This is a genomic window from Arthrobacter oryzae, assembly GCF_030812315.1.
Taxonomy (GTDB): Bacteria; Actinomycetota; Actinomycetes; order Actinomycetales; family Micrococcaceae; genus Arthrobacter; species Arthrobacter oryzae_B.
Genome location: NZ_JAUSSM010000010.1, coordinates 115,344 through 205,046 on the forward strand (window position 1 = coordinate 115,344; position 89,703 = coordinate 205,046).

Annotated in this window: 89 protein-coding genes and 7 pseudogenes (1 of these 96 cut by a window edge); 50 read left to right on the forward strand and 46 right to left on the reverse strand. The window is 62.7% G+C overall.

Going from position 1 to position 89,703, the window contains the following annotated elements:
* The 6 genes from J2S97_RS18790 to J2S97_RS18815 form a co-directional block, all read left to right on the forward strand.
* Nucleotides 1-548, forward strand: the 3' portion of a protein-coding gene (locus tag J2S97_RS18790; protein WP_307051461.1) for a sugar phosphate isomerase/epimerase family protein. 352 nt of this gene lie to the left of the window's left edge; the window shows 548 of its 900 coding nt (coding positions 353-900); the start codon falls outside the window, past its left edge; the stop codon is at nt 546-548.
* Nucleotides 548-1,540, forward strand: a complete 993-nt coding sequence (locus J2S97_RS18795) for a Gfo/Idh/MocA family protein (protein WP_307051462.1) — start codon at nt 548-550, stop codon at nt 1,538-1,540. The genes J2S97_RS18790 and J2S97_RS18795 overlap by 1 nt, the downstream gene beginning before the upstream one ends.
* 231 nt (nt 1,541-1,771) lie before the next feature.
* Complete coding sequence (locus J2S97_RS18800; RefSeq protein WP_307051463.1) at nt 1,772-3,016, forward strand: MFS transporter; 1,245 nt, start codon at nt 1,772-1,774, stop codon at nt 3,014-3,016.
* A gap of 98 nt (nt 3,017-3,114) precedes the next feature.
* The gene (locus J2S97_RS18805; RefSeq protein ID WP_307051464.1) at nt 3,115-4,101 is read left to right on the forward strand and encodes a Gfo/Idh/MocA family protein; all 987 of its coding nucleotides are present in this window, start codon (nt 3,115-3,117) and stop codon (nt 4,099-4,101) included.
* A gap of 34 nt (nt 4,102-4,135) precedes the next feature.
* Nucleotides 4,136-4,978, forward strand: a complete 843-nt coding sequence (locus J2S97_RS18810; protein WP_307051465.1) for an SDR family NAD(P)-dependent oxidoreductase — start codon at nt 4,136-4,138, stop codon at nt 4,976-4,978.
* A 216-nt stretch (nt 4,979-5,194) separates the two neighbouring features.
* The gene (locus J2S97_RS18815) at nt 5,195-5,659 is read left to right on the forward strand and encodes a VOC family protein (protein ID WP_307051466.1); all 465 of its coding nucleotides are present in this window, start codon (nt 5,195-5,197) and stop codon (nt 5,657-5,659) included.
* Between the two features lie 168 nt (nt 5,660-5,827).
* Here J2S97_RS18815 and J2S97_RS18820 read toward each other — a convergent pair whose 3' ends face one another.
* Genes J2S97_RS18820 through J2S97_RS18830 form a run of 3 tightly spaced genes read right to left on the reverse strand, consistent with a single transcriptional unit; the run spans nt 5,828 to nt 8,829 of the window.
* Nucleotides 5,828-6,688, reverse strand: a complete 861-nt coding sequence (locus J2S97_RS18820; protein WP_307051467.1) for a carbohydrate ABC transporter permease — start codon at nt 6,686-6,688, stop codon at nt 5,828-5,830.
* A complete protein-coding gene (locus tag J2S97_RS18825; RefSeq protein ID WP_307051468.1) occupies nt 6,685-7,617 on the reverse strand; it encodes a carbohydrate ABC transporter permease in 933 nt (310 codons plus the stop codon). The genes J2S97_RS18820 and J2S97_RS18825 overlap by 4 nt, the downstream gene beginning before the upstream one ends.
* Nucleotides 7,618-7,671: 54 nt before the next feature.
* On the reverse strand, nt 7,672-8,829 hold the full coding sequence (locus J2S97_RS18830) for an ABC transporter substrate-binding protein (protein ID WP_307051469.1): 1,158 nt from the start codon (nt 8,827-8,829) through the stop codon (nt 7,672-7,674).
* 444 nt (nt 8,830-9,273) lie between these two features.
* Between J2S97_RS18830 and J2S97_RS18835 the strand changes: the two genes are divergently transcribed.
* The 3 genes from J2S97_RS18835 to J2S97_RS18845 all read left to right on the forward strand — a co-directional run bounded on the left by J2S97_RS18835 (nt 9,274) and on the right by J2S97_RS18845 (nt 10,438).
* Entirely contained in the window at nt 9,274-9,519 is a 246-nt protein-coding gene (locus J2S97_RS18835) for an IS1096 element passenger TnpR family protein (RefSeq protein WP_307051470.1), read from the forward strand.
* A 347-nt stretch (nt 9,520-9,866) separates the two neighbouring features.
* Nucleotides 9,867-10,073 (forward strand): ribbon-helix-helix protein, CopG family, encoded by a 207-nt coding sequence (locus tag J2S97_RS18840; RefSeq protein ID WP_307051471.1) that lies wholly within the window; start codon nt 9,867-9,869, stop codon nt 10,071-10,073.
* A complete protein-coding gene (locus J2S97_RS18845; RefSeq protein WP_307051472.1) occupies nt 10,070-10,438 on the forward strand; it encodes a type II toxin-antitoxin system death-on-curing family toxin in 369 nt (122 codons plus the stop codon). The genes J2S97_RS18840 and J2S97_RS18845 overlap by 4 nt, the downstream gene beginning before the upstream one ends.
* 717 nt (nt 10,439-11,155) lie before the next feature.
* On the opposite strand, the pseudogene J2S97_RS18850 reads toward J2S97_RS18845, so the two are convergent.
* The 4 genes and pseudogenes from J2S97_RS18850 to J2S97_RS18865 form a co-directional block, all read right to left on the reverse strand.
* Nucleotides 11,156-11,331 (reverse strand): annotated as a pseudogene (locus J2S97_RS18850) (recombinase family protein); the annotation flags it as partial.
* Between the two features lie 500 nt (nt 11,332-11,831).
* A complete protein-coding gene (locus tag J2S97_RS18855) occupies nt 11,832-12,857 on the reverse strand; it encodes an aldo/keto reductase (protein WP_307051473.1) in 1,026 nt (341 codons plus the stop codon).
* A 180-nt stretch (nt 12,858-13,037) separates the two neighbouring features.
* Nucleotides 13,038-13,799 carry an SDR family NAD(P)-dependent oxidoreductase gene (locus J2S97_RS18860; RefSeq protein ID WP_307051474.1) on the reverse strand — a complete coding sequence of 254 codons (762 nt, stop codon included), beginning with the start codon at nt 13,797-13,799 and terminating at the stop codon, nt 13,038-13,040.
* Nucleotides 13,800-14,051: 252 nt separating this feature from the next.
* Nucleotides 14,052-14,897: an SDR family oxidoreductase gene (locus tag J2S97_RS18865; RefSeq protein WP_307051475.1), complete on the reverse strand. Its 846-nt coding sequence runs from the start codon at nt 14,895-14,897 to the stop codon at nt 14,052-14,054.
* A 126-nt stretch (nt 14,898-15,023) separates the two neighbouring features.
* Between J2S97_RS18865 and J2S97_RS18870 the strand changes: the two genes are divergently transcribed.
* The 4 genes and pseudogenes from J2S97_RS18870 (at nt 15,024) to J2S97_RS18885 (ending at nt 17,815) form a co-directional block, all read left to right on the forward strand.
* Nucleotides 15,024-15,953, forward strand: a complete 930-nt coding sequence (locus J2S97_RS18870; RefSeq protein WP_307051476.1) for a helix-turn-helix transcriptional regulator — start codon at nt 15,024-15,026, stop codon at nt 15,951-15,953.
* A 272-nt stretch (nt 15,954-16,225) separates the two neighbouring features.
* A pseudogene (locus tag J2S97_RS18875) lies at nt 16,226-16,648 on the forward strand (recombinase family protein); the annotation flags it as partial.
* 133 nt (nt 16,649-16,781) lie between these two features.
* On the forward strand, nt 16,782-17,249 hold the full coding sequence (locus J2S97_RS18880; RefSeq protein WP_307051477.1) for a nuclear transport factor 2 family protein: 468 nt from the start codon (nt 16,782-16,784) through the stop codon (nt 17,247-17,249).
* Nucleotides 17,249-17,815 (forward strand): TetR/AcrR family transcriptional regulator, encoded by a 567-nt coding sequence (locus tag J2S97_RS18885; RefSeq protein ID WP_307051478.1) that lies wholly within the window; start codon nt 17,249-17,251, stop codon nt 17,813-17,815. Before J2S97_RS18880 ends, J2S97_RS18885 begins: the two co-directional genes overlap by 1 nt.
* Nucleotides 17,816-18,144: 329 nt before the next feature.
* Here the strand turns inward: J2S97_RS18885 and J2S97_RS18890 are convergent, their stop codons facing one another.
* The 7 genes from J2S97_RS18890 to J2S97_RS18920 form a co-directional block, all read right to left on the reverse strand.
* Nucleotides 18,145-19,341, reverse strand: coding sequence for an MFS transporter (locus J2S97_RS18890; protein WP_307051479.1), 1,197 nt, complete (start codon nt 19,339-19,341; stop codon nt 18,145-18,147).
* A gap of 206 nt (nt 19,342-19,547) precedes the next feature.
* Nucleotides 19,548-20,960 carry an MBL fold metallo-hydrolase gene (locus J2S97_RS18895; RefSeq protein ID WP_307051480.1) on the reverse strand — a complete coding sequence of 471 codons (1,413 nt, stop codon included), beginning with the start codon at nt 20,958-20,960 and terminating at the stop codon, nt 19,548-19,550.
* A gap of 121 nt (nt 20,961-21,081) precedes the next feature.
* Nucleotides 21,082-21,444 (reverse strand): thioredoxin, encoded by a 363-nt coding sequence (gene trxA, locus J2S97_RS18900; RefSeq protein WP_307051481.1) that lies wholly within the window; start codon nt 21,442-21,444, stop codon nt 21,082-21,084.
* A gap of 55 nt (nt 21,445-21,499) precedes the next feature.
* Nucleotides 21,500-21,796 carry a rhodanese-like domain-containing protein gene (locus J2S97_RS18905; RefSeq protein WP_307051482.1) on the reverse strand — a complete coding sequence of 99 codons (297 nt, stop codon included), beginning with the start codon at nt 21,794-21,796 and terminating at the stop codon, nt 21,500-21,502.
* A 32-nt stretch (nt 21,797-21,828) separates the two neighbouring features.
* Nucleotides 21,829-22,170 carry a rhodanese-like domain-containing protein gene (locus J2S97_RS18910; RefSeq protein WP_307051483.1) on the reverse strand — a complete coding sequence of 114 codons (342 nt, stop codon included), beginning with the start codon at nt 22,168-22,170 and terminating at the stop codon, nt 21,829-21,831.
* Nucleotides 22,171-22,196: 26 nt separating this feature from the next.
* Nucleotides 22,197-23,096 carry a sulfite exporter TauE/SafE family protein gene (locus J2S97_RS18915; protein WP_307051484.1) on the reverse strand — a complete coding sequence of 300 codons (900 nt, stop codon included), beginning with the start codon at nt 23,094-23,096 and terminating at the stop codon, nt 22,197-22,199.
* Nucleotides 23,093-23,713 carry a rhodanese-like domain-containing protein gene (locus tag J2S97_RS18920; RefSeq protein WP_307051485.1) on the reverse strand — a complete coding sequence of 207 codons (621 nt, stop codon included), beginning with the start codon at nt 23,711-23,713 and terminating at the stop codon, nt 23,093-23,095. The genes J2S97_RS18915 and J2S97_RS18920 overlap by 4 nt, the downstream gene beginning before the upstream one ends.
* Before the next feature lie 124 nt (nt 23,714-23,837).
* Here J2S97_RS18920 and J2S97_RS18925 point away from each other — a divergent pair, with 124 nt between their 5' ends.
* Genes J2S97_RS18925 through J2S97_RS18935 form a run of 3 tightly spaced genes read left to right on the forward strand, consistent with a single transcriptional unit; the run spans nt 23,838 to nt 24,934 of the window.
* Nucleotides 23,838-24,095: a metal-sensitive transcriptional regulator gene (locus J2S97_RS18925; protein WP_017200146.1), complete on the forward strand. Its 258-nt coding sequence runs from the start codon at nt 23,838-23,840 to the stop codon at nt 24,093-24,095.
* Between the two features lie 33 nt (nt 24,096-24,128).
* A complete protein-coding gene (locus tag J2S97_RS18930; RefSeq protein WP_307051486.1) occupies nt 24,129-24,536 on the forward strand; it encodes a DUF302 domain-containing protein in 408 nt (135 codons plus the stop codon).
* Between the two features lie 38 nt (nt 24,537-24,574).
* Nucleotides 24,575-24,934: a DsrE family protein gene (locus tag J2S97_RS18935; RefSeq protein WP_307051487.1), complete on the forward strand. Its 360-nt coding sequence runs from the start codon at nt 24,575-24,577 to the stop codon at nt 24,932-24,934.
* Between the two features lie 110 nt (nt 24,935-25,044).
* On the opposite strand, the gene J2S97_RS18940 is transcribed toward J2S97_RS18935, so the two are convergent.
* Entirely contained in the window at nt 25,045-26,295 is a 1,251-nt protein-coding gene (locus tag J2S97_RS18940) for an IS256 family transposase (protein WP_307051546.1), read from the reverse strand.
* Between the two features lie 249 nt (nt 26,296-26,544).
* Here J2S97_RS18940 and J2S97_RS18945 point away from each other — a divergent pair.
* From J2S97_RS18945 to J2S97_RS18975, 8 genes and pseudogenes are all read left to right on the forward strand, one after another.
* Nucleotides 26,545-27,141: pseudogene (locus J2S97_RS18945) on the forward strand (recombinase family protein).
* A complete protein-coding gene (locus J2S97_RS18950; protein WP_307051488.1) occupies nt 27,142-27,270 on the forward strand; it encodes a helix-turn-helix domain-containing protein in 129 nt (42 codons plus the stop codon).
* A gap of 120 nt (nt 27,271-27,390) precedes the next feature.
* Nucleotides 27,391-28,632, forward strand: a complete 1,242-nt coding sequence (locus J2S97_RS18955) for a DDE-type integrase/transposase/recombinase (protein WP_307051489.1) — start codon at nt 27,391-27,393, stop codon at nt 28,630-28,632.
* Nucleotides 28,633-29,044: 412 nt separating this feature from the next.
* Nucleotides 29,045-29,701 (forward strand): hypothetical protein, encoded by a 657-nt coding sequence (locus J2S97_RS18960; RefSeq protein WP_307051490.1) that lies wholly within the window; start codon nt 29,045-29,047, stop codon nt 29,699-29,701.
* A gap of 767 nt (nt 29,702-30,468) precedes the next feature.
* The gene (locus tag J2S97_RS18965; RefSeq protein ID WP_307051491.1) at nt 30,469-30,852 is read left to right on the forward strand and encodes a DUF7793 family protein; all 384 of its coding nucleotides are present in this window, start codon (nt 30,469-30,471) and stop codon (nt 30,850-30,852) included.
* A 2,043-nt stretch (nt 30,853-32,895) separates the two neighbouring features.
* A complete protein-coding gene (locus J2S97_RS18970) occupies nt 32,896-33,462 on the forward strand; it encodes a hypothetical protein (RefSeq protein ID WP_307051492.1) in 567 nt (188 codons plus the stop codon).
* 320 nt (nt 33,463-33,782) lie between these two features.
* The gene (locus J2S97_RS24060) at nt 33,783-34,106 is read left to right on the forward strand and encodes a DUF4265 domain-containing protein (RefSeq protein WP_373460591.1); all 324 of its coding nucleotides are present in this window, start codon (nt 33,783-33,785) and stop codon (nt 34,104-34,106) included.
* Nucleotides 34,107-34,247: 141 nt separating this feature from the next.
* Nucleotides 34,248-34,415, forward strand: a pseudogene (locus J2S97_RS18975) (IS3 family transposase); the annotation flags it as partial.
* A 112-nt stretch (nt 34,416-34,527) separates the two neighbouring features.
* Here the strand turns inward: J2S97_RS18975 and J2S97_RS18980 are convergent.
* Nucleotides 34,528-35,058, reverse strand: coding sequence for a hypothetical protein (locus tag J2S97_RS18980; RefSeq protein ID WP_307051493.1), 531 nt, complete (start codon nt 35,056-35,058; stop codon nt 34,528-34,530).
* Nucleotides 35,059-35,498: 440 nt separating this feature from the next.
* Here J2S97_RS18980 and J2S97_RS18985 point away from each other — a divergent pair, with 440 nt between their 5' ends.
* The gene (locus J2S97_RS18985) at nt 35,499-35,729 is read left to right on the forward strand and encodes an integrase core domain-containing protein (protein ID WP_373460596.1); all 231 of its coding nucleotides are present in this window, start codon (nt 35,499-35,501) and stop codon (nt 35,727-35,729) included.
* A 1,014-nt stretch (nt 35,730-36,743) separates the two neighbouring features.
* Here J2S97_RS18985 and J2S97_RS18990 read toward each other — a convergent pair.
* The 10 genes from J2S97_RS18990 to J2S97_RS19035 form a co-directional block, all read right to left on the reverse strand.
* Nucleotides 36,744-37,298 carry a heme-degrading domain-containing protein gene (locus tag J2S97_RS18990; protein ID WP_307051494.1) on the reverse strand — a complete coding sequence of 185 codons (555 nt, stop codon included), beginning with the start codon at nt 37,296-37,298 and terminating at the stop codon, nt 36,744-36,746.
* Nucleotides 37,299-37,362: 64 nt separating this feature from the next.
* Complete coding sequence (locus tag J2S97_RS18995) at nt 37,363-38,385, reverse strand: LacI family DNA-binding transcriptional regulator (RefSeq protein WP_307051495.1); 1,023 nt, start codon at nt 38,383-38,385, stop codon at nt 37,363-37,365.
* Between the two features lie 58 nt (nt 38,386-38,443).
* Complete coding sequence (locus J2S97_RS19000; RefSeq protein ID WP_307051496.1) at nt 38,444-40,057, reverse strand: GMC oxidoreductase; 1,614 nt, start codon at nt 40,055-40,057, stop codon at nt 38,444-38,446.
* Nucleotides 40,054-41,271 carry a glycoside hydrolase family 88 protein gene (locus J2S97_RS19005; RefSeq protein WP_307051497.1) on the reverse strand — a complete coding sequence of 406 codons (1,218 nt, stop codon included), beginning with the start codon at nt 41,269-41,271 and terminating at the stop codon, nt 40,054-40,056. Before J2S97_RS19005 ends, J2S97_RS19000 begins: the two co-directional genes overlap by 4 nt.
* 28 nt (nt 41,272-41,299) lie before the next feature.
* Nucleotides 41,300-42,817 carry an aldehyde dehydrogenase family protein gene (locus J2S97_RS19010; protein WP_307051498.1) on the reverse strand — a complete coding sequence of 506 codons (1,518 nt, stop codon included), beginning with the start codon at nt 42,815-42,817 and terminating at the stop codon, nt 41,300-41,302.
* 40 nt (nt 42,818-42,857) lie between these two features.
* Nucleotides 42,858-43,682 carry an enoyl-CoA hydratase/isomerase family protein gene (locus J2S97_RS19015; protein WP_307051499.1) on the reverse strand — a complete coding sequence of 275 codons (825 nt, stop codon included), beginning with the start codon at nt 43,680-43,682 and terminating at the stop codon, nt 42,858-42,860.
* Nucleotides 43,679-45,946, reverse strand: a complete 2,268-nt coding sequence (locus J2S97_RS19020) for a GMC family oxidoreductase (protein WP_307051500.1) — start codon at nt 45,944-45,946, stop codon at nt 43,679-43,681. The genes J2S97_RS19015 and J2S97_RS19020 overlap by 4 nt, the downstream gene beginning before the upstream one ends.
* A gap of 32 nt (nt 45,947-45,978) precedes the next feature.
* Nucleotides 45,979-47,613 carry an acyl CoA:acetate/3-ketoacid CoA transferase gene (locus tag J2S97_RS19025; RefSeq protein WP_307051501.1) on the reverse strand — a complete coding sequence of 545 codons (1,635 nt, stop codon included), beginning with the start codon at nt 47,611-47,613 and terminating at the stop codon, nt 45,979-45,981.
* 17 nt (nt 47,614-47,630) lie between these two features.
* Entirely contained in the window at nt 47,631-48,641 is a 1,011-nt protein-coding gene (locus J2S97_RS19030) for a Gfo/Idh/MocA family protein (RefSeq protein ID WP_307051502.1), read from the reverse strand.
* Between the two features lie 9 nt (nt 48,642-48,650).
* The gene (locus tag J2S97_RS19035; RefSeq protein ID WP_307051503.1) at nt 48,651-49,670 is read right to left on the reverse strand and encodes a LacI family DNA-binding transcriptional regulator; all 1,020 of its coding nucleotides are present in this window, start codon (nt 49,668-49,670) and stop codon (nt 48,651-48,653) included.
* A 270-nt stretch (nt 49,671-49,940) separates the two neighbouring features.
* Here J2S97_RS19035 and J2S97_RS19040 point away from each other — a divergent pair, with 270 nt between their 5' ends.
* From J2S97_RS19040 to J2S97_RS19060, 5 genes are all read left to right on the forward strand, one after another.
* The gene (locus J2S97_RS19040) at nt 49,941-51,233 is read left to right on the forward strand and encodes an ABC transporter substrate-binding protein (RefSeq protein WP_307051504.1); all 1,293 of its coding nucleotides are present in this window, start codon (nt 49,941-49,943) and stop codon (nt 51,231-51,233) included.
* Nucleotides 51,234-51,313: 80 nt separating this feature from the next.
* The gene (locus J2S97_RS19045) at nt 51,314-52,315 is read left to right on the forward strand and encodes a carbohydrate ABC transporter permease (protein WP_307051505.1); all 1,002 of its coding nucleotides are present in this window, start codon (nt 51,314-51,316) and stop codon (nt 52,313-52,315) included.
* A gap of 2 nt (nt 52,316-52,317) precedes the next feature.
* Entirely contained in the window at nt 52,318-53,226 is a 909-nt protein-coding gene (locus J2S97_RS19050; RefSeq protein ID WP_307051506.1) for a carbohydrate ABC transporter permease, read from the forward strand.
* A complete protein-coding gene (locus J2S97_RS19055) occupies nt 53,223-54,269 on the forward strand; it encodes a sugar kinase (protein ID WP_307051507.1) in 1,047 nt (348 codons plus the stop codon). Before J2S97_RS19050 ends, J2S97_RS19055 begins: the two co-directional genes overlap by 4 nt.
* Nucleotides 54,238-54,876, forward strand: coding sequence for a bifunctional 4-hydroxy-2-oxoglutarate aldolase/2-dehydro-3-deoxy-phosphogluconate aldolase (locus tag J2S97_RS19060; protein WP_307051508.1), 639 nt, complete (start codon nt 54,238-54,240; stop codon nt 54,874-54,876). Before J2S97_RS19055 ends, J2S97_RS19060 begins: the two co-directional genes overlap by 32 nt.
* Before the next feature lie 2,119 nt (nt 54,877-56,995).
* On the opposite strand, the pseudogene J2S97_RS19065 reads toward J2S97_RS19060, so the two are convergent.
* From J2S97_RS19065 to J2S97_RS19095, 7 genes and pseudogenes are all read right to left on the reverse strand, one after another.
* Nucleotides 56,996-57,380: pseudogene (locus J2S97_RS19065) on the reverse strand (fructose-bisphosphatase class II); the annotation flags it as partial.
* Between the two features lie 77 nt (nt 57,381-57,457).
* Nucleotides 57,458-58,123, reverse strand: a complete 666-nt coding sequence (dhaL, locus tag J2S97_RS19070) for a dihydroxyacetone kinase subunit DhaL (RefSeq protein ID WP_307051509.1) — start codon at nt 58,121-58,123, stop codon at nt 57,458-57,460.
* Between the two features lie 26 nt (nt 58,124-58,149).
* Nucleotides 58,150-59,157, reverse strand: a complete 1,008-nt coding sequence (locus J2S97_RS19075; RefSeq protein ID WP_307051510.1) for a dihydroxyacetone kinase subunit DhaK — start codon at nt 59,155-59,157, stop codon at nt 58,150-58,152.
* A gap of 69 nt (nt 59,158-59,226) precedes the next feature.
* Nucleotides 59,227-59,946, reverse strand: a complete 720-nt coding sequence (locus J2S97_RS19080; protein ID WP_307051511.1) for an HPr family phosphocarrier protein — start codon at nt 59,944-59,946, stop codon at nt 59,227-59,229.
* Nucleotides 59,943-60,593: a dihydroxyacetone kinase subunit DhaL gene (dhaL, locus tag J2S97_RS19085; RefSeq protein ID WP_307051512.1), complete on the reverse strand. Its 651-nt coding sequence runs from the start codon at nt 60,591-60,593 to the stop codon at nt 59,943-59,945. The genes J2S97_RS19080 and dhaL (J2S97_RS19085) overlap by 4 nt, the downstream gene beginning before the upstream one ends.
* Before the next feature lies 1 nt (nt 60,594).
* The gene (gene dhaK / locus J2S97_RS19090; protein WP_307051513.1) at nt 60,595-61,587 is read right to left on the reverse strand and encodes a dihydroxyacetone kinase subunit DhaK; all 993 of its coding nucleotides are present in this window, start codon (nt 61,585-61,587) and stop codon (nt 60,595-60,597) included.
* Nucleotides 61,584-62,338 (reverse strand): annotated as a pseudogene (locus tag J2S97_RS19095) (MIP/aquaporin family protein). The gene dhaK and the pseudogene J2S97_RS19095 overlap by 4 nt, the downstream one beginning before the upstream one ends.
* Before the next feature lie 168 nt (nt 62,339-62,506).
* Between J2S97_RS19095 and J2S97_RS19100 the strand changes: the two are divergent.
* The 10 genes from J2S97_RS19100 (at nt 62,507) to J2S97_RS19145 (ending at nt 72,229) form a co-directional block, all read left to right on the forward strand.
* Entirely contained in the window at nt 62,507-63,265 is a 759-nt protein-coding gene (locus J2S97_RS19100; protein ID WP_307051515.1) for an IclR family transcriptional regulator, read from the forward strand.
* Between the two features lie 315 nt (nt 63,266-63,580).
* A complete protein-coding gene (locus J2S97_RS19105; protein WP_307051516.1) occupies nt 63,581-63,955 on the forward strand; it encodes a thiolase family protein in 375 nt (124 codons plus the stop codon).
* 35 nt (nt 63,956-63,990) lie between these two features.
* Entirely contained in the window at nt 63,991-64,737 is a 747-nt protein-coding gene (locus J2S97_RS19110; protein WP_307051517.1) for a thiolase family protein, read from the forward strand.
* Nucleotides 64,738-64,754: 17 nt separating this feature from the next.
* Complete coding sequence (locus tag J2S97_RS19115) at nt 64,755-65,417, forward strand: SDR family oxidoreductase (RefSeq protein ID WP_307051518.1); 663 nt, start codon at nt 64,755-64,757, stop codon at nt 65,415-65,417.
* Nucleotides 65,418-65,464: 47 nt separating this feature from the next.
* Entirely contained in the window at nt 65,465-66,223 is a 759-nt protein-coding gene (locus tag J2S97_RS19120; protein WP_307051519.1) for an SDR family NAD(P)-dependent oxidoreductase, read from the forward strand.
* Between the two features lie 19 nt (nt 66,224-66,242).
* Nucleotides 66,243-67,535, forward strand: coding sequence for a low temperature requirement protein A (locus tag J2S97_RS19125; protein WP_307051520.1), 1,293 nt, complete (start codon nt 66,243-66,245; stop codon nt 67,533-67,535).
* 251 nt (nt 67,536-67,786) lie between these two features.
* Entirely contained in the window at nt 67,787-67,999 is a 213-nt protein-coding gene (locus tag J2S97_RS19130) for a hypothetical protein (protein WP_307051521.1), read from the forward strand.
* Between the two features lie 33 nt (nt 68,000-68,032).
* The gene (locus J2S97_RS19135; RefSeq protein ID WP_307051522.1) at nt 68,033-69,169 is read left to right on the forward strand and encodes a LacI family DNA-binding transcriptional regulator; all 1,137 of its coding nucleotides are present in this window, start codon (nt 68,033-68,035) and stop codon (nt 69,167-69,169) included.
* Nucleotides 69,170-69,530: 361 nt separating this feature from the next.
* Nucleotides 69,531-70,880, forward strand: a complete 1,350-nt coding sequence (locus J2S97_RS19140; protein ID WP_307051523.1) for an MFS transporter — start codon at nt 69,531-69,533, stop codon at nt 70,878-70,880.
* On the forward strand, nt 70,880-72,229 hold the full coding sequence (locus J2S97_RS19145; protein ID WP_307051547.1) for an amidase: 1,350 nt from the start codon (nt 70,880-70,882) through the stop codon (nt 72,227-72,229). Before J2S97_RS19140 ends, J2S97_RS19145 begins: the two co-directional genes overlap by 1 nt.
* Nucleotides 72,230-72,827: 598 nt before the next feature.
* Here the strand turns inward: J2S97_RS19145 and J2S97_RS19150 are convergent.
* From J2S97_RS19150 to J2S97_RS19165, 4 genes and pseudogenes are all read right to left on the reverse strand, one after another.
* Nucleotides 72,828-73,992 (reverse strand): annotated as a pseudogene (locus J2S97_RS19150) (IS30 family transposase).
* A 50-nt stretch (nt 73,993-74,042) separates the two neighbouring features.
* Nucleotides 74,043-74,240, reverse strand: coding sequence for a GNAT family N-acetyltransferase (locus J2S97_RS19155; RefSeq protein WP_307051524.1), 198 nt, complete (start codon nt 74,238-74,240; stop codon nt 74,043-74,045).
* Entirely contained in the window at nt 74,186-74,443 is a 258-nt protein-coding gene (locus J2S97_RS19160; RefSeq protein ID WP_307051549.1) for a hypothetical protein, read from the reverse strand. The genes J2S97_RS19155 and J2S97_RS19160 overlap by 55 nt, the downstream gene beginning before the upstream one ends.
* A gap of 300 nt (nt 74,444-74,743) precedes the next feature.
* Complete coding sequence (locus J2S97_RS19165; protein ID WP_307051525.1) at nt 74,744-74,980, reverse strand: hypothetical protein; 237 nt, start codon at nt 74,978-74,980, stop codon at nt 74,744-74,746.
* A 465-nt stretch (nt 74,981-75,445) separates the two neighbouring features.
* Between J2S97_RS19165 and J2S97_RS19170 the strand changes: the two genes are divergently transcribed.
* Entirely contained in the window at nt 75,446-76,552 is a 1,107-nt protein-coding gene (locus J2S97_RS19170) for a sensor domain-containing phosphodiesterase (protein ID WP_307051526.1), read from the forward strand.
* A gap of 623 nt (nt 76,553-77,175) precedes the next feature.
* On the opposite strand, the gene J2S97_RS19175 is transcribed toward J2S97_RS19170, so the two are convergent.
* Nucleotides 77,176-77,448, reverse strand: a complete 273-nt coding sequence (locus J2S97_RS19175; RefSeq protein ID WP_307051527.1) for a DNA gyrase subunit A — start codon at nt 77,446-77,448, stop codon at nt 77,176-77,178.
* Between the two features lie 268 nt (nt 77,449-77,716).
* On the opposite strand from J2S97_RS19175, the gene J2S97_RS19180 reads away from it, so the two are divergent.
* Nucleotides 77,717-78,097 (forward strand): DUF7793 family protein, encoded by a 381-nt coding sequence (locus J2S97_RS19180; RefSeq protein ID WP_307051528.1) that lies wholly within the window; start codon nt 77,717-77,719, stop codon nt 78,095-78,097.
* A 245-nt stretch (nt 78,098-78,342) separates the two neighbouring features.
* Here J2S97_RS19180 and J2S97_RS19185 read toward each other — a convergent pair whose 3' ends face one another.
* From J2S97_RS19185 to J2S97_RS19200, 4 genes are all read right to left on the reverse strand, one after another.
* Nucleotides 78,343-78,561, reverse strand: coding sequence for a hypothetical protein (locus J2S97_RS19185; RefSeq protein ID WP_307051529.1), 219 nt, complete (start codon nt 78,559-78,561; stop codon nt 78,343-78,345).
* 27 nt (nt 78,562-78,588) lie between these two features.
* The gene (locus tag J2S97_RS19190) at nt 78,589-78,717 is read right to left on the reverse strand and encodes a hypothetical protein (protein WP_307051530.1); all 129 of its coding nucleotides are present in this window, start codon (nt 78,715-78,717) and stop codon (nt 78,589-78,591) included.
* Between the two features lie 171 nt (nt 78,718-78,888).
* Nucleotides 78,889-79,092: a cold-shock protein gene (locus tag J2S97_RS19195; protein WP_307051531.1), complete on the reverse strand. Its 204-nt coding sequence runs from the start codon at nt 79,090-79,092 to the stop codon at nt 78,889-78,891.
* Between the two features lie 641 nt (nt 79,093-79,733).
* Nucleotides 79,734-80,051, reverse strand: a complete 318-nt coding sequence (locus J2S97_RS19200; protein ID WP_307051532.1) for a MerR family transcriptional regulator — start codon at nt 80,049-80,051, stop codon at nt 79,734-79,736.
* Between the two features lie 163 nt (nt 80,052-80,214).
* On the opposite strand from J2S97_RS19200, the gene J2S97_RS19205 reads away from it, so the two are divergent.
* The 3 genes from J2S97_RS19205 to J2S97_RS19215 all read left to right on the forward strand — a co-directional run bounded on the left by J2S97_RS19205 (nt 80,215) and on the right by J2S97_RS19215 (nt 81,529).
* Complete coding sequence (locus J2S97_RS19205; protein ID WP_307051548.1) at nt 80,215-80,640, forward strand: Hsp20/alpha crystallin family protein; 426 nt, start codon at nt 80,215-80,217, stop codon at nt 80,638-80,640.
* A 92-nt stretch (nt 80,641-80,732) separates the two neighbouring features.
* Complete coding sequence (locus tag J2S97_RS19210; RefSeq protein WP_307051533.1) at nt 80,733-81,143, forward strand: J domain-containing protein; 411 nt, start codon at nt 80,733-80,735, stop codon at nt 81,141-81,143.
* Nucleotides 81,140-81,529, forward strand: a complete 390-nt coding sequence (locus J2S97_RS19215) for a hypothetical protein (protein ID WP_307051534.1) — start codon at nt 81,140-81,142, stop codon at nt 81,527-81,529. The genes J2S97_RS19210 and J2S97_RS19215 overlap by 4 nt, the downstream gene beginning before the upstream one ends.
* Before the next feature lie 313 nt (nt 81,530-81,842).
* On the opposite strand, the gene J2S97_RS19220 is transcribed toward J2S97_RS19215, so the two are convergent.
* Entirely contained in the window at nt 81,843-82,262 is a 420-nt protein-coding gene (locus J2S97_RS19220) for an Hsp20/alpha crystallin family protein (protein ID WP_307051535.1), read from the reverse strand.
* Between the two features lie 383 nt (nt 82,263-82,645).
* Between J2S97_RS19220 and J2S97_RS19225 the strand changes: the two genes are divergently transcribed.
* The 3 genes from J2S97_RS19225 to J2S97_RS24070 all read left to right on the forward strand — a co-directional run bounded on the left by J2S97_RS19225 (nt 82,646) and on the right by J2S97_RS24070 (nt 85,230).
* Nucleotides 82,646-83,689, forward strand: a complete 1,044-nt coding sequence (locus J2S97_RS19225; RefSeq protein ID WP_307051536.1) for a serine hydrolase domain-containing protein — start codon at nt 82,646-82,648, stop codon at nt 83,687-83,689.
* Between the two features lie 632 nt (nt 83,690-84,321).
* Nucleotides 84,322-84,759 carry a hypothetical protein gene (locus J2S97_RS19230; protein WP_307051537.1) on the forward strand — a complete coding sequence of 146 codons (438 nt, stop codon included), beginning with the start codon at nt 84,322-84,324 and terminating at the stop codon, nt 84,757-84,759.
* Between the two features lie 81 nt (nt 84,760-84,840).
* Nucleotides 84,841-85,230: a hypothetical protein gene (locus J2S97_RS24070; RefSeq protein WP_373460597.1), complete on the forward strand. Its 390-nt coding sequence runs from the start codon at nt 84,841-84,843 to the stop codon at nt 85,228-85,230.
* Between the two features lie 328 nt (nt 85,231-85,558).
* Here J2S97_RS24070 and J2S97_RS19240 read toward each other — a convergent pair whose 3' ends face one another.
* Complete coding sequence (locus J2S97_RS19240) at nt 85,559-87,328, reverse strand: BTAD domain-containing putative transcriptional regulator (protein WP_307051539.1); 1,770 nt, start codon at nt 87,326-87,328, stop codon at nt 85,559-85,561.
* A 61-nt stretch (nt 87,329-87,389) separates the two neighbouring features.
* Here J2S97_RS19240 and J2S97_RS19245 point away from each other — a divergent pair, with 61 nt between their 5' ends.
* Both J2S97_RS19245 and J2S97_RS19250 read left to right on the forward strand, forming a co-directional pair.
* On the forward strand, nt 87,390-88,049 hold the full coding sequence (locus tag J2S97_RS19245) for a peroxiredoxin (RefSeq protein ID WP_307051540.1): 660 nt from the start codon (nt 87,390-87,392) through the stop codon (nt 88,047-88,049).
* Between the two features lie 251 nt (nt 88,050-88,300).
* Nucleotides 88,301-88,603: a hypothetical protein gene (locus tag J2S97_RS19250; protein ID WP_307051541.1), complete on the forward strand. Its 303-nt coding sequence runs from the start codon at nt 88,301-88,303 to the stop codon at nt 88,601-88,603.
* 45 nt (nt 88,604-88,648) lie between these two features.
* Here J2S97_RS19250 and J2S97_RS19255 read toward each other — a convergent pair whose 3' ends face one another.
* Nucleotides 88,649-88,948, reverse strand: a complete 300-nt coding sequence (locus tag J2S97_RS19255) for an antibiotic biosynthesis monooxygenase family protein (RefSeq protein WP_307051542.1) — start codon at nt 88,946-88,948, stop codon at nt 88,649-88,651.
* A 356-nt stretch (nt 88,949-89,304) separates the two neighbouring features.
* A partial coding sequence (locus tag J2S97_RS19260; RefSeq protein ID WP_444875938.1) for an AMP-binding enzyme occupies nt 89,305-89,703 on the reverse strand: 399 nt, incomplete at its 5' end.

Sequence of the window (89,703 nt, forward strand, 5' to 3'; positions counted from 1 at the left end):
ATGCGGCGCATTGGGCAAAACTGCGTGAAGCATTGGAGGCCCTCGCGCCCGAAGCAGACCAGGCCGGGGTTCGCCTTTGCGTGGAAAACCACTTCGGCACGATGACCCAGACCGCGGCGGACACCGCTGCCCTGGTCCGGGAAATTGCCCATCCGGCCGTCCGCGTTCTTTACGACCAGGCGAACCTGACATTCACACACGATGAAAAGTACGAACAGGCCCTTGCTGTTCAAGGTGACCTGATCGGTCACGTCCACGTGAAGGACCTCGTCTTCACGGATCCCAACGCGGCCTTCCGCGCCACGGAAACGGCCCGGGTCAATGCTTCCGAGCGGGCGGTCCGGTCCCGCGTCGTCGGAGGCGGCGTCGTTCCATGGCCTCAAATCCTCGCCGGGTTGCTGAAGCACGGCTACGACGATGTGCTCAGCATCGAGCTTGAGTACCGTTGGCACCCGCAAGACCTGCCTGCGCCCGAGGACGGATTCCGGGAATCCGCCGCCGTCCTGCGCTCAATGCTCTCTGACCTGGCTGAAGTGAGGAACGCCTAATGAACACCACCCGTCTCCGCGTCGGAGTTGTCGGCGCAGGCAACATCGCCACCATCGCCCAATTGCCCACCCTCGTCCAACGCGATGACGTTGAGCTGGCAGCCTTGGTGTCCCGGCGTGAGGATCCAAGCAGCCTGGTCCGGCGCTGGGGGTTCAACGCCGCCTACAAAACGGTGGAGGACATGCTGGATTCGCAGGAACTGGATGCAGTCTTCGTGCTCACGCCACGATCGGAGCACGCCCACGCCGTTCAACTGTGCTTGAGCCGTGATGTTGACGTGTTCTGTGAGAAGCCGTTGGCTCCGGCAAGTGATGAAGCAGAACGTCTGGCAGATCTCGCCGACGAGCGGGGCCGGATCCTGATGGTGGACTTCAACCGCCGCTATGCACCCGTCTATACGGCCGGCCGGGAAGTCTTTGGCGACAAAGGCGCCACTTTCTGCGTCGCCCAGAAAAACCGCCCTGGATCGGAATACCGTGCGACATTCGAGAACGCCATTCACATGGTCGATCTCCTCCGCTGGTACTGCGGTGGCGAACCGGTGGACGTCGCCGCCCACGCCGCCGGTGACGACCCTTGGGAAGAAGACGGTGTTGCAGCAACCATCCGCTTTAGTACCGGGAACACGGGCGTGCTCATGGCAGCCCGCACGGCAGGTGCATGGAACGAAAAACTGGACGCCTATGGCGACGGCAAGACCGTCGAAGTCAGGGCACCGGAGACAGTTTCGACCACGGTCAAGGGTGTCACCACATCGCGGGAACTTAGCGCCGAGGCCTATGGCTGGGCTACTGCGACAGAAACTCTGGGCTTTGCGGCCGCCGTTCATCATTTCCTGGACCGGGTTGCCGACAGGGCGCAGCCACTGACTTCAGGCCGGGAAGCTGTCCACACCCAACGCTTGCTCGACCGGATTCTCGCTGCCTCCGGTTTGCCCACAGAAGAGCAAGCCGGCCGGGAATGGGCCAGCCACGCAGTAAACGGAAGCTAACAACCACCCCGGGCCCGCCCTTCTCCACGGCACTCGCAGCCCTTGAGCACTGTGGAACCGTGGCACGAACAAACCTGCTGAAAATAGGGAGGTGCAGACATAGCTCTACTTCGCCTCCGTCAGGGCAGACCACAAACCGGGGGAGCGGGGAGACAACCATTACGCGGCCGGCTCACCGCGCTTGCCGGCATCCTGCTGGTCGCGTTCAGCGCCAGAGAAGCGGTTTCGGCGGTGTCCCCACTCCTTGGTCCGATCAGCGGGGATCTTCCCCTCGACGCGGTGACGACAGGGATCCTTGGGATGCTTCCGACCGCGGGCTTCGCAGTGATGGGCTTTCTGGCTCTGCCGCTCCTCCGGCGAATCCGACTGGAACACCTGCTACTGGTTTCGATCCTGCTGACAACACTTGGTCAGGTCGGCCGCGCACTGGGATGGAACATCCCGGCGTTTTTGGTGTTCACCTGGGTCGCCATGCTCGGGATCGGGCTGGTCAATGTCGTGATTCCGCCGTTGCTGGTGAAGTACTTTCCCGACAAAATCGGGATGCTCGCAGCGCTCCACGTAACTCTCCTGGGCGTCAGCACGGCTGTGGCCGCCCAAGCTGCCATACCCCTGGCACATCTCTATGGCTGGCGGTTCTCCATCGGCATCTGGGCGGCCTTCAGCGCGGTCGCTGCGATACCGTGGCTGATTGTTCTCACGGGCAAGCGGGCTGTGACTCGATCCAGGACATCACCAGCCAGCGATGGGCCGTCTGCCCCTACGAGTGCGATCAAACCCTGGAGATCATCGATTGGCTGGGGTGTAGCACTGGTCTTCGCAGGGTGCTCAAGCAATACTTTCGCTGCGCTCACTTGGCTTCCCGCTGTTCTTATCGACAGAGGAATGAGTCAGGAAACCGCTGGATCCATGCTGGCGCTCTATTCAATCCTCGCCCTGCCAGTCGCCTTGGTTGTGCCTCTGGTAGTGGTCAGAACGCCTCGTCCGCTACCCGTCGCAATCGTCTTTGTCGTCGCCTTCGCCATCGGCTACGGGGGCATAATCTTTGCTCCACCAGCCTCTGCAGTGGTTTGGGTCGCCATTGCCGGACTTGGCCAGGGCGTGTACTCCTTCGCGTTCACGTTGATCAATAAGCGAACACGAACGCAATCCGGCTCAGGGATCCTCTCCGGGTTCGCCCAAGGAGTCGGCTACGCCCTGGCAAGCGTTGGCCCGTTCCTTTTTGGTCTGTTGCATCATCCGGGGGACGGCTGGCTGCCCTCGTTCGGCATGCTCGGAGCCTGGCTCCTGGTGCTGTGGGCAGGAGCCATGATGGTCAACAAGCCACGCTTTCTCGAGGATGCCTTCCACGTGGTACGGCCAGGCACTGAAGAAACTGCTGCAGAGCCCGACTGCAGCAGATCACAAGGCCGAAATATTTTTCGCCGAAAGCGGAGAACGCCGGGCCCCGAATACACGAACCGAATAGACCCCTGACAGACCCTTCCTGCAACCGACCTTTATTGCAACCGATCTCGAAGGAGAGATGTGATGATCAGCTGGTTCCTTCCTTGCCGGACCTTTGGCGGCGCTACATGATGACCGCGGCGGGACATGCTCGCGTCGCTGTCGTAGGAGCGGGCGGCTGGGCCGGATCAAGGCACGCACGGGCATTTGCCGCGGCAGGTGCCAAGGTCACCGTCCTTGTGGAGAAGGACGGGCGTGGGGTCGCCCTCGCGCAGGAGCTCGGGGCACAGTTGATGCCCACTACGGCGGAACTCCACCCCGAACATTTGGACCTTGTGGTCGTAGCATTACCCACCACGGTGCAACCGGTCATATGCGCAGATCTGCTGAACCGGGGATTCCGGCTGCTGACTGAAAAGCCGGTGGCCGCAGATGCCGAAGGTGCTGCCGTCCTGGCTGCCGCTTCCGGGGTGAACGAGAGACTCATGGTCGGGTATACGCTCCACCAGCATCCCGCCGCCGCACAGGTCACTCAATGGATCAGGGACAAGAACGTGATCGCCGTTTCTGTCCGTTCGGTCGCCCATAAACAGAACGTCAATTCATGGCGCGCTGATCCCAAGGAGGGCGGCGTCGCTGTCGTGAATGGCATTCACGCCATCGAATTAGTCTCATCATGGTTTGAAGGCGACCCGAAAGTACTTGCCACCGGCGCCAGCAGCAGCCTGTATGGGTCGCCGGTACCGGAGCACGTCGTGTCCACCCTCGAGTTTCCTGAGGGCGTCGTATTCACCTTGCAGAGCTACTGGTCTCCCTGGCCGGAACCTCAAGGTCTCAATCAGGGCGACTGGAGCCTCACCATCGATGTCCTGGCCAGTGAAGGCCGGATGCTCTGGACCAACGACTCCCTTCACGTGTGGGAGCGGCACGGCGGCCATTACGAAAAGACCTTCGAGCCCTCCGACCTCTTCCTGCGGCAAGCAGACACGGCGCTGAAGTTCTGCGCCGGTGAAACCCCTCCAGTCACGTTCGCCCAGGCACTCCGCGCCACGCAAATCGCCGATGCAGTCCTGGCAGCGGCAACATCCAGCGCTGAAACCACGGTCGCCCCGTAGCATCACCAAAACCTGAACAACAGTCCACCGTCCATTGAACAACCTTAACGAAGGAATTAAACATGAAACCCGCAACCCACGTTTCGACCGCAGGAGAACCGCACGGCGGCCAGAGCGGAGAGAACCGATGAGCCTCAAAGACCAGGTGGTTCTGGTAACCGGATCAAGCGGAGGAATAGGCGATGCTGCCGTCAGCGCATTCACAGCTGCCGGCGCCACCGTCATCGGCGCTGATCGTTCCGCTAAAGCCGACCAAACCTTGGACGCGTTCTACCCCCTGGACATCACCTCGGAACAACAGTGCGCAACGACTGTGCAGGACATCGCGGCCCGGTATGGCCGCATCGATGTCCTCGTCCATGCAGCAGGAGTGCTCGGTACAACCCCCGACATCATGGAGACAACCACAGAAGAATTCGATTCCATTCTGAGGATCAATGCCTCTGCAACGTTCTCGATGGTACGAGAGACTGCAAAATCAATGCTCGGGTCCGGCACGGCCGGCTCAATCGTGGTCTTATCCTCCGTTGCGGCCAAGGAAGCACGCCTCAACTACCTGCCCTACAACGCGAGCAAACTCGCAGTCCTACACATCATGTGGTCATTCGCAGAATTGCTTGGACCTCAAGGCATCTCCGTCAATGCCATCGCCCCGGGTCCAGTGAACACACCTATGTGGGCACAGTTTGCCAAAGATTCAGGCCCGGATGCGGTTGCCAACCGCGCGAAGAGGGCAGCGCAACTCCCGATGCGCCGGTTTGCCGAACCCGACGAAGTCGCCCGCGCCATCCTTTTCCTGACAGATCCCGACAACCGCTACATCACCGGAGTGTCTCTGGATGTGGCCGGCGGAGCACACCTGGGAATAGGAACGTGAACCCCCTGTGCCGTGCCTCGCAATCGTAGAGGCCCCGTGCCACACCTTTTTGGAGAGTGGGACCACGCATGCCCATATGCCAGACAAACCAGTACGGACCCCTCAAGGCTGTGTCTGAGCAACCCCGGCGGAGTTAGGTCCAAAACTACGAGGAGAAGACCTTATGTCCGTTCTTTTGGTCCAGTTCAAGCCTTCGGGAATGTTTAGGCGGGAGAAATGAAAACTGCAATTCGACATCATCACACTGCCCTGCACGTTACGGACATGGAGCGCAGCGCGCGGTTCTACGTGGAAGGGCTTGGCCTTACCCGCGTACAAGCGTGGACGTCGGGCCCCTACGTCGGCGAACTTTACGGCCGTCCCAACGTCAAGGTTAAAGCCCTAATGCTCTCAACGGGTGACGGGACCTTCAACCTGGAGCTGGTCCAGGTTGAGGATCCGCCACCGGCCGTAAATCCATCAGAGGCGCAGCCGGGGACTGCACATCTTGCCTTCACCAATATTGACCTGCGCAAGGTTTACGCCAGAATGACAGCGCTCGGCTACAGGGCTTTGTCCGAACCGGTCGCACCCACGTCGGGCCCGGTTTCAGGAGGCCTGCTGATCTACCTGCTCGATCCAGACGGAAACCGTGTGGAGCTAATTCAGCCACCCGGCTGGCAGCCAGGCGACCGCTCTTGAGCTTTCCGCGTCCGGAAGAGATGACAAGTGACGCGGGCTGAGTGGCCTGTCAGGGTTTAGAGATTGCAGATGCGGTGAGCTGGTCTAAACAGGCACGCCACATGACCGCTTGGAAGCGGTCATGTGGCGTGCTTTCTAGTTGGGCTCGGGGTAGAACTCTTGCTTCGGTTATCCCTTGACACCGCCGGACGTCATCCCGGCAACAAACCAGCGCTGGAACGCCAGGAAGATTGAGAGAACGGGGATGAAGGCAACGACGATGAATGCAGCGAAGAGTCCCCAGAAGCTACCGAAGCCAGTGGTTATATAACGCACGATGCCGTTCTGGACGGTCTTCATATCTTCCGTGGTGGCCAGTACGGTTCCTACAAGGAAGTCGTTCCAAACGAATACGAAGATGAAAATTGCTACAGCAGCGATACCGGGGCGGATGAGCGGCAGAATGATGCGCCACAGGATCTGCACCCGCGAGCAGCCATCGATGGCGGCCGCTTCCTCAATCTCAACAGGAATGTTCTCGATGAAGTTGCGCAGAAACAGGATGGTCTGTCCACAAATAATGGCCGTGTAGACAACAATCAGCAGCGGGTAGGTGTTGATCAAGGCCGTTCTGACGAACATGGAGTACAGGGCGATGAAGACCACGATCGCGGGAACCATCGAAAGCACCAGGATCCCTGTCATCAGAGTTTCCATGCGCCGGCTTCGGTACCTGGTGGCAACATATGCCGCAGGAATGGAAATCGACAACGCGAGGACGATAGAGCCCACAGCGTAAATCAGGGAGTTTATGAAGAACCGGCTGTTCGTTGAGGTCAGCAGGCCAAGATAGCCCTCGAATGAAAGCGGGTCCGGGATCCACCGTGGCGGGAACTCAAGGGTATCCGAGGCGGTTTTCAGCGAGGTGGAGAAGATCCATGCGACAGGCGGTAGAACGACTGCGGCTGAGAGGATGACGTATGCCCAGGCCGGAACCGCCCGAAGGACTGAGCCGAGCCGGCCTTGGCGACGCGAGGTGGTGGTGCTCACAGGCTTTCCTTCCGTCGGAAGCGAATCGCGACAAGGGTGAGGACAATGTTTACGGCAAAAAGGAGGATGGCCGTCGCTGATGCCCCGGAAAGATCGAACTTGTCGAACATCTGGTTGTATACCCGCATTGACAGCGTCTCGGTCGATCCGATGGGACCGCCTCGTGTGGTCACCAGGATGATGGTGACCATCTGTACATAGAGCATGAGTAGAACGATCACCACGGAGACGATCGTGTTGCGCAGGTGAGGCAATGTGACATTGAGAAATGCGTGCCGAATGCCACCGCCGTCCACTTTGAGGCTTTCATACAATTCCACTGGAATGGTCTGAAGGGCGCCGAGAAAGAGAAGCATGGCCTGCGGGTAGGACCACCACGCCGTCATCAGAGTCACGGCAACGAGCGCACTGTTTGGAGACGAGAAGACATCAGTAGGCCCGAACCCAAGGGCCTGGGTGATAGCTGAGGCCGGCCCGTAATTGGGGTTGAGAAACCAAAGCCAGATTGTTCCTGCTGTGGCCTGGGACAAAAGCCACGGCAACAAAAAGAGGCTCCGGATGGAGCGCTTGAACCGATGCAGGTTGTTCAGCACAATCGCAGACAAGAGTCCCGCGGGCAAGGCGATGACCAGCGCCCCGATCGAAAATACAAGCGTTGTCCAGATGCGGGCGGGCAGCTCCGAGTCCGCGAACAGCTCCGCAAAAGAGTTCAGACCAGAAAATTTGCCAATCTGGTAATACGAAGTCTCGTGGAGCGCTGTCCAGGCCGTGTAGATGAGCGGTCCAACGAAGACAAAGAGAAACACGGCAGTGACGGGGACGACGTACAACCAGACCATGCGGTCTTTACGAGCCCGGCGGAAAGCCTGGACTCCTGTCGGCGGAGTCGCCGTCTGAGATGAAGTGCGGGTGCGACTGTTTGTTGACATTATCTCTCCCTTCCGAAGGGAACCTGATGTTCAGGCTCCCCCGGACGTTGGGGACTATTTCTTGTTGGCCGCATCCTGGGCGGAACGGATAAATTCGCTGCCCGACAGATTGTTGAGGGTTAGTCGCTGCCCGGCCTGGGAGAGCCCGGTGGCCAGCGAGGTCCAGTTATCGGCGTATGTGCGGGGTTCGCTGTTGCTCTTGACGTAGGCGGCGATGTCGTTCACCGTCTTCGCTTCGGGCGTGGAGAAGAATGGCTGCTCATACGTGGCCGCACGCGTGGGCACCTCACCGCCGGTGGCCATCTTCGCGCCGGCTTCGGGACCGGTCATGTACTCGATGAACTTCCAGGCCGCCTCTGTATTCTTGCTTCCTGAGCCTATTCCCAGAGTCCACCCAATGGTGGTGCCGGTGGTGTCCCCAGTAGATGCCTTTGGCAAGGAGGTCCACTTGACGTCCGGATTCTGCGAGGCGAACGAGACGATTCGTTCGGTGCCCAAGACCGACATTGCGACAGTGCCGCTGGCCATGCCGTCCGCTACGGTGCCGTACGTGTCGGAAACGACATTGCTACCCAGTGCCTTCGCATCCCGGAGCTCGGCGAGGAAGTTGCCAAACTCCTCGGCCTTTTCGGTGGCGAAATCCGCCTGTCCGTCCTCAGTCCATATGTCCTGATCAACTTGCGACATGAAGCAATTGAAGAAAGTGCTGATGATGGCTGAGTTGTCAGTGTCCGAGAACCCGGTTCCGAACCCGGTGAATCCAGCTGCCGCAGCTTTCTGCGCAACGTCAACGACTTCCTCGTAAGTAGTTGGAGCGGTCGCACCGATTTGAGACAGAATTTTTTCGTTGTAGTACAGCGCACAGGTGCGGTATTCATAGGGCACCGCGACCTGCTTGCCGTCAGGACCCGCAAAAGTGTCGGTAGGACGGAGCCAGTCGGTGACCCCTGACGCAGCATCAGGCAACGGCGAGTAAACGCCGGCAGAGGCCATCTGGGGGACGAGAGGGGTGAACATCTTAAACACATCCGGCGCCTGCCCGGCCGCTGCTGACTGCGGCAGCCTATTCAACATGTCGCCCAGCGAAACCACCGAGAGGTTGATCTTGATGTCAGGGTTTGCCGCCTCGAAGTTGGCGATGTTTTCCTTCAACGCCTTTGATCGCGGATTGTCCTGGCTGGGATCAAGGAAGTCCCAATAACTGAGCGTCACCGGCCCCTCGGGGTCCGATGTTGAGGGGGAGCAGCCACTGAGGGCAAGGCTGGCTACGACGGCTGAGACGAGTGCCAGGCCCCATCGCTTTTTGATCATGAGTTTCTCCTGTGGACTGGATTGCTAATGCGGGAGCATGCCGTATTCAAAACGACGCCTGCTGAACGCGGGGCTACCGAAAGTCCAGAAGTGAGCGACTTGATCATCGAGTCTCTCCTTTGAGATCGGTTGCATTCGCTAGAGCAGTGAGATCGGTTGCTGAGATCGGTTGCAATAAACATAGGGCTACACAAAGGGTCTGTCAAGGATTCCTTTTGCTCGAATCTTGCAGGTCCCGATGTGTGCTCCGATGCGGTCGGGCTCTGCATCGGTTTCTTGATTCGTTAGCGCATTGGCTGCGGCACCTTCCCTGAAATTTGGCGCGGGCTCGAGGTGCGAAACACCATGACTTTGAATCAGTTTCGGCAGGTCCTGCAGGTAGTTTGTGGCTGCGAGGACATACACCTGCACAGGTTTGCCTTGGAGGATCCCTTCGCGCCCCTGAGGCCGGTCGACGGCGAACTTCCGGAAGTCGTGCAAGTGGATTTCCCGGCAGGAGTGAAGAACGGCGGACAAGCCCGGGAACTGGATCATCTGCTCACGCTTGGTATAGGCAAGGCGCTTTATGAATACGACTTCAACGACAGCTGACTTCACCGGCTGGAGCTGGTTTCCAACCGGCCCGCTGACGGAGACAGCCCGCCGCCCAGTTGATTGACGGCGCCAGGCGGGCCCGCTGGAAAACTCCGGAGGATTGCCCGGATACGAGGAGTTCCTGGACGTCGCCGCCGTGAACCGGTCCTGGCGGAACGGTCCTGACTTATGGAATCGGGGAGGAAACGCCACGGGGCGATGGATCAGCCCCTTTTGAGGCCGCTCCCCGACCATTTTGAAACGCCGATAATGGACCTTTCGTCCTCTCCGTCAACCAGGGCAACCCATTGGCTCCTCCGCCGGGCCGTATGGATGCCTGGTACTGGTTTGGTACCATGTGTTTCATGGCTATGAATTTGCGTGTCCCCGAGGATTTGGATCGTCGTTTGGACCAGCTCGCGGCCGAGGAACACACTTCGAAGTCGGCGTTGCTGCTCCAGGGCGCGGAGCTGGTGTTGCAGCGACACCGGCGAAGTCGCGAGATCGGCGAGGGTCTGGATTTCGTGATGAGCCATGATGCTGAGCTTTTGACGCGCCTTGAGGATGCGTGACCGCGTACCTTGAGATTGAAGACGCGTTGCAGGTCGTTGACCGGTACGGGTTCCATATTCGCGATATCGGCCTCCTGGCCTCGGCCTTGGCCCGTCCGGCAACGACAGTCATGGGTGTGGAAGCCTATCCGCAGTTAGCTACGAAGGCTGCGGCTCTGATGGAGTCGGTGGCGCGGTTCCATCCGCTGATCGACGGGAACAAGCGGACTGCATGGACGCTGATGGTGTTGATGCTCTGGATCAACGGCTGCAGGCATGACTTCAGCACCGACGGGGCGTTCGATCTCGTCGTGGGAGTGGCCGCCGGCGACATCTCGTTGGAGGACAGCGCAGCGATGATTGCCTCGCACCTCGTGAAGCGATAACCATAGGAATCCTGTCGGCAGGTGCTTGGTGATCCTGGGATCACGTACCGGCATTCCGCGCCCCGCCGCTACAGCCGACACCGGTCCTGGTGCGAAGCAGGATGCCCGCATAGCCGTTCTTGCCTAGTCATGTGATTGTCTGCTGAAGAGCAGCGGGAGGCGTCAGTCAAACCAGGGGCCGGGCCTACCCACGCGGAGTTCCGGCACACAGAAGAACCGCGTTCCTCAGCGGGGGGCGGCTGGCGTTTGGAGTGCTCGGACGGGCGAATTTGGGGTGTGGACAATGTCCACACTTTTGCCGTCGGACTGGGCCGTACATCGGTCGGATCGGGCCGCATTCCGCACGTTTGCGCGGGATTTCCCAGTGTTCCCAAGGCCGGGAATGCGGTTCGAGTCCCACCTCGGGCACAGTGTTTTCGCAGGTCAATGCCTTTTTCTCTTTTTGGTGTTGACAAAGCTTGACTTTTCGGAATGCTGCATGTTGCAGCAGGTATCATGTCTCTGCCAACGGGCACTAGGCTCGCGGGGTGACCCCTGAATATCGCAGCTTAGACGTTCCTCGAGGACTCAACCCGAATCCCTTGCCGCGTGAGCGCCGAAATTGCGGACTACGACAACACCACAGCAAGCACGCGGCGCGCACCTGGGAGTGTTTTCTGGGACGAGGCGTCAGATTTAGGGCACACAACACGTTCGTGCAAGCCCCCGTCACCCACTGTCGCTGAGCGCATCGAGTGCTCGATCGAACTGGGTTCGCGACGCGCGTGCTCCGGGACACCCTGGTCAACGTTGAGGTCATCGCGTCGAACGCAGGCGGCCAGTAGATCCGCCCGCTGCCGGTCCGTGGACTGCTGCCGCGTCGAAACCCGGGCATAGCCAATAAGCTTCGACAAGCCTTCCTCCAATGTGTCTCATAACTAATGATCAGTACGTCGATTCAAGCAGAAGGTTTCGAGACATAGTTATGGGAATCGCCGGACGCGGAGGACGTCGCGAGATTTCACAGAAACCAGGACACTACCGGACCGAGCCAGTGAGACGTCTCGTATCCCAAGGGTTGTGAGACGGTCGTAGTGCTCCAGTTGGGGGGACCTTCACAGGTCGCGAAATCGGGCAGGCGATTACTCCCGGTATCAGCCTTCACTCGGGCCAGAATATCGAGGAGAGCGCGCCCTTTCATCGCCGGCTTACGAGAGTGCTGTACGGGTTCAAGCTTGGGGAGGGTCTGAACCGGATTAGTTGGAGCTACCCGCTGACTTGCAGGTAGCTCCAACGTCAATCTGGAAGCCAGACCGCGATAAGGGCTAATGGGGACTGGCTCAGAGTTTGGGCTTTACCCAGCCCCTACTGAAGCTTCAATCACCCTTGGGCTTTCACGGCTCGCCCTCGGATGTCACGGCAGGGGTGAGTTGCCGTGCCCGCCGATTGAGCTCGTCCCCAGCTTTGCTCCGGTGTCGATGATTGCCAGCATTGGCTCGCTCAGTCGCGCGCCCTGCACTTGGATTTGAGCGAAACTGTTTTCAATTTCTTGGATGTCGGCAGCGGTCAGCTGGACTTGAAGCGCGTCCATGTTCTGCTCCATGTGGTCCTGGGTGGTCGGCCCTGGGATGGGCACGATCCACGGCTTGCGGGCGAGCAGCCAGGCAAGCGCGATTTGGCCAGGAGCTGCTTGATGGCGGGCGCCGACCTGTTGCAGCAGTTCGACGACGGGCCAGTTTGCCCGGCGGGCCTCGGGGGTGAAGCGGGGCAGGCCAGCCCTGAGGTCTGCGGTGCCATGGACCATCATCGGGGTGACGGTGCCGGTCAGGTAACCCATCCCGAGTGGGCTCCAGGGTACGAAACCGATGCCCAGTTCTTCGCAGGCCGGGAGAGCTTCGAGTTCCGGGTCGCGTGTCCAGACGGAGTATTCGTTCTGCACTGCGGTGACCGGCTGTACTTTATGGGCACGGCGGATTGTCGCGCCGCCCGCGGCGGACAGGCCGAAGTGGCGGATTTTGCCCTCGCGGATTAGATCCTGCACCGCTCGGGCGACGTCTTCGATGGGTACCGTGGGATCGACCCGGTGCTGGTACTGAAGATCGATGTAGTCGGTTTTCAGTCGGCGGAGCTGTTCTTCGGTGACCCGCTTGATGTTCTCCGGGCGGCTGTTGAGTCCCTGGACTTCGCCCTTCTTCGTGATGTCGAAGCCGAACTTGGTGGCGATGACTACCTCATTGCGCACCGGTTTCAGGGCCTTGCCGACGATTTCCTCGCCCAGGAACGGCCCGTAGACTTCGGCGACATCGAAGAACGTGACGCCCCGGTCATAGGCGGCACGGATGATCCGGATTGCCTCCTCAAAGTCCGTCGGTGGGCCATACATTCCGGCGAAGTTCTGGCAGCCCATTCCCAGGGCGGAGACTTCCAGTGAGCCGAGCATGCGGCGATCCGTGCGCAACGGCAGGGTGCCCGTTCCGGAACTTCTTGTGCCCGTCTGTGCGTGGGCGGGAAGGGGCAGCAAGGATGCTGCGGCTATTCCAAGGCCTGCGCCCAGTAGGCTACGGCGATTGATTGTCATTGTTGATGTTTCCTTTCGGCGGAGCGTTGATGTGGTTTCGGTTCAGCCTTGTTCGGTGGGCATGATCCAGAGCTCGCTGATGGCGGTGTGCCAGGGGCGGGTGACCATGTAGGCGACGCCGTCGGCGATGTCCTGTGGCTCCAGGACCTGGAATCCGCCGAAGTTGGCCTCGATGTCGGCGCGTACTTGGTCGGTGTTGTGGGAGTCGAGCTCGGTGGCGACCTTGCCGGGTTCGAGGACACCGACGCGGACGTGGGACTGGGCCAGTTCCTGGCGGAGGGCTTCGCTGAACCCGTTGACCCCGAATTTGGTCATGTTGTAGACGCCCATGATGGGGTAGGCGGTGCGCCCTGCGATGGAGGAGATGTTGACGATGTCGGCCACCTGGCGGGGGTCCTCGCCGGCTGCTTTCTGCAGGTAGGGCAGGGCCGCCTTCGTTATATAGAGCAGCCCTTGCTGGTTGATGGCGATCATTCGTTCGAGGTCATCGATGCCGGCTTCGGCGAAAGGCCCGAGGATCATCAGCCCGGCGTTGTTGACCAGGATGTCCAGCCGGCCGAATGCCTCGATGGTTTTGGTGACGGCGGCTTCTGCCTGGGCGCGGTCGGAGATGTCGGCTGGTACGGCCAGCGCTGTTCCGCCTGCTTTCTCTATCTCGGCGACGAGCTTATCGAGGCGGTCCTGGCGGCGGGCGACAAGAGCGACAGAAGCGCCCTGGCCGGAGAGCTCAAGGGCAGTGGCGTGGCCGATGCCGCTGCTGGCACCGGTAATGATCGCGACGGTTCCGGTGAGTCTGGAAGTCATGGCAAATGTCCTTTTCGTTGGGAGGCCAATTGGGCCCGGAGCTGGTTCACACGGAAGTTTGCTCTGAGGAGGCGCGCGTGTTCGGTCGCGAGTTGTCCTCGCCGCCCGGGCATGGTGCCAGACCAGTTCGGTCCTGGAAGCATGCGCCAGGGTCAGCTGTTGTGGGGTCCAGCGCGTGGGCCTTCGGTTCTAAGCGACGTTCCGGTGACCCTGTTGCAGCGCGGGCGCAGTTGTCACCGGAACGGACGTCGCTTATTGGTCGTCGTGGGCGAGGGATGAGGACAGTTCGCGGTAAGCGTTGGCCTGCTCGAGGAGCAGGTGTGCTTTGTCCTCTGCAGTTTGGACGGCGTCGGCCCCGGCGAGGAAGCGCAGCGGCGGCTGGTCCTGGGCGGTGATGGTGATGAGGGCGGCGGCGAGTTTGGCCGGGTCGCCGCCTTGCTTGCCGTTCATGCCCTTCCAGGCCTCGATGGTGCCTTGGGTGCGCTGGTCGTAGTCATCAAACGAAAGCTCGGGCCACATTGTCGAGGCACCTTCGACGAGCAGTTCGGTGCGGAAGAAACCGGGGTTCACGATGGTGGTGTTGATGCCGTAAGGCTCCAGGTCGTACCGGAGGGATTCCATCCAGCCCTCGGTTGCGAACTTTGAAGCGCAGTAGGCGGCGACGAATTCCTGGCCTGTGAGCCCTGCTGTGGAGCTGAAGGTGATGACGTGGCCGCTGCGCTGGGCGCGCATGACCGGCAGTACGGCCCGGGTGACGTTCACGGGTCCGAAGAAGTTTGTTTGCATCTGCTGGCGGAACTGGGCCGGGCTGATGACTTCGAAGAAACCGGCGTAGAAGTTCCCGGCGTTGTTGACGAGCCTGTCGATTCGGCCGAAGCGTTCCAGGGCCGCTTCGACGGCAGTCCTGGCAGCGGTTTCGTCAGTGATGTCCAGGGACACGGCGAGCAGGTTCTCGTGCTCGCCGAGAGCCTCGGTGACGCGGCCTGCGTCGCGGGCGGTGCCGACCACAGCATGGCCGGCGTTGAGGGCGGCACGGGCGATGTCGATGCCCATTCCGCGGGCGGCGCCGGTGATGAACCAAACTTCCTGAGCAGTCATGGTGGTTCCTTTTCGTGTAGGTGACTGTCTTCAGTCAATCCCGCTGGAAACAGGCAAGGGAGTCCCCGCTGATCGGGTTAATGCCAGTGACCCCCTAACACCGGTTTTTGGGCGTAGCGTCAAAGGATGGACAGCGCCAACGAGATCCGTGAATTCCTGATGACCCGGCGGGCCAGGATCACGCCCGAACAAGCTGGCCTGCCCGTCTTCGGGTACCGTCAACGCCGTGTCGATGGCCTGCGACGTGAAGAGGTTGCCCTGCTGGCGGGGATGAGCACCGAGTACTACATCCGGCTTGAGCGGGGTAACGCCAAGGGCGTCTCGGAATCGGTTTTGGAAGGAATTAGCCAGGCGTTGAAGCTTGATGATGCCGAGCGGGCCCACCTCTACGACTTGGTGCGCGCCGCCAACGAGGGCGCGAAGCCGCAGCGTCGTCGCAGTGCTCCCCGGGCACAGCACGTACGCCCGGGCGTGCAAAGGATGATCGACGCGATGACCGCTCTGCCCACCATCGTGCAAAACGAACGGCTGGACCTCGTCGCCTCGAACCAGCTCGGGCGGGCGTTCTACTCGGAGATGTACATCCAACCCCAGAGACCGGCGAACTTCGGGCGGTTCATCTTCCTCGACCCCTGCTCCAGGGATTTCTATCGGACCTGGGATGACACGGCCCGGCAGACGGTAGCACTCCTACGCAGTGCAGCCGGGCGGGCACCTTACGACCGGGACCTCAGCGACCTCATCGGAGAACTCGCCACCCGCAGCGACGACTTCCGCACGCTCTGGGCCGCCCACGACGTACGGCTTCACCATTCCGCATCAAAACAAGTGCACCACCCCGTCGTCGGAGACCTGGACCTGACCTTCGAAAGACTTGACATTGCCACCGACAAAGGCCTCTCCGTCATCGCCTACACCGCCGAACCGGGCTCCACCTCCCACGACAGCCTCCAACTCCTCGCCCACTGGGCCGCAACTCACAACCAAGCAACCCAGAACCAAACACCCGAGCCGCGCCCAACAACTTCAGTCATCGAAAGCACCGAACGAAGCTGACCAACGTTCTAACTCGGTGTCTAAAAACCTCTCCGCCTCGAAACCCTTGGCGGCCTCGCACTGATCAGCTCGGGCCGACACCCGCTCACCTGTCTACGAGAATCGCCCCCGCCACGTCTTGATAAACAACACTTTTTGAGACACCGCTCCTGAGCCCGGGGGAGCCGGTCCACTATGCGGGAGAGCAGGGCTCCCTGCGTCTCGAAAATGCGACTCACCACAAACCGTCTCGACGGAGGCACTTCGAGGACATTTCGAGTCAAAATGGCATGGTGAGGCAACTGGGTTACACGCGCGTCAGCACTTCCAGCCAGGACGCCCAGCTGCAGCTGGACGCGCTGATCGCCGCCGGGGTGCAGAAACGCGACGTCTTTGCCGATGTGACATCGGGAAGCAAGACGGCGATCGAACGGCCCGGAATGAAAAGGCTTCTCGAGTACGCCATGGAGGGCGACACTGTCGTTGTGTGGCGGGTTGATAGGTTGGGCCGGTCACTGATTGACGTGCTGAACACCGTGACCATGCTGCGCGACCGCGGCATCCACATCCGATCGATTTCTGACGGCATCGACCCTGCGACCTCGACGGGCCGGCTGATGCTGAACATGCTCGCCACCCTCGCCGAGGATGAGCGCGAGCTGATCGTCGAGAGAGTCAACGCCGGCATCGCCGCCGCCAGGCAAAACGGAACACGCTTGGCGCCGTAGAGACTAGGCGCCTTACCTACGACCAACGTTTTCTACGGGTTGACGTCGACTGCTCAGGAGTTGTACTGTTTAGTACAGCTTGTACCGAATGGTACAACTGCATATCTCGAAGGAGCCCATCATGTCTCGTCCCCCCCTCCCTCCGTACACCGAAGAAACCGCCATCGAGAAGGTCCGTGCAGCCGAGGATGGCTGGAACACTCGTGATCCCGAGCGCATTTCCCTCGCCTACAGCGAGAACAGTTGGTGGCGCAATCGCTCGACGTTTGTGCAGGGTCGCGCCGCCATCGTCGAGTTCCTCGCCGACAAGTGGGAGCGCGAGCTCGACTACCGGCTCATCAAGGAATTGTGGGCCTACACCGACGACGTCATTGCCGTCCGCTTCGCGTACGAGTATCATGACGCCGCGGGCCAGTGGTTCCGCGCCTACGGCAACGAGAACTGGCACTTCGACAAGGATGGACTCATGACACATCGCCACGCGAGCATCAACGACCTCGCCATCAACGAGTCCGACCGCAAGTTCTTCTGGGACACCTCCGGGCCCCGCCCCGCGGATCACCCCGGTCTGAGCGAACTCGGACTGTAATGCCACGCACCCTCCTCGAACGCTCGGACGCCGTTCGCGCCCTCGCCGGTGTCTTCCGCCGGCGAGGGTTTGAGAGCAGCTCCCTGTCCGTCATCCAGCAGGAGGCTGGCATCGGTCGCGGCAGCTTGTACCACTTCTTCCCGGACGGGAAGACAGACATGGCCAGGGCTGTGCTGGATCAGGTGAGCGACTGGTTCGAGGATGCGGTTTTCGCACCGCTTCGTTCCGCAACTGACGCCGCTGAGGCGGTCTCGGCTATGACGAGGGCGGTCGCGGACTATTTCGTCTCCCGCGAGAATGTCTGCCTATTCGCCGCAATGACACTCGGGGAGGAGAAGGAGACGTTCGCCGGTGAGGTCAAGGCCTACTTCGTGGACTGGGTCGACGCGTTGGCCGCGCTGCTGCAGCGCGGCGGGCTAACTCCCGGGGATGCTCACGAGAACGCATTGGACGCCGTTGCCATGATCCAGGGTGGACTCATCATTACCCGCGCCTACGGCGACGAGTCTACCTTCCTGGGGGTCATGGAACGTGTCGAGCGTCGTCTGCTCGCGCAGCTCTGCTGACGCCTGGACCGCCAGCCCGCTGGTCACCCACGGCGCCGGGCGCGCGTGGCCTGGATACGATCGTTTACCCCGCACGATGAAATGCACGGTGAAGGTGCCATAGGCGCACAGTCCTGATCGTCTCGTAACTCTTGAGATACGAGACGTCTCACGCCTCTACCCTGACGAACCCGGACTCCCGCGAGAGGTGTCGTTTTCAGAAGTCGTCTGCACTCGCTCCTGTGGGTTTTGACGGTACTTGGCGGCGTTTTGTTGTCGATATGTGTCGCTGATAGGAGTCCGTTTTGTGCGGAATCGTTCGGGCCGTGGGTCAGGCTGAGCGATAGTTTCTACCCCGTTATGTGGTCGTTGCCGCGCATTCGGACGGCAACCACTAAGCCAGAGGCGGCGGTGAGTGCCGCGACAGTGGCGATGGCAGCGGGAATCCCATGCATGTCTGCGAGAAGGCCCGACAGGAGCGCGCCTACGGCGAATCCGCCGTCGCGCCACAGGCGGTAGATGCCGACGGAGCGGGCCCGCCAGGTGGGGTGTGCGACGTCTCCGATTGCGGCTAGGAGGGCGGGGTAGACCATGGCTGTTCCAAGTCCCAGGAGAACTGCGGCGATGAGCCAGGGCCCGAAGCTGTGGGATGCGGCGACTAACGCGAGTCCCGCGGCTTGGACGATCATGCCGGCCACGATGAGCCATTTGCGGCCCCACCGGTCTGAGGCGGCTCCGGTGAAGAGTTGCCCGGCGCCCCAGACCGCGGGGTAGACGGCGGCCAGGATTCCCACTTGGTTCAGGTTGAGCCCGGAACTGACGAACAGGACCGGGAAGAGGCCCCAGGCGAGGCCGTCGTTAAGGTTGTTAACCAGGCCGGCTTGGCTGGCTGCGGAGAGGGAACGGTCTTTGAAGCTGGTGAGGGTGAAGATCTGGCCTGTGGTGAGTCCGGCGTGGGCGCTGCTGTGTGTACTGACGTGCTGGGAGGCCTCGCTCCTGGCATGGTGGCGGGTTTCGCGCACGGTCAGGACTGACAGGCCCAATCCTAGGGCGATGTAGGCGGCTCCGAGGAGGAAGGGGCCGGGCCGGAGCCCGTAGGTGGAGGCGATGTATCCGGTGGCCAGGGCGGTGACGGCGACGCCGAGGTAGCCTGCCGCTTCGTTCAGGCCCATGGCGAGGCCGCGCTGTTTGGGGCCGGTCAGGTCCATCTTCATGATCACCGCGGTGGACCAGGTCAGGCCTTGGCTGATACCGAGGAACACGTTCGCGGCCACGATCCATTCCCAGGACGGGCCGAGGATGAGCATGAGCGGTACGGGTATTGCGACCAGCCAGCCGGTGACGAGGACGGGTTTGCGGCCGTACCGGTCAGAGAGTGTTCCTGCAAAGTAGTTCGTCGCGGCTTTGGACAGGCCGAAGGCGAGGATGTACGTCAGCGCACTGGTGTAGAGGTCCAGGTGGAATGTCTGGGAAGCGAGGAGGGGCAGGACGGTGCGTTCCTGTCCGAGGGTCCCGCCGACGAGGGCGTTGATGGCCACCAGCAGCATGAACTGCGCCAGGTTTTGCCGAAGGCCCAGTACGGCGTCCGGTGTGATCCCGGGGTAGGGCGCGGGGGTGTGCTGCCGGGCATTCGTGGCGGTCCATTCCGTGTGCGGGTAAATGAAGGTGCCCGGGCGCGTGGGGTGCGCGCCCGGGCTGGAAGCCCGGGCAGGAGGGGGGTCCTGCCCGGGCAGCGTTGGGGTTGGTGAGGGTTCTAGGCTGATGCGTCGGCGTTGTGCCGTGTCTGCTGGAAGGCGTCCCAGGCGGCGTAGCTGCCGTCGAGTTCGACGACGTCGTACCCGGCACGGCGCAGGGCGCTGGCCGCGACGGAGTTCCGTACCCCGGACTGGCAGTAGGTGACGATGGTTCCTTCGGTGGGGAGCTTGTCCAGGTGCCACATGATCCGGCCGCCGCTGAGCTGGTAGGACCCGGGGATGTTCCCGGCGATGTGTTCGCTGCGGTTGCGAACGTCCACGACCATGGCGGCGTCAAAGTCCTGCAGCTCCTCAGGCTGGATCAGTTTCGGAGTGGACATGGGGAGTCCTTCGATGCTGGTGACGTAGCCGGCAACGTTGTCGATGCCGACCCGGACCAGGTGGTCCCACATGTCCTGTGCGGCTTCCTGGTCCGGTGCCAGCAGCACCAGCGGGTTCTTGTCCGTTTCGGGGTTCACTACCCAGGCGCCGTAGCTGGCCACTGACTTTCCGGCCGGCACGTTCAGGGAACGGGTCACGGTGCCTTCGTGGACCTCACTGTTGGAACGGGTGTCGATGAAGGTCAGAGTGTCCTCAGCCAGGCCCGCAGCAACAATGCCCGTGGCGAGCTCGGGCAATGGTGTCCGCTCACCCATGACGGCAGGTCCTTCACGGTTCTCCCGCTTCATCCGTCCGAAGTACGCGTGCGCATCGGGCTGGCCGTCGAGGAGTTCGTCAATGAAGCCCTGCTCGTCGTTCGCGGCGAGGTAGGGACCCCACCAGGAGTAGAGCCGCTCATAGCCAACCGTTGAGGACGGGATGGCCCCGAGTGCCTTTCCGCAGGCACTGCCGGCTCCGTGCGCCGGGTGGACCTGGACATAGTCCGGCAGGGTCAGGAACTTGTCCCGCAGGCTGGCGAATAGCTGCTTGGCACCTTCGAAGCGGGTGTCGACGCCGCCGGCCGCCTCGTCCAGCAGGTCCGGACGGCCCAGGTCGCCCGAGAAAACGAAGTCACCGGAAAGCAGGTAGCCGGGCTGGTCGGAAAAGGCACCGTCGGTGACCAGGAAGGACAGGTGCTCGGGGGTGTGGCCCGGAGTGTGGAGGGCCTGGATGCTGATGTTGCCGATCGTGATCTTGTCACCGTCGTAGAGGCGTTCGCCGTCGAATTCGTACTGCCAGTCCGGCCCACCCTCGCCCGAGACGTAGATCTTCGCGCCGGTGGCGGCGGCCAGTTCGCGGGTGCCGGAAAGATAATCGGCGTGAATATGGGTTTCGGTGACGGCCACGATCTTCATGCGGTTCTTCTCAGCCAGTTCCTGGTACACCGCGATGTCGCGGCGGCCGTCAACAACAACGGCCGTGCCGTTGGCCTGGCAGCCGATCAGGTAGCTGGCCTGGGCGAGGTCTTCATCGTAAATGCGCTCGATAAGCATCTTGGGTGATCTCCTTCGTAAGGGGTGGAGGGAAATTTCGTCGTTCTCTCTGATTCCAACAAGGATACCCCTGGGGGTATTCCCGAATGCTGGATTTGCCAGTGTTTTCTTGCTCCGGGTGTTAGGGCTGTTGCTGTGCGGCCTCGGTGCGGAGCTTGTCCATGTCCACGTCCTTCACGGCCTGGATGACTTCCTCGAGTCCGGTGGCGTTGAGGGCTCCGGGCTGGGAGAAGACCAGTGTCTTGTCCTTGAAGGCCATCAGGGTGGGGATGGAGGTAATGCCCGCTGCGGCGGCGAGGGCCTGTTCTGCTTCCGTGTCGACCTTGGCGAAGGTGATGTCCGGGTGCCGTTCGGCCGCGGCTCCGTAGGTAGGGGCGAACATGCGGCACGGGCCGCACCAGGCCGCCCAGAAGTCAACGAAGACGATGTCGTTGTTCTCCAGGGTCTGGGCCAAACTCTGTTCGGTGATGTCGATGGTTGCCATCGTCTTTCATGTCCTTTCAGGCATTGCCTTGGTTAGTTTCTGCGGGACTGCGGGGTCAGGTGGTGGGGAGGCCGGCGCGGGTCCAGGCGGTCATGCCGCCGGCCATTGTGTCGGCCTTATATCCCGCACCGTTGAGCGCTTCGGCCACGGCGGCACTGCGGTTGCCGCTGCGGCAGACCGCAATGACGGGCACGGCGGGGTCCAGTTCGGAAAGACGCGCCTGCAGCTGGCCCATGGGGATGTGCAGGGCGCCGGGGATCATGCCTTCGGCGACTTCGAAGTCCTCGCGGACATCGAGGATGCAGGCGGTGGAGCGCCGCTGCCCGGCTTCGGTGATGGTGATTTCAGCCATTGGGTTCTCCTTCGAAATGTTGTGGGCTGTTGTCAGCGGACGGGTTCGCCGGCCTGGCGCCAGGCGCCGATGCCGCCGCGCAGGGAGTACGCCTCGTACCCCTGGGATGCGAGGAGCCGGGCCGCTGACGCGGAGCGTACGCCGGAGGCGCACATGGCTATCACTGCCCGGTTCTTGTTGATTCCGGCGGTGCCGGCTTGCAGCCGGTCCAACGGGAGGTGTTTGGCCTGGGGCGCCCGGCCGGAGCGCCATTCCTGGACGGAGCGGACATCGATCAGTGCGGCTCCTGAGGACAGGAGGTCCTTTGCCTCAACGACTGAGACTGTCTTGTAGGGCTTGCTGAAGGCTTTCTTCAGGGAGCTGATGAGGCCCATGGTGTTCTCCTTGATGGGTGCCAGGTTCAGGCGGGTGAGGGAATGTTGCTGCGGCGGCCGCTGCGGTTGCGCAGGGGGCAGGAGCTGATGAAGAACCAGCAAATACTTGCCGTGGCGGCTGTCAACGCTGCAACGCCGGCGGTGATGAGCCACCGCAGATCGGCCGGGGCCTGCTGGATGAGGACGAAGGTTCCCATGGCCAGAACGAACCAGCCGAATGCCTTGCGCAGCGCAGCTTCCGGGATGCGGCCGGCGAGTTTGGACCCGGCGAGGGTGCCGACGATGGCGGCGGCCGTCACGCCGAGGGTGAGGCCCCAGTCGAGCTGGACGGTGGTGAGGTAACCGGCAAGTCCTGCGAAGGACTTCATGGCGATGACCACCAGGGAAGTGCCCACGGCAACGGACATCGGCAGGCCGCCCAGCAATGCCAGGGCAGGCACCACAAGGAACCCGCCGCCCGCTCCGACCAGGCCGGTAATGAGCCCGACGACGGCGCCGTCCAGCAGCACCCTGCCAAGGGGAAGTTCATGCTTGACGGGTGCGGCGCCGTCGTCGGACTTCTTCTTCCGGCCGCGGAGCATGGCCACGGAGGTGGCCACCATCATGACCGCGAAGGCGATGAGCAGGATCTGGCCCGGGATGTGCCCGCCCAGCAGGCCGCCGACGAACGCGCCGGCCATGCCGGCCGCGCCGAAGATCAGGCCCGTCCGCCACATCACCCTTCCCCCGCGGGCATGGCTGAACACGCTCACCGCCGAGGTGACGCCGACGACAAAGAGCGATGCCGCGATGGCTTCCTTGGCCTCGAAACCGGCCACGTACACCAGGATCGGGACGGTCAGGATCGATCCGCCGCCGCCCAGGACACCGAGTGAGAGTCCGATGACTACCGAGAGGGCAAGGACCAGGAGCAGGGTGATGGTCATGAGGCTTTGGCCTCCTCCCGGACACCAGCGGCGGGGAGGGTCAGGATGGCGCTTTCGCGGGTGGGTTCCTTGGCAGCCTTGTTCCACGGCATTGCCGAGATGGCCTGGCCCATGGCGCAGGTGTTGGTGGCGGCCGAGAAGGTCAGGCCGGTGCCGATGGCGCCGGCGAGCACGCGGATCTTCGGGGAGACGAACTTGCCGCCGGCCAGGCCCAGGACCACCAGGGAACCTGCGGCGAGACGGACCTGGCGCTCAAGGTCCCAGCGGTCCTTGCCCTTGACGACGTCCCCACCGGCGGCAGCGAAGCCCGGTGCCCCGCCGGTCAGGACGTAGGCGGAGTCGATGCCGGCCTTGGCAAGGCGCTGGCGGGCCTGCTCGGCGCGGGCGCCGGACTGGCAGACCAGGACCACGCGGGAACCCAGGCGGGCGGCGAGCTCCTCAGTGTGCTCGGACAGCAGCGGCAGGGGCACGTTGTAGGAACCGCGGATGTGCATGGATTCGAACTCGGCGGCGGAGCGCACATCGATCACCACGAGGTCCTCGTGCTGGTCAATCCAGGTGCACAGGGTCTCGGGAGCAAGTGCGGTGACGGCGGGAGCCGTGGAGGGGGAAGTCATTGCTGGCCTCTCGATTGGGGGAAGGGTGAATACCCCACCCAGTATTACTGATACCCCGGGGGGTAGTCAAAACACCCTAGGGGGTATAAGATTGGACAAGCCCCCCGGACATTTGGAGAAACCCTTGGAACTCAATCCCTCAGAACTCACGCCTGTGATCAACCGGCTCAAGCGCGCCCAGGGCCAGCTCGCCGCTGTCACCCGCATGCTCGAAGAAGGCCGGGACTGCAAGGACGTCGTTACCCAGCTCGCAGCCGTGTCCAAAGCGCTCGACCGGGCCGGGTTCGCCATCATTGCCACGGGCCTTGAGCAGTGCATCGTCCAGAAGGACGCAACGATGGACAAGAAAGAGCTGGAAAAGCTCTTCCTCTCCCTCGCCTGACCAGACCGACCTTCGCCCTACCCCAGGAGAACCATGACGTACACACTCAGCACGACCGTAACTCTTCCGTGGGCCGATGCAGTTGACCGCGCCCGCGACGCCCTTTCGGCCCAAGGGTTCGGAATCCTTACCGAGATCAACGTCCGGTCCACCTTCGAGGCCAAGCTTGGCGCTGAAGCCGCTGACGCCGTCGGCGACTACGTAATTCTTGGTGCCTGCAACCCGGGCCTTGCGAGCCGTGCCCTCGCTGCAGAACCCGAAATCGGTGCGCTCCTGCCCTGCAACGTCGTTGTACGTCAAGGCAAAGACGCAGGAACGACCATCATCGAGGCCATCGACCCGCAAACCATGGTCCAACTCAGCGCTTCACCGGCTGTTAAAGAGGTCGCAGACGACGCCGGCGCCCGTCTGCGCAGGGCCCTTGCCGCAGTAGGCAACTAACGGAAAAAGTAGCGCCTGAGAACGAACGCACCCCTGAAATGCCACAAGCACCAAACGGCCCCGGCTTGCTCATCCATGCAGCAGGTCCACTTGAGCCCAACACGTTGGCAGGAATCCTGCGCAACTCAGCCAACGCACGTGCCGCGGTCACGCCAGGAACAGCCATCGAAGTCGTGGTCCAAGGCCCTGGCGTACGCCTGCTCGCTGCAGACTCGCCGGTCGGCGACGCCATCACCCACAGACAGCACTTGAACGTGAAGATTCTTGCCTGTGCAAACAGCCTTCGGTCGACAGGACTGGACACAAAAGAACTTACAGCTGGCATCAACACTGTTCCAGCAGCAGTGGCGCACCTGGCGGAGCGCCAATGGCAGGGCTGGGCCTACGTCAGGCCCTGACTCCCCGGCCTGTTACTGGCCTCGCACGCTGAGGCCCACCCACATGGTGCCCCTGCGGGCGGCGTCTCGGGACTGTCCGATAAACGGTGTGTGGGTCCGGCCGGTTTTCATTAGTGAGTGGTTCTTTCGAACCGACCGGCGAAGGTAATCGCGAACGCGTTCAGCGCAGGCTTCCACCTCATCACCCAGCGTGCCCGACCGCCGCCGGTCGGATCAAGAGACCTGGTGACCAGATACAGACATTTCAGGGCGGCGGCCTCGTTCGGAAAGTGCCCGCGGGCCCTCACAGCCCTCCGGTAGCGGGCGTTGATCGACTCGATCGCGTTCGTTGTGCAGATCACCCGCCGGATCTCCACGTCGTACTCCAGGAACGGCACGAATTCCGCCCAGGAGGACTCCCAGAGCCGCACGATTGCCGGATATCGCTGACCCCATTCGGCCGTGAACTCGGCGAACCGGTCCTTCGCCGCTTGCTCGGACGGGGCCGTGTAGACCGGCTTGAGGGCCTTGACGATGCCGTCGCGGTGCTGGCGTCCGGCGTAGCGGAAGCTGTTGCGGATCAGGTGCACGATGCACTGTTGCACCACTGTTCGCTCCCACGTGGTCGTGATGGCCTCCGGCAGGCCCTTGAGCCCGTCGCAGACGGCGATCAACACGTCTTCAACGCCCCGGTTCGTCAGCTCGGAGAATACCTGCAGCCAGAACCGGGCACCCTCGCCGCCGTCGCCGGCCCAGATGCCCAGGATCTCCCGCTCACCGTTCACGGTGACGCCCATGACGACGTAGAACGGGGTGTTGCGCACCTGCCCGTCACGGACTTTGACCACGATCGCGTCAACGAAGAGCACCGGATAGATCGGGTCCAAAGGTCGGGCCGACCATTCGGCCAGTTCCCCGGCGACCTTCTCCGTGATGCGGCTGATGGTGTCTTTGGAGACCTTGGCCCCGTAGACCTCCTCGAAGTGCGCGGCGATTTCCCCGGTGGTCAGCCCCCGGGCGGACAGCGATAGGACGATCTGGTCGATCCCGTCCAGACGCCGTTTCCGTTTGGGCACGATCACCGGCTCGAACGAGCCGTCCCGATCCCGGGGCACCTCAATCTCGACCGGGCCGATCTCGGTCAGCACGGTTTTCGGCCTGGTGCCGTTGCGCATGTTCGCTGCGATCGGCGTCTGGCCGTGCTCGTGCCCGAGGTGCTCGGTCAGTTCCGCTTCAAGCGCGGTTTCCAGCACGTTCCTCGTGAGCTGGTTCAGCAGCCCGCCCGGGCCTACCAGGCTCACGCCCTGCTCCTTGGCCTGCGCGAGCAACCGCTCCGCAAGCTCCTTCTGATCGATGATCTCTCCCGTCACAGGATCGATCATCACCCCTGTCATCGCGGTCGTGGACTCTGACACGGCCGTCTCCTTTCGGATCAGGCCGGACCCCACACACCGTTATTCAGACAGTCCCGGCGTCTCGGAAAACATAAGCTTTTCAAGACAATGTTCTGGACCTGAGAGGGGTTAGCGGCCTGCTGAAAAATCCGGGCTTGCTTATGTCTCGGAAACGCGTCTCACCATGATTTGTCTCAATGAGGGCCGGTGAGGGACTTTTTGAGTCAGAATGGCCTAATGAGGCATTTGGGGTATACGCCGAGTTAGTACTTTGAGCCAGGATGCCCAGCTGCAGCTCGACGCACTGGTTTCCGCCGGCGTGCAGAAGCGGGCCGTTTTCGCCCACGTGACCTCCGGAAGTAAGACGGCGATCGAGCGACCTGGTATGAAGAGGCTCCTCGAGTACGCAGAGGAGGGCGACACTGCCGTTGTGTGGCGGGTCGATCGGCTGGGCCGGTCATGATCGATGTGCTGAACACCGTGAACCTGCTGAGAGAACGCGGCGTTCAGGTCCGATCCATCTCAGACGGCATCGACCCGGCGACTTCGACGGGTCGGCTGATGCTGAACATGCTCGCCACGTTGGCTGAGTATGAGCGCGAGTTGATTGTCGAGCGTGTGAATGCCGGCATCGCCGCTGCCAGACAGAACGGAACACGCTTTGGCCGACCGCTAACGGATCCGCTTGTCATTACGGACAAGCTAGCCATCGCGCAGGACGCCCGGGCGAAGGGACGCACAGCGGAGGACGCGGCCCGCCTCGTGGGCTGGAGCCGTGCGACTCTTTACCGCCACCAGCAAGCCCTCGCCGCGCGCGAGGGCATCGCCATGTAGGTGTTCCTGACCGGCAAAGAGCGCTGGAGCGTCCTTCGACTTCACGTCGAGGACCAGATTCCCCTTGCCGCCCTCGCCCGTGAAACGGGGATCAGCACCCGCACTCTTCAACGTTGGCTTCGGCTCTAACGGGCTGGTGGTGCGAGTGCTCTCGACCCGCATCCGCGCGCCGATGCCGGCACGCGGCGCATAGACCCAGGAATGGTTACGTTTATCGAGGGACTTGCACTGACGAAGCCCCGCCCGAGCATGGCAACACTGCACAGACTCGCCGCGGCCGAAGCGGGCAGAAGAGGCGCGTTGGCGCCGAGCTACTCCGTTGTCCGCGAGATCGTCCAGGCACTAGACCCTGCCCTGGTGACCCTGGCTCTCGAAGGTCCCGCATCCTATCGGGACCGGCATGAACTTGTCCTTCGCCGCCGCGCCGACCGGCCCAACCAGATATGGCAGGCGGACCACACCCAACTGGACATCCTCATTAGCGGCGCCACCGGGAAACCTGACCGACCATGGCTGACGACAGTGATGGACGATTACTCCCGGGCGCTCTGTGGCTACACCATCTTCACCGGCGCACCATCAGCACTGAACACAGCCCTGGCGCTCCGCCAGGCGATCTGGCGCAAGAGCGACCCCAGCTGGGCAATGTGCGGGCTGCCCGACATCCTGCACGTGGATCACGGCTCCGACTTCACCAGCCACTACCTCGAACGCACAGCCATCGAGCTGCACGTCCGCATCATCCATTCGACCATTGGCCGTCCCCAGGGCAGAGGAAAGATCGAACGGTTCTTCGGGACCATAAACACCGAAGTTCTCTCCACCCTTCCCGGACACCTTGGGCCCGGGAACAGGAAACCACGCCCGCGCTCGATCTCCCGGGACTGGATCGCGCCATCGGGAGCTTCGTCGCCGCGTACAACGACCGGCCCCACAGCGAAATTGGGGTCTCACCACGTGATGCTTGGGTCGCTGACGGTTGGCTTCCCCGGATGCCCGAGTCCCTGGAGGACCTCGACGGACTCCTCCTGTCCGGCGGCCAATGAAGTCCTGCTCGCGGACTTCCTCGTCGGCAGATGGCACTGCAAAGGTGATTCCAGCGGTGAGTGGGATAGCGACGTCCAGTTTTTCGGCGCTGATTCTAACCTGGTCAAAGCAATCAGCCCTGACGTGGAGTTCGAGTCCAGCGGCGTCATGACCTCTTACGACGGCCCCGGCAAGAAAGCGTCCGTGTCCAGGACGGACGAGTGGGAGTACAAGGACGGCGCGCTTCTCCTTGGACAGTCATATGTCAAGATGCCTGAGCGCATTCAGGTTCCAGGGACGACGGAAGCGTTCCTTGGCCTCGGCGATGATCCCGCGAAAAGCTCTGACACAGATGCCAGGACGGAACTGACGTTCGGCCCCGACAGCATGACCATGAAGGTCGCGCAATATGTTGACGGGCATAAGGCCCTCAACCAAGGACAGACAGTCACCTGCCGAAAGTAGCTCCGACTAGGGACGGGGCCCTTTCGCAACGACGCGGAAACGTGCGCTAGCATCGCCCAGTTTTCGACTGTCAACGAGGTGCCGTCGGGGGCCCACGCGGGTTCACCGGCTACTGCAGGATTGTTGATGGCTTTCTGGGACCTCGGAGTGCTCGCCGCTCACCCAAGCGCCCGCTCCATGAAAGGGCTGTCGTTTTTGCGTTCTACTTGGCCTCCCGTCGTTGGCCCAGAACACCGTGAATCACGAATGATGGATTCAAGGTCTAATGGATACCCCAACATATTCGAGGTGTTTCAGTTACGGATGCACAAAGAATGGCCTTCCTGATCGGTGCGCCATTCATCGCTTTTGCCTCGGCGTATGGTTAGCCTGACGAATACTCATGGGTCAACGCGAGGCGACTCATTAAATATTGGGGGAAATTATGGGCTGGTTCAGCTCCACAGGCGGCGAACGTGCTGCCGACACGCGCGCGCGGGAAGCGCAGCAGAACCGCGAACACCAGGCTCGTATGAGCGATGTTGAATGGAAGCGGACGCGCCTCAAGCAGTACAACGACCGCAATCAGAAGCACAAGATGGCCGCGTTCGAGATGGAAAAGCAGGAGGCCAAGCGGGAGAACCGCCCGCCCAGGCTGTGGAGCCCCGAGCAGGTCCCGGATCTTCCACTGCCACCAGAGCTTCGTCCTCCTGAGCCTAAACGCCGTGAGCCGTGGCGGTTCGAGGGATTTTCGACCAACGACCTGAAAATGTTCAAATGGCTGGGCATCATCATCCTGCTGTATGTGCCGTTCGGTGTCGCTCTGCAGATTGTGAATGGCTGGCCGGGCATCATTAGCATCCCGGTACTGGCGGTCGTCGTTCTCACCGAAGTCTGGCTGGTTATGCGATACATGGCCAAAGGAGACACTGCGAAACTGGAGAGGGCTGAGAAGCTCAACCCGATAAACGTAGCCAAAACGTCGACTGCGTGGGCCAAGCGCAGGGCGGCCGGAGGTAAGAATTCCGATGGAAGGCCGGCTACTCAATCCAGCCAGCGTCAGGATTACCAGCCGGAGCAGGACGACTAGCTAACGTTCCTCTGCCCGCGAAAGGGACTTGTCGAGGCTCCTCACTTACCTAAGCGACTGACAACTGAGGGACGTGAGCGTCCTCTCCGCGCCGCTCTACAGGCTCCGTGGGCCCAGTAGATATCCACGGTGTATTTCGTGTTAGGGAGCAGACCCTTGATCACGGTTCCTGCTGCCATGAAGTCTAAGCGATGGGAGACAGCGGGTTACAACGCCCGAGATGCTCAGCTCGTCACGTTCCGGGACCACGACGTCGGCGTAATCAGGATTCTCTGCAGCCAGCCGCGCGGCCATGTTCGTGTCATTCAGAAGCTGACTCCACTGACTATCCCGTAGTTTCGGGTGGCGCAGGCGACTTGTGAACACTGGCTGATCGGCACTCCTCTGCAGTCAGGCCGCTTCTGTTCGGTACTCCTGTTCCCAAAGGAGACCGATAAGCTTCGCATTGTTTCGCAGGGACAGCTGACGATGCCAATGCCGCATGGAAACAGGCGCGGAGCCGGGCCGCCGGTGAGGCAACAAGACCGCCGCCCAAGAACTTAGTGCGGATGACTCCTGCACAGGCGCCCGCGGAATTGCGGGGTAGTGCAGACGAGTATGGACATTGAAATGTCAGAAGTGCCCTGCACGGAAATGCATTTTGCTCGATAGTCCTCTGCACCAACAGTCATTATCTGGGATGAAGCGTCGCCTTTGACTCGTCTTTTCGCTGCGCACCTCGAAGCAGGCGGTTATTCTTAGCTACACAAGATGCTGGGGGAGCAAAAATGAAACCAATCACCGTTGATGGCGGCAAGGGCACCGTGGAACTCGATGAGGGAGTTCTCCACCTTGTGTGGAAGGCGGGGACTGTTCTGGAGGCCGCTGATGTACATGCGGCTATGGCAAAGGTCAATGAGCTTGCCGACGGTGCCGAGTACCCGATGTTGATCGACATGGCGAACACCCAAGCAGTGACCCGCCAGGCAAAGTCTGTTTTCAGCGTCAAGTGCGCCGCTTCACGAATCGCCCTGCTTGGCTCAAGCCCGGTAAGTCGTGTCATTGCGAACTTCGCTATGGCACGGCGGACACTCCCGTGTCCCACTCGGTTTTTCACCTCCCGCCATGAGGCCATGTACTGGCTTCTCCAGACGGACCATTCCACGGATTAGTCTGCCCAATTGGGCAGCGCTGACCCGAGACGAACTGCCTGTGTCCACCTGTAGGGGATTGCTACGAGCGTAAGACAGGTGCTGCCGATGCAACGCTCCTGGGTGCGCCTGAAAACGACCGTTTCGTGGATGCCGCCTCGTGGATGCGTGTTCTTCCCCGGGTCCCAGCTAATTCAGGCCCCTCGACACGGGAAGCCCGCCGATTGGGGAGCGGCGGGCTTCCTGTGCTCGATACTACGACCCTGGCCCGTTGCAGCGACTCTTGTGCAGAATATATGCCGAGAGCTAACGTGAATCCATGGCCAGCGCGCCGCGTGCCGCGATTCCCCTTGCGGCCATCTTGCTTCTGGCGGGATGCACCTCGCCCCCGCCATCCTCCGACGGATCGACATCTGCAACCTCCATCCCGGACACTACTCTTTCGTATCCGACAGGCGGACCGGAAGGGTTAGCACTCGTCACCGTGGATGCCGACAAATATGGACTCGCGCCAGTTCCACAGTCGAAAGACCCGTCGAAAGAGTCGATCGCAACCTGGGCCGAACAGTACTGCGCAAGGTCGGAACTCTCGCCGTGCACAGGAATTGAGGATCGTAGCGCGCCACTCTGCATCGAGAAATGGGACTGCCACCCAGCGCTCCTGGTGCCCTTTGAACAAGGAGTGGCAGCATTCGTGTCGGGCGGAATCTTCCAGCAACCCCAGATCTTCGCAGTCTGGCGAACCGAATCCGACCCAGAAGCCGCGAAATATGGCGGCGCCCGGAAGATTCTTGATGAGTACCTTCTCACCGTGGGGGTGTGCCCTGACAACGGGCGCGGGAATCCCCGAGGGACCACTTGTCGGTAATTCCTTCAAGGCGGCCTCGACCAAGGACAGCCACGAAAACTGGTGACACCCATCCTTCAGCCCACACCTCACCGCGGGCTGCCGGGGGACAAATAGCGTTGCGAAAACACCGCCATTTACCCCTGCGGGTCACACGTTCGAGTGCCGCACGGAGTCTCGCAAGGATGGCCTGAGGACTCGGTGCTAAACGCCCGTTCAAGGTTCCTCCATGGGTTCCGCTCACGGACACACAATCGCAGTGCAGACGACTTCTGACATTCAGTGCAGGCGACTTCTGATGTCGTTTTCAGAAGCTGGCTGCACAAGCTTCCCCTGAATTTTAGGGTTTGTGCAGAGGGCTTGTGGTCACTAGCTGGCCGGTACTCTTATGCACAGAGCTTCCGTTCGCTCGGTACTCCTATTCACAAATGCACAGGTATGTCTCGAAACCCAAGGGGTTTCGAGACAACTTACGGATCCGCTGTCACTGCCAATTTCGCCGGAGTCGGGTGAGCGAATCGCTTCTTGGGAGACCGATTACTCGGAGGGCATTCCGATTGGCGGATCCGGTGATACGGCATGGTTTGATGAAGACCGCATACTTTTGCGCCTCATCAGGGAGGCTTGCGGAATACGCATGACGTCAGAGTGACCGAACCTTGGTGGAACGCTGGTTAAGATCATTGGCACCGGTTCGGTAACCTGTCGACCAAACGACATTGCTCCCAGGGAGCTGCCAACCATGCCTAACAGCTCTGCGGGCGGTCAAACCGGCAACGCCCGTCTGTAAGCCCCGGTTGATAGGTTTGCGGAAACCATGTTGAAGGCTGTCGGTGACGGTCGAAAACTGAGCCATAGTGACGGCCCACGAAACGGCTCACTTTTCGACCGGCGCTGACAAAGGCTTTTAAGCAGGACGGAGCAAGCCTGGAATCAGACCCCAAGGACCTAATGGAGCTCCGGCGTGCGAGCGATGCCCAGCCCCCGTGGTTGCTCGACCTTGTCCAGACGGAGATCGGCGGCGGGAGGTTCGATTTCGGCCAATTCTCGAAAATCGAGGTCCGCCCTGATGCGACCGCCCTTCGTATCAGCGGGCTTGACCAGCCGGCGTTGAGCGACTGGTCTCCAGCTACGGAAGGCAGTTCACAGCGATTGAGCTCTGGAAGTGCCCCAAGCTTGAGGACCTTACACCGTTTGAGGACCTGTCAGGACTCCGGATGGTCTCGTTCTATTGGAATCAGCGGTCAACGCGATTGTGGAACCTTTCGTGTACGCCGCATCTGACTGCGTTGCGCGTGGAGGATTTCACCCGGCTCCACCGGCTGGATGACCTCTTGAGCGGGCACGCACTGAAGGAGCTCATCCTCGGTGACGCGGTTTGGAGCAAGACCACTTTCGAGACGCTGGAACCCCTGGCCTCGCTGACGGGATTGCTGAGCCTGAGCTTACTTCCCAAACGCATCGACGATGGTCGTATCCAGCCTCTTGGTCCGCTGACCAACCTTGAGAAGTTATTGATCCCATTCAACCTGTTCACGACAGAGCAGATCGCTTGGCTCCGAGCACGATTGCCTGAAACTCTGGAATCAGATGCCTTGAACGCCCTTCTTCCGCTAACGACGCCCTTCGAAGTCGACGGCAAGCTGTTAGATGTTCTCCTGGTTGGGAAGCGTAAGCCGTGGCTCAACTCCGAACTGGACGCGGCAAGAATCCAAAAGCACGTTTCCACGTTCGAAGAAATGGTCACTAGCTTTCGAAACGAACCCGACCTCGAGCCGACGTAACCAATTGAAGCGAAACCCTGCCCGTATCCAACTTCACTACGGCCGGATATCGGTTGGAATACGTCCATTCAAGGACCCCTCTAATGGGACGGTCCGGGCCACATCCACTGCTGACGGCCGTGTTGCAAGCTTTCGGCCTTTTGCCAGCCGCTAGGCTCGGCGCATGGACGAATATCGGCTCCACCCGAGCCTGGTCACTCATTGGCGGGACGGACAGCTGGAACCTTGGCCGGAAGCTGCGGCAGCGACTGAAACAGTATGGTTCGCACTGCCAGAGGAACCTGACGGTGTCAGGTACTGGGAAGGACTGAAAGGGCGGAGTGAAAAGCGATGGCACGTTTACTGTTCTCGGCGTGCCAGCCTACGTGTACGACCTTAATCTGGGTGACCGCGTCACCGTAGTCCGATCTGCAGAGGGGCCCCTTGTAGCAACAGGCATTGCCCACGATGCCGGCAACTACACCTTCAGGTATTACCTGCTCGACCCGGGCGACGTCTCGGCTTGGTATCCGCTGGCCCAAGAGTTCGCATCCCTGGGCTGTCTGATCGACGTTCTGACACCCAGTCTGACGGCGGTGTCCTGCGTTCCCGAGGCATCTCGATCTGAGCTGCTGTGGAGATCTCGGACAGTGGGCCCTCTTTAAATGAGGGTCTACCGAAAGTAGAGATCAGCATGACCGAATCACGCAGACGATTTACCTAGGAATTCAAAGACGAGCTGTGCCGCGAGGTGATCAACACGTCCAAGCCGATCAAGGACGTGGCCACCTCGTACGGTGTAGGCCGAGTCGGAGGGCACCTACGGGTACCGGCGCATTCACGCTGATCTCGCAGCGGAACAGACCGAATGCTCTCGCGAGCTGGTGCGGCAGATCATGCGCTATCAGGGCCTGGTGGCCTGTCAACCACGCCCGTTCCGCATCACCACCGAGGCTGACGCTAAGGCAGCCGCGGGACCCGGTTGTGCGTTCGACTACACCCTCAACGAGATCGCGCCGTCGACGTCAGAGAACCGGGGCCTGGCCCCGGCTCTCCGACTTGCGCGAAACTACTGGGCTGCGATGGTCATGGCCCGGTGATCGTGATGTAGTCGCCGGTGAAGCCGGCGAAGTGCAGCGTGTAGGTGAAGCTGCTGAGCGTGATGGTTCCTCCGAGCAGTTCCTTGGTCCAGTTGCCGTTGGGGCAGGTCGCTTGGGCCTCGAACTGTGCCGCCGTCGGGACGGTCGACGAGCTCAGCGCTGGGACCCTGAGCCTGCCGTTCTTGGGCGCGATGTCTCCGGTGGTCGCCTCGGCGGCCTTGACCTGAGACTTGACCTCGACGATCTGGCCACCGCGGTTGCGGCATTGGACCGTGGCCGTGTAGGTCGTGATCAAGGTTGCTGTGGCGTTGGTGTTTCCGACGCCCGCCAATTCGAACGTGGTGCAGCTGACGACCTGGGTTGCTGTGTTGACGCTACAGCCGATCGTTCCCGACTGAAGATGCGTGCCCGTCGGGGCGGCAGCGGGAGTGATGGTGGTGGCGGCCAGCGCCGATGTGGTGACGCCGAACATGAGCATCGCCAGTGCGGCGATGATTGCAAAAAATCGCTTATACATCTGTGTCTCCTGTGGCAAAAGTGGTAAGACTTGGCCTCCGCTAATCAGCGGGGAAAAGGACCCCCCAGTCAGTCCCAACAGTTGCTCGTCGGGATTTCTGCTCTCGCTATTCCCGGCCCTCCAACAAGACACCTAGCGGAACGAGACCACAAGGGTAATCAGCACTATCTTTTGATGCGAAGTCACGATTTACGGTCGCAGGAACGTGGCTACGGCGCCCGTGACAATTGACCAGGTAACAGGCAGCGCCTGAAGACGGGTGGTTCCCGGGGCAGTTGTAGTGTCGTGGCTACCCAGGGGTGGCGGGTATGGCTGTGGCTGCTGTGCCGGACGGTTTTGCCTGACGGCTTCGAAGGAATGGCCGCCCGCACCCCCGCGATGACCCGACTGCTAAATTGGGAGACGCGACATCATCGCCGCATAAGGACATGACCGCGCGGTTGGGGCGCACGGGCATGTGCTGGGACAACAGCATGGCCGAATCGTTCTTCTCAGCCCTGAAAAACGAGCGCGTTTATCGGACTGTTTACACGACTAAATCACAGGCCCGGAGCGACGTCATCCGCTACATCGAGGGGTTTTACAACAGCGGGCGCCGTCACTCCGCGCTCGGTTACCGTCGACCTAACGAAGTCCACTATGGTTATCAACAGCCAGCTCTGGCAGCGTAGAAGAATCCACTAATTCCGCTGTCCGAATTCCCCGCAGCAGCTCAGACCCCTCGTCAGAGGGTTTTTGCTTTAATGTGTGGACATTGTCCCCAGTTGGGTCCCTCTGACGCTGTCCGCGGTTTGTGCCTGGCGCCGCGGTGGCCTGTTCGGTTGTGTGGGTGGCGGGGTGAGGGTCTTGGCCGGTGGGCCTTCCGCCTGCTGATGTGCGGTCCTTCGGGTCTCCGTTCTGGCTCCTGTGCTGGCTGGTGTTGGTCCTTCACCAATTCATGGTGCCGAGTTGTGGTGACGACATGACCAAGCCAAATCTTCTTCGAGGATCTTCCGCGGATAGCTGCCTTCTACGCACCAGGCAGTGTGCGCTCATCGCGTGTTTGTCCGGCCAAAGGGGGTGTGCACATTGTGCACACTTTTGTGCACGGGCGGCTTTTGGACCTTCACTTTGGTCCCTATCCTCCTGGTTCTGCCGACACCATTTCATGCGGTTCTCTGTTGCACGCGACATGACTTTGCGGCACCAGACCGTCGGTGTCGTAGGACGTTCCGGGTGCAGCGGGAAACGTCTCCGGGGGGTCTGTGGATGGCGTCCGATCCGTCGTCAGGGTGCAGGTGTGTGGGATCTGGACTTTCTTCCGGGCTGTCCTGGCTTGGTTGATCCGTCATAAATGTTCAAACTCGGCCGCGGCCCATGTACATGCATCTCTGAGTGATCTTCAACGGCCATGAGCGGGCTGGCGTGGATGACCGGAAAGGGCCGGTGGATCAGCGGGGGATATAGGAAAACGGAGTTTGTCCCGCAAGCTGATGGTTGCGAGACACGATGGTGGCACACAAGCCGCCTTAGATGCTTCACGGCGCCGGGCGTCGCGCCACGCTGTCCCTTCGGTCCTGTCCGCGTTGATTGTCAGCGAGCATTGTTGTGAGCCAAGGACCCCCAGGGCACTCCCGCTAGGGCAGAGTTCAGAAACTGTACATGTACGGGCCGGCTCGGTCGCCCGGTCGGGCTCGGGTTCCTGCTTAGTCCTTGATGCGGTCGCGGAACGCGGTCAGTGCCTCGACGACGAAGTCGTGATCATCCTTCTGCGGCAAGCCGGACACCGTTACGGTTGCCACGTGCCCGGTGCCTTTCACATACACAGGGAATGCCCCGCCATGAGGTGCATAGCGAGTCTGGTCGAACCAGCCGTTGTCTTCAATGCTTCCTCCGCCGACGCGGCCCTTGAGACCGACCAGAAGCGACGGCTCGGCATACCGCTCCGCCGTCCTGCTCTTTTTCTCCACCCAGATTTCGTTGTCCGGTGTGGCGCCGGGCAGGGAGACGTGGAAGAAAACGTGCTCGTTCCGGCGGATGTCGATGGCGACCGGGAGCTTCCGGCCGGTGGCCATCTCCACCAGCAACAGGCCAAGGGCGAGGGCGTCGGACTGGTTGAAACTGCCCAGCTGCAAAGTGCGGACCTCGCCTTCGATGCGTTCGATCAGCCACCGTAGCGCCGATTCGGACTGCTTGTCCGGGGAGTCCGGGTCGAATTCTGCCTCTGATGCGGCCGAAGGAGCAGCGGGTTCGGGGTCCATAAAATCATTTCCTGTCTGTTGGCTGTCCCGGGCGGTTCCCAGAGGGACTTACCGCACGGTGTGGTTACGTCCGGGGCCGCCAGGTGGCCGTGGAGGACCGGATCTTGAGCTGGGGCTGAATGAGGGTCAGTTGCGTTGGCATGTCCGCGTTCCCGTCGGAGAGGCGGGTCATCAGCATCTCGGTGCCTTTTGCCCCGATCTCCTGGGGGAATCCGGCCACGGATGTCATGGGAGGAACCTGGCTTGCGGCGATGCGGGTGTCATCGAAGGATGCCACTGCGAGGTCACGGCCCGGTTCCAGTCCGCGGCGGCGCATCTCGTCGTAGACGCCCTGGGCGACGGCGTCGTTATAGGCAATGATCGCGTCGGGCAGTTTTCCCTGGTCGAAGAGCCGGCCGACAGCGGCGGCGCCGCCTTCCGGGGTTATGGGACTGCGGAACTCGTCCATGCTCCACACTTCGCAGCCATTGGGTTCAAGCGACGTCCGTAGGCCTTCCTCCCGTTCGGCCAGGGATGACGCCGCCAGGCCGCCGAGGAACGCCACGCTCCGGCAACCCAACGCCCAGAGGTGACCGCCGAGCATGGTTGCGCCCTTGACGTTCTCACTCCCAACGTAATCGAAGCCGGCGAACCGGCGTGCGAGCAGCACCACCGGGACACCGGCGGCATTGACCTGCTTCGCGAGTTTCTCGGGGTCTGTGTCCGGCGCCGGAAGCAGGAGGATCCCGTCGACCTGGCGTTCGATCATGGAGGAGATAATTTCGTGCTGGCGATCAGCATGGTCGCGGCTGTAGCCGATGAAGATGGTGTAGCCGGAGTCATGGGTGATCTCGTCGACAGCCATCGCCAGTTCGGCGAAGTAGGGGTTGATGATCTCAGTGACGATGAGCCCTATGGTCATGGACCGGCTCTGCCGCAGGTTGGCGGCCTGCCGGTTGTACACGTAGCCCAGCTCGTTCATCGCTTCGCGTACCTTCGCCGCCGTGGACTCCGGGATGCGGGAGCTGCCGCGAACGACGAGGGAAGCCGTGGAACGGGAGACGCCGGCAGCCTTGCTCACGTCTTCAAGGGTGATGCGCGGGGCCATGCTGTAATCCTGCCGGTGAGTTGATAGGCGGAGAAGCGCTCCCCGCGTCTCGACTTTATCAATCCTTTCCCGCGGAGAGCCGCTGGACGCCCGGGTCGCGGGTGGCGAGGATGGTGTCCGCGACCCGGAGGGCGTTGGCCGCGATGGTCAGGGCCGGATTGAGGGCAGCGGATGAGGGAAAGAAGGAACTGTCCACGATCCAGAGGTTGTCCAGATCATGGGTACGGCAGTCCGGCCGGAGAACGCTGATGGCGGGATCATGTCCTGCCACAGCTGTTCCGCATTGGTGGGAGTTGGTTTCGATGCCCATGCGCTCGCTGAAGATGACCGGATACCCGGCCTTCCGGACGGCCTTGCCGATCCGGCGGACCAGTTCGTTGTGGGGCTCGAGGTTGTTCGGCTCCCACCAGACGTGGATGTTTCCGTTGACCAAGCTGATGCGGTTGCTCTGTCGCGGCAGGTCCTCGGTGGTCAGGTAGATGTCGATGCTGCGGTCAGACAAGGCCTTCAGCAACCAGGTTGGCGCCCAGGGCCTGGCCATCTTGAGCATGCTGGCGCGCAGCTTTCCGAGCATCTGCAGGTTTCCCAGCGGGTATTTGTTGGTGGGTCCGGCTTCATACCAGTCGTTGAGGCCGAGCGTCTTTTGCCACAGGGTCCGGTTGACCCTGAACGGGTTGATGCCGATGAAAAAGGTGCTGTTGTGCACCATGTAGTTCCGGCCCACGAGCCCGGAGGAGTTCGCCAGGCCCCGAGGAAACTCCGGCGTGGCCGAGCCCAGCAGAAGCGCTGCCGAGTTCACGGCCCCGGCGGCGAGGATGAACTTCTCAGCTTCGATGCGGATGAGGCGGTCGTCCCGTTCAGCCAGGGCGGCGACGATGGTCCGCCCGTCCGGTCCCGCGATGAGGCGGATGACCTTGGCGCCCGTCATGAGATCCACCCCAGCCGCGAGGGCCGGGTCGATGGCGATCTTTTCGGCATCGGACTTCAGCCCGGCTTGGTTCGGGGCGCCGTCGCTGGTGGCGCAGAGGGCACGCTTCTGAGGGGTGTCGGCGTCCAGGCCGTTGGCCATCCGGAACGGGTGCAGGCCTTGCCGGCGGAAGGAGGCGGCGAGGTCCTGGATGACCGGTTCGTGGTCCAGGGCCGGGAAGGGGTAGGCCTCGGAGTGGGCGGGTTCCGTAGGGTCTTCGCCGATCTGGCCACGGACCCGGAACAGCTTCTCGGCCTTCGCGTAGTAGGGCTCGAGGTCCTCGTAGCTAAACGGCCATGCCGGGGATGTCCCGTCCTGGTGCTTCGTTTCCTTGAAGTCGCTGGCGCGGAAGCGCGGCAGGCAGGCACCGTAGACCTTGGTGCAGCCTCCCACCCAGTAGTAGACGCCGGGCTTGAAGGCTTCGCCGGTTCGGCCGTTGTACCAGGTGTCGGCATTCTTGTACCGGCCATTGAGGTACACCTCGTCGAGGTCGGAGTTCTGCGGCTCCGCAGGCAGCCGGTGGCCGCGTTCGATGATCAGGACTTCGGCGCCGGAGTCCTTGAGGGCGTACGCCATGGTGCCGCCGCCCATGCCTGATCCTATGATGGCGATGTCAGTCCGGATCACCTCGTCCGGGAGCGCCGGTTCTGCCGGCGCTTCCGGACGGGGTGCCTCGTCGATGGTTTTCCGCGACACGGTGGTCACCGGCCCCTCCGGGCGTCGTCGAACTGCTGGATCTGGTCGATGGTGTCCAGGAACCAGTAGTCGCCCCACATCATGGATTCGTCGACGCCCAGGTCCTTGCCTTCATGGTAGCTGCCGTGCTTGAGCACGCCTTCCCAGTCCTCGTCCGGGCCGGCCAGGAAGTCGTCCTCGGTGAGGCGGTGCAGGATGCTCACCGCGTAGTCGGCGTAGATTTTGGCCTTGGTGCGGTCTTGGACGAGGCCGGCGAGCTGCCAGAAGCCTCCGGCTGCGGCGGCAGCTGCGGACGTCTCGTAAGGCCGGGTGGGGTTGGGTTCGTCCCAGTCGTTGGGCGGGACGAGGCGGTCGCCGGTTTTTTCGATGTAGAAGTCGGCGGCGGCGATGGCTGTTTCGAGGAAGCGCCGTTCGCCGGTGAAGCGGTAGACGGTGCCGAAGCCGTAGAGGGCCCAGGCCTGTCCGCGGGCCCAGGATCCTTCGTCGGAGAATCCCTGCTGCGTGGTCTGCTTCAGGAAGGCGCCGGTTTCCAGGTCGAACATGCCTTCGTGGGAGGCGGAGCCGTCGCCGCGGATGAGGAACCGGCGGGTGGTCAGGCAGTGGTCCACGGCTTTGCGGGCCATGTCCTGGTCGCCGGTCTCCTGCGCGGCGTAGAGGGCCATGTGGATGTTCATCATGATGTCGATGAACAGGCTGTCGGGACGGCGGAAGCTGGGCATGTACCGGCCGGCTTCCCGGTAGCGGCTGGCCGTGGTGCGTCCGGCCTCGACGACGACGTCGCGCTTGCTGGTGTCGCCAGTTGCTTCGAACCAGCGCCGGTAGGTGGACCAGAACAGGAAGCCCAGGTCATGGACAGTGTCGTCGCTCTTCCGTTCTTCGATGAGCTCCGAGTAATGCTCGGCGGCACTGCGGAAGCGGGCGCGGTCGGCGTCGTCGGCCCGGCGGGAGAGCATCCACAGCTGGCCGCCGAGGAAGCCTTCGCACCAGTTGGTCCACGCCTCGCCGTCGACCACCCATTTGCCTTCTTCGGTGTACAGGGGGAACCGGTCCGGGTGCCTGGTGATCAGTCCGCCGAGTTTAGTTGAGGCGGTTTTCCAGGCCTTGGCGGCTGCGTCCCGGAACGCCGCCGGCACTTCATACCCGGCAGGGAGGGTGAGGGGGAGCATGGCCGGGAGCACTGCCGCGGTGGCGTTCGCGGGGGCTGCGGTGGTGGTGGTTGTCATATTCGCTTCTTTCAGGGGGTTTCGGGTTTTAGCGGCGGGGGGCGTCGGGGGCGTCGACCCAGCGGTTTTCGCGGATGCCGACCTGGAGCTGGATGGTTTTCAGTTCGCTGAACTCTGCGAGGGCCTGGCGCCCCAGTTCGCGGCCGATGCCGCTGTGGCCGTAGCCGCCGAACGGCACTTCGGGGTATCCGTCCATCCAGCGGTTGACCCAGACGGTCCCGGCGCGCAGGTCGCGGGCGGCGGTCAGGGCTTCGTTGATGTCGTTGCTCCAGATTCCCGCGGACAGGCCGAACGAGGTGGAGTTTGCGATCCCGATGGCCTCCTCCATAGTGTCGTAGGGCAGGACGGACAGGACGGGCCCGAAGATCTCTTCGGTGGCGATGGACATCCGGGCGGTCACGTCCGTGAAGACGGTGGGCTGGAAGAAGCGGCCGTTGAGTCCGGTGTCGAGGCGGTCGCCGCCGGTGAGGAGGTGGGCCCCGGCGTCGCGGCCTTCGGCCACGTAGCGTTCGACGACGGCGAGCTGGGCGTCGTTGACAAGGGAACCGACGAGGGTGTCGGACTTGAGCGGGTCGCCCACGCGCATGTGCTTGGCGCGCTCGACGACGGCGGCGGCGAATTCGTCGGCCATGGAGCGGTGCACGATGAGGCGGCTGCCGGAATTGCAGCACTGGCCGACGTTGAAGTAGCCGCCGAAGACGCCGGCGTCGACCGCGGCGGTGAAGTCAGCGTTGGGCGTGATGATCTGCGGGTTCTTCCCGCCGAGTTCGAGTTCCACCTTCTTCAGGTCCCGGCCCGCCGCGGAGGCGATGCCTTTGCCCACGCCGGTGGAGCCGGTGAAGCTGATCATGTCGATGCCGGGGTGCTCCGCGATGGCCGCGCCGACGACGCGGTCGCCGGTGACAATGTTGACGACGCCGGCCGGGAAGCCCGCTTCGCGGATGAGCTGGCCCAGCATGACGGTGGTGGCCGAGGTGCTTTCACTGGGTTTGATCACGGCAGTGTTGCCCGCGGCCAGGGCGAACGGCAGTTTCTGGCTGATGATCAGCAGCGGGAAGTTCCACGGCGTGATCATGCCGACCACGCCAATGGGTTCGTGGACCACCATGGCGAGGGTGTCCCGTCCGAGGGCGTTGTGGGCGTCGCCCTGGGTGTTGCGGGCCAGGCTGGCCGCGTATTCCCACAGCTCGGCAGTGCCGGCGACTTCATTGCGGGACTGTGTGATCGGTTTGCCGGTTTCCAGGGTTTCGGCCAGCGCCAGAGCTTCGGCGTCGCGGCGGACGAGGTCGGCGACCTTCAGGAGCAGCTTGGACCTCTCGGATCCGCTGGACTGGCGCCAGCCGCGGTCCAGGGCTGTGCGGGCGGCGGTGACCGCACGGTCAACGTCCTCCTGCCCGCCGTGCGGGAAGGAGGTGACCTCGACTTCATGGGCCGGGCTCAGCCGGGTGAAGGTCCGGCCGCTTTGTGCCTGGGCGTCTTCGCCGTCGATGATCATCGGGCGGTAGGTGGGCTCGACGTCGTCGAGCGTGTAGCTCTTGGTTTCCATGTCTGGTGTCCTTAGAAAGAGTTCTGTGTGCCGGGCTGCTTCAGTTGTCCGTGAAGTGCGCCGGGCGCTTTTCCCGGAAGGAGGCGACGCCCTCGGCAAGGTCGTCTGTGGCGGCGGCGAGGCCGCCGGCCAGGGCTTCGAGCACCCGGGACGGGGCACCGTCGGCGGCCGCGTCGATCAGTTGCTTGGCCAGCTGCACCGCCAGCGGCGCCCCCGCCAGCAGGTCGGCGCTGAGCCGCGCCACCGCGCCTTCCAGCCCGTCTTTGGGTGCGACGGCGGTGGCCAGGCCCCAGGCGAGGGCTTCCTCGCCGGAGAGCTGACGGCGGGTCAGGACGAGTTCCTTGGCCCGCGCCCTGCCGACGAGTTCAGTGGCCCGTTCGGTGCCGCCCCACCCCGGAACCGTGCCCAGGCCCGTTTCGGGCAGTGCCACCCGCGCGTCGGCGGTGATGACGCGGAAGTCGCAGGCCAGGGCAAGCTCCAGCCCGCCACCGAAGGCGAGGCCGTCGATAACGGCGATGCTGGGCTGCCGCAGTCCGGCGAGGGCATCGAAGGCGCGGTGCCCGGTGGCGATCCAGTCCCGCCACATCCCTGCCGCACCGAGGCCGGCGAAGTGGTTGATGTCCGCACCGACGCAAAAGACCTTCTCGCCCCCGGTGCGGACGACGACCAGCCGGGCCGACGATGCGGCGACCTCCCGGGCGGCAGCGGCAAGGTCGTCGAGGAGTCCAAGGGTCAGGGCGTTCAGCTTCGATGACCTGTCGATCAGGATGGTTGCCGTGTGGCCGTCAGCGGAGTAGCCGACGGTGACCTGTCCGGCGGCTGCACTGATGAGCTGTTCTGTCACGGGCGTGGTTTGGGTGCTCATGGCTGGTCCTTTCGGTGTCCGCCGAGCTCGCCGGCGAGATGTTCGGCCGCGCGCATGACGATTGCCCAGATGGTCAGGGTGGGGTTGATGCCGGGGCAGCTGGGAAAAGCGGCACCGGAGTACATGTACAGGTTGCGGGTGTCGTGAACGGCGAGGTGCTCGTCCAGCACCGTTGCCTTCGGGTTGTGGCCGAAGCGTGCGCCGCCGAGGTCGTGGCTGGAGCCGACGCCGGTGAAGTACGGGCCTTGCCAGGTCTTGGTGGCGCCCATGTCCTTCAGCAGGCCTGTTGCCTTGTCCGCCATCCAGGACGCCAGCCGCCGCTCGTTGTCGCGGAGCCGGTAGGTCACGCGGACCAGCGGCATGCCAAGCCCGGAGGAGTCGCGGTGCCTCGGGTCGATTTCCAGCCGGTGAGAGGCGTAGGGCAGTGCGTCGGGCTGGATCCGGATGACACCCTGCTGGGACCAGAGCTTCAGGTGGTCACGGTAGCCGGCACCCCAGCGGCGGACGTCCCCGGGCAGGGTTTCGCGGGCGATCTGCAGCGGCAGGGCCTGCTGTTCGGCGCCGAGGGTGGCGCCGCCGATGAAGCCGTGGTCCAGGGAGCGGAACCCGGGTGAGAGGTAGTCGTCCAGGATGACGCCCTGCGCGGCCGGGCCGGTGTGGCGGTTGAACTCAGTGCCGGGGAACAGGGCGTCTACGTGGCCGAACATCTTGGTCATGTAGTGCATGCCCAGCTGGCCGGTGTTGTTACCGAGCCCGTTTTCGTGCCGGGAGTCGGCCGAGAGGTACATCAGGCGCAGGTTCTCGTAGGTGTAGGCCGACAGGATGACGGCACGGGCGAACTGGCGGCGGACGCGGCCCAGGGGATCAACCCATTCCACGCCGCGGGCGGCACCGGAGTCATCCATGATGATCCGGGTGACGCGGGAGTGCGTGCGCAGCTCAAAGTTCCCCGTTTCGATGGCGGCCGGCACGGGTCCCAGGCCCGGGTGCCAGCGGTCTCCCCGGAAGGAGCCGAGGCCGTTGTTCCAGGCGCTGTAGCCGGTGGCGGGACGCCCGCCGTAGGATTCGGTCGTGAATCCCACGGGCACGGGGTGCGGGTGCAGTCCGGCAGCCCGCGTCGTCTCAGTGAATTTGTTGCCGAGGATGAACGGGCGGGTCGGCGGCAGCGGGAGCGGTTTGCCGCGCTTGACGAACGGGTTGGACTCGTCCCCGGCAATGCCGATCAGGTGCTCGAGCTTGGTGTAGAACGGCTCCAGTTCCTCATAGCTGACAGGCCAGTCTGCCAGGGTGCAGTCCTCGGGCAGCGAGTCCGGTCCGTACAGCCCGTCGTAGTGGCTCTTGGGGGCGAACTGCCACGGTTGGAAGCGGCGCAGCCAGGAACCGTAGTGCCCAGCGGATCCGCCGACGCCGTTGACCATGCGGCCCAGCGAGAACGTTGCCTCGCGGCTGTCCTCCTCGTCCGCGGTTTCGCGCCAGCGCGGGGTTTCTTGCTGGAATTTCGGGCCCAGCCCGCCGCGGGTGTAGTAGGCGTGCTCGAGTTCGTCGGGGAGGAACTCGTCGAGGGGGCGGAAGGGGCCCGCTTCGAGGCCGACGACGCTCAGGCCGGCCTCGGCGAAGACCTGGGCGCTGAGTCCGCCCATGGCGCCCACCCCGACGAGCAGGACGTCCACTTCATCGGTCATCTGAGGGTTGACGGCGTTTTCGTAGCCGAGCTGCTTGAGCCGGTGGCCGTCGGCGTCACGGGGGATTTCCTGCATCGCGTCGGCAAGGGTCTTGATGACCCCGCCCTTGGTCACGTGTTCGGCGCTGAGGTTTTCTTCGGCTGAGTTTTCCAGCCAGACGCCGGGGTGCTTGAGGAATTTCCAGCCGACGGCGTCCTTGTTTCCGCCGTGGGCAGGGTCCGCGAAAAGACCTTCCTGCAGGTGGGAGACAACGAGCCCGAAGAGATTCTGCTGTTCCGCCGCAGGCAGTTGTTCGGTCAGTTCCCCCTGTTCGAGCAGGACCAGCATGTCCGTGCGTTCGTCAAGGGTGAGGGCCGCGAAGTTCCTGCCGTATTTGTTGTCCGCGTAGCGGTCCAGGGCGCCGAACAGCCACTGGTAGCGGGGGAGGTCCTTGCGTCCGTAGCCCTCCAGGGTGAGGTCCAGATATTCGGTGACTCCCGCGTCGCGGACGTCCGGGCTATCACCGTCGGTGGGGAACATCGCCTCGAACAGGGCATCGGCGAGTTCGGATTCGTAGGGCGTGAGGATGCGGAGGCTGCTCATGTGAGGGTCCTTTCAGGCGTTTCGGACGCGCGTCAGTGCGCGGCCAGCGAGGCGGTGCGCTGTTCGATCCGCTCGTGCAGCGGCAGCGTCGGAAGGTGGAGGCCGACGGGGGCGTCGGCGAACAGGGCGAGGTCCATGGGGCGCAGGTCCTCCGAGACGATAAGCGGGAATTCACAGCGGTCCAGGACGTCCTTTTGCAGGTCGACGCCGGGGGCAATTTCAGTGACGACGAGGCCGGCGGCGGTCAGTTCCATCACCGCGCGTTCGGTGATGTACTTGACCTTCTGGCCGTTGGCGAGTGCTCTCGGTCCGGAGAACGTGACGGCCGAGACGTCGTTGACGAGCTTCGTGAAGGGCCCGTCGGCCCGGATGTCCAGGCCGTTCCCGTCGGCGGCGATGTCCCGGCGTCCGGCGGTGAAGGCGCCCATAAAGATGATCTCCGGGGCCGACGAGGTGATGTCGGCGAATCCGCCGACGCCTGCTGTGACGTGGCGCTTTTTGGGCAGGTGATGGACGTTGACGTTGCCGTGCCGGTCGATTTCCAGGAAGGAAAGCAGCGAACGGTGGAAGCCGCCGCCCTGTAGGAGGGTGAACTGGTCGATGCTGGGCATGATCGCGTCGGGGTTCTGGGCGCAGCCGAACGCGAAGTCCAGCAGCGGGACGCCGCCGACGGCGCCCTGTTCGATGACCCAGCTGACTTCCCGTCCCTGGTTTTCTTCGACCAGCACGTGGGGGACGAGGGCGGAGACGCCGAAGCCGAGGTTCACGATCTCGCCTGCTTTGAGCTCCTGGGCGGCGCGGCGGGCGGTGATTTTCTCCAGGGAGAAGCCGATGTGGGGGAGCGAGCTCAGCGGCCTGCGCAGCTGGCCTGAGATCGCCGGATCGTTGGGGGTCAGTGTGGTCTGGAGCTGGTCTTCGGCGATCACAATGGCGTCGACGAGGATGCCGGGAACCTTCACATGCTGCGGGTGGAGGCTGCCGGCTTCAGCCAGGCGTTTGACCTGGGCGATGACGACGCCGCCGTTGTTGTGCGCGGCGTAGGCCAGGTCCAGGGCGCCGAGCGGGGATCCTTCGTCCTCGAAGGTCAGGTTGCCGTATTCATCGGCGGTGGTGGCGCGGATGATCGCGACGTTGGGGATGACGGACGGGAAGAACAGCCATTCCTTCCCGGCCAGTGTGGCGGTCTCCACATGGCCTGCGGGTGTGCTGCCGTTCATCCGTCCGCCCTGGAGGCGCGGGTCGATAAAGGTGTCCAGGCCCACCTGGGTGAAGACGCCCGGCTGCTTCGCCGCCGCGGTGCGGTGCATCTGGTAGATGACACCTGACGGGAAGTTGTACGCCTCCACTTCGTCACGCTCGATCATCTGCCAGATCAGCGGCGGCTCCGCGCTGGAGGGCCCGGAGGGGTAGGACCCGGCGATGACCTTGCGGAGCAGCCCCGGCCGGGCGATGTGGTCGATGCCCTTGACGCCGTACATGTCGCCGGCAGCGATTGGGTGCACGGAAGTCAGGTTGACCGGGCGGGAGGTTTCCTCGAACCGCTGGCCGATTCCGGCCAGGACGCTGTCCGGGCAGCCGAGGGCGCTGGAGGAGCTGACGGTGATCACGTCGTCGTCGTTGATGAGGTCCGCTGCTTCGCGGGCGGAGAGGATCTGTACCTTCTGCATGGCGTTCTTTCTGGCTGTTAGTTGATGTGGACGGTGCGTCCGGAGTTTGCGGATTCCTGGGCGGCGAGGGCGACCTTGAGGGCCATCAGGCCGTCGCGGCCGGTCGCCGCAGGCCGGCCCGTGCCTTCCACTGCTGCGGTGAAGGAGCGCAGGCCGATGACGTACAGGTCCTCAGAACAGTCGACGTCGACCGCTTGGCTGCCTGACCCGGTGGTCAGGATGACCTGGCCCGCGGTGTCCTGCGTCATGGCGTCGGTAACCCGGATGGTGCCCTCAGTTCCGTGGACTTCAAGGGACGTCCCGGCGTATCCGACGGTGAACGAGTCATGGGTCTGGGCCAGAACCGGTGGCAGGCCGTCCCGCTCGTAGCGGATGACGGTCATGGCGGCATCTTCCTGTCCTCCGGTGTTCCAGTCGGCCTGTTGGACGGCCAGGGCGCTGACTGCCACCGGCGTACCCAGCAACGGGTTCAGCACCGAAGCGTCGTGGCAGGTGATGTCCAGGATCACTCCGCTCCCGGGGGTGCCGTGCCCGAGCCGCCAGCCGCGGAGCCGTTCCGGCAGGAGCACCGCGTGGGCGATCTTGGCCGAGAGGACTGTGCCGATGGCTCCGGCGGCGACGAGATCGCGCACTGTGGCGTGCAGGGGGCTGCCGGGAAGGTGGTGGTTGGCGGCGAGCACCAGGCCCCTCTCCTCTGCCAGTTCCACCATGGCCTCGGCCTGGCCGGCCTCAAGGGCGAGTGGCTTCTCGCACAGGACATGCTTTCCGGCGTTGAGCGCGCTGGTTGCCTGCTCGAAGTGCTTTTCGTTAGTGGAGGAGATGTAGACGGCGTCGATGTCCCAGCCCAGCAGACCGTCCAGTTCTGTGGTGAAGTTGGGCAGCCCGTGGACCGCGGCGAAGTCCCTGGCCCGGTCTGCCGACCCGCTGAAGACGCCAACGGTGTCACCGCCGCTGGCCCGGATTGCGCCGATGACCCGGGTGGCAGCGATGTCGCTGGCGCCGATCAGGCCCCATTTCAGTGCTGGCATTCTGTTCTCCTACGTTCGGGGTCGCCATTGGGCGGTGGAGGCTCTGACTTTCAGGGCCGGTTCAATGAGGGAGCGCTGTGGTTGCAGGGCCGGGTCGCGGATACGGTTCAGCAGCAGATCGGCTGCCCTGCGTCCGATCAGTTCGGGGTAGGTGGAGACCGAGGTCAGCGGCGGCAGCAGCAGTTCGGCCATGGCGATGTCGTCGAAGCTGGCCACCGAGACGTCGCGGCCCGGGTCAAGGTTTCGCCGACGCAGTTCGGCGTAGATTCCAAGGGCGACCGCGTCACTGTAGGCGACGATGCAGTCAGGCCAGATCCCCTGGTCAAGGACGCGGGCCACGCCTTCGGACCCGCCGGCAGCGTTGTTCGTTGTCGCGGCCGACAGGGAGGCATCGAACGCCACGCCGCTCCCCGTAAACCCGGTTTCCAGCCCCTTGATCCGTTCGGTACGTGCCGAAGAATGTTCCGGGCCGCCAACCAGCACCGCCGTTGACGCCCCCAGGGAGGACACGTGCTGTGCCAGTTGCTGGCCGGCAGCGACGTTGTCGGGGCCCACATAGTCCAGTTCCTCCGAGAAGTAGCGGGCCAGCTGCACAACCGGGACGGAGGACCGGTCAATGATGCCGCAGACCGGGGCCAGCTCGGACCCCGTGGCCGGAAGCAGGAAAATGCCGTCGACCTGCTGTTGGACCATGGTCTCCAGCTGCAGGTACTGCCGCTCCACATCGTCCCTGCTGTACCCGACGAAGAGGGTGTATCCGGCGTCGTGCGCGGCCTCCTCGATGGTCATGGTCAGGCCCGCAAAATAGGGGTTGCGGATGTCCGTCACGATCAGTCCCAGGGTCATGGATTCGCTTCGGCGCATGTTCGCGGCCTGCCGGTTGTAGACATAGCCGAGTTCGGCCATGGCCAGCCGCACGCGGTCTGACGTTGCCTCCGGAATCCGCGGGTTTCCCCGCAGCACCAGCGACGCAGTAGATCGCGATACTCCAGCTGCCCTACTGACGTCATTCAGAGTCACTTTTTTCATTGCTTGTCCACCTCCTTCAGGCTCGGTCTAATATTTCTACCACGTTTTGGCCGGTATTGGTAGACCGATCTAATAGAAATCCACCAGACCAGAACGCCAGCATATAGGGCCTTGTCACTTCCTGGGTTCGGATTCCAGTGAATCCGCGGGGTTCGCGTTGGTGTACTTGCGATATCTATTGCATCGATCTACTTAACTATGTAATCTGAACCACAACGCAGGCTCCAGCCGGGCCTTATCCGGCGTCTGACAACCCAAAGGAGAGTAGTCATGCGTGCACCTAACAAGCTCAGGATTTCGCTGGCCGTAACAGCAGCAGCAAGCCTCATTGCAGTAACCGGATGTTCCGCAAACGCCCCCGCCGGAAGTTCCACCGGGGGAGGCTCGGACAAACTCGAAATCACGTCCTGGTGGACCTCCGGTTCGGAGGCGGATGCGCTCAACGTGTTGATCGACGGCGTGAAGAAGTCCTCACCCGGGTTGTCCGTGGACAACGCGGCGGTCTCCGGCGGCGGCGGTGCCAACGCACGGCAGGCCTTGGCCGCAAGGCTCCAGGCCGGCAGTCCGCCGGATGCCTGGCAGGTACATCCCGCCGGGCAGCTGAAGAGCTACGTCGACGGCGGGCAGGTCGCCGATCTGACGGATTTGTGGACCGAGGGCAACTGGGCGTCCCAGATGCCCAAGGACGTGGCCGAAGCCCAGCAGGTCGACGGCAAGTACTACACCGTTCCGATCGGCGTCCACCGCGGCAACGTCTTGTGGACCAACCCGTCCGTGCTCTCCAAGGCCAACGTCAAGATCGACCCCGCTGCCGGCGTCGACGGACTGATCAGCAGCCTCAAGCAGGTCCAGGCCAGCGGAACCACGCCGGTCTGCCTCGGAGACAAGGACATCTTCGCCTCGGCCCAGCTGCTGGAGTCCCTCATCATGTCCCGGGCGGGTGCGGACAACTGGACGAAGCTGTTCACCAACGAGTATTCCTTCGACGCCCCCGAGGTGAAGCAGGCCCTGGCGGACTACAAGGCCATCCTGTCCCTTGCCAACAAGGATCACTCGGCCATCACCTGGGATGAAGCCGCCAAGAAGATGGCTGACGGCGACTGCGCCGTCAACCTTATGGGGGACTGGGCGTACGGTGAGCTGCTCAATGCCGGAAAGAAGCCCGGCCAGGACTTCGCCTGGGTGAGTTTCCCCGGCAAGGAGGACATCTTCGACTACGTCGGAGACGGCTTCTCCATCCCGGCCAACAATATTCCGCATGCCGAAGCCGCCCGGACGTGGGTGAAGACCTTGATGGACCCGAAGATCCAGACGGAATTCGCCGCCAAGAAGGGGTCAATCCCGGCGGTGACCTCAGCCGACATTTCAGGGCTGTCCGCATACCAGCAGGAAGCTGCCAAGAGCCTCGCCTCGGGGGCAGTCGTGTCCTCCCTGGCCCACGCCCAGGCAGCCGGAGCCGAATTCGCCCAGACGTACGCCGACGCAGTTTCCACCTTCAACGGCAGCAGCAACATCGATGCCTTCATCGCCAGCATGACGCAGGCCCAGAAGACCCAGCTGTAACAGCCGGTCAGCCAACCAAGTCGGAAAGGGTGTGGCTGCAGGTCACTGCAGCCGCACCCCCGGACAGGAACAGTTCACTCATGACAACCTCAACAGCTCTGCCACCGGCACCGGCCGGCCCCCGGCCGAAGAAACAAGTTCCCCACAACGTCAAGACATCCCGCCGGGCCGCCTGGATCTTCGCACCCAGCCTGCTCGTCAGCTTCCTCTTCGTCTACGTCTTCATCGGCATCACGGTCTACATCTCCCTGTCGAACTGGAAGATCGGAACCAGCCCGAACCTGGCACTGCGCCAGCCGTTCGGAGGCACCTACGCCGAAATCGTCCAGGAACAGCGGTTCCAGGCTGATATCCGCAATGTGGTGATTTTCACCATCATCTTCCTGGTCCTGGCCATCCTCGGCGGACTGATCGCCGCCTTGTTCATCCACCACGTCTCGGTCGGCAAGGGCCTGTTCCGGACAGTCTTCCTCCTGCCGTACGCGCTGTCCTTCATCGTCACCGGTGTTGCCTGGCGCTGGATCTTCGCTCCTTCCACCGGAGTCAACGAGATCCTGCGGAGCATGGGAATCGAGAATCCTCCGGGATGGACCACCGACACCACGATCCTCGGAGCCCTGAACGACCCCTCCGGAACGGACTTCCTCAAAGTCCAGTTCGGCATTCCGGTGGCGCTGCTGCCCATTATCTTCGCGGCCGCATGGCAGCTCGTCGGCTTCGCCATGGCCATGTACCTTGCCGGGCTGGCCTCCATCCCGGAAGAACACCTCGAAGCCGCCAACGTCGATGGAGCAAACGTGTGGCAGCGCCTCCGCTACATCGTGCTTCCCCAGCTGTGGCCCTCCACCATCACCTGTTTTGTACTCCTGCTCCACGTGGCCCTGAAAATCTTCGACCTCGTCGTCGCCATGTCAGGCTCCGGCCCCGGATTCGTCACCGACGTCCCCGGCATTTACATCTACAACTACCTCACCAGCCGTTACGACAAAGCCTCGGCAATGGCGATCATCCTGCTTCTGCTGACACTCGTGGTGATCGTCCCCTACCTCGTACGCGGATACCGGAAAGAGCGAAAGGCATAGAAATGGCCGTCGAAACCCTCGAACCGACACCGTCCCGAACAGCCCAGGCGCCACGCCGGCGCCCCGGCAAGCTGGCGCCCAAGCCGCGGTCCTGGAGCATCCCCAAGACCCCGGGCGGCTGGATTGTCCTGGCTGTCTGTACTCTCGCGACGCTCGGCATGCTCGTGCCGGTGTACGTCATCATCACCACGGCACTTTCAGGTAGCACCGGGGCGCCGAACTTCTTCCTCGCCTTCCCTGATGCGCCGAGCCTGGATGCCTTCAAAGGCGCCTGGACGAAGCTTCATGGATCGCTGGCGAACTCACTGCAGATCACCGTCCCTGCTGCACTGATCTCCTGCCTTCTGGGCTCGATCAACGGCTACGTCCTGTCCAAGTTCCCGTTCCGGGGATCCAACGCCCTCTTCACCGTTCTGCTCGTGGGCATGTTTATCCCATTCCAGGCCGTGATCATCCCCGTCTTCCAGTTCCTGAACATGCTGCATCTCCAAGGAAGCATCATCGGCCTGATCCTGGTCCACATCATCTACGGCATCCCGATCACCACCCTGATCTTCCGCAACTACTACGAGGGCATCCCCAGCGCCATCATCGAAGCTGCGTCCATCGACGGCGCCGGGATTTGGAAGACCTACGTCCGGGTGATGCTCCCGCTCTCCGTGCCGGGCTTCGTCGTCGCGGGAATCTTCCAGTGCACCAACATCTGGAACGACTTCCTGTTCGGCTTCATCCTGGCCTCCCCGGCAGCGTGGCCGGCCACAGTGACGCTGAACAACCTCATCGGAACCACCACCGTTGACTACTCTGAGCTGATGGCCGGCGCAGTGCTCGTCGCCGCGCCAACCGTCCTGCTCTACCTTGTCCTGGGCAGGTTCTTCGTCAGCGGCCTCACCGCAGGGGCCGTGAAGTGACCTTCCTGGACGTGCTCTGCGTCGGTGAAACCATGGCTGTTGTCACCCCCGCCAGGTCCGAGTCACTCAGCGAGGCGGATGACTGCCTGCTGGGCTTCGGGGGAGCGGAATCCAACGTCGCGGCGCATCTGGCCGAATTCGGCTACCGGACCGGCTGGGCCAGCCGCGTCGGCGAGGACCCGTTTGGCCAACGCATCCTGGGAGGTCTGGCCGCCCGCGGAGTGGACGTCAGCTTCGTCACCCGTGACGGTATATGCCCCACCGGGGTGTATTTCAAGGAGCCGGATCTGGGCCATGGCGCCAGGACGCTCTACTACCGGGCCGGGTCTGCGGCCTCCCGCATGGCGCCGGCCGATTCCGACGCGTGGCCACTCGAACAAACTGGATGGATCCACACCACCGGCATCAATGCCGCGCTCTCGGATGGCTGTTCAGCACTGACCGAGTGCCTCCTGAAAGGGGCAGGTTCGGCGGGCTACAAGGTCTCCTTCGACGTCAACTACCGTCCCGCTCTGTGGAATGTCGACGTCGCGGGCCCAAGCCTGCTTGAACTGGCCCGTCTAGCCACCGTTGTCCTTGTCGGCCTCGACGAAGCAGAAACACTATGGGGCTGCACTAGCGCAGAAGAGGTATCGGAGCTCCTACCGGGACCGCGGCATGTCGTTATCAAAGACTCCGCCTCAGAGGCTGTCGAATTCGTCAGGGACTACAACCGGGAAGAACGCGTCTTCCGCGTCCCCGCCAATCTCATCGAAGTCGTCGAACCCGTCGGAGCTGGCGACGCCTTTGCCGCGGGTTATCTTGCTGGCTTGCTCCGTGGCGACAATCCCGAAGATCGGCTGGCCCTGGGCCACTCCTTCGCAGCCTGGACGTTGGGGACCCGCGCCGACTTCCGCCCCGGCCACGGAAACAAACCCAGGGGCTACGAATCAACCCAGAACTATGCCGGTCCGGTCGGCGCCCCCACTGCAGACGAGAACACACCTCGCAGTACCACTGAAAGTGACCAAAATGGCACTCACCTTGCCCAACCACTGGTTTGACGACGCTTTTTTCCGCCTTCCCGTCATCGCTGTGCTCCGCGGTCTAACGCCCGCCGAAGCAGTTCGGTACGCCACGCGGGCGTGGGATGCCGGCGTCGAACATGTCGAAGTCACCATCGAAACACCAGAAGCCGTCCCCACCCTCGCTGCTGTGGCCAGCGCCGCAGCCGAACGCGGCGTGACCGTGGGCGCAGGCACTATCATCAGCGCCGACCAACTGGACGCCGCACATTCCGCCAACGCATCATTCACAGTCTCTCCCGGCCTTGACGAAGGCATCATCAAGGAAAGCATCCGACGCAGCATGCCCCACTTGCCGGGAGTGGCCACGGCCAGTGAGATCATGCGGGCGAAAGCGCTCGGCCTCACATGGCTCAAAGCGTTCCCGGCATCGGTACTGGGTCCCGATTGGGTGAAGGCTATGAAGGGTCCTTTCCCCGACGTCCGTTTTGTCGCCACTGGCGGAATGAAATCGGCAACAGCACGTCACTATCTGGATGCCGGTGTCAGCGTCGTCGGTTTGAGTTCAGACTTCTCCTCTGACGAAGGGGCCGCCGCAGTCCGCGAACTTCTTGCTTCAATCCATGGCGATAACACTGCGGTATGAGGCCTGCCCGAAGACCTGGAACGTCCGAATCATGTTCACGCGACCGGACCCGACCGCTACCCCGCACGCACGAGACCCTCGGCTAGACGGCAGGTCTCAGCCCGACCCCGAACGGAGTCACAGAAATGACCGCATTCAACCATCGCACGGACCCATTCACCAGCGTGGCAACTGCGCATCTTGGACAAGCCTGCAGGACAGGGCCGGAGGAGTGGGTGGCCGTGGACAACTATGGCCAGCCGGTCGCGACCATTTGGACGCCATACCTGTGCCGCCCCGGCACGTTCAGGTGTGACCCGCTGCCCAGTGCCTGTTACGTCGATGCCGTAGAGGCGGACGACTTTTCAGTCGTCCTCGACTATGCACTGAACAACTTCACTAGGGCACACTGACGCCGGGGCCGAACCGGGAGTGTGACAATAGGGCGACTGAATGGCAGTAGTCCCATTATTCATGACATGAATAGGGACCACACGGCTGCAAACAGCTAGGACAGACACTAGCTATGGAGTCACGAAACCGCGACTAGTGAAGCCGTTCTCTGGGATATGGAGGGCACTCTGGTCGACACCGAGCCGTCTTGGATGGCGCACGGCTTGACCTCGCTCTAAAGCACGGCGTGATCTGGACCCACGATGACGCCCGCTATACAGTCGGTCGCGCCATGGCGGTGTCCGCATGCCTTCTACAGGGTCGCGGGCTGGAGCTACACGTGTGTGAGATAATCGACTGCCTCCGCCATCGAGTGGTAGCAAGGCTCGAAAACGGCATCCCGTGGCTCCCGGGGCCGAACGGATCCTGGCCGAACTGGCCCCGGCAGGCATTCCGTGCGCTCCAGTTACTATGGCACACAGTCCCGTTGCGACACTCGTAGTATCTTCAACGCAGCATCTGGCGGCTGCTGAGCTTTTAGCAGTCGAACCCGCCCACTGTGTTGCGGTTGAAGTCTCAGTGAGTGGAGCAACCAGCGCCCAGGCGGCGGGCATGCATGTTGTCGTCGTCCCGGGAGTAACCCCAGGCTCCGGCCAGGCCGGTCGGTACTTCGTGCCGTCACTGGAAGCCGTATCGGTGGACGCTTTGCGAAACGTCGTCCGCAAGCCAGCGGAGCAATGTGTACCCGGACGCCTATTCTAGAGAAGAGTCCTCCGAATCAGACTGAATGGCAATCTCACGCTGCGGTGTCCTCCGCAATGCAGATCGGGGCGAACCCCGTCCTGGGTCCCAGCGCAAAGAAAAACCGCGTTCCCTAAAGGGGAGCGCGGTTGGCGTTTCTGTATTCGCGGGGAGGCGACTTTGGTGGTGTGGACAATGTCCACAAACTGGCCTTCGGACTCGGTCGTACTGGGGGAGGATTGGGTCGGAATGGCGATGTTTCCGGGACTTCCCAGTGTTTGCAAGGCCTGGGACTCGGTTCGAGTCCCACCTCGGGCACTTTTCCCTGTTCAGGGGCTTGTGGGCCTCTGAGTGTGCACAAACTGTTCACATGAGGGCCCCTTCGGGGCCCTTTTTTGTTGGTGGCCGTTGCTGTGGCCGGCTGCTCCCTCCGCTACAAACTCGACGGCTCGAGTCTTTCTTACTTCTTCATTGTCGCTCGCGTGGTGGGCTACATGACCGATTCCTAGCTGTAAAAGTCTTCGCTACTCTGCAGCCGTTTTCCCTATGGGCGTTCATGACGTGGCCGGATCTGCTCGCGTTGCGGCGTGCCTTCCCAGAGCGTCCTGGCCTGCTCGAGGGGCCTCGCCTGCTCCGCCCTGTGAGTTGTCTTCACGCGGTCTTTGACGGCGTCCGCTGTGAGGCCTTCCTTTGTCGGGCCGGCACCGGATGTGTCTGTCAGATTTGTGCGTCGTTCTGATAACGGAGTCACCGCTGGGTTTGAGGGTCCGGAGTGCAACTTGGGGTACCGGGAGCGGTTCAAAGTTTCGCGAGGAAATAAGCGACGGAGGAGCGCCGAACGAAACTTGGATCGTGAGCGGCGCGTCGCGGCCTGGTTGCGTGGAGGACCCGCCCAGCGATGATGGGGATCAGAATGTCGTTGCGAAGTTGCTTCTGGTGTTCCATGAACGTGGGGGAACGGGGCGGCATGACGGGCCTTCGCCTCAAACTGACACTCTTCGGCGTCCGTGACGATCTTGTCCATGTAGAACGTCGCGGAGGCGTCGAGCATGGTGTCGCGGTCGGAGACGGCGATCACGCACAGTGCATTGGGCCGGCCCGCTGCAGTGAGACTGGTTCCGTCTATTGGATCCACACCGATGTCGACGCAGGGCCCCCGCCCCGTGCCGACCAGTTCGCCGTTGTACAGCATCGGTGCAGCGTCTTTCTCTCCTTCGCCGATGGCAATTCTTCCGGCGATATCGATGGTGGAAAGGTAGGCACGCAGTGCATCAACCGCTGCTGCGTCGGCGGCATTCTTATCGTCGCAGCCGATCCACCGTTGCGCCGCTGATCGCGGCCGCTTCCGTAGTGTGGACAAGCTCCAGTGCGATGCTGCGGTCCAGCGCCATGCTGCCGCCGGTCTGGATGTGCCGCTGCCGGTCCGTGTCAGAACCGCCCGTGGGCTGCGTGATCGCCGTCAACCCCACTAGACGGTGGCGCCCAACGGCTGCCAGGCCCGGGCTGCCCCGACAGTGTCAGCGCCGGCCTCGAAGAACAGCGCGATGGTTACAGCGCCGGGATCGAGCACACCCCGCGCGAGTTCCCCGACGTAGGTAGCCCTGCCGCGGGCGGCAATGAGACCGGCTGTGGACTCGGCGCCGGCCCGGGCCGCCAGGGCTGCTTCCAGGAGCGCTTCGCCCAGGGTGTTGCCGCGCCCGGCGGCCGCGGTGAGGGCAACAGATGCCGGTTCCAGCGCGTCGATCATCGTGTTGTCACCGACTTTGGCGCCGCCAAGTGTCTGGATGGTGGCCATGCCTGCAGCAATGCCTTTGGCGACGTCAGCGACGGATGCTGTGTCGTTCTTCGTGCTCTTGGCGATGTCACGGAACCACATCCCAAACAGCGGACCGCTGGTGCCTCCGGTGGCCATGAAACCACGGCTTGCGGCCTGGAACACGGTGGTGAAGGTCACTTCCGTGACGCCCGGCAAGCCTGCCCGGGTGCGTTCCAGGGCGGAGGAGATGTTGGTGCCGAAGTCGCCATCACCGGCGAGCCGGTCCAGCTCTGTCAGGTAGGCCTGGTTCGAGTCGAATCGTTCGCTGAACGAGGTGATCCACGTCAGGGCAGCGGTGCCGTCGATGAGGTTGGTCATGGTGTTTCCTTTATTCGTTGTGTTTGTTACCAAGTGAGGGCCGCTGTGCGGACTGTTTCGTCCCACAGGCTGACCAGTTCGTCGTCGGCCACGGTCAGGGTGACGGAGAGGCCGTGCATGTTCAGGGAAGACACGTACGTGCCGGCCAGGGAACGCGCGACGCTGATGCCGCGACCGTTGAGCAGGTTGTGTACGTGGCGGGCAGCAATGGACAGCTCGAGCGGGTAGGCGCCGCCGAGGCCGTTCACGATGGCAATCACCGACTGGCCGCGCTTGACCTGCAGACTGTTCACCAAAGGGGTGACGAGCTGTTCGACCAGGTCATCGGCGGGTGCATAGGCGATGCGGCCGGTGCCACGTTCGCCGTGGATGCCCACCCCGAATTCGACCTCATGCGGTTCGAGCTCAAACGCAGAAGTGGACTCGCCGGGATGTGCGCCTGCGTCCAGGGCGATCGCCAGGCTGCGTGAACGGGCGACGACGCCGCGGCCGCGTGTGACGATCGTGGAGACGTCGGCACCCCGCTCGGCGAGGGCGCCGCATACCTTTTCGACGGTGACTACGGCGGCAGTGCCGCGGCGTCCGGGACCGTCGCTGCCGTTGTCTGATGCGAGGTCGTCGTCAACCAGGACCTGCTCTACAGGGACCCCGTCGTCATCGGCCAGTGAAGCGGCGATCTGGAAGTTGAGGACATCGCCGGTGTAGTTCTTTACGATCTGTACGACACCTGCACCGGTGTTGGCGAGTTTCGTGCCTGCGTGCACCTGGTCCGCGGTGGGGCTGGCGAACACGGCGCCGCAGACGGCGACGTCGAGCATGCCGCTTCCGACGAATCCGGCGTGCAGTGGCTCGTGGCCCGAGCCCCCGCCTGAGACAAGCCCGACCTTGCCGGGGGTGAGGATCTTGCGGGAAATCAGGTTGTGTTCGTTGTTGAACGTCACCAGCTCCGGATACGTCAGGGCGAATCCGTCGAGGGCTTCGTCGATGACGCGGTGGGGGTTGTTGATGATGTGTCGACGCACGGCTGTGGGCATTGGAAGTACTCCGGTTTCTGCTGATAGGGGAGTTGGAAAGAGGGGGATGAAAAGCGGTCGGGAAGGAGGCTAGGAAAGCTCGCCGAATCCTTCGAGGACGAGTTCCTTCACTGCGTTCACGGCCTGAGGGGCATCGGATCCGCTGGCATCAATCCGGATCCGGTCGTTCTTGTTTGCGCCCAGGGACAGCAGGCCGATCACACTGGATGCGTTCACCGGTCCCCGTCCGGAGGAGGTGTTTGTCAGCTCGATGTCGGCGCTGAATTCTCCGGCCATCTGCACGAGGAGCGATGCCGGGCGGGTGTGGAGGCCCATCGGATTGATCAGGCGTTCCTCTGCGCTGACGACGGGGCTTCCCGGGCCGGTGTCTTCGACGGATGAAGAAACCTGACCGGTTTCGTCCTGTGTCTTCTTGGCGCTGAGGGCGTTGCTCGCGTCAGCGGCAATGTCGGCCAGCGAACCGCCGGCGGCGGCGCCGACCACGGCAGCCGTCGTTGCTTCGACGAAGGGGCCGTCACTGATCACGACCTGGTGGGTGCTGCTGCGGATCTCCAAGGCCAGGGACGAGCTGAGGATCGCTGATCCCAGGTCGGTGATCACGAGCACGCCGTCCGCTGTGGCGAGGTCATCGATTGCGGACGCGATTGCTGTCGCATCGGTACCGAATCCGCCGGCAGCGCCGGCGGCGATACGGATGGGTGGCCGGGCGCCGTGAACCATTTGCAGTGCCAGGTCCATCGCCGCATTTGCCAGCGCTTCACTGTGCGAGACGAGGACGATGCCGATCATCCTGCGGTTCCTTCGCCGACGCTGGCAGCCAGGGCAGCCACGAGGATCGCAGAGGAGGCGGCTCCCGGATCAATGTGTCCGGCGCTGCGCTCACCAAGATAGGACGCTCGGCCTTTGCGTGCGACGAGCGGTTCGGTGGAGTCCCGGCCGGTCGTCGCCGCTGCTGCGGCGGCCGTTATCGAATCATGCAGTTGCCGGCCATCGGCCAGGGAATGGGACAGTGTCGTGATGGCAGGTTCGAGGGCATCAATCATCGTCTTGTCGCCAACTGCCGCGTGACCGCGGGCCACAACCCCGTCCACACCGGCACGCAATGCCTTCTCCAGTTCGGATGCGTTCAGTTGCACGCCCGAAGGGCTGTTTCGGCCCATTTCAAGGAAGAACGTGCCGTACAGTGATCCGCTGGCGCCGCCCACACTGGAAACCAGGGTCATTCCGACGGCCTTGAGCAACTCCTGTAAGGTGCCTGTCGCCCGGGCATTGAGCTTGGCGACCACTGCGCCTGTGCCGCGGACCATGTTGGTCCCGTGGTCGGCATCCCCAATCGCCGAATCCAGCTCGGTCAACCAGTCCGCCTGTGTGGTGATCTCCGACGCGAAGCGGTGCAGCCACTGCTGGATCGCGTCCATCGTGAGTGTCTCTGACATGTCAATCCTTCCAGCGGAGCGCGGGGGTGTTCACTGGTGCGTCCCATAGATCGAGAATTTCGTCGTCTGCCGCGACCAGAGTCAGGGAGCAGCCGGCCATGTCGAGACTGGTGACGTAATTTCCGACCAACGATCGCACTACGTTAATATTGCGCTCGTTGAGCCGGTCGGAGACCTCGGCGAACATTGCGTAGAGCTCGATCAGCGGGCTTCCCCCGAGACCGGTCAGCAAAGCGATGACCGGTTTACCGCCGAAGTCATAGTCGGCGGTGATCGACTCGACCAACGCGTGCGAGAGTTCCGCAGCCGACATCACCGGCACGCGCTTGCGTCCTGGCTCGCCGTGGATACCGACGCCGAGTTCCATGTCGCCCTCGGGGAGGTCGAAGCTGGACCTGCCTACGGCAGGAACAGTGCAGCTGGTGAGCGCTGCCCCCATGGAACGTCCGGCATGGGCGGTCCGTTCGGCGAGCCCGTGTACCTTCTCAAGGGACCAGCCGCGCTCCGCAGCGGCGCCGGCAACCTTTTCCACGATCAGCGTGGTACCGACACCGCGTCGGCCCGCTGTCCAGGTGGAGTCCTCCACTGCAACGTCGTCGGCGACGATGACTGTGGCGACCTCGATTCCCTGTTCCTGGGTGAGTTCGGCCGCCATTTCAAAGTTGAGCAGGTCGCCGGTGTAGTTTTTGACCACGAAGAGCACACCGGAGCCGGTGTCCACCCGGGTAGCGGCGGCCAGAATCTGGTCCGGAGTCGGGGAGGTGAAGATTTCACCGGCGCACGCGGCATCCAGCATGCCGGCGCCGACGAAACCGCTGTGCAGCGGTTCGTGACCCGAGCCGCCTCCGGAGACCAGCGCGACGCGGCCTTCCCGCGGTGCGGTGCTGAAGACGATGCGGTTCTCGAAGTCCACTGACAATTCACGGTGGCCGGCGGCGACACCGCGCAATGCGTCCGCCAGCAGCGTCTGCGGTGAGTTGATCAGCTTGTTCATGCCCGGGACTCCTGCTCGGTCAGCGCTTCGGTGAGGGAGGTGCGGTCAGCTTGGGTGCGTGAGATGAGTCCGAACAACAGTCCCGCGGCGACGCCCGCGGCGAGTTCGGCAATAACGTACACGGGCCACTGTTCCCAGTGAACGGTTCCGCCCATCAGGGACTGTACGAGCATCGGCCCGGTCGTCCTGGCGGGGTTGATCGATGCTCCGGTGACCGGTGCGACCGGGATGATTGCCGCGAACACAATGAAGCCGATGACGATGCCTGCGAAGCCCGGCGCGGCCTTGCGGTGGATCACTCCGAACACCGTGAAGACCAGAATGAAAGTACCGACGAACTCAGCGGTGAATGCCTGCCAGACGGGGATGTCACCATAGGCCGCCACTCCGAGGCCCAGCTCACTGGCCTTCTGGCCGAGCAGTGCAATGATCGCGACGGAACCAGCAACAGCACCAGTACTTGGGCTCCGAGGTATCCCGGCACGTCGCGCCACGGGAACTTCCCTGTGGCGGCCAGCGCCACGGTCACTGCGGGGTTGATGTGGTTTCCGGAAATGTAGCCAAAGACGTAGACGGTGCCAATGACAACTGCACCAAACGACAGGGAGATGAAGCCCAACTCCGAACCGGTAAACGGCTGGTCGCCGCGCGCGATAGCGAGGGCGGGGACGGACCCTACTCCAACAAATACCAGGAACGCGGTCCCCAGGAACTCTGCAGCGAGGCGCTGCCACATGCGGTTTTCGTCCATGACGAAAGTTCTCCTTTGAACGGTGATGAAATTAGACGAAGGGTCAAATTCGACATTGTCGACTCTAGTTCGTTATTATCGAATCATCCCGTTTAGGTTCCCTGGCTGTCAAGGGGCTAAATTGACATGTCGAACGGAGAAGCCAACCGATGATGGGAGAGTGGAGCTGTGATCCAGTCAATTGACCGCGCGGCGAAGATACTCGGACTTCTCCAAGGCGCCAGACGCCTTGGAATCTCCGAACTGGCCGCCGCGCTGGAGCTTCCGCCCTCCACTGTCCATGGACTCGTGAAGTCCCTTCAGGCGCACGGGCTGGTCGCCCAGGAAAGCTCGGGAAACCGTTACGCCCTTGGTCCGGCCCTGCTGAAACTCTCCAGCGTCTACCTCGACACGCTGGATGTCCGCTCCCGCGCAATGCGGTGGATGCATGAGTTGTCGCGGAAGACCGGCTACGCGACCCGGTTGGGTGTGAACCTTCTCGACGAAGTTTTGATCATTCACCACGACCGCCGCCCCGACGGCACCGAGCAAATGCCGGAAACAGGACTCAACCTGCCCGCCCACGCTTCTGCCCTCGGGAAAGTGCTGCTCGCCTACAACCCTGAACTCGAGCATGACGTGCTTAGCAAGCCGCTGGCCGAATTTACCGCAGAGACAGTCACCGACCCTGCAGTCCTCCGCTCACAGCTTGGGGAAGTGCGGAAAAACGCGCTCGGGTTGGAGTACGAGGAAGCTGTGATCGGCGAGGCTTCTATTGCGGCCCCCGTCTACGGTGACAGCGGTAACGTCATCGCAGTGCTGTCGGTAGTAATCCCCGCGGACGAATGGCCGGCAAGCGAGACTATCGTCCGCGAACTCCGGGATGCTGCGTGGACAATTTCACGGGAACTCGGGGCTACTGTCTGGTCCTCGCAAGTTGGCCGCTAGACCATACGAACTCGTCCGGGGGAGCCCTGGGCTTCTCTTCTGCAGCAACGCGCTAGGTACAGCTAGGGCGCACCCCGCCCCAGCGTCTGCTCAAAGGCCCCCTTAGGACCGAGGGCGCGGCTGTCCATGGGGCCCAATGACAGCCCCACGGACCGCATCCAGCTCCGAGACGTGTTGTCAGCGCCTGCTCTCGATCTGCGCCAACGAATTCACACAGACATTGGGATTCTGTGACTGCTGGCTCATGCACTGGAGATCGCAGACCGTATCGCCGCCAACGGTCCCTTGGCCATCAAGAGCCTCAAAACTCTCGCGATGCGAACCACGATGAGTCCGGTGTACGTGGCAGGCGCCGCGGTTCACTCCTTCGGCAAGCACTTGGGCGTCAACGCCGCAGAACTGGGCTACCGGGCCGTTCAGGAGCTCCTCGCAACCACCGGAATCAGCCCCGAACAGGTCGATGCCGGATACGGCGGGTCGACGTACGCCGGTTCACTTCTTGCCCAGCGTGTCCTCCAGCGGGTAGGCGTGTCCGGCCCTCCTGTCTACACCGTGGAAAATGCCTGCGCCAGCGGTGCCTCCGCGGTCCACCTCGGATGGCAGGCCATCGCAGGCGGATTCGCCGACTGCGTGATCGCCTTCGGAACCGAGAACCTCTCTCCGGGTTTGGAGGTGGAACTCTTCCCCTGACGACCAACGACATTGAAATCTCCCAGGGCATGGTGATGACAGCGGCTTACGCCATGCGCGCCCAGCGCTACCTGCATGATTTCGGGGCGACAGCTCAGGACCTGACCCGGGTATCGGTAAAAAACCGCGGCAATGGAGCACGAAACCCACGCGCCCACTTCCAGCAGGCGATCAGCCCCGAAGACGTAGAACAGTCACGCCCCGTGGCCGATCCCTTGCGGCTCTTGCACTGCTGCCCCAACAGCGACGGGGCCGCGGCAGTGCTTTTGTGCTCGGAGGAATTTGCCAAACAGCTCACAACACCGAGCATCCGCATGCGGGCGAGCGTGGTGCGCTCAGGGGACTTCCACACCTCCTACCGGGACATGACTTGGCCTGACATCACCGCCCGCGCAGCCAAAGCCGCTTACGAGATGGCCGACCTTAAACCCGCTGATCTGGACCTCGTGGAGCTCCATGACGCGTTCAGCGTGGCCGAATTCCTGCATACCGAGGCGCTCGGCATCACCGAACGGGGCGAGGCATACAAAGCCACGGCACGAGGAGAGTTCGACAGGGATGGGAGGGTAGCCATCAGCCCCAGCGGCGGCCTGCTCTCCCGTGGACATCCCGTAGGAGCCACCGGCGTGACCCAGATCTGCGAATCCTATTGGCAACTCACCGGTGAGGCCGGGGACCTGCAGGTGCCGGGAGCAGAGGTAGCCCTCACCCATGTAACCGGCGGCGGGATCTTCGGCGTCGATAACGGCGCCTGCTCAATACACATTCTGACCACCACCTGAACAAGGACCGGCAATCAATGACAGACTCACAATTGCCACACTCCAGAGTGGCTGTCCTCGCCTCCCCGGGAAGCGCAACGGCCACGGCAATCGCCGCCTGTCTTGGCGACGCTGGCTGGACCGTGAAGACCATCAATGAAGATCCCGACCCGGCGGAAATCAACGCCCTCCTGGCAGAGCACGAAGCCATCGACGGACTGATCTACGAACCGGGGCTCCTGGACGGCGGCGACGGCATCAACGCGGGAGACGTAGTGGGCAGCCTGCTCAAAGTGGTCGAGCAACTGCGCCCTCAGCTCCGGCCCCGCGCCGACGGCGGGGCACGGATCATTGCCATCAGTAGCCGCGACGGGCTCGGGTGGCCGGACCGTCCACACATTGCCGCTGCCGCCGCTGCACTCACCGCCGTCTCCCGCAGTCTTGCGCTGCAACTGGGCCCAAACGGTGTCACGGTGAATGTCGTGGCAGCCCTGCCTCCCCAGGGCAGCGTCCTTAGGGACGCCGGACGACCTGCGGGAACACACCTGCGCGAACCGGAGCCCCTCACCCCGGCCCCCGTCACACCGCAGGACATCGCAAGCACCAGCGAATTCTTCCTCGATGCCCGGAGCGGCTACATCACAGGGCAAGTGCTGTACTGCTGCGGCGGTGCGAGCCTGCTCTCAAGCCTCTCCGTCTGACACCCCGTGGCGAAAAGACAGAACCTCACCAGCAAAGGACACTTCTCATGAGACTCAACGGAAAGGTCGCCGTGATCACCGGGGCCGCCAGCGGCATCGGTCTCGCAGTCGCCGAAGACTTCGCGGCCAACGGAGCCAAAGTTGTCATCGCCGACATCGCCGCCGACCGTGCAGGAGAGGCGGCCCAGCGAATTACGGGCAGCGGCGGGACAGCGGTCGGCCTGGGCGTGGACGTCACCGACAGGGGAGCTGTCACCGCTCTCTTCGAACAAGCCGAAGCGGAACCGGGCCCCGTGGACATTCTGATAAACAACGCCGGAATCAGCATCGACCGCGGGGTGCGCCGAATCACCGACGAAGAATGGCAGCGCACCATTGCTATCAACCAGACGGGCGTCTTCCTCTGCTCCCAGGCAGCAGCCACGAGCATGATCCCCCGCAGGACAGGACGCATCATCAACGTTTCGTCCCGCGCCTGGCTGGGATGGTTCGCACAGCTCGCCTACTCATCGTCCAAAGGGGGAGTCGTGTCAGCCACCAGGTCCCTGGCGATCGAACTCGCCAAATACGGAATCACAGTGAACTGCCTGGCCCCCGGCCTGATCGACACGCCCCTGCTGCGACGGGAGCCCCAAGAGGTCATGGACCGGCTGCTCCAGGCCCAACCCATGGGATCCCTCGGCGCAGCTGACGATGTAGCATGGGCGGCACGGTTTTTCGCGGACCCGGCGAATCATTCCGTGACCGGACAAGTCCTGTACGTATGCGGCGGAAAGAGCCTCTACGCACAGCCAGCCAGTAGTTAAGCTGGCGAGCTGACGCCGCATGCTGCGCGATGCGAGTATTTACGAACGGATGGGAGACCGAATGTCCCAGATAGGTTTGGGCCGGGGCTTGACGGGCATGAGCGGGCGCGATCCGAACGAGACTCATCGTTCCGCCACACCGCTGGAGCTGCTTTACGATCTGACCTTCGTGGTTGCTTTCGGAATGGCTGCGGATCAGCTCGCCCATATGCTTGCAGAGGCACACATATGGGAGGGAATCGGCGGTTTCGGTTTCGCAATGTTTGCCATTTGCTGGGCTTGGACGAACTTTTCCTGGTTTGCTTCAGCATTCGACACCAATGACTGGCTCTACCGAATCATGACCATGCTCCAGATGATAGGGGTTGTCATCCTAGCCCTGGGGTTGCCGCCTATGTTCCACTCGCTGTTGTCCCTCGAAGCGGGCGGCAGTTTAGACAACCGGATAATGGTGGCGGGCTATGTCATCATGCGCGTGGCAATGGTTGCCCAATGGCTTCGAGCGATTTCCCAGGCTCCTAAACACCGCAGGGCGGCAGTGGCGCACGCGTCTTTTATCTTTGTCGCGCAGCTGGGATGGGTAACCTTGGCACTAAGCGACCCACCGCCGGCAACGGTACTGGCAATGTTTCCGGTCCTTATCCTGCTCGAACTCGCCGGCCCTGTTTTGGTCGAAAAGAGGCACGGCGGTACCCCTTGGCACGCTCACCATCTCGCGGAGCGCTACGGCTTGCTCACCATCATCGCGCTGGGAGAGGGAGTTTTCGGAACGGTTGCTTCCGTTTCAGCTCTGGTGGAGGCAGAGGGATGGAGTACGGAAGCAGTCGTCACCATCCTCGCGGGGGTGGGACTAACCTTTGGCCTCTGGTGGAATTACTTCATCACTCCCTCGGCCCAAGTCCTCGCCCACCACCGCAGGAGGGCGGTGGTCTGGGCATACAGCCACATTGTTACTTACGCTGCGATTGCCGCAACGGGCGCCGGCTTGCACATCGTTGCCTATACGATTCAGGGCAGCTCGCACATAGGCACTCTAGGTGCCGTCACCGCGATCGCTGTTCCAGTCCTGATTTTCGAGATAGTCCTCTTTGCCCTCTATACGTTCATGATGCAGGAATTTGACATATTTCACATCGCACTCATAGTGGCAACGATTCTGCTGATTGCCACAGCCGTAGCCCTGGCAGCATTCGGGTCTTCAATTGGTTTATGCCTCATTATCATTACCTTTTCACCCGCGATCGTTGTTGTTGGTTATGAAACAATCGGACGCAAACATGCGGCTGAAGCGTTGGCTAGGACATTGGCATGAGGGCAAGCCCTTCACTGACGTACATCAGATGCAATAGCCACTGTCCAGCTTGACGTAATCTCCGCTATCGGCAATCTCGGCAGATGGGAGAGTAGCTTTTCTAGCCGCCTTGGATTATTCACCGGCGGAGGGTGTAGCTCGCGTTCTGCGTGGCGCCTCAGAACGTTTCTGCGCCTTGAAGGATGATGTATGGACGCGGTGCGTGATCCGCGGCGGCTCCTCAACAAGAATCCCCATGGAACCGACCCCCTATGCGTGAGTTGAATTTGATCCGGGCCGACGCCCATCATCGATCCAAGAAGTCCGCCACCCCGGAACGGGTTCGACATCGTGGCGAGGCCTCCAGCAGCACTGCCGGCATCCGCCACGCCATCCGCGCCACCGCCCCCGGCGCGACCTGCACCGCAGTCGGCAACTACGTCGGCACCAACACGATGACGCCGGCGGCCCGGCTGAAGGTGTGACCTGGAAGAGTGCAGGCAGAATAGGATGAAGAAGTGATAGAACGCGTTGGCCGCAGGGGCCGGAAGGACAACCAGCCGGTAACGCTCAGTCTTATTGCGGAGCAGGTCGGGACGACTGCGGCGACTGTTTCCCGGGTTCTGGCCCGGCCGGAAGTCCAGGCGAAGACAGCCCTGGCGAAGCGGGTCTGGGTGACGGCCAAGGAGTTGAACTACCGGCCTAATACCCTTGCCGCCAGCTTGCGCACCAAACGTAGCAACGTCATCGGTGTGACGATTCCTCGAATGCGCGACGAAGTACTTGCCCTGATGTATGAAGGCATCGAAAGCGTATTGGCTGAAAGCGGCTATCAGACGCTTGCCGTGACCACCAATGACGATCCTGTGCAGCAAAAAGAGAAAATTGAACTTCTGATCCGCCGCCAGGTGGATGGCCTTCTCATAGGTGACGCACTGGTGGGGGGAGCGGCGTTGGCCGACGTTCGCAGGTCAGGGATGCCCAATGTTCTCTATAACCGACGCGCGAGTGGCTACACATCTGTTACTTGCAATGATTACGTTGGCGGGCAGTTGGCCGCCGAGCACCTGCTGGAAATCACCACGGGCCCCTTGGCGGTATACGCGGGCATGGACTACGCCACGAACCTGCAAGACCGGGCCCGAGGATTCATGGACACGGTTGGTGCGGCCGGCCGCTCACTCAGCAACAACTCTGTGATCAACGGTTCAATCTATGCGGAGGCCGGCGAGGAAGCAGCCGCACGACTGCTGTTGTCGCCTCCTTTTCCCGAGGGTGTCTTCCTCGTCAACGACATGGCGGCGATCGGGTTCATGGGCGAATGTTCCAGGCGCGGGTTCTCCGTAGGAAGAGACATAAAAGTCGTGGGGTTCAACGATGTCTCCGTTTCTGGGATCACCGTTCCTAGCTTGACCACGATACGTAGCCCGATGAATGAGATTGGCAGACTGGCAGCTCTAACTCTGCTGAATAAGATCGCGGGGAAGCGTGTGAGCTCTGCGCAAATGAACCCTTCTCTCATTGTTCGCAGCTCCACCGACAGCGGGCTAGGGTCCAAGCCGGAGACCAACAGTCGGAGCGGGTTGGCATCGAGAAATGCATCATCGATGCCCTCAGGGCCCGGCGCTACAGTCGACCGTATCCCTCGCTTGTAGTGCCGAATTTGTTCGGCGTTGTCGCCAGCGCTTTAGTTCCGCTGGGGCAGCGCGGCGATCTGGAGCAACAGCCCGGGCCACTGTTTTGCAGAGCCATGTCGGCGTTCAACTCACCGGGCCAGCATTAGCAAGTTGACTTCTGCAAGCACCGCGGGGGCATGAGTGTGCCCGTTGGCACCACGATGGTCGCGCCTTCCCCGCGGGCTCGACTGAAGCACGAAAGACAGCGCCCGGAAGACGCATCCACCCCTGGATGGAACGGACGTCCTAGACATGGGGGGTGTAATCGATTACGTGTACTCAGCGTAATCGATTACGAAAAGTGTTGACCAGTGATGGGGGTCACCCTTACTGTTGTGGCATGTCTAACAAAACAGGCCTGACGGAACAGGTCAAAACAGTCACCGGAGCGACGAGATTCCGTTATCTCGTGCTCCTGGGCATCGTCGTCATAACCGTCGTGAACTATGTTGACCGCGGCGCAATTGCTTACGCTGCCAGCGGGATTATTGGTGAGTACAGCCTGGACCCTGCCGCCTGGGGACAGGTCCTCGGCTTCTTCGGCTACGGATATATGTTCGGGGCCCTGGCCGGGGGATTCCTGGCTGACAGGAAGGGCCCGAAATGGACGATGACGGCCGCATGCGCGGCATGGTCGGTGCTCGTCGTTGGAGTGGTCATCGCGGGCGATATCGGCCTGCAGTTGTTCGGCTCCGCCCTTGTCGGCTTCGCGATATTCCGAATAGGATTCGGGTTCGCTGAGGGGCCGACGTACGCCACCATTAACCGGACCGTCGCAAACTGGTCCACAGTCAAAGAACGCGGATTCATGTCCGCCTTTGGCCTGCTGGGAACACCCCTCGGGGCACTGCTATCGGCCCCCGTCGCCGTAGGCCTGATCACACTGACCGGGGGCTGGCGCTGGATGTTCGTCGTCCTGGGCGTCCTTGGTCTGGTCTGGCTTTTGTGGTGGCAGCTTCTGTTCACCAACAAGCCAGAAGAAAACCCGCGGGTCAATTCCCAGGAGCTTGCGCAGATCCGCACAGCTGATGTGACCGGGGGGAATGCGGACGGCTTCGACGGTGGCGCTAATGCCAAATGGTACGAGTTCTTCCTCAGCAGGACGCTGATCTTCAATGCCCTCGGCTACTTCTCCTTCATGTATGTGAACTTCATGATTCTCAGCTGGACGCCCAGGTACTTGGAATCCGAGTTCGGCTTCAAGCTGGGGTCTTTGTGGTACTTGGGCATGGTGCCCTGGATCGGAGCCTGCTTCACTGTTGTACTCGGCGGAAAAATCTCCGACTGGCTTCGTCAGAAGACTGGAAGTCTGTGGATCGCCAGAAGCGGATTTGCCATGTTGTCGCTGGCCCTGACCACGATCTGCTTCTGCTTCATTCCCACCCTGGACAACCCGGCAGCCGTGCTGGTCGTCATGGCAGTCGGGAATGCCCTCAACTCGCTCCCTAACGCTGTCTATTGGACAGTCCTGATTGACACTGTGCCCGCCAAGTCCGCCAGCTTCGCAGGAATGACTCACTTCTTTGCCAACATTGCGACAGTCGTAGCCCCGACGCTAACCGGGTTCCTGGTCGCGGCACACGGATTCGACTCCATGTTTATCGCAACCGCCGTAGCAACCTGCATCGGCGTTGTAGCCATGGCATTCGTGCAGCCTGGTCGGTTTCGACGTAGCAAGGTGACGGCGTGATGACCTCAGTAGGACAACTAGCTGACGATATACGTTCCGGATCAACGACGGCTTCCGTTGCCACACTCCAGGCGGCCAACGCTGTCGCCGCAACGAATAACCGTCTGAATGCCTGGCTTACGATGAACGCCGAAGCGGAGAGCGATGCACAAGGAATCGATCACGAACGCTCACTGGGCATCAAAGCAGGCGCCCTGTCGGGGGTACCCTGCGGCATCAAAGACCTCATTGATGTGGCCGGCATGCCCACTACCGCGGGATCAAACTTTCCACACCACGTCGCCACTCAGGACGCCGCCGTCGTCAAATTGCTCCGAGCCGCTGGCGCGGTGATCCTGGGCAAGACCGCCACCCACGAATTCGCGTTTGGACCCACCGGAGACATTGCGGCTACGGGTCCGACATGCAATCCGCATGACCCGACAAGGATGTCTGGCGGCTCCAGCAGCGGTTCTGGCGCCGCCGTGGCGGCCGGACACGTTCCGTTCGCTTTAGGAACGGATACGGGTGGTTCCGTCCGGATCCCTGCGGCGCTGTGCGGGACTGTTGGTCTGCGCCCGACGTCCGGGACACTGGACGCTATCGGTGTTCTACCGCTCGCGCCGACCCTCGACACGGTGGGTGTCCTCGCTTCCGATGTCGATGGTGTGTCCCGAGTCTGGGCGGCGATTTCGCAGGGCGCCTCGGACCCGGTCATGGCGGTTCCCGGGACAGTAAGAGTTGGTCTCATAGCCGACGAATTTTACTCGAAGGTCAGTGGTGACGTCGCGGATTCAATGAAGAACGCCGTACATACCTTGTGTAACGCCGGAGTTGTCGTCGCCGACGTGACTCTCGGGTGGCTGGAGGAGTCGATATCGGTTTATGACCATATTCAGTGCGCCGAAGCTGTCGTAACCCACCGCCAGCGACTTCTGGAAAACCCGGAGCTGTTTCAGAATGAGGTGCGGATGAGGCTGCAAGGTGCCCAGCGGGTACAGGAGCGGGAGTATCACTCTGCGCTCACCAGGAGGAGCGACTGGCAGGCTCGCGTCGCCGAATACTTCGGGGATTGCGACGTGCTGATCTGCCCGACAAGCCCGATCACTGCACCCCTCATTGGGCAGCGGTCCGGCTTCGATGCCGGGTGGTCCACTGCCAAGGAGGCCCTGTTGAATTTCACTAGTCCCTGGAGTGTACTTGGGGTTCCGGCTCTGGCGCTGCCCATGGGAAAGAACGCTGTCGGGATGCCGATGTCTGTTCAGCTCCTTGGCAGGCCGAACGACGAACAGACAGTGTTCTCTATAGGCTTGCTGCTCGAGGAGCTCCTTAGGGCAACGAACTCACAGTTAGAACGTTCATCTCAGTAGATGTCCGACGTGCGGTAAGGGGCCGGCCGACCAGCCGGCCCTATTCCGTTTAAGATCCTCGCGGACGAATACAAGACCTCCACCTGCTGGCGGCCGCACACGTGGTCGTGCGGCTGCGGGAAGATGACCTGGCGCCGCTGAACATCGAGCGTCCTTACCACAAGGAGGTCCGCGTCTACTCGGCCGGGCCGCGTTTGGCCACTGTCATGTCTGAGATAGCTCACTGGGCTTCCCCTCGAGCTGCCCCTGTCCCACAGTCTGTGGGACAAATTGCCGACGCCGTCTCGGGACGTGTGAGAGGCATGACTTCCGGGTCGGCGTCGCGGCGCCGGCCTGGGGGAGTGCTCTCAAAGGCGGCCCAATGCAGAGGAAGCTGGGGTGGCAGGTCGTACGGCTCCTTGAGCCCGGAAAAGCGGTCCCCGGTCCTCGACGATCTCGACAAACTCGCCAGCCGGGCCTCGAATACGTTGAAGGCCGGCGAGGCAGGACAGCAGATTCGTTCGGAACTTCTTCTAGCTCGAGGACCTGTGAATATGGCAGTTTGGTTCAGGACCGGTGTGACGGGGTGGATTCTAACGATCGTCGCAACACTCGGCGGTTAGGTGTGTGTGGTTAGGAGCCTAGCAAAGCGCTCTGAGGGAGTGTCGTCGTTGAGGATTCTCCGCGGTCGGTTGTTGAGGCCCATGGCGACATCTGCCAAGTGCTGGGGACTATAAATGGACAGGTCCGAGTACTTCGGAAAGTACTGGCGCAGCAACCCATTCGTGTTCTCGTTCGTGCCGCGTGGCCAGGGCGAGTGGGGATCACAGAAATAGATCGGGACGCCGGTGGCTGCTGCGGTGAATCCGGCGTGCGTGGCCATCTCGCTTCCCTGGTCCCAGGTCAGCGATGATCGCAACGCAGGCGGCAACGGATTGAACGCCCTGATGAGTCCGTCGCGCAGGTCCTCGGCAGGGTTGATTCCGGGCATGTGCACCAGGAGCAGGTAGCGGGTGCTCCTCTCGACCAATGTGGCGATCGCGGAACGGTTCTGGGTGCCCATGATCAGGTCTCCTTCCCACGCCCCGGGAACGGAACGGTCGCTGGCCTCTTGGGGCCGGTCGCTGATCATCAACACCTCGCCGGCGAACCTGGAGGATATTCTGGCAATTGATCTGTTGGGTTTGCGACGGTCCCTGCCGGTGCGAAGGCATTTGACGAGCTCTCTGGAGAGCCCGCGGCGGCCCCTGATGTAGAAGGCCTGGTAGATCGTTTCGTGGACGATGTGCAGGTCTTTGCGGGTTGGGAAGGCCTTCTTCAGCTGGCGGCAGATCAAACCGGGGCTCCACCAGCGGTCCAGCATTGCCTGGACGTAGGTCTTCAGTTCAGGAAGGCGCGCGATCTTTCCCACGCGCGGGCGCTGACGGCGGGTCCGGGCTTTCTTCTGTGCGTAGTGCGGGCGGTATTGTCCTGACGGATTCCGGTTCCGGCGCAGCTCACGGCTCACGGCTCACGGTGGACGGTGCCCTGCCCAGCCCGGCGGCTATCGAGCGCAGGCTCTCCCCGGTGCGGTGCCGGTCAGCAATGGTGATCCGCTCGTCCTCGGACAGGTACCGGGCGGAAATGACCGCCGGCTGTCCCCTGACAGCAGTGATTGCAGGGTAGGTGTAAACGCGCCCCGTTTTCGGGTCCGTGTGCCGGTATCCATTTCTCCACTTCGAGCCCGTCTTCCGCCCGATGTCCAGCATGCGGCACGACTCTGCATTAATGAAACCCTGATTCATGAGGTGAATATAGCGGGCGCGCTCACTCGTCTTGCCCGGAGGTCCAGGCTTCAACTGTGTCTTCCGATCGATGGCCACTGCGACTCCTGCAAATGATCAGGTGTTGCGACGATTGTTAGAATCCACCCTGTATTGACTGCCATGGTGGAAGCAACGACCCGTTGCACGTCGAATTCGGCAAAGCCCTTGGCGATCAGCGCACGGGAACCCTCGGTGGCGTACCCCGTTCCCCAAGCCGCGCAGCGCAACCGGAGCCCAGTTCTGGCTGATCGAGTGGATCACCGGGGGCGGGTGGGTAGTGGAACCAGCCCAGGAAGTCATTGGTTGTCTTCTTAATTGCGGCCCAGAATCCGTAGCCGGGGAACTGCTTGTAGTAGCCGAGGAACGCGGGAAGATACTCGCCTTCAACCTCGTCCCGGGACGTCGGGGCGCCGCCCGTGATGTACGGCATCACACGCGGACACCGTCCAACTCCACGAGCAGGTCTCCGTCATGGGAATCAAACTGCCGCAGCAACAGCCGCTCCATCTCCGGGAATATGAGCATGCGGACATTCTTGCACCGGGGCGCAACGCGCGCGACGTTAGGCCCTCCCCACTTTCTCAGTTTCTAGGCGGCCCCACACGCTGCTGCCGGGCTTTGTCATCACGTATCTGCGGGACCTACGTTGCTTGTTCCTCCTGACCGGTCAGCAGCCGGGAGGAATGGTCGTGGACGACCAGCTGGAGCGGCGGGGGACCCTGCCGTGGCTCTATTCCGACGACCAGCGGTACTGACGTTGGAAGACCTGGGCAAGTACCAGCAGCGGTTCCATCCGGTCAGGGGTATCAGCCAGAAGCCGGAAGCCTTCCTGAAGAGCGTCGGTTTCCCGATTGAGCAGCGCCAGAAACCGGACATGATCCAATGGCGGGCAGCCGTTGGAGAGGGCACGCTCGACCGCATTGCGGTCCAGCACCACATCCCGAAGCGTGGCAGGGTCAGTACGCACACGGTTACGTGCCTCCTTAGGAACTTGTCACGGAACCAACCGATATGGACGACCTCGACGGGGCCGGTCACAACGTCCCCATGTTCTCATGGCACTGGCCGAGCATCCCCGAGCAGCTACTCGGGGATGGGGGGTCCCTCGTCCCTGCTATTTGTTCTTTGGGGTCTAGTCTGTGCGTGGGGGGGGTACACATTGCCGGAGTCGCGTCGTAAGAGGTTACTGTCCTTGGTCGGCAGCCACTTGCTCACGAGCGTTTTGTGCGTCCAGGTCGCGTTCACTGTGGCGATTCTGGCCTTGTTGGAATCAGGACATCTCGTTTCGCTGGATTCTCCCGCGCTGCGGGGCCTTCTGGGCTCCGCCGCGGGATGCCTGATCCTTTTGGCCCTTTATACCGCCTGGCGTGACAGAAGGGCACGGCGCGGGGAGAGATCCAAAGCCGATGGGCTCTCGGATCGTATGGAGGCGGTGCTGACCTTCCGCCGGGAATGGTGGTGGGCCACGGATGAGGCCGGAACGTTCACTTTCTCCAGCAGCGCCTCGCTGGATCTGCTGGGGTACGCCCCGTCTGAACTCGAAGGGCAACCGGCCAGCATTGTTATTGATCTGGGCGACCTGGCCAAGGCCCGCCAATCCGTCGCCGCTGCCCTGGCACCTGATGGTTCCAGCTGGGCCGGGGTCGTGGTCAGGTGCCGGCGGCGGGACGGGAGCCCTGTGTGGATGGAGGTATCCGGACACGTCCGCCCAGCCCTCCACGGTACTAGCGCAGGATTCGAAGGCGCGTGCAGACCACTTCGCCCCCAAACCGCCCGGGTGCTGGCTGTCGAGCGCACCAGGGAACGGATCGAGCAGGTGCTGCACGAAAAAAAGTTCCTCACGGCCTTCCAGCCCATTCACGAACTCGCCACCGGCGCGGTCATCGGAGTCGAGGCCTTGGCACGATTCATCGACGACGACGGCGGCAGCCCGGAGCATTGGTTTTCCGAGGCCGCAACTGTAGGCCTGGCAGCTGACCTGGAATTCGCCGCCCTCGAATCAGCACTGACGGCCGCGACCGGGCTGCCACCCCACCTGTACGTGGCCCTTAATCTCTCACCGGAAACATGCCTGGATCCGCGCCTGCCCGGGTTTCTCGCCAGATCGGGTATCGCTCCGAACCGGCTGGTGCTGGAACTGACCGAAAACCTGGCCGTGGCAGCTTATGCCCCGCTTGTAGCAGCCCTGGCCCCGCTCCGCGGACAAGGTCTGAGGATAGCCGTCGACGACGCCGGAGCAGGTTTCGCCTCCATGCGCCATATCCTGCACCTGCACCCTGACATCATCAAACTGGACCGGAGCCTCATCGCCGGCATCGACCAAGACCCCGGCCAACGCGCCCTCGGCGCGGCCATGGTCGAATTCGCTCAACAGATCCAGGCACAGCTCGTCGCCGAAGGCATAGAAAGCGAGGCTGAGCTGTCAGCCGTGACCAGACTGGGCATGTACTCAGGTCAAGGATACGTACTGGGCAGGCCCTCAGCAGCACCGCAGAAATGGGCCACCTGGGAAGCCCTGGAAAGACGGGACACAGCCTGAAGCGCCCCTGCGACTGGATTCATAACGTCCCAAGTCGCCTGCACGAGGAGAGCCGGAGCTTTGGCCAAGAGCACCGACGCGGTCTCGGAACGGGTGGATCCCTGTGTCGCTGACCGGCTGGAAGCAAGAGTCAGGTCCGTGCGCGCAGACGGGCTCTGGAGGCTTTCCGGTTGATTAACAACAAGGGCCGCATCCTCCACCTCAGCTTGGGGCTGCCCACGCCGCGTCGTTTTCGGTCCGACGCGTGGGATGGGAACGCCTTTCCCCGAGGTCGAGTGCAGAGGACTTCTGACATTCGGTGCAGACGACTTCTGAAATTGACAGATACGGTGTGCAGGCATATTGGGTTTCTCTTCTCAAAACTCGATTCGGGATCCTAGGCCGACTGTACGGTTTCGAGACCAATTTATGAGAAGCACCGCCTGAGGTCGGACCGTTTCATCACAATGGCGGTCCCCGCAGAATGACGGCGCTTGGCGGCAGCCCGTTGCAAGCCCAAAGATTCTCGAATCAATCCATTCTCGGAATCCTTCGTTTTCAAGAACACTTCACTGCGTTGGCTGTTAATTACGTTTGGCGCCCGGCCAGGGCGATCAACCGTAAGCGGATCGAACGCGACCAGTTCAGCGCCCATCGGGCAGCTTTGATCTAAGTTCTTCTGCATAGGAAGCGAGGGCCCGACGCTGGTCTCGGGTGAATCTTCTGGCCTGCAGGTCGAGGACTGCCCGGCTGCCCAGCTCTCCCACACCCAACAGCTGACTCACCCGACGGATTGCTTCGTCCATGTCCTCTGAATCCTCAATCACCTGGAAGACCTCGTCCCGCCGATCCATCGCCTGCACCAGAGCCTCGAGGGTCATCAACTGTTGCCTCATCTGCCGCTCGTCCTCATCCATGCCGCGATTCTTCACGACCGCAACTCTTCGAAGAACCAGCCGCCGGCGTTCCAATTCCTAGGAACTGAGACGCCCACTTTGTCGGGCCAGCCACTAGCGCTGCCGACACCTCTTCAAAGGACGCCGTTGCGGGAGACAAATAGCGCTACGAAAAAACCGCCATTTATAGCTGCGAGTCACAGATGAAGCGCCGCGTTTGACTCGTCGTTTCGCTGCGTACCTCCAAGCAGGAGTTATTCTTAGCTCCACAAGACTCTGGGGGAAAAAGATGAAACCAATCACTGTTGATGGCAGCAAGGGCACGCTGGAACTCGATGCCGAGGGAGTTCTCCAGCTTGTTTGGAAGCCAGGGACTATTCTGGGGGCCGATGATGTACACGCGGCGATGGCAAAGGTCAATGAGATTGCCGACGGTGCCGAGTACCCGATGTTGATCGACATAACGAACACCCAAGCGGTGACCCGTCAGGCCAGGTCCGTTTTCAGCATCCGGTGCGCCGCTTCGCGAATTGCCCTGCTTGGCTCAAACCCGGTCAATCGTGTCATTGCCAACTTCGCTATGGCACGGCGGACACTCCCGGTTCCCACCCGGTTTTTCACATCCCGCGACGAGGCCATCATCTGGCTTCTTCGTACTCCGCTTCCCTGATCTGGGCCGTGGTGGTTCCAGGAGGAAAGAGCGTCGACGCAAATTTCGAGGACGGTCGTTCTTTGCGGACGGCTTCAATCTGACGTCACGGGCCGGGTGCCATTCTCAGCTGACTGCACTGACCTTCCCGTAATTTCGGTGGTAGTGCAGACGATTTGTGGGCAGGGGCTGCGTTACTCCTGTGCACTAACCTCGCTTCTGCTCGGCACTCCGCCAAGCGAGCCCGGGCGTGCTCGGCGGGATCTTCACGATCGGCCCGACCCGGCTATCGGCGCTTGACGGGTGGGTCGCCGGAGCCGCGATGCCGGAGAGAGCGCTACCCGCAGCGGTTCGACGTCGTCCGGCGCGAGAACGCTGAACCTGCAGTCGGCCTGGAGCGGATCCACATCCGTCGGCAGGTGGTGTGACCGTGAGCAGCCGCGGAGTTGTCCCAGGGCATCCGGGTCGACCTCGGCGCGGGTCATGTCGACTTCTAGGACCAGTCCCGCGGGTTAGTTGGCGCGTTTCATCACCGCGTACAGGGCGCGGACGCTCTGCGCCGTGACGTGGCCCTGTGCCGCGACCCGGGCCCGCGCGCAGTCCAGGTCCACCCGGAGCAGCATCCTGAGCTTGTCTGTCACGAGGCTTCTCCGCTCCGTGAATAGCCGCGACGCTGCGGCCCTCATCAGAGGTCAACGCGAACTGTGACGCAGGCAACATGCGGTGCCAGGTTCCTATCTGATCCGGAAAGCGGTGGACGCGAGCCGTCATCCCTGCGGCGGCCTGGCGGACCGCGCCCCACCGGTTATGTCTTAGAACGGGCGAATGTTCTCCGCCTGCGGTCCCTTCGGGCCTTGGGCCAGATCAAACTGGACTTTCTGGTTCTCTTCCAGGGAACGGTAGCCGCTGCTGGCGATCGCCGAATAATGGGCGAACACATCGGCCGAGCCGTCATCATTGGCGATGAATCCGAAGCCTTTTTCAGAGTTGAACCATTTCACTGTTCCAGTTGCCATATCTGTTTCCCCATATCCTCTGTCACCCCGGCCTTCAGTGGCCCGCAGGCAGCGGAGAGCCTTCTCCACTGCCCCAAACGTAACGTATGGTGCCAGCCCGGGAGGTGCAAGGCTCCCGCCGGCAAGCCGCGCGACCACCGCCTGACCGGTCCGTACAGACCCGACGACTCGTCCCCAGAACGAAAGGCGCCTCGCTGCGCTCCGGCCATAGAAGCGTTTTTCTGTCTTTTGCTGCTGTCCTGCGGATCGTACGTGGCCCGCTCCACCGGCTCAACCGTCCTTCGGACGGCTGCGCAGCGGATGCCTCTTGTCGGCGCTTTCGCTCATTTCCTCCCACAATCCATCCGCTGCTTGCCTTTGGGTTGCCCCGGTTCCGTCCATGGAGGGGTTCACGCGGGCACTGAAGAAGCGAATAAATAGTAGGCAGGCTGATCGCCCGCCGCGTGGCGACAGCGCGCGGGACGATCAGCCCCGGCGTCACCGTTCAGTCAGGGAACGACGGACGTACGCTTGGTGGCATGCTGCTTGGGTCACTGCCCGTCCGGAACGTGGTTGCCCGCCGATGTTCCCCTGAGCCCCATGGCTGTCAGCGTTCATTTCAGGCGGGTACTCCCCGGGGCTTTGGGAGGGCCCGAAGCGTCTCAGGGGTTCGTGGAACCTGGCTGGCGGGTGCGTTTCAGTTCGCGGTAGAGCCTGTCATTCTCGACTTCGAGTTCGAGCACTTTGGCCACGCCGGCGAGGTTCAGGCCCTCGTCGAGCAGCTCCCCGATCCGGCGCAGGGTGGCGAGGTCCGACTCACTGTACTGCCGTGTTCCCCCGGATGTGCGCCCGGGCGTGAGCAGGCCTTTGCGTTCGTAGAGCCTGATGTTCTGCTGTCCGGTCCCCACGAGTGCGGCCACCACGGAAATGGCGTAGACGCCCTTGTCACGGTCCGGCTGTTCCTCTGTCCGTTCTGCCATGGTTCCTTATGTATTCCTCCCGGTTCCTGCTCCGGAATTTTGGTAAATCACCTTGCACCAGTCTGGCACTGGTGCTATAAAAAATCTATACCCGCAACCATAGATAAACGACGCGGGCAACCATACATTGGTGATACTACCCATGCTGAAGGAGTGGGAAATGATGTTGATGCGTACGGACCCGTTTCGTGAGCTGGACCGGCTCACCCAGCAGGTCTTTGGAACCACGGCCCGACCGGCTGCCATGCCGATGGACGCCTGGCAGGAGAACGGCGAATTCGTCATTGCCTTCGACCTGCCCGGAGTTACCGTGGATTCGGTGGATCTGAACGTGGAACGGAACGTGCTCACCGTCCGGGCGGAGCGCAAAGACCAGACAGGTCCTGACGTCGAACTCATAGCATCGGAGCGGCCGCGCGGCGTCTTCAGCCGTCAGTTGATTCTTGGTGACACGCTGGACACGGAGAAGGTCACGGCAAGCTATGACGCCGGTGTCCTGACGCTGCGGATCCCGGTGGCCGAGCAGGCCAAGCCGCGCAAGATCTCCATCGTGAGCAAGCAGGACCAACGCCAGGAGATCGCAAGCTAACCGCCATTCACCATGCCGTACAGAAGCGGGGCGGTTCCGGGCACGTGCCGGAACCGCCCTGCCCTGTAGGGCATGGATGGAGGGGGATCGGGATGAGGAACAATCTTCCGGACCACTACCGGACCCTGGGAGTGCCGCCGACGGCAACGCAGCGGGAGATTTCGACCGCCTACAGGAAATTCATGCGCACCCATCATCCCGACATCGACTCCGACGCCACCGACCGCAGCGAACTCCTGCGCATCATGCAGGCGTTTGCCGTCCTCCGGAACCCTGTGACGCGTACAGCCTACGACCAGGCAGTCAGCCGACACCAGGGTCCTGCGCTACGCTCGGCCGAACCTCCGCCGGCTCAGCCACCCCCACGACGGAGCGCACCCCAGGATGTGCCCGTCCGCGTCGTACGCCGCAGCAGCGGGCCCCTGTTCCGGATATCCCCGGTCCGGTGGGAAAGCGGGCCGTGGGCCGTGCCCAACACTGACAAAGGAAGGCCGAAGAAATGAGCGACTGGCGCCGTTACGACTCCCACCTGTTCCCCGTCTTCTATGAACGGTTCGAGGAACGCTGGGGCAAGGGAACAGCACCTTTCCTGGATCCTGAAGCGTACGAACAACCCTTGCCGCGGGCACAGTGGATCAACCCCGTCACCGGTGCCGCACTGGCCGTGGTCCCCGTCTGGACCGAGGATGACCAGCAGCACCGCTCCTTCGGCGTGTTCTACCTCCCGCCGGCAGGTGACATCTGGGTACTGCGACCGGGCTTCACCGGCTATCTGGAACCCGCGGACGGCGACTCGGAACACCTGGTCACCCTCCGCAACGATGCCTTCAAGAAGGCCGTGGCCCATGCCAAAGACTTCCTCTTCGGCCCGGCAACGGCGGCGCACTAACCCCGCGCGAACCCGGCGCCGAGCGGGCGGCGCCCCGTCAATGCGGCCCGGACGAACGGGTCCCGGTCCCCGCACCCGGGCCGCTGCAGATAGCATCGCGGTCCGGTCCCTGTCGGCGTGAGCCCGGGCATGGCGAGCTGCCAGGCGCGGGCCAGGGCGTTACGGCCCGGCCGCTTGAGCGGCCGGGGCCCGCCCGGAGGGATGGTCCGTGCGCTGCGGCTGCATGTGCGCTATCAAGGCGCGGTGGCGTTTCCTGTGATATCAACCGCCCAGTAGGCAGCGTTAGCGTGTAACGGCATCCCGTCCCGGTCTGTTAGGCGCCGATCTGATGCTGGTCGCCCTTGGTCTCGATTTCAATCTTGCGCGGAGCGGCCTGGGCGGTGATCGGGATCCGGAGTGTCAGAACGCCGGCGTCGTAGCTGGCCTTTACGTTCTCCGTCTCCATGGCGTCCCCGAGGATCAGCTGCCGGCTGAAGACACCGCGGGGTCTCTCGGATGCGACCAGTTCGGTGCCTTCGCCCACAGGTGCCTTCCGTTCGGCGCGGACGGTCAGGACGTTCCTTTCCACGCCCAGGTCAATGGAATCGACCTCCACCCCGGGCAGGTCGAGCGCGACGACGTATTCATCGCCTTCCCGCCAGGCATCCATGGGCATCGCCGCCGGACGGGCCGCGGTGCCCAGGACCTGCTCGGCGAGACGGTCCAGCTGGCGGAACGGATCGAGCATCAACATGACATACCTCCTTGTCAACAAGGACCGGATCTATATCCGCTGACATAGATTTGATAGCACCGGCGGGCCTGCCTGGCAAGAGGTTTCCCGGTCTAGAACGCCCCTTTTCGGAAAGATTTTGAGGCAGCCGGGCTGACCTTGGCTGACATCTTTGATGAGTCGGCGCGAGGCCCTTGACGCGGGCCAACCGCCTGAGGAGCATCTGAGTTACGAGGCGGGCCAGGGCCTTGTGCACACGCAGGGTGCTTGAGAGGTTTGTCGAGATGCTGGAGAGCGGGTTATGTATCGTTCCCCGCACTGTTGCGGTTTGCGTCGCCGCCTTACTCGTGACTGTCACGGGCTGCTCCGCTGGACCTAATCCTGCGCCGTCCCCGTCCTCCTCCATGCACGAGTTGCGGACGGACCTGGAGAAGTTCAGCAACGACAGGATGGCAGCCGGAGCCTCAGCAGTCCTCGTCCAGGCGAGGCTAAACGGGGAGGTCTGGTCCAAAGCGGCGGGAGTCCGGGAACTTGAGGCCAGGGTGCCTGCAGAGCCCGGTGACTCCTTCCACGTGGCCAGCCTTACCAAGTCCATGGTGGCAACCTCGGTCATGAAGCTGGTTGGACAGGGCAAGATCAAACTGGATGGCCTGATGAGTGATTACCTGCCGGAGGTCGAATCAGTCTTGCACCCGCCGGAAACCGTCACCGTACGGATGTTGCTAGAGCACACCTCCGGGATGCCCAGCTTCGAGGAGGCGCTCATCAAGGCGGGCCCCCTGAAGCAGGTTTTGACCACACCGCTGACCGCCGAGCGACGCGTTGAGCTGGCCGGCACCCTGCGGTGGAACACCGACGATATCGGCACCTTCAAGTACTCAAGCTCCAATTATGTGGTGCTCGGCCTCCTCATCGAGCGGGTAACAGGCCGCAGCCCGGGGGATGTCATGCGGGCGGACATCTCCGATCCCCTCGGCCTCAGCGGGACACTGCTGACGGGGACCGGCGATGTCCCGGAGAATATGGTCCACGGGTACGTCCTGATCGACGGCGAACGCGTGGACGCCGCCCACGCAGGTGTCCAGAGCGGGTCGGCTTCCGGTGGCATGATTTCCAATGTGCAGGACGTCAGCGAGTTTTATGTGGCCTTGATGGACGGCAAGCTGGTGAGACCGGAACTGGTCAAAGAGATGCAAAGCCCCAATGCTTCGCAGTATGGGCTCGGGCTGGCCAAATGGTGGGACAGCTGCAGGAGTAATTACTACTATGGACACCTCGGAGGCGCGCCGGGTTATGCGTCCATTGCCATGATCAGCGCCGACGGCGCGAGGCAGCTAGCCGTCTTCGTTGCGCACGCCGCGGAACCGCTTGGCGCTGATGTACCTCCATCCGACTACGGGCTGGTGGAATTCGCACAGCGGACGCTGGACACCACCTGCCAGAAGTAGGAACGGTAGCCCGCGGCACGGTTCAGCCAAGCGAGTGCAGGAACGGTCCGGGCATTCCTGCAGACCCCGCCCTGGACTGTACGGGTTTGCCCTGAGCAGGAAAAGCATGGCCCTGAGCATGATTCTCTCCGTTCCGTGAACTCTTGGTTTGACCGCGCGCTCGGAGGCCGCCCGAGGGTGATCCCGCAGCGCTTCCTCTTCCGGGCCCGGGATCCGCACCTCGGTAATGGAGCTGCCGCTAGCATCTCAGCCAAGACCCGGGCATCACGCCGATCACTTTTGATCCGGTCCCAGGGTGCGCGGAGCAGCTTGGAGGACGCCGCGACAACGCAGCTGATGCTTGCGGCGCCCAGGTAACGGGCCAGGACGAACCCGGTCGGGCCGGACTCGTAGACGACCTTGACGGGCGGGGCGAACCGGTGGACCTACTCCAGTACCACGATAGGTTCAGTGGACATCGTGTGGGTGCTGACTTCTCTGGTGACCGGTTCAGCGCATGGCATGAGCTCCTGAACGCAGCGACCGATGCCCGAACCCGACCAGGTGCTGACGGGTCGGCGCGAAGACCTATCGAAGCTGTTCACCGTCGGTGACGCCTGGCACGCCGAGCGGCACGGGCATGCCAAATCGGCGTGCTCGACGAGTCGACCGGACGGAAGCTCAACGTCACCTTCACCGAGGAGGCCGCGTTCTGGCAATGGGCAACCGTTGAGACCTTGGGGCGCACCGGGCTGCGTTGCGAGGAACTTCTGGAGCTATCCCAATTGAGCATCCGCCAGTATGCCCGGCCTAACGGGGACATTGTGGCCGTGTTGGTGGTCGTCCCATCCAAGACCGACCGTGAGCGCGTGATCCCGATGACCGCCGAGCTGTTCATGTGGTCGCGACCATCATCCGCCGCCTCACCCGGAACCGGCGGAGCGTGCCTCTGGCGACCCGCTTTGACCCGTACGAACGCATCACGAGTGAGCCGCAGCCGTTTCTTTTCCAGCGCACGATCGGGCAACGCACCGAAGTCATCAATGCCGGAACGCTGCGCGCAGAACCCGCCAAACTCAGCGATGCCCTGAGTAGAGCACCCCGAGCTGGCCGGATGGTTTACCCCGCACGACTTCCGCCGCCTGTTAGCCACCGACGTCGTCAACAACGGCCTGCCGATCCACATCGGCGCCGCCCTCCTTGGACACTTGGACGTGCAGACCACCTACGGCTACGTCACCGTCTTCCAGGAAGACGTCATCCGCCACTCCAGACCCACCTCGCCGGCCGCCGGGCGGCCCGGGCATACAGGACCCCGACCACCACCGAATGGGCCGAATTCGAAGAGTACTTCGATAAACGCAAAGTCGAGCTCGGCAACTGTGGGCGACCATACGCCACCCCCTGTGAACACGAACATGAACTTCCCCAAAGGGAATGTGACCGAACCCAGGACGTATGTTCGAGACAGTGGTGCGGGCGGCCGCGCATCCGGAGAAAACTCTCCGGTGCGTGGTCGCCCCTCGCACGATGCCGAGGACAGCCCGACGATGAAAGGCTGATGAAGCACCGGGAGCGCCGAAATCCGTTCAACGCTTACTCGTTGAAGTGCGTGGACAAGGCCTCGTGGTCGGATAAGGAAGCAACAATCCGGGCGGCAACGTCGCGCAGCTTCAGCTTCAGGTTCCGGGTGATGGAGGTCCGCCTCAGTACTGAAGGCGGCTTCCTGGCTACACGGGTTGCCGGGGACAAGTTGTCCCGGCATCCCGGAGCTGGGTCACCCTAAGCGCCAGCGACTTTGAGAACTGTTCCTCGAGGGCTTCCGCGCTGGCGATGCTCTCCCCGGCTAACGTGAAAATAATGCTGGTCAGGGGCCGGGGTGCTCAGGAACTAGCCGGCAAGAGACTTTCCGATCGTCATTGGCGATCTTTGTGCTGCTCGGGTTAGGCAGCGTTGCTCGTCTTGGCGCCTGCCGAGCTCGGCGAAACTAGCTGCCGCCTCCCGAAACAGGGCGGTGGCTTGATCCTCGTGACCCTCTGCGCGGCGCAGGACGGCTCGTGCTTCCCAGAGGGCGGCGTGCCATGGTCCGCCGGGCCACATGCCAGCGAGCTGCTCGGCGTTGGCGAGCCGGCGGCGGGCGGCGTCCAGCTTCCCTGCCAGTGCGTAATTCCTCGCTGCGGCGACTTGATAGCCCATCGAGCACGGCGGACAGACGTTCCTACCGGCCAGAGCGGCGTCGGCTCGCTCGATGATGCGGACCGCTTGCGCCGGTGATCTGGCTGCCTCAGCGAGCACCCCGTATAGGCGTACAACGAGGTGCGGCTCCAGCCACGTGGACGCGGCGGCAGCCAGTGCGCGGCTGGCTGCCCGAGCGGCCTCCTCGGGCCGATCCTGGGCGAGGTCAACCTCAGCCAGTCGTTGCAGTGTCACGATCTCGCCGGCCGGTGCCCCGGCCCGCCGGTGCAGCTCGAGCGCGGACTGGAGCAGACTGCGCGCGTCGCCGAGTTCACCGGAGAACAGTGCCGCCTCCCCCAGCAACAGGTCGGCGATGGCCTGGCCACGCACCGAGCCTGCTCGTTCGGCGATAGTGCGCAGACGCGTTACTTGCCGCGCAATGTTCCGGTGCCCGTCCGGCCCGCACAGGCAGAATTCGGCGAGGCACAACTGTGCGTCAAGAATGTAGCCGGAGCGCGCGGAGTCGTGCCGTGTGAACTCCACGAACTCGGCCTCGAACACCTCGGGCCAGCGATCCTGCATGTTCGCCGCGATCGCTAACACCGCGCTGGCCTCGCCGATCTCTCGGCCCAGGTTTGCTTCCATGGCCAGCTCGCGTGCTCGCCGGGCGTATGACGTGGCTTCGATGAGGTCGCCGCTGTTGAGGGCGATGAGTGCTCGCGCCAACGTGACCCGCGTGCGATTCTCCGCGCGTCGGCTGTCCTCGGCGATGGCCTCCTCGTAGACCGCGACCGTCGCCGCCCCTGGGCCGACGCCCAAGTCGGCACGCAACCGCCGACGGAGTCGCTCGAACTGGCGGATCGCGCCCTGGCGATCGCCCGCCTCGAGCGCGCGAACCATGATCGCGCGGTGGGCGTCCTCGTCCGTTGGCTCGGCCTTGACCACCTCGTCCCACCGAGCCGCGGCCTTGAGCAGACGCAGGTACAGCGTGCGCAGCCGATCGCGGGGGTCCTCGGCCCACACTGCGAATCGATCATCAGGAAGCAGGTCGCCTCGATACAGGGCGATCGTCTCAGCCAGCCCTGCCGATGAGGCGAGTGCGACGCGCCCGTCCGCTTCGAACCGCTCCGCGTCGATGGAGACCTCGGCGTCGGGCAGCAGCACCAGCAGGTCGCCGCGCGCCTGGATGGCGTCTGACGAGCCGAGGGCGGCGCGCGCGAAATGCATTGCCTTGCGTAGGTTCGAAGCGGCAGCTTGGGCGCTGAGATCGGGCCAGAGCAGATCGGCGACGACATCCCTATGCAGCCGGTGCCCTTCCGCGAGGGCGAGGATTTTGACGAGTCCGGCCGCTTTGGTCCGTTTCCACGCTTCGCCCGGAACCGTCCGGCCGTCAATCACGACACGGAACGCGCCCAGCATGACGACGGCGCACTTCTCCACGCCCTTATGGTAACTGGGGGAACGGTCGGGGAACAGGGTCGCCATACCGTCAGAAGTGACGACGAGCCAGTTGGCTCCGTCATCACATCACAACGCCCAGGAGGACATGATGGGACTGCAACTCGGTGAGATCGCACCCGATTTCTCCGCCGAGACGACCACCGGCGAAATCCGTTTCCATGACTGGCTCGGAGACTCATGGGGAGTGCTGTTCTCGCACCCGAAGGACTTCACCCCGGTCTGCACGACCGAGCTCGGCTACATGGCCACGATCAAGCCGGAGTTCGACCGACGCGGAGTCAAGATCATCGGCTTGTCGGTGGACTCGACAGCTGATCACGAGCGGTGGGCCGCCGATATCGAGGAGACGCAGGGGGCCCGCCCCAGTTACCCCGTGATCGGCGACGACGACTACACCGTGGCGAAGCTTTATGGCATGCTCCCGGCAGCCACGTCCGGGGACGCCAAGAGCCGCACGCCCGCGGACAACCAGACCGTCCGCAGCGTGTTCGTAATTGGGCCGGACAAGAAGATCAAGCTGATCCTCGTCTACCCCATGACGACCGGACGCAACTTCGACGAAGTGCTTCGCGTCGTCGACTCACTTCAGCTCACTGCGAAGCACCGGGTGGCGACGCCGGTCAACTGGAAGCAAGGCGAGGACGTCATCATCGCCGGCTCCGTCCCGAACAGCGAGGCCCACGAGATCTTTGGCGATTGGAAGGAGCCTAAGCCGTATATGCGGATCGTCCCGCAACCGGTTTGATCGCGCATGAGAGCGGACACTGACATGACCCTTAACCAGCCAGCTCCTGTCGAACGCAGTGTACCCTGTGACGGCGCGCGACGGCGGCGCGCTACGGCGAATGTCCGACCTGCACCGCCCTGCTGTATCCGATGGCGGCCGGAGCGTTCGCTGCGCTCGGCGACCGGGCTGACGCAACCGTATTCGCCCAGGCGGCCGAGCGGGTTGCGCATACTTTTCAAAGTTAGGCCCAAAGTTCGGCGTGGACTGCCATGGCCGAGTCCGCCCGCGGTTCGCTGGCGCTGACCGACGCGGACGCGGGCGGGGCACGCGAACGATTCCTATCCGCGGCGAGCCTCTACGAAAGGGCCCACCAGCCGTTCTGGTCCGCCCGCTGCAGGCTGCAGGCCGCATTGGCCGGCGCGGGCGGCCCGCCTGACCGGCGCCTGCTGGACGACGCGGCCATTGTGTTCGAACAACTCGGCGCGCTAGGGACGCTCGCCGCCGCGCCGGGCAAAGGCAACCTGGCCACCGACCCAAGCCGGCCGCAACAGGGGTACCCGCGGGGTGAGTGAGCGAGGACCCAGAGCGGCAGGGCACCGAGTAATAAAGCCGATGCATCACACGGTCGCTACGCAGTCAAAATCAGCACCGCTCATGTGCTCGCACAGCGCAAAGCAGGCATCGAAGTGGGTCGTGAACTCCGGGTTCTGCTTCCACGCGTCTCGGGACGCCTCTTCGGTCCACTCCGCGAACGAAACATAATGACCGGGGACACGTCGGTCACGAATGAGGTTCGCCACCACGATCGACGGGTAGTTCGCCCGGGACCACTGAAGGAAATCCGTCCACCGGTCTATGAATTCCTGATCACAGCCCTGCTTCACCTGCCAGGTCCCGGAGGCATAATGGTCTGCCATTTTGGTCTCACCTCCTTTCCGATGTCTCGCTTAACCGTAGGTCGCGACCGTTCCCCACGCGTTCCTCGGTTCGCGTTGGCAGCAGCCGACGATATGGTCAGGGGCCAGCCCCATCGTTTTTCAGATGAAGACCAGGATCTGGCATACGGGCACGGCGTCGCTGAGGGGAGCCGTGAGCGCCCGATGAGCTTCTTACCTGCCGTGATCATCAGCATGGCTCCGATGCCGGCGGTAGCGTTCAATATGGCGGGGGTCCACGACCGCCGCCTGATGCTCAGGACGGCGATGGCAATCAGGGCAATGATTGGCATGCCGATCCCGCCGGAGTCCGTCCGTGCCCGGGCGGCTGGCTTCAGCTACGCGTTTTTGAGGGGGCTATTTTTTTTGAGCGACTGTGCGATCTGGGCCATGACGGTGTTGTCTGCCAGTGTGGTGGCGTCGCCTACTTCGCGGCCTTCTGCCACGTCCTTCAGCAGGCGTCGCATGATCTTGCCCGACCGGGTCTTGGGCAGTTCGGGTACCACCAGAATGGTCTTGGGCTTGGCGATGGGTCCGATCTCCTTGCCGACGTGGTTCCGGAGTTCCTGGACGATCTGGTCCCCGGAGTCCACGGCGTCTTCGCGGAGGATCACGAAGGCAACGACGGCCTGTCCGGTGGTCTCGTCGGCGGCGCCCACGACGGCGGCCTCGGCCACGGCCGGGTGGGACACCAGGGCGGATTCGATTTCCGCGGTGGAGAGCCGGTGGCCGGAGAT

Bases quoted from the DNA above. Each gene is read 5' to 3' on its own strand.
- J2S97_RS18870 (WP_307051476.1), top strand. From the start codon at position 15,024: ATGGACAGCGCCAACGAGATCCGTGAATTCCTGATGACCCGGCGGGCC.
- J2S97_RS19080 (WP_307051511.1), bottom strand. From the start codon at position 59,946: ATGATCGGCATCGTCCTCGTCTCGCACAGTGAAGCGCTGGCAAATGCG.
- J2S97_RS18980 (WP_307051493.1), bottom strand. From the start codon at position 35,058: ATGTATAAGCGATTTTTTGCAATCATCGCCGCACTGGCGATGCTCATG.
- dhaL (WP_307051509.1), bottom strand. From the start codon at position 58,123: ATGACCAACCTCATCGACGGCACCGCTGCCCTGACGTGGATCACCTCG.
- J2S97_RS19255 (WP_307051542.1), bottom strand. From the start codon at position 88,948: ATGGCAGACCATTATGCCTCCGGGACCTGGCAGGTGAAGCAGGGCTGT.
- dhaK (WP_307051513.1), bottom strand. From the start codon at position 61,587: ATGAACAAGCTGATCAACTCACCGCAGACGCTGCTGGCGGACGCATTG.
- J2S97_RS19245 (WP_307051540.1), top strand. From the start codon at position 87,390: ATGATGGGACTGCAACTCGGTGAGATCGCACCCGATTTCTCCGCCGAG.
- J2S97_RS19020 (WP_307051500.1), bottom strand. From the start codon at position 45,946: ATGAGCAGCCTCCGCATCCTCACGCCCTACGAATCCGAACTCGCCGAT.
- J2S97_RS18885 (WP_307051478.1), top strand. From the start codon at position 17,249: ATGCCACGCACCCTCCTCGAACGCTCGGACGCCGTTCGCGCCCTCGCC.
- J2S97_RS19005 (WP_307051497.1), bottom strand. From the start codon at position 41,271: ATGACAACCACCACCACCGCAGCCCCCGCGAACGCCACCGCGGCAGTG.
- J2S97_RS19010 (WP_307051498.1), bottom strand. From the start codon at position 42,817: ATGGAAACCAAGAGCTACACGCTCGACGACGTCGAGCCCACCTACCGC.
- J2S97_RS19195 (WP_307051531.1), bottom strand. From the start codon at position 79,092: ATGGCAACTGGAACAGTGAAATGGTTCAACTCTGAAAAAGGCTTCGGA.
- J2S97_RS18970 (WP_307051492.1), top strand. From the start codon at position 32,896: ATGGTCTCGTTCTATTGGAATCAGCGGTCAACGCGATTGTGGAACCTT.
- J2S97_RS19160 (WP_307051549.1), bottom strand. From the start codon at position 74,443: ATGCCGTACATCACGGGCGGCGCCCCGACGTCCCGGGACGAGGTTGAA.
- J2S97_RS18795 (WP_307051462.1), top strand. From the start codon at position 548: ATGAACACCACCCGTCTCCGCGTCGGAGTTGTCGGCGCAGGCAACATC.
- J2S97_RS18815 (WP_307051466.1), top strand. From the start codon at position 5,195: ATGAAAACTGCAATTCGACATCATCACACTGCCCTGCACGTTACGGAC.
- J2S97_RS19180 (WP_307051528.1), top strand. From the start codon at position 77,717: ATGAAACCAATCACTGTTGATGGCAGCAAGGGCACGCTGGAACTCGAT.
- J2S97_RS19015 (WP_307051499.1), bottom strand. From the start codon at position 43,682: ATGAGCACCCAAACCACGCCCGTGACAGAACAGCTCATCAGTGCAGCC.
- J2S97_RS19040 (WP_307051504.1), top strand. From the start codon at position 49,941: ATGCGTGCACCTAACAAGCTCAGGATTTCGCTGGCCGTAACAGCAGCA.
- J2S97_RS18990 (WP_307051494.1), bottom strand. From the start codon at position 37,298: ATGGACCCCGAACCCGCTGCTCCTTCGGCCGCATCAGAGGCAGAATTC.
- J2S97_RS19210 (WP_307051533.1), top strand. From the start codon at position 80,733: ATGAGGAACAATCTTCCGGACCACTACCGGACCCTGGGAGTGCCGCCG.
- J2S97_RS18915 (WP_307051484.1), bottom strand. From the start codon at position 23,096: ATGACCATCACCCTGCTCCTGGTCCTTGCCCTCTCGGTAGTCATCGGA.
- J2S97_RS18865 (WP_307051475.1), bottom strand. From the start codon at position 14,897: ATGACTGCTCAGGAAGTTTGGTTCATCACCGGCGCCGCCCGCGGAATG.
- dhaL (WP_307051512.1), bottom strand. From the start codon at position 60,593: ATGTCAGAGACACTCACGATGGACGCGATCCAGCAGTGGCTGCACCGC.
- J2S97_RS18835 (WP_307051470.1), top strand. From the start codon at position 9,274: ATGACTTTGAATCAGTTTCGGCAGGTCCTGCAGGTAGTTTGTGGCTGC.
- J2S97_RS18955 (WP_307051489.1), top strand. From the start codon at position 27,391: ATGGCAACACTGCACAGACTCGCCGCGGCCGAAGCGGGCAGAAGAGGC.
- J2S97_RS19115 (WP_307051518.1), top strand. From the start codon at position 64,755: ATGACAGACTCACAATTGCCACACTCCAGAGTGGCTGTCCTCGCCTCC.
- J2S97_RS18910 (WP_307051483.1), bottom strand. From the start codon at position 22,170: ATGGGCCTCATCAGCTCCCTGAAGAAAGCCTTCAGCAAGCCCTACAAG.
- J2S97_RS19110 (WP_307051517.1), top strand. From the start codon at position 63,991: ATGACAGCGGCTTACGCCATGCGCGCCCAGCGCTACCTGCATGATTTC.
- J2S97_RS18920 (WP_307051485.1), bottom strand. From the start codon at position 23,713: ATGACTTCCCCCTCCACGGCTCCCGCCGTCACCGCACTTGCTCCCGAG.
- J2S97_RS19175 (WP_307051527.1), bottom strand. From the start codon at position 77,448: ATGGATGAGGACGAGCGGCAGATGAGGCAACAGTTGATGACCCTCGAG.
- J2S97_RS18905 (WP_307051482.1), bottom strand. From the start codon at position 21,796: ATGGCTGAAATCACCATCACCGAAGCCGGGCAGCGGCGCTCCACCGCC.
- J2S97_RS19050 (WP_307051506.1), top strand. From the start codon at position 52,318: ATGGCCGTCGAAACCCTCGAACCGACACCGTCCCGAACAGCCCAGGCG.
- J2S97_RS19145 (WP_307051547.1), top strand. From the start codon at position 70,880: ATGACCTCAGTAGGACAACTAGCTGACGATATACGTTCCGGATCAACG.
- J2S97_RS19035 (WP_307051503.1), bottom strand. From the start codon at position 49,670: ATGAAAAAAGTGACTCTGAATGACGTCAGTAGGGCAGCTGGAGTATCG.
- J2S97_RS18805 (WP_307051464.1), top strand. From the start codon at position 3,115: ATGATGACCGCGGCGGGACATGCTCGCGTCGCTGTCGTAGGAGCGGGC.
- J2S97_RS19185 (WP_307051529.1), bottom strand. From the start codon at position 78,561: ATGACCCGCGCCGAGGTCGACCCGGATGCCCTGGGACAACTCCGCGGC.
- J2S97_RS19240 (WP_307051539.1), bottom strand. From the start codon at position 87,328: ATGGCGACCCTGTTCCCCGACCGTTCCCCCAGTTACCATAAGGGCGTG.
- J2S97_RS19075 (WP_307051510.1), bottom strand. From the start codon at position 59,157: ATGCCCACAGCCGTGCGTCGACACATCATCAACAACCCCCACCGCGTC.
- J2S97_RS18940 (WP_307051546.1), bottom strand. From the start codon at position 26,295: ATGATCGATCCTGTGACGGGAGAGATCATCGATCAGAAGGAGCTTGCG.
- J2S97_RS18880 (WP_307051477.1), top strand. From the start codon at position 16,782: ATGTCTCGTCCCCCCCTCCCTCCGTACACCGAAGAAACCGCCATCGAG.
- J2S97_RS18840 (WP_307051471.1), top strand. From the start codon at position 9,867: ATGGCTATGAATTTGCGTGTCCCCGAGGATTTGGATCGTCGTTTGGAC.
- J2S97_RS19200 (WP_307051532.1), bottom strand. From the start codon at position 80,051: ATGGCAGAACGGACAGAGGAACAGCCGGACCGTGACAAGGGCGTCTAC.
- J2S97_RS18825 (WP_307051468.1), bottom strand. From the start codon at position 7,617: ATGTCAACAAACAGTCGCACCCGCACTTCATCTCAGACGGCGACTCCG.
- trxA (WP_307051481.1), bottom strand. From the start codon at position 21,444: ATGGCAACCATCGACATCACCGAACAGAGTTTGGCCCAGACCCTGGAG.
- J2S97_RS18935 (WP_307051487.1), top strand. From the start codon at position 24,575: ATGCCACAAGCACCAAACGGCCCCGGCTTGCTCATCCATGCAGCAGGT.
- J2S97_RS18890 (WP_307051479.1), bottom strand. From the start codon at position 19,341: ATGCTGCTGGTGGCCATCAACGCCCTCGTCGGCGGGACCCTCGGACAG.
- J2S97_RS19030 (WP_307051502.1), bottom strand. From the start codon at position 48,641: ATGCCAGCACTGAAATGGGGCCTGATCGGCGCCAGCGACATCGCTGCC.
- J2S97_RS18995 (WP_307051495.1), bottom strand. From the start codon at position 38,385: ATGGCCCCGCGCATCACCCTTGAAGACGTGAGCAAGGCTGCCGGCGTC.
- J2S97_RS18855 (WP_307051473.1), bottom strand. From the start codon at position 12,857: ATGCTCGGCTCACTGGAAGTCTCCGCCCTGGGAATGGGCTGCCAGAAC.
- J2S97_RS18965 (WP_307051491.1), top strand. From the start codon at position 30,469: ATGAAACCAATCACCGTTGATGGCGGCAAGGGCACCGTGGAACTCGAT.
- J2S97_RS19060 (WP_307051508.1), top strand. From the start codon at position 54,238: ATGGCACTCACCTTGCCCAACCACTGGTTTGACGACGCTTTTTTCCGC.
- J2S97_RS19140 (WP_307051523.1), top strand. From the start codon at position 69,531: ATGTCTAACAAAACAGGCCTGACGGAACAGGTCAAAACAGTCACCGGA.
- J2S97_RS19220 (WP_307051535.1), bottom strand. From the start codon at position 82,262: ATGTTGATGCTCGATCCGTTCCGCCAGCTGGACCGTCTCGCCGAGCAG.
- J2S97_RS19215 (WP_307051534.1), top strand. From the start codon at position 81,140: ATGAGCGACTGGCGCCGTTACGACTCCCACCTGTTCCCCGTCTTCTAT.
- J2S97_RS19205 (WP_307051548.1), top strand. From the start codon at position 80,215: ATGTTGATGCGTACGGACCCGTTTCGTGAGCTGGACCGGCTCACCCAG.
- J2S97_RS19045 (WP_307051505.1), top strand. From the start codon at position 51,314: ATGACAACCTCAACAGCTCTGCCACCGGCACCGGCCGGCCCCCGGCCG.
- J2S97_RS19225 (WP_307051536.1), top strand. From the start codon at position 82,646: ATGCACGAGTTGCGGACGGACCTGGAGAAGTTCAGCAACGACAGGATG.
- J2S97_RS18895 (WP_307051480.1), bottom strand. From the start codon at position 20,960: ATGCTTATCGAGCGCATTTACGATGAAGACCTCGCCCAGGCCAGCTAC.
- J2S97_RS18930 (WP_307051486.1), top strand. From the start codon at position 24,129: ATGACGTACACACTCAGCACGACCGTAACTCTTCCGTGGGCCGATGCA.
- J2S97_RS18860 (WP_307051474.1), bottom strand. From the start codon at position 13,799: ATGACTTCCAGACTCACCGGAACCGTCGCGATCATTACCGGTGCCAGC.
- J2S97_RS19105 (WP_307051516.1), top strand. From the start codon at position 63,581: ATGCGAACCACGATGAGTCCGGTGTACGTGGCAGGCGCCGCGGTTCAC.
- J2S97_RS19250 (WP_307051541.1), top strand. From the start codon at position 88,301: ATGGCCGAGTCCGCCCGCGGTTCGCTGGCGCTGACCGACGCGGACGCG.
- J2S97_RS19120 (WP_307051519.1), top strand. From the start codon at position 65,465: ATGAGACTCAACGGAAAGGTCGCCGTGATCACCGGGGCCGCCAGCGGC.
- J2S97_RS19130 (WP_307051521.1), top strand. From the start codon at position 67,787: ATGCGTGAGTTGAATTTGATCCGGGCCGACGCCCATCATCGATCCAAG.
- J2S97_RS19125 (WP_307051520.1), top strand. From the start codon at position 66,243: ATGCTGCGCGATGCGAGTATTTACGAACGGATGGGAGACCGAATGTCC.
- J2S97_RS19025 (WP_307051501.1), bottom strand. From the start codon at position 47,613: ATGCAGAAGGTACAGATCCTCTCCGCCCGCGAAGCAGCGGACCTCATC.